General features: G+C 61.9%; 96 protein-coding genes, 12 pseudogenes and 1 riboswitch (2 of these 109 running past the window's edge). Of the genes and pseudogenes, 36 read left to right on the top strand and 72 right to left on the bottom strand.

Features of this window, described 5'->3' with window-relative positions; all coding sequences use genetic code 11:
• From ugpC to hemA, 7 genes are all read right to left on the bottom strand, one after another.
• A protein-coding gene (ugpC, locus tag MF410_RS21000; RefSeq protein ID WP_131711722.1) for a sn-glycerol-3-phosphate ABC transporter ATP-binding protein UgpC crosses the window boundary here: on the bottom strand, window positions 1–923 show its 5' portion. It extends 163 nt beyond the left edge of the window; 923 of the gene's 1,086 nt are visible here — the first part of the coding sequence; the start codon lies at window positions 921–923; its stop codon lies off the left edge, out of view.
• A gap of 11 nt (window positions 924–934) precedes the next feature.
• Window positions 935–2,857 carry a glycoside hydrolase family 127 protein gene (locus MF410_RS20995; protein WP_097629615.1) on the bottom strand — a complete coding sequence of 641 codons (1,923 nt, stop codon included), beginning with the start codon at window positions 2,855–2,857 and terminating at the stop codon, window positions 935–937.
• 19 nt (window positions 2,858–2,876) lie between these two features.
• Entirely contained in the window at window positions 2,877–3,740 is an 864-nt protein-coding gene (locus tag MF410_RS20990) for a carbohydrate ABC transporter permease (protein WP_097629614.1), read from the bottom strand.
• Window positions 3,737–4,654 (bottom strand): sugar ABC transporter permease, encoded by a 918-nt coding sequence (locus MF410_RS20985; protein WP_097629613.1) that lies wholly within the window; start codon window positions 4,652–4,654, stop codon window positions 3,737–3,739. Before MF410_RS20985 ends, MF410_RS20990 begins: the two co-directional genes overlap by 4 nt.
• A gap of 74 nt (window positions 4,655–4,728) precedes the next feature.
• Window positions 4,729–5,967, bottom strand: coding sequence for a sugar ABC transporter substrate-binding protein (locus MF410_RS20980; protein WP_097629612.1), 1,239 nt, complete (start codon window positions 5,965–5,967; stop codon window positions 4,729–4,731).
• Between the two features lie 47 nt (window positions 5,968–6,014).
• Window positions 6,015–7,007: a LacI family DNA-binding transcriptional regulator gene (locus tag MF410_RS20975; RefSeq protein ID WP_097629611.1), complete on the bottom strand. Its 993-nt coding sequence runs from the start codon at window positions 7,005–7,007 to the stop codon at window positions 6,015–6,017.
• A 322-nt stretch (window positions 7,008–7,329) separates the two neighbouring features.
• Entirely contained in the window at window positions 7,330–8,544 is a 1,215-nt protein-coding gene (gene hemA / locus MF410_RS20970; RefSeq protein WP_183855663.1) for a 5-aminolevulinate synthase, read from the bottom strand.
• A 325-nt stretch (window positions 8,545–8,869) separates the two neighbouring features.
• Between hemA and MF410_RS20965 the strand changes: the two genes are divergently transcribed.
• From MF410_RS20965 to MF410_RS20955, 3 genes are all read left to right on the top strand, one after another.
• Window positions 8,870–9,127 (top strand): YMGG-like glycine zipper-containing protein, encoded by a 258-nt coding sequence (locus tag MF410_RS20965; protein WP_003582726.1) that lies wholly within the window; start codon window positions 8,870–8,872, stop codon window positions 9,125–9,127.
• A 169-nt stretch (window positions 9,128–9,296) separates the two neighbouring features.
• A complete protein-coding gene (locus MF410_RS20960; protein ID WP_179867090.1) occupies window positions 9,297–11,225 on the top strand; it encodes an autotransporter assembly complex family protein in 1,929 nt (642 codons plus the stop codon).
• Between the two features lie 54 nt (window positions 11,226–11,279).
• On the top strand, window positions 11,280–18,023 hold the full coding sequence (locus MF410_RS20955; protein ID WP_239620444.1) for a translocation/assembly module TamB domain-containing protein: 6,744 nt from the start codon (window positions 11,280–11,282) through the stop codon (window positions 18,021–18,023).
• Between the two features lie 203 nt (window positions 18,024–18,226).
• On the opposite strand, the gene MF410_RS20950 is transcribed toward MF410_RS20955, so the two are convergent.
• Window positions 18,227–18,664, bottom strand: coding sequence for an Lrp/AsnC family transcriptional regulator (locus tag MF410_RS20950; protein WP_012559170.1), 438 nt, complete (start codon window positions 18,662–18,664; stop codon window positions 18,227–18,229).
• A gap of 121 nt (window positions 18,665–18,785) precedes the next feature.
• Here MF410_RS20950 and rocF point away from each other — a divergent pair, with 121 nt between their 5' ends.
• From rocF to MF410_RS20930, 4 genes are all read left to right on the top strand, one after another.
• Entirely contained in the window at window positions 18,786–19,721 is a 936-nt protein-coding gene (gene rocF / locus MF410_RS20945; protein ID WP_097624866.1) for an arginase, read from the top strand.
• Window positions 19,722–19,778: 57 nt separating this feature from the next.
• Window positions 19,779–20,978 (top strand): ornithine--oxo-acid transaminase, encoded by a 1,200-nt coding sequence (gene rocD / locus MF410_RS20940; protein WP_097624867.1) that lies wholly within the window; start codon window positions 19,779–19,781, stop codon window positions 20,976–20,978.
• Between the two features lie 197 nt (window positions 20,979–21,175).
• Complete coding sequence (locus tag MF410_RS20935; protein ID WP_003567163.1) at window positions 21,176–21,652, top strand: chemotaxis protein CheW; 477 nt, start codon at window positions 21,176–21,178, stop codon at window positions 21,650–21,652.
• Between the two features lie 288 nt (window positions 21,653–21,940).
• Complete coding sequence (locus MF410_RS20930) at window positions 21,941–23,719, top strand: PAS domain-containing methyl-accepting chemotaxis protein (RefSeq protein ID WP_097624868.1); 1,779 nt, start codon at window positions 21,941–21,943, stop codon at window positions 23,717–23,719.
• A gap of 84 nt (window positions 23,720–23,803) precedes the next feature.
• Here the strand turns inward: MF410_RS20930 and MF410_RS20925 are convergent, their stop codons facing one another.
• The 10 genes and pseudogenes from MF410_RS20925 to soxR form a co-directional block, all read right to left on the bottom strand.
• Window positions 23,804–25,462, bottom strand: a complete 1,659-nt coding sequence (locus tag MF410_RS20925) for an OFA family MFS transporter (protein ID WP_097624869.1) — start codon at window positions 25,460–25,462, stop codon at window positions 23,804–23,806.
• 181 nt (window positions 25,463–25,643) lie between these two features.
• Window positions 25,644–25,889 (bottom strand): formate dehydrogenase subunit delta, encoded by a 246-nt coding sequence (locus tag MF410_RS20920; protein ID WP_097624870.1) that lies wholly within the window; start codon window positions 25,887–25,889, stop codon window positions 25,644–25,646.
• Window positions 25,879–26,703: a formate dehydrogenase accessory sulfurtransferase FdhD gene (gene fdhD / locus MF410_RS20915; protein ID WP_239620017.1), complete on the bottom strand. Its 825-nt coding sequence runs from the start codon at window positions 26,701–26,703 to the stop codon at window positions 25,879–25,881. Before fdhD ends, MF410_RS20920 begins: the two co-directional genes overlap by 11 nt.
• 37 nt (window positions 26,704–26,740) lie before the next feature.
• Window positions 26,741–29,620, bottom strand: a complete 2,880-nt coding sequence (fdhF, locus tag MF410_RS20910; RefSeq protein WP_097624872.1) for a formate dehydrogenase subunit alpha — start codon at window positions 29,618–29,620, stop codon at window positions 26,741–26,743.
• Between the two features lie 60 nt (window positions 29,621–29,680).
• Window positions 29,681–31,236 (bottom strand): annotated as a pseudogene (locus tag MF410_RS20905) (NADH-quinone oxidoreductase subunit NuoF).
• Window positions 31,233–31,712 (bottom strand): formate dehydrogenase subunit gamma, encoded by a 480-nt coding sequence (locus MF410_RS20900; RefSeq protein ID WP_239620015.1) that lies wholly within the window; start codon window positions 31,710–31,712, stop codon window positions 31,233–31,235. The pseudogene MF410_RS20905 and the gene MF410_RS20900 overlap by 4 nt, the downstream one beginning before the upstream one ends.
• Before the next feature lie 132 nt (window positions 31,713–31,844).
• A complete protein-coding gene (locus MF410_RS20895; protein WP_003582744.1) occupies window positions 31,845–32,738 on the bottom strand; it encodes a LysR family transcriptional regulator in 894 nt (297 codons plus the stop codon).
• A gap of 90 nt (window positions 32,739–32,828) precedes the next feature.
• Window positions 32,829–33,170 carry a metalloregulator ArsR/SmtB family transcription factor gene (locus tag MF410_RS20890; protein WP_131711719.1) on the bottom strand — a complete coding sequence of 114 codons (342 nt, stop codon included), beginning with the start codon at window positions 33,168–33,170 and terminating at the stop codon, window positions 32,829–32,831.
• Window positions 33,171–33,273: 103 nt separating this feature from the next.
• A complete protein-coding gene (locus tag MF410_RS20885) occupies window positions 33,274–34,044 on the bottom strand; it encodes an SDR family oxidoreductase (RefSeq protein WP_097624876.1) in 771 nt (256 codons plus the stop codon).
• Window positions 34,045–34,139: 95 nt separating this feature from the next.
• Window positions 34,140–34,616 carry a redox-sensitive transcriptional activator SoxR gene (soxR, locus tag MF410_RS20880; protein ID WP_097624877.1) on the bottom strand — a complete coding sequence of 159 codons (477 nt, stop codon included), beginning with the start codon at window positions 34,614–34,616 and terminating at the stop codon, window positions 34,140–34,142.
• Window positions 34,617–34,906: 290 nt separating this feature from the next.
• Window positions 34,907–35,020: riboswitch (TPP riboswitch) on the top strand.
• On the opposite strand from soxR, the pseudogene MF410_RS36645 reads away from it, so the two are divergent.
• The 6 genes and pseudogenes from MF410_RS36645 to MF410_RS20855 all read left to right on the top strand — a co-directional run.
• Window positions 35,011–35,127 (top strand): annotated as a pseudogene (locus MF410_RS36645) (HMP/thiamine-binding protein); the annotation flags it as partial. It overlaps the preceding riboswitch by 10 nt.
• 11 nt (window positions 35,128–35,138) lie before the next feature.
• A pseudogene (locus MF410_RS20875) lies at window positions 35,139–35,946 on the top strand (ABC transporter permease).
• The gene (locus MF410_RS20870) at window positions 35,943–36,755 is read left to right on the top strand and encodes an ABC transporter ATP-binding protein (protein ID WP_097624879.1); all 813 of its coding nucleotides are present in this window, start codon (window positions 35,943–35,945) and stop codon (window positions 36,753–36,755) included. The pseudogene MF410_RS20875 and the gene MF410_RS20870 overlap by 4 nt, the downstream one beginning before the upstream one ends.
• A gap of 63 nt (window positions 36,756–36,818) precedes the next feature.
• On the top strand, window positions 36,819–37,829 hold the full coding sequence (locus tag MF410_RS20865; protein ID WP_097624880.1) for an ABC transporter substrate-binding protein: 1,011 nt from the start codon (window positions 36,819–36,821) through the stop codon (window positions 37,827–37,829).
• Between the two features lie 67 nt (window positions 37,830–37,896).
• Window positions 37,897–39,117, top strand: a complete 1,221-nt coding sequence (locus MF410_RS20860; protein ID WP_097624881.1) for an acyltransferase — start codon at window positions 37,897–37,899, stop codon at window positions 39,115–39,117.
• A gap of 167 nt (window positions 39,118–39,284) precedes the next feature.
• Window positions 39,285–40,022: a sugar transferase gene (locus MF410_RS20855; RefSeq protein ID WP_097624882.1), complete on the top strand. Its 738-nt coding sequence runs from the start codon at window positions 39,285–39,287 to the stop codon at window positions 40,020–40,022.
• Between the two features lie 139 nt (window positions 40,023–40,161).
• Here MF410_RS20855 and MF410_RS20850 read toward each other — a convergent pair whose 3' ends face one another.
• The 8 genes and pseudogenes from MF410_RS20850 to MF410_RS20815 all read right to left on the bottom strand — a co-directional run bounded on the left by MF410_RS20850 (window position 40,162) and on the right by MF410_RS20815 (window position 48,216).
• On the bottom strand, window positions 40,162–40,569 hold the full coding sequence (locus MF410_RS20850; RefSeq protein WP_097624883.1) for a F0F1 ATP synthase subunit epsilon: 408 nt from the start codon (window positions 40,567–40,569) through the stop codon (window positions 40,162–40,164).
• Window positions 40,569–40,808: a hypothetical protein gene (locus MF410_RS20845; protein WP_071093262.1), complete on the bottom strand. Its 240-nt coding sequence runs from the start codon at window positions 40,806–40,808 to the stop codon at window positions 40,569–40,571. Before MF410_RS20845 ends, MF410_RS20850 begins: the two co-directional genes overlap by 1 nt.
• The gene (gene atpD / locus MF410_RS20840; protein ID WP_097624884.1) at window positions 40,808–42,244 is read right to left on the bottom strand and encodes a F0F1 ATP synthase subunit beta; all 1,437 of its coding nucleotides are present in this window, start codon (window positions 42,242–42,244) and stop codon (window positions 40,808–40,810) included. Before atpD ends, MF410_RS20845 begins: the two co-directional genes overlap by 1 nt.
• A 23-nt stretch (window positions 42,245–42,267) precedes the next feature.
• The gene (locus MF410_RS20835; RefSeq protein ID WP_097624885.1) at window positions 42,268–43,152 is read right to left on the bottom strand and encodes a F0F1 ATP synthase subunit gamma; all 885 of its coding nucleotides are present in this window, start codon (window positions 43,150–43,152) and stop codon (window positions 42,268–42,270) included.
• Between the two features lie 28 nt (window positions 43,153–43,180).
• Window positions 43,181–44,710 carry a F0F1 ATP synthase subunit alpha gene (gene atpA / locus MF410_RS20830; RefSeq protein WP_097624886.1) on the bottom strand — a complete coding sequence of 510 codons (1,530 nt, stop codon included), beginning with the start codon at window positions 44,708–44,710 and terminating at the stop codon, window positions 43,181–43,183.
• Window positions 44,710–45,276 (bottom strand): F0F1 ATP synthase subunit delta, encoded by a 567-nt coding sequence (locus MF410_RS20825; protein WP_017966273.1) that lies wholly within the window; start codon window positions 45,274–45,276, stop codon window positions 44,710–44,712. The genes atpA and MF410_RS20825 overlap by 1 nt, the downstream gene beginning before the upstream one ends.
• Before the next feature lie 256 nt (window positions 45,277–45,532).
• Entirely contained in the window at window positions 45,533–45,922 is a 390-nt protein-coding gene (locus tag MF410_RS20820) for a DUF4345 family protein (RefSeq protein WP_097624887.1), read from the bottom strand.
• A 78-nt stretch (window positions 45,923–46,000) separates the two neighbouring features.
• Window positions 46,001–48,216: pseudogene (locus MF410_RS20815) on the bottom strand (primosomal protein N').
• A 200-nt stretch (window positions 48,217–48,416) separates the two neighbouring features.
• Here MF410_RS20815 and MF410_RS20810 point away from each other — a divergent pair.
• Window positions 48,417–49,349 carry a dihydrodipicolinate synthase family protein gene (locus MF410_RS20810; RefSeq protein ID WP_131710917.1) on the top strand — a complete coding sequence of 311 codons (933 nt, stop codon included), beginning with the start codon at window positions 48,417–48,419 and terminating at the stop codon, window positions 49,347–49,349.
• A gap of 3 nt (window positions 49,350–49,352) precedes the next feature.
• Here MF410_RS20810 and MF410_RS20805 read toward each other — a convergent pair whose 3' ends face one another.
• Window positions 49,353–49,835 carry a GNAT family N-acetyltransferase gene (locus MF410_RS20805; protein ID WP_097624890.1) on the bottom strand — a complete coding sequence of 161 codons (483 nt, stop codon included), beginning with the start codon at window positions 49,833–49,835 and terminating at the stop codon, window positions 49,353–49,355.
• Window positions 49,836–49,846: 11 nt separating this feature from the next.
• Complete coding sequence (locus MF410_RS20800; protein ID WP_097624891.1) at window positions 49,847–50,797, bottom strand: GNAT family N-acetyltransferase; 951 nt, start codon at window positions 50,795–50,797, stop codon at window positions 49,847–49,849.
• A 139-nt stretch (window positions 50,798–50,936) separates the two neighbouring features.
• On the opposite strand from MF410_RS20800, the gene MF410_RS20795 reads away from it, so the two are divergent.
• The 3 genes and pseudogenes from MF410_RS20795 to MF410_RS20785 all read left to right on the top strand — a co-directional run bounded on the left by MF410_RS20795 (window position 50,937) and on the right by MF410_RS20785 (window position 53,498).
• The gene (locus MF410_RS20795) at window positions 50,937–51,872 is read left to right on the top strand and encodes a tyrosine recombinase XerC (RefSeq protein WP_097624892.1); all 936 of its coding nucleotides are present in this window, start codon (window positions 50,937–50,939) and stop codon (window positions 51,870–51,872) included.
• 137 nt (window positions 51,873–52,009) lie between these two features.
• Window positions 52,010–53,082: pseudogene (locus MF410_RS20790) on the top strand (TraB/GumN family protein).
• Window positions 53,083–53,111: 29 nt separating this feature from the next.
• Window positions 53,112–53,498 (top strand): TraB/GumN family protein, encoded by a 387-nt coding sequence (locus MF410_RS20785; protein WP_239620012.1) that lies wholly within the window; start codon window positions 53,112–53,114, stop codon window positions 53,496–53,498.
• A gap of 13 nt (window positions 53,499–53,511) precedes the next feature.
• Here the strand turns inward: MF410_RS20785 and MF410_RS20780 are convergent, their stop codons facing one another.
• The 7 genes and pseudogenes from MF410_RS20780 to MF410_RS20750 form a co-directional block, all read right to left on the bottom strand.
• The gene (locus MF410_RS20780; protein WP_097624894.1) at window positions 53,512–54,012 is read right to left on the bottom strand and encodes a cytochrome b/b6 domain-containing protein; all 501 of its coding nucleotides are present in this window, start codon (window positions 54,010–54,012) and stop codon (window positions 53,512–53,514) included.
• 64 nt (window positions 54,013–54,076) lie between these two features.
• On the bottom strand, window positions 54,077–54,823 hold the full coding sequence (locus MF410_RS20775) for a ribonuclease activity regulator RraA (RefSeq protein WP_097624895.1): 747 nt from the start codon (window positions 54,821–54,823) through the stop codon (window positions 54,077–54,079).
• 21 nt (window positions 54,824–54,844) lie between these two features.
• Complete coding sequence (locus MF410_RS20770; RefSeq protein ID WP_097624896.1) at window positions 54,845–56,008, bottom strand: mandelate racemase/muconate lactonizing enzyme family protein; 1,164 nt, start codon at window positions 56,006–56,008, stop codon at window positions 54,845–54,847.
• A 35-nt stretch (window positions 56,009–56,043) separates the two neighbouring features.
• Entirely contained in the window at window positions 56,044–57,141 is a 1,098-nt protein-coding gene (locus MF410_RS20765) for an ABC transporter ATP-binding protein (protein ID WP_097625139.1), read from the bottom strand.
• Between the two features lie 11 nt (window positions 57,142–57,152).
• The gene (locus tag MF410_RS20760) at window positions 57,153–58,043 is read right to left on the bottom strand and encodes a carbohydrate ABC transporter permease (RefSeq protein WP_097624897.1); all 891 of its coding nucleotides are present in this window, start codon (window positions 58,041–58,043) and stop codon (window positions 57,153–57,155) included.
• A pseudogene (locus MF410_RS20755) lies at window positions 58,040–58,998 on the bottom strand (sugar ABC transporter permease). Before MF410_RS20755 ends, MF410_RS20760 begins: the two are co-directional and overlap by 4 nt.
• 69 nt (window positions 58,999–59,067) lie before the next feature.
• Window positions 59,068–60,546, bottom strand: a complete 1,479-nt coding sequence (locus MF410_RS20750; protein WP_097624899.1) for a sugar ABC transporter substrate-binding protein — start codon at window positions 60,544–60,546, stop codon at window positions 59,068–59,070.
• Window positions 60,547–60,754: 208 nt separating this feature from the next.
• Here MF410_RS20750 and MF410_RS20745 point away from each other — a divergent pair, with 208 nt between their 5' ends.
• The 4 genes from MF410_RS20745 (at window position 60,755) to MF410_RS20730 (ending at window position 65,329) form a co-directional block, all read left to right on the top strand.
• Complete coding sequence (locus MF410_RS20745) at window positions 60,755–61,465, top strand: GntR family transcriptional regulator (RefSeq protein ID WP_097624900.1); 711 nt, start codon at window positions 60,755–60,757, stop codon at window positions 61,463–61,465.
• Window positions 61,466–61,518: 53 nt separating this feature from the next.
• Window positions 61,519–62,685 (top strand): mandelate racemase/muconate lactonizing enzyme family protein, encoded by a 1,167-nt coding sequence (locus tag MF410_RS20740; RefSeq protein ID WP_097624901.1) that lies wholly within the window; start codon window positions 61,519–61,521, stop codon window positions 62,683–62,685.
• A gap of 64 nt (window positions 62,686–62,749) precedes the next feature.
• The gene (locus MF410_RS20735) at window positions 62,750–64,111 is read left to right on the top strand and encodes a mandelate racemase/muconate lactonizing enzyme family protein (RefSeq protein WP_097624902.1); all 1,362 of its coding nucleotides are present in this window, start codon (window positions 62,750–62,752) and stop codon (window positions 64,109–64,111) included.
• Window positions 64,112–64,129: 18 nt separating this feature from the next.
• Window positions 64,130–65,329, top strand: a complete 1,200-nt coding sequence (locus tag MF410_RS20730) for a mandelate racemase/muconate lactonizing enzyme family protein (protein ID WP_097624903.1) — start codon at window positions 64,130–64,132, stop codon at window positions 65,327–65,329.
• 208 nt (window positions 65,330–65,537) lie between these two features.
• On the opposite strand, the gene lpdA is transcribed toward MF410_RS20730, so the two are convergent.
• The 19 genes and pseudogenes from lpdA to sdhC all read right to left on the bottom strand — a co-directional run bounded on the left by lpdA (window position 65,538) and on the right by sdhC (window position 84,388).
• The gene (lpdA, locus tag MF410_RS20725; protein ID WP_097624904.1) at window positions 65,538–66,944 is read right to left on the bottom strand and encodes a dihydrolipoyl dehydrogenase; all 1,407 of its coding nucleotides are present in this window, start codon (window positions 66,942–66,944) and stop codon (window positions 65,538–65,540) included.
• Window positions 66,945–66,970: 26 nt separating this feature from the next.
• Entirely contained in the window at window positions 66,971–67,609 is a 639-nt protein-coding gene (locus MF410_RS20720) for a LysE family transporter (protein ID WP_239620009.1), read from the bottom strand.
• Window positions 67,610–67,629: 20 nt separating this feature from the next.
• Window positions 67,630–68,382, bottom strand: a complete 753-nt coding sequence (locus MF410_RS20715) for an SDR family oxidoreductase (RefSeq protein WP_097624906.1) — start codon at window positions 68,380–68,382, stop codon at window positions 67,630–67,632.
• A complete protein-coding gene (locus MF410_RS20710) occupies window positions 68,379–68,909 on the bottom strand; it encodes a hypothetical protein (RefSeq protein ID WP_097624907.1) in 531 nt (176 codons plus the stop codon). Before MF410_RS20710 ends, MF410_RS20715 begins: the two co-directional genes overlap by 4 nt.
• Window positions 68,906–69,655 carry a DUF4241 domain-containing protein gene (locus MF410_RS20705; RefSeq protein WP_131710918.1) on the bottom strand — a complete coding sequence of 250 codons (750 nt, stop codon included), beginning with the start codon at window positions 69,653–69,655 and terminating at the stop codon, window positions 68,906–68,908. The genes MF410_RS20710 and MF410_RS20705 overlap by 4 nt, the downstream gene beginning before the upstream one ends.
• 13 nt (window positions 69,656–69,668) lie before the next feature.
• Complete coding sequence (gene odhB / locus MF410_RS20700) at window positions 69,669–70,934, bottom strand: 2-oxoglutarate dehydrogenase complex dihydrolipoyllysine-residue succinyltransferase (RefSeq protein ID WP_097624909.1); 1,266 nt, start codon at window positions 70,932–70,934, stop codon at window positions 69,669–69,671.
• Window positions 70,935–70,974: 40 nt separating this feature from the next.
• Window positions 70,975–71,283, bottom strand: coding sequence for a YciI family protein (locus tag MF410_RS20695; protein WP_097624910.1), 309 nt, complete (start codon window positions 71,281–71,283; stop codon window positions 70,975–70,977).
• Window positions 71,284–71,299: 16 nt separating this feature from the next.
• Window positions 71,300–74,284: a 2-oxoglutarate dehydrogenase E1 component gene (locus MF410_RS20690; RefSeq protein ID WP_097625140.1), complete on the bottom strand. Its 2,985-nt coding sequence runs from the start codon at window positions 74,282–74,284 to the stop codon at window positions 71,300–71,302.
• A 169-nt stretch (window positions 74,285–74,453) separates the two neighbouring features.
• Window positions 74,454–75,356, bottom strand: a complete 903-nt coding sequence (gene sucD, locus MF410_RS20685; RefSeq protein ID WP_097624911.1) for a succinate--CoA ligase subunit alpha — start codon at window positions 75,354–75,356, stop codon at window positions 74,454–74,456.
• 13 nt (window positions 75,357–75,369) lie between these two features.
• On the bottom strand, window positions 75,370–75,861 hold the full coding sequence (locus tag MF410_RS20680; protein WP_097624912.1) for a DUF1579 family protein: 492 nt from the start codon (window positions 75,859–75,861) through the stop codon (window positions 75,370–75,372).
• A gap of 8 nt (window positions 75,862–75,869) precedes the next feature.
• The gene (sucC, locus tag MF410_RS20675) at window positions 75,870–77,063 is read right to left on the bottom strand and encodes an ADP-forming succinate--CoA ligase subunit beta (protein WP_239620008.1); all 1,194 of its coding nucleotides are present in this window, start codon (window positions 77,061–77,063) and stop codon (window positions 75,870–75,872) included.
• A 34-nt stretch (window positions 77,064–77,097) separates the two neighbouring features.
• On the bottom strand, window positions 77,098–78,060 hold the full coding sequence (mdh, locus tag MF410_RS20670) for a malate dehydrogenase (RefSeq protein ID WP_003543522.1): 963 nt from the start codon (window positions 78,058–78,060) through the stop codon (window positions 77,098–77,100).
• 176 nt (window positions 78,061–78,236) lie between these two features.
• A complete protein-coding gene (gene zapE / locus MF410_RS20665) occupies window positions 78,237–79,400 on the bottom strand; it encodes a cell division protein ZapE (RefSeq protein WP_097624914.1) in 1,164 nt (387 codons plus the stop codon).
• Between the two features lie 80 nt (window positions 79,401–79,480).
• A complete protein-coding gene (locus MF410_RS20660) occupies window positions 79,481–79,993 on the bottom strand; it encodes a protease inhibitor Inh/omp19 family protein (protein ID WP_012559213.1) in 513 nt (170 codons plus the stop codon).
• A 136-nt stretch (window positions 79,994–80,129) separates the two neighbouring features.
• A complete protein-coding gene (locus MF410_RS20655) occupies window positions 80,130–80,948 on the bottom strand; it encodes a nucleotidyltransferase domain-containing protein (RefSeq protein WP_097624915.1) in 819 nt (272 codons plus the stop codon).
• Between the two features lie 7 nt (window positions 80,949–80,955).
• The gene (locus tag MF410_RS20650) at window positions 80,956–81,735 is read right to left on the bottom strand and encodes a succinate dehydrogenase iron-sulfur subunit (RefSeq protein ID WP_049733450.1); all 780 of its coding nucleotides are present in this window, start codon (window positions 81,733–81,735) and stop codon (window positions 80,956–80,958) included.
• 18 nt (window positions 81,736–81,753) lie between these two features.
• On the bottom strand, window positions 81,754–83,595 hold the full coding sequence (gene sdhA, locus MF410_RS20645; RefSeq protein WP_097624916.1) for a succinate dehydrogenase flavoprotein subunit: 1,842 nt from the start codon (window positions 83,593–83,595) through the stop codon (window positions 81,754–81,756).
• A 7-nt stretch (window positions 83,596–83,602) separates the two neighbouring features.
• A pseudogene (sdhD, locus tag MF410_RS20640) lies at window positions 83,603–83,968 on the bottom strand (succinate dehydrogenase, hydrophobic membrane anchor protein); the annotation flags it as partial.
• A gap of 24 nt (window positions 83,969–83,992) precedes the next feature.
• Window positions 83,993–84,388, bottom strand: a complete 396-nt coding sequence (gene sdhC, locus MF410_RS20635) for a succinate dehydrogenase, cytochrome b556 subunit (RefSeq protein ID WP_012559217.1) — start codon at window positions 84,386–84,388, stop codon at window positions 83,993–83,995.
• Window positions 84,389–84,701: 313 nt separating this feature from the next.
• On the opposite strand from sdhC, the gene MF410_RS20630 reads away from it, so the two are divergent.
• Window positions 84,702–85,226 (top strand): hypothetical protein, encoded by a 525-nt coding sequence (locus MF410_RS20630; protein WP_097624917.1) that lies wholly within the window; start codon window positions 84,702–84,704, stop codon window positions 85,224–85,226.
• A gap of 102 nt (window positions 85,227–85,328) precedes the next feature.
• Here the strand turns inward: MF410_RS20630 and MF410_RS20625 are convergent, their stop codons facing one another.
• From MF410_RS20625 to tsaD, 5 genes are read right to left on the bottom strand one after another with little or no spacing between them, the layout of a single operon-like run.
• Window positions 85,329–85,997 (bottom strand): methyltransferase, encoded by a 669-nt coding sequence (locus MF410_RS20625; protein ID WP_097624918.1) that lies wholly within the window; start codon window positions 85,995–85,997, stop codon window positions 85,329–85,331.
• Complete coding sequence (locus tag MF410_RS20620) at window positions 85,994–86,425, bottom strand: EVE domain-containing protein (protein ID WP_049733437.1); 432 nt, start codon at window positions 86,423–86,425, stop codon at window positions 85,994–85,996. Before MF410_RS20620 ends, MF410_RS20625 begins: the two co-directional genes overlap by 4 nt.
• Before the next feature lie 3 nt (window positions 86,426–86,428).
• Window positions 86,429–86,722, bottom strand: a complete 294-nt coding sequence (locus MF410_RS20615) for a YciI-like protein (protein WP_097624919.1) — start codon at window positions 86,720–86,722, stop codon at window positions 86,429–86,431.
• 9 nt (window positions 86,723–86,731) lie between these two features.
• Entirely contained in the window at window positions 86,732–87,715 is a 984-nt protein-coding gene (locus tag MF410_RS20610; RefSeq protein WP_097624920.1) for an NAD(P)H-dependent glycerol-3-phosphate dehydrogenase, read from the bottom strand.
• Window positions 87,712–88,809, bottom strand: a complete 1,098-nt coding sequence (gene tsaD / locus MF410_RS20605; protein ID WP_097624921.1) for a tRNA (adenosine(37)-N6)-threonylcarbamoyltransferase complex transferase subunit TsaD — start codon at window positions 88,807–88,809, stop codon at window positions 87,712–87,714. Before tsaD ends, MF410_RS20610 begins: the two co-directional genes overlap by 4 nt.
• 72 nt (window positions 88,810–88,881) lie before the next feature.
• On the opposite strand from tsaD, the gene hemC reads away from it, so the two are divergent.
• The 6 genes and pseudogenes from hemC (at window position 88,882) to MF410_RS20575 (ending at window position 94,759) form a co-directional block, all read left to right on the top strand.
• The gene (gene hemC, locus MF410_RS20600) at window positions 88,882–89,811 is read left to right on the top strand and encodes a hydroxymethylbilane synthase (protein ID WP_131710919.1); all 930 of its coding nucleotides are present in this window, start codon (window positions 88,882–88,884) and stop codon (window positions 89,809–89,811) included.
• 7 nt (window positions 89,812–89,818) lie between these two features.
• Window positions 89,819–90,525: pseudogene (locus MF410_RS20595) on the top strand (uroporphyrinogen-III synthase).
• 68 nt (window positions 90,526–90,593) lie between these two features.
• Window positions 90,594–91,901, top strand: a complete 1,308-nt coding sequence (locus tag MF410_RS20590) for a COG4223 family protein (RefSeq protein ID WP_179867091.1) — start codon at window positions 90,594–90,596, stop codon at window positions 91,899–91,901.
• 4 nt (window positions 91,902–91,905) lie between these two features.
• A pseudogene (locus tag MF410_RS20585) lies at window positions 91,906–93,514 on the top strand (heme biosynthesis protein HemY).
• Window positions 93,515–93,531: 17 nt separating this feature from the next.
• Window positions 93,532–94,017 carry a TerB family tellurite resistance protein gene (locus tag MF410_RS20580; protein WP_003589787.1) on the top strand — a complete coding sequence of 162 codons (486 nt, stop codon included), beginning with the start codon at window positions 93,532–93,534 and terminating at the stop codon, window positions 94,015–94,017.
• Complete coding sequence (locus tag MF410_RS20575) at window positions 94,004–94,759, top strand: glutamine amidotransferase (protein ID WP_097624926.1); 756 nt, start codon at window positions 94,004–94,006, stop codon at window positions 94,757–94,759. Before MF410_RS20580 ends, MF410_RS20575 begins: the two co-directional genes overlap by 14 nt.
• A gap of 22 nt (window positions 94,760–94,781) precedes the next feature.
• Here MF410_RS20575 and MF410_RS20570 read toward each other — a convergent pair whose 3' ends face one another.
• The gene (locus MF410_RS20570) at window positions 94,782–96,017 is read right to left on the bottom strand and encodes an MFS transporter (RefSeq protein ID WP_097624927.1); all 1,236 of its coding nucleotides are present in this window, start codon (window positions 96,015–96,017) and stop codon (window positions 94,782–94,784) included.
• Between the two features lie 139 nt (window positions 96,018–96,156).
• Between MF410_RS20570 and MF410_RS20565 the strand changes: the two genes are divergently transcribed.
• Window positions 96,157–96,447 (top strand): YggT family protein, encoded by a 291-nt coding sequence (locus tag MF410_RS20565; RefSeq protein WP_003543619.1) that lies wholly within the window; start codon window positions 96,157–96,159, stop codon window positions 96,445–96,447.
• On the top strand, window positions 96,444–96,755 hold the full coding sequence (locus MF410_RS20560) for a DUF167 domain-containing protein (protein ID WP_097624928.1): 312 nt from the start codon (window positions 96,444–96,446) through the stop codon (window positions 96,753–96,755). The genes MF410_RS20565 and MF410_RS20560 overlap by 4 nt, the downstream gene beginning before the upstream one ends.
• A gap of 4 nt (window positions 96,756–96,759) precedes the next feature.
• Here the strand turns inward: MF410_RS20560 and ppa are convergent, their stop codons facing one another.
• The 4 genes from ppa to MF410_RS20540 all read right to left on the bottom strand — a co-directional run bounded on the left by ppa (window position 96,760) and on the right by MF410_RS20540 (window position 102,212).
• Complete coding sequence (gene ppa / locus MF410_RS20555; protein ID WP_012559229.1) at window positions 96,760–97,296, bottom strand: inorganic diphosphatase; 537 nt, start codon at window positions 97,294–97,296, stop codon at window positions 96,760–96,762.
• A 146-nt stretch (window positions 97,297–97,442) separates the two neighbouring features.
• Window positions 97,443–97,949: a GNAT family N-acetyltransferase gene (locus MF410_RS20550; RefSeq protein ID WP_097624929.1), complete on the bottom strand. Its 507-nt coding sequence runs from the start codon at window positions 97,947–97,949 to the stop codon at window positions 97,443–97,445.
• Window positions 97,950–98,147: 198 nt separating this feature from the next.
• Window positions 98,148–99,968, bottom strand: a complete 1,821-nt coding sequence (gene typA, locus MF410_RS20545; protein ID WP_097624930.1) for a translational GTPase TypA — start codon at window positions 99,966–99,968, stop codon at window positions 98,148–98,150.
• 156 nt (window positions 99,969–100,124) lie between these two features.
• Window positions 100,125–102,212 carry a M3 family metallopeptidase gene (locus MF410_RS20540; RefSeq protein ID WP_097624931.1) on the bottom strand — a complete coding sequence of 696 codons (2,088 nt, stop codon included), beginning with the start codon at window positions 102,210–102,212 and terminating at the stop codon, window positions 100,125–100,127.
• Window positions 102,213–102,417: 205 nt separating this feature from the next.
• On the opposite strand from MF410_RS20540, the gene MF410_RS20535 reads away from it, so the two are divergent.
• Window positions 102,418–102,849, top strand: coding sequence for a hypothetical protein (locus MF410_RS20535; protein WP_097624932.1), 432 nt, complete (start codon window positions 102,418–102,420; stop codon window positions 102,847–102,849).
• Between the two features lies 1 nt (window position 102,850).
• Here MF410_RS20535 and MF410_RS20530 read toward each other — a convergent pair whose 3' ends face one another.
• Window positions 102,851–103,492, bottom strand: coding sequence for a LysE family translocator (locus MF410_RS20530; RefSeq protein ID WP_097624933.1), 642 nt, complete (start codon window positions 103,490–103,492; stop codon window positions 102,851–102,853).
• Between the two features lie 250 nt (window positions 103,493–103,742).
• Between MF410_RS20530 and MF410_RS20525 the strand changes: the two are divergent.
• Window positions 103,743–104,711 (top strand): annotated as a pseudogene (locus MF410_RS20525) (DMT family transporter).
• 18 nt (window positions 104,712–104,729) lie between these two features.
• Here MF410_RS20525 and MF410_RS20520 read toward each other — a convergent pair.
• On the bottom strand, window positions 104,730–105,398 hold the full coding sequence (locus MF410_RS20520; protein ID WP_097624934.1) for an NUDIX hydrolase: 669 nt from the start codon (window positions 105,396–105,398) through the stop codon (window positions 104,730–104,732).
• Window positions 105,399–105,569: 171 nt separating this feature from the next.
• Here MF410_RS20520 and MF410_RS20515 point away from each other — a divergent pair, with 171 nt between their 5' ends.
• Together MF410_RS20515 and MF410_RS20510 are read left to right on the top strand one after the other, a co-directional pair.
• The gene (locus MF410_RS20515; protein ID WP_097624935.1) at window positions 105,570–106,472 is read left to right on the top strand and encodes a hypothetical protein; all 903 of its coding nucleotides are present in this window, start codon (window positions 105,570–105,572) and stop codon (window positions 106,470–106,472) included.
• Window positions 106,473–106,620: 148 nt separating this feature from the next.
• On the top strand, window positions 106,621–107,832 hold the full coding sequence (locus tag MF410_RS20510; RefSeq protein WP_097624936.1) for an adenylosuccinate synthetase: 1,212 nt from the start codon (window positions 106,621–106,623) through the stop codon (window positions 107,830–107,832).
• Between the two features lie 72 nt (window positions 107,833–107,904).
• Here MF410_RS20510 and MF410_RS20505 read toward each other — a convergent pair whose 3' ends face one another.
• Window positions 107,905–109,128, bottom strand: coding sequence for an argininosuccinate synthase (locus MF410_RS20505; RefSeq protein ID WP_097624937.1), 1,224 nt, complete (start codon window positions 109,126–109,128; stop codon window positions 107,905–107,907).
• A gap of 176 nt (window positions 109,129–109,304) precedes the next feature.
• Between MF410_RS20505 and MF410_RS20500 the strand changes: the two genes are divergently transcribed.
• Both MF410_RS20500 and MF410_RS20495 read left to right on the top strand, forming a co-directional pair.
• Entirely contained in the window at window positions 109,305–110,156 is an 852-nt protein-coding gene (locus tag MF410_RS20500; RefSeq protein ID WP_097625141.1) for an SDR family NAD(P)-dependent oxidoreductase, read from the top strand.
• A gap of 184 nt (window positions 110,157–110,340) precedes the next feature.
• A pseudogene (locus MF410_RS20495) lies at window positions 110,341–110,981 on the top strand (LysE family translocator).
• Between the two features lie 45 nt (window positions 110,982–111,026).
• Here the strand turns inward: MF410_RS20495 and MF410_RS20490 are convergent.
• The 5 genes and pseudogenes from MF410_RS20490 to MF410_RS20470 form a co-directional block, all read right to left on the bottom strand.
• On the bottom strand, window positions 111,027–111,821 hold the full coding sequence (locus MF410_RS20490) for an ABC transporter ATP-binding protein (RefSeq protein ID WP_097624939.1): 795 nt from the start codon (window positions 111,819–111,821) through the stop codon (window positions 111,027–111,029).
• Window positions 111,818–112,696 (bottom strand): ABC transporter permease, encoded by an 879-nt coding sequence (locus MF410_RS20485; RefSeq protein WP_239620005.1) that lies wholly within the window; start codon window positions 112,694–112,696, stop codon window positions 111,818–111,820. Before MF410_RS20485 ends, MF410_RS20490 begins: the two co-directional genes overlap by 4 nt.
• 120 nt (window positions 112,697–112,816) lie before the next feature.
• Window positions 112,817–113,770 (bottom strand): ABC transporter substrate-binding protein, encoded by a 954-nt coding sequence (locus MF410_RS20480; RefSeq protein ID WP_239620003.1) that lies wholly within the window; start codon window positions 113,768–113,770, stop codon window positions 112,817–112,819.
• 93 nt (window positions 113,771–113,863) lie between these two features.
• Window positions 113,864–115,089 (bottom strand): annotated as a pseudogene (gene rlmN / locus MF410_RS20475) (23S rRNA (adenine(2503)-C(2))-methyltransferase RlmN).
• A 248-nt stretch (window positions 115,090–115,337) separates the two neighbouring features.
• Window positions 115,338–115,343, bottom strand: partial view of an invasion associated locus B family protein gene (locus tag MF410_RS20470; protein WP_003589764.1) — the final stretch only. The gene runs 504 nt beyond the window's last position; only the last 6 of its 510 coding nucleotides appear in the window; its start codon lies beyond the right edge, outside the window — the gene reads right to left on this strand; its stop codon occupies window positions 115,338–115,340.

Below are 115,343 nucleotides of genomic sequence, written 5' to 3'. Positions count from 1 at the left end.
TATTCCGAGAAATCGACGGTGGCCGTCAGCTTGCCCGACCGATCGGGCGCCACCTTCAAATGCTCCGGCCGCAGACCGAGCGTCACCGCGCCTCCGGCCGGCCGGCCCGTGCCGACCAAGGTGGTTTCGATGCGGGAGCCGGCGACTTCGACCAGTCCCGCCTCGCCCCAGCGGGCAATCAAGAGGTTCATCCTCGGCGAGCCGATAAAGCCCGCCACGAAGGTATTGGCGGGGTCTTCGTAGATCTGCCTTGGCGTTCCGGCCTGCTCGACACGGCCGTCGCGCAGCACGACGATCTTGTCGGCGAGCGTCATCGCCTCGGTCTGGTCGTGGGTGACGTAGATCATCGTGTTGCCGAGTTCGCGGTGCAGGCGGGCGATCTCGATGCGCATCGACACCCTGAGTTCCGCATCGAGATTGGACAGCGGCTCGTCGAACAGGAAGACATCGGGCTTGCGCACGATCGCCCGGCCGATCGCCACACGCTGGCGCTGGCCGCCCGAAAGCTGCCCCGGCCGCCGGTCGAGAAGATGATCGATCTTCAGGATGGCGGAGGCGGCCTTCACCCGCGTCTCGATCTCGGCGGCATGGGTGCGCGCCATCTTCAGCCCGAAGGCCAGATTGTCACGCACGCTCATATGCGGATAGAGCGCATAGGACTGGAAGACCATGGCGATGCCGCGCTCGGAGGGATCGAGATCGGTGACCATGCGTCCCTTGATCTCGACCTCGCCGTCGGTCACATCCTCGAGGCCGGCGATCATGCGAAGCAGCGTCGACTTTCCGCAGCCGGACGGGCCGACGAAGACGACGAATTCACCCTCTTCGATCGTCAGGTCGATCCCGTGGACCACCTGCAGATTGCCATAGCTTTTGCGCACGTCCTGGAGCACGACGCTCTTGTTAGCCATACCGTTCGTCATCCCCAAACGACCTACTTGTCCGACTGGACCCAGACGAGCATCTCTCCGGGCGCGCGGTTGTCCCAGAGATGATAGGGCACGAAACGCGCGGTGGCGACCTGCCTTTCGGCCGGCGCATTGCGGTAGAGCGGTGTTCCCCAGTTCGACGTCTCCTCGCGCTCGACCTTGAGATCGAGGGCGACGGCATCGTTGAGATCCTTCAGCACGACGGGCTCGGCGGCCGGAAGTTTACGGGGCAGGACGATGGCGTTGAGATCCTCGCCATTGTCGGTCGTCTCGACGCAATAGACCAGCGGCCCGCGCATCAGTGCGACGCGGCCGGCATCCTGGCGCACCTTCGGATTGGCATATTGCGGGCGCAGCGAAAGCGGCAGGGAAAGGGCGACACGATCGCCATCGGTCCACTCACGATCGATCCTGGCATATCCATCGCGGATATTGGCAGCGAGATCGAGCATTTCCCCATTGACGCTGAGGGTGGCCCCCTCGGCCCAATCGGGAATGCGCAGCGACAGCGCGAGTTTGGCCGGCGTCTTGAGCCTGGTGGTAAAGGCGACCGCGCCATCCCACGGGTAGTTGGTGGTCTGCTCGAGTTCGACTTCGGCGCCGTTGGCGAGCTTCAGCCGGGCGGTGCTTTCGCCGTAGAGATGCACGGCGATCTCATCGTCGGCAACGGCATACATATAGGAGCCGATCGAGGTCACCAGCCGGGCGATGTTGGGCGGGCAGCAGGGGCAATGATGCCATTTCCAGCGATGATGCTTGCCCGCACTTTCGAGCGGATTGTCGTAGAAGAAGGTCTTGCCGTCGGTGGAAAGGCCGGGCAGCGCGCCGTTATAAAGCGCCTGCTCCATGACGTCGGCATAACGCCGGTCCGGGCCGCGCCCGAGCATGCGGCTTGCCCAGAAGACCAGGCCGACCGACGCGCAGGTCTCGGCGTAGGCCGTGGCATTGGGCAGGTCGTAATAATCGGTGAAGCCCTCGTTGGAGGCGGCCGGGCCGATGCCGCCGGTGATGTACATCTGCTTGGTGGTCAGATCGTCCCATAGCGTTTCCAGCGCCGCCGTCAGGCTGTCGTCCTTATATTCGGTAGCGATATCGGCCATGCCGGAATAGAGATACATGGCGCGCACGGCATGGCCGACGACCTTGGTCTGCTCGCGCACCGGCTGATGTGCCTGGCCATACTCATAGGTCTTCTGATGGAAGTCAGCGGCGCTCCGGCCGTCGCGAGCGGCTTCCGCCGTGAAGAAGTGCGGCTCGGTGCCGCGCTCGTCGATGAAGAATTTCGACAGTTCGAGATATTTCTTTTCGCCGGTGACGCGGGCGAGCTTGACCAGCGCCAGCTCGACCTCCTCATGACCGCAATAGCCCGGAAGCTGGCCCTCGCCATGGCCGAACATGGTGATCATGTAATCGGCAAAGCGGCACATGATATCCAGCAGCTTGCGCTTGCCCGTCGCCTGGTAATAGGCGACCGCAGCTTCCATCAGATGGCCGGCGCAATAGAGCTCGTGATGGTCGCGCAGGTTGGTCCAGCGGCGGGCGGGCTCGACGCGCTGGAACCAGGCGTTGAGATAGCCGTCCTTATCCTGCAGTCTCTCATACATGTCGATGATTTCATCGGCGCGCGCCTCCAGCTTCGGGTTCGGCCGGCGATAGAGCGAATAGGCGATGGTCTCGATCGATTTGCCGAGATCGGAATCCCAGAACATCTGCGTCGTCCCGCCCCATGGCTGAATGGGAATGACGACGCCGGGGCTCGGCTGGGAAACATCGATCGCCTTCAGCATGCCGGCCTCGACGCAGCGGTCGAGCAGGGTCTCGGCGGTGGAATTGCAGACGGCGTCCTGCCATTTGCCCCAGAAGCCGCCGAGCTCCACATCGGGAACGGCGACGGGACGAAACTGGCGGTCGTTGCTTGATTTGGTCATGGGTTCGACTTCCCTGTGGTTATTTCACCGCGCCGGCCATCAGCCCGCGCATGTAGTAGCGTTGCAGGAGCAGGAAGACGATCAGGCAAGGGATCGTCATGACGACAACACCGGCCTGCACCGCTCCCCAGTTGATGGCGCCGAGCCGACCGGCGCGAACCGCCGTCATCAGCACCGGCAGAGTGTATTTCTCATTGCTGGAGAGCAGCACCAGGGCGGCGAGAAACTCGTTCCAGGCATTGAGGAAGGCAAAGATCGCGACCGTCGCCACGCCCGGCAGCACCAGCGGCAACAAAACGCGGGCGAGAAGCCTGAGATCGCGGGCGCCGTCGATGCGGGCGGCCTCTTCGATTTCCTTCGGCACCGCATCGAAGGCATTGCGCATCATGAAGACGGAGAAGGGCAGCTGCAGCGTCACATAGACGAGCGTCAGCCCGATGAGCGAATTGTTGAGGCCGAGCTTTGCCAGGATGATGAAGAGCGGCGTCAGGATCGACTGGAACGGGATCATCAGCGTGGCGATGATCAGCACGAAGAGCGCATTCTTCATCGGGAAGCGATAGCGCGAGAAGCCGTAGCCGGCGAGCAGGCTGACGCCGACGGTCAGCACCACGGTGGCGACCGAGACGAACAGCGAATTGATCATGTGCCGCCAGATGCCGGCGCCGAACGTATCGAGCAGCGCATAGGCATCGAAGCTGACGCCCGATGTCGGCCATGGCGGCAGCGGCGGCAGGCTGGCTTCGGTCCCCTGGCGGAAGGAGGCGAGCAGCGTGATCGCAAACGGCGCCAGGAAGAACATCGAGATGGCGATGCCGGTGAGATGATAGGCCGATTTCACGCGGAAGGCCTTGCGGGCACGGCGTTCCCTTGAGGTGCTCATGGACGCTCCTCCCCGACGCGCAGCAGCCAGAGCTGCACGATGCTGATCGCCACCAGGATCGCGAGAAGCACGATCGACAGTGCCGCGCCGTAACCGAGATTGAACGACACGAAGGACTGGTTGAAGATGTAGTAGACGACCGAGATCATCTTGTTCTGCGGCCCGCCCGAGGTCATGATGTAGAACTGGTCGAAGGCAAGGATCGAGCCGGTGACGGAGACGATCAGTGCCAGCGCGATCGTCTTGCGCATCAGCGGCAGCGTCAGATGCCGGAAACGCTGCCAGCGGCCGGCCCCATCGATGCGGGCCGCCTCCGTCAGTTCGGAGGGAATGGCCTGCAGGCCGGTGAGAAGAATGATCATGGTGAAACCGGCGATCTTCCAGACGACCATCACCACAACAGTTAGGAAGGCGGTGTCGAAAGTCGCCAGCAGATTGGGGCTCTTTTCGACAAGACCGAGCGCCTTCAGGGCCGGGCCGATGAAGCCGCTATCGACATTCGCAAGCCAGACCCAGAGCAGCGAGGCGGTGGCGAGGCCGACGACGACGGGCAGAAAGATGACGGTGCGATAGGCGCTGACGAACTGCCGTTCCTTCTCGACGAAGATGGCGAGCGGAAAGGCGACGGCGAAGATCGCGATGGTGACGATCACCGTATAATAGGCGGTGAAATTCAGCGCCGTCACGAAGCGCGTGTCGTTGACCATGCGATAATAATTGTTGAGGCCGACCCAGCGCGACGCCCCCATCAGCGGCCAGTTGTGCAGGCTCATCCATCCGGTGAACAGCACCGGCATGATGAAGAAGACGATGACCAGCGCCATGGCCGGGGCGATATAGGCAAGGCCGCGCCAATTCGATTGGCGCCGTCGCCTGCGCCGAGGCAATAGGGTCTCTGAACCGGAACCGGTCATCGAAACGCTCCGCATCTGTCGGTTGGGATTGGCCGGGAAGCTGCCACCGCTCCCCGGCCGCGGCCGGGGGAGAGTTACTGGCCGCTATCGATGATCGATTGCATTTCCGACTGGGCGCTCGAAAACGCGCCGTCGACATCGTCGCCGAAGATCGCGGCGTTGGTGAAGCTTGCCCACGGGCCGTTGGCGCTGTTGATCAGGTCGTTGAACTGCAGCGTATAGGGCGTCTTGGCGACACTGATCGCCTTGAGGCCGACCTGCATGCGCGGGTCGAGACCTTCCAGCACCTTGTCGGCAATATCGCCGCGCGTCGGCAGGCTGCCGTATTTCGCCATGATCTTCTGGCCGTCTTCCGAATAGACATATTCGAGGAAGCCCTTCACCGCGTCGATCTTCTTCGTACCCTTGGTGATGACAAAATTATCGCCGCCGGCAAAGGACGACGGCTTGCCGTCGACGCCCGGAATGAGGGTCACGCCGAAATTGATGTCGGGATGCTCGGTCACCAGCGTGCCGATGGCAAAGGCGCCGAGGCTCTGCTGGCCGATCTTGCCATTGGTGAAGGTCAGGAAGTTGGCGCCGGTATCGCTGGCCGCACCCGCCGGCACCAGGTCCTTCTTGACCATGTTGCGGTAGATGTCGACGGCCTTGCGCATCTCAGGCGTATCGAGCGTCGCCTTTTTGCTGTCGGCCGACAGGATATCGGCGCCGGCACCCCAGGTGAGCGGCGTGAAGGTGAAGATCATGCAGCCGCCACAGCCGCCGCCGGAGAAATAAAAGCCGTAGGTATCGTCACCCAGCGCCCGGATCTTCTCGGCATTGGCAGTAATTTCGTCCCAATTCGCCGGTGCCTTTTCCGGGTCGAGCCCGGCCTTCTTGTAGAGATCCTTGTTCCAGGCGAAGACCGATGTCTCCACCGACAGCGGCAGGCCGTAAATCTTGTCCTGATAGGTGCCGAGACGGACATGCGAAGGCGACAGCGAGTTGAAATAGGGCAGCGATTTCGCCCAGTCCGTCAGATCCTCAAGCTGGCCGGCCGCGGCAAAGGCGGGGTTATAGATCAGATCCATCGACAAGGCGTCGGGCGCCTGTCCGCCGGCGATCGCCGTTGCATATTTCTGCACCAGCTCGGAGAACGGCACCTCGGTCATCACGACCTTGTTCTCATGGCCGGCATTATAGGCTTCGACGACCTTCTTGAAGGCGTCGCCGATGCCCGAGCGAACCCACATTTCGACATTTTCAGCCGCCGACGCAGCCGAAAACAGGCATAAGGTAGCGATGCTGGTCGCCGCCAAAAGACGCTTGATCATGACACTCCTCCCGATATGGCGCATCTCCCTGCGCCTTTGCTCATTCCCTAGATCTCATTCCCTTGATCATCCGAGGTTCTGCCCCCGCATGACTGCCGGACGATCAGCCGGCACGGCAATTTCCTCACTCCCGGCTCGACGGGCCGTCCTTCCGCAAGCGCCAGCACCGTCAATCCGGCCTGCCGCCCGAGCTCCTTCAACTCCATATCCACCGTCGTCAGCGGCGGCCGCGTCTGGGCCGCGACAATCTCCCAATTATCGAAGCCAATCAGCGAGACATCCTGCGGCACCTTGACGCCGCGCTCGCGCAAGGCATCCGCGGCACCGCGGGCGATCTGGTCGTTGCCGCAGAACAGCGCGTCGGGCTTTTCTCCCGGCCTCTTCCAAAGCTTCTCGACCGCCTCATGGCCCCAGCTTTCCGACCAGACGCCGTAAAGCACCGGCTCGCGATGACCTGCCACCTCGTGATAGGCGCCGGCGCGTTCCCGCACCGAGAAGAAATCCTCCGGCCCGGTGATATGGGCAATCCGCCGCCGTCCGATCTTGGCGAGCCACTCCACCGCCAGCCTCGCACCCTGCTCGTCGTCCGAACGGAAGGTAACGCTGTTCTGCGTCCCCTCGGTGAAGGCGTAGACGACAGGCACATGCAAATTCGACAGATCGACGGGCAGGCGCCGGTCCAGCCGCTTTCCCGTGGCGATGATGCCGTCGACCTGCTTGTCGAGCATCGCATCGACATGGATCTGGGCGAGCGCCGGATCGTCTTCGATGGCGCAGAGGAAGACCGAAACCCCATGGTCGACCAGCGCGTCCGAGATACCCGCCATCACCGGCAGGGTGAAACGGCCGTAAGTGTCGTTGGTCAAGAGCCCGATGGTGAAGCTGCGCTTGCTGAGAAGACCTCTCGCCAGCGCATTCGGCCGATATCCGATTTCGCCGGCGATGCGCTTCACCCGCTCGCGCGTTTCCGCGCCCATCCGGCCGGTGTCGTTGAGCGCCTTCGACGCGGTCGATATGCTCACCGCGGCAGCCGCCGCCACCTCATGGATGGTGATCCTGCCTCTTTTTCCTCCCGATATGTTCAGACTGTCCTCCTTCTGAAGTGGCTTGAGAAAAGCTTTTACCAACCGCTGTGTCAAGTGAGAAAAGGTTTTCTCATGTAGTTCAGGCGTTGTCAGCGGGAGGACGGTCGGCGGCAAGGCGTAAATGCAGCGGAAGGAGCCACGCGCATCGGCGGCATCGAGGCGGCGCCGAGCGGATGATCGGAGTCAGGGCAAAGAAGATTGGCCGGCGGCAGAGGCGCACGGCTGATCACCGCCAGGACCTCCGATGGAGGTCCTGAATGGCGCGGTCATCGAAAAATCAGGCGACGTGCCTGGCCAGCGCGCAGCGCGACCAGAGCGAATGGAGCGCCTCGACCAGATGGGCGATATCGGCATCGGAATGCAGCGGCGTCGGCGTGATGCGCAGCCGCTCGGTCTTCTTCGGCACGGTGGGATAGTTGATCGGCTGGACGTAGACGCCGCAATTGTCGAGCAGCAGGTCGGAGATCCACTTGCATTTGGCGGCATCGCCGACCAGCACCGGCACGATATGGCTTGGATTGGGCACATGCGGAATGCCGCTCTGATCGAGCAGCATCCGGAGCTTGCGCACCCGGTCCTGATGGCGGGCGCGCTCGAACTGGCTGACCTTCAGGTGCTGGATCGAAGCGACGGCGCCGGCGGCAAGCGCCGGCGGCAGCGCCGTGGTGAAGATGAAGCCGGAGGCGAAGGAACGGATGAAGTCGCAAAGCGCTGCCGAAGCGGCGATATAACCGCCCATCACCCCGAAGGCCTTGCCGAGCGTGCCTTCGATGACGGTCAGCCGGTCCATCAGCCCTTCGCGCTCGGCAATGCCGCCGCCGCGCGGGCCGTACATGCCGACCGCATGCACTTCGTCGAGATAGGTCATCGCGCCGTATTTGTCGGCGAGGTCGCAGATTTCCTTGATCGGGGCGATATCGCCGTCCATCGAATAGACGCTCTCGAAGGCGATCAGCTTCGGCGCCTTCGGATCGGCGGCTTTGAGCTTGGCTTCGAGATCGGCGACGTCATTGTGCTTCCAGATCACCTTGTCGCACTTGGCATGACGAATGCCCTCGATCATCGAGGCATGGTTCAGCGCGTCGGAGAAGATGACCAGGCCGGGGATCCTGGCGCCGAGCGTGCCGAGGGCTGCCCAGTTGGAGACATAGCCCGAGGTGAAGATCAGGGCTGATTCCTTGGCGTGCAGATCGGCAAGCTCACGCTCGAGCATGACGTGGTAGTGGTTGGTGCCAGAAATATTCCGGGTGCCTCCCGCACCCGCGCCACAGTGGTCGATGGCGTTTTTCATCGCCTCGATCACCTTCGGGTTCTGGCCCATGCCGAGATAGTCGTTGGAGCACCAGACCGTGACTTCCTTTTCGCCATCGGCCGTATGGCGCGTCGCGCGCGGGAAATTGCCGCGGTGACGCTCGAGATCGGCAAAAACGCGGTAACGGCCCTCGGCATGAAGCCCGTCCAACTCGTTTTTGAAAAACGCTTCGAAATCCATCATCTGCTCCAGTGTCGCGCGGCCGTTCTTGCCGACCGGACGTCCGCGCGTCAATACTTACCCTTTGCTTTAACATCAACTGCGGCAAAAGGCCCAGTTTTTTGAATGATTCCAGATAAAAAATCCGCACGCCGCGATCAATGAAACTGATGCCGCGAAACGCAGCCTGGTTTGCGATCCCTGCATAGGACGACGACAGCCGACTAGCAAAAAAATCAACGCAACGGTGGACAACCCTTTCTTCCGACATAGTTTTCGCTCTAGTCTGACGAAAAATAAAAAGGGACGGCCTTCGCCCGCTGGGCAACAACCTCGGAGAGAAAAGATGAAAAAAGCTGTCATACTCGCATTGATCGGCCTGTCGATCGCAAGCTGTACGCCGACTCAACAGGGCGCCGGCATCGGCGCTGCATCAGGTGCGGTCATCGGCGGCGCAGTCACCGGCAACGTCCGCGGCGCAGCCGTTGGCGCCGCGATCGGCGGTGTGTCCGGCGCCCTCATCGGCAGCGTCGCCGAACAGCCCGGCCAGTGCTACTATCGCGACCGCTACGGCCGCCGCTATATCGATACCTGCCCGCGCTGATACCGCTGGCAAACCGGTACACTCAGGAAATCCCGGACACACCTCCGGGATTTTTTGTGCTAAATTAGCGCGCTGGCAATTTAAAATGGTACACCCCGCGCGATTTTGCCGCTAAGCTGTTCACGGCTGGGCAACGAAGCTTCATTGAAGACCTAACCAAAAGCAGCGTATGCGGATTAGAGGGACAGGCCCGAAAACAGGTACTGCGTATCGGCGAACAGGCACCATGATGGTGGTCGCAGCAGCAGCTGCGTTCTCACCGGTCCTGATCGGCGACGCTTACGCCTTCAAGCTTTTCGGCATCACCATTTTCGGCAAGGACGATGACGAAGCTCAGCAGGTGCCCGATCCGGTGCGCTATAACGTCGATCTCAAAGCCGACACCGCCGATCCCGACCTAAAAGAAGCGCTGCAAAACAGCTCCCGCCTCCTCAGTGACCAGAAGCTGCCGGTTTCCGGCGATCTCGGCGTCGTCGTCAAGGCGCGCGACGACCGCGAGCGGTTGATCGCAGCTCTCTATGAAAAGGCCCGTTACGGCGGCGTGGTGACGATCACCATCGACGGCAAGAATATCGACGACCTGCCGCCCAATCCGACATTCGATCGGTCCGGGCCGGTCCCGGTCACCGTCGACATAACGCCCGGCCCGATCTTCAAGGTCAGGGAAGTCCAGTTCGGCGGCGATGCCGCAAACCACAATCCCGCCGATTACGATCTGGCGCCGGGCGCCCAGGCCGGCTCGCTTGCCATCATCAAGGCCGGCGACAAGATCGTCGAGCAGTTGAAGAGCGAGGGACGGCCCTTCGCCAAGCTGACCGAACGCAAGGTCGTCGCCGACCATAGGAGCGACACCGTCGATATCGTCCTTGCGGCCGAAGGCGGCCCGGTCGCCCCGATCGGCGATGTCGGCGTCACCGGCGAAAAAACCGTCAAGCCGGGGTTCATCCAGCGTTATTCCCGGCTCGACAAGGGCGAAGCCTATTCCCCGGAGGCGCTGAAAAAGGCCGGCGAGCGGCTTCGCGCCCTCGGCGTCTTCTCAAGCGTCACCATCCACGAAGGCGATGCGCTGGCGCCGGACGGTACGCTGCCGATGACGATCGAGGTTTCCGAAGGCAAGCAGCGCTATTTTGGCGTCGGCGCCCAATATTCCACCACCGACGGCTTCGGCGTCCAAGGCTATTGGGGCCACCGCAACCTGTTCGGCGAAGCCGAAACGCTGCGCATCGAGGGATCGGTGTCGCGGCTCGGTGAAACCACCGATGTCGGCAGCCTCGACTATTCCGCCGGTATTTTGTTTACCAAGCCCGGCGCCTTCTTCCCCGCCGCCACGCTGAAGGCCGGCATCGTCGCCAAGACCGAAAATCCGGATGCCTATAATGCGACGCTCGTCACCGCCTCGCTCGGCCTCTCCTACGAGCTGACCGACCGGGACACCGTCTCGGCAAGCGGCGAGGTCAGCTGGGAGCGCGACGACGACGCCTTCGGCACCAACGACTATCTGACCTTCACCCTGCCGCTGCAATATGACCGTGACGCCCGCGACGACAAGTTCAACCCGACGGAAGGCTATCGCGCGACATTTTCGGCAAAGCCCGGTTACGAGATCTTCAACGCCACGCCCTATGCGGCATTCCAGGGCTCGATCTCCGGCTATCTGCCCTTCGGCGCCGAGGACGGCGTGGTGCTGGCCGGCAAGGTCGCCGCCGGCGTCTTGATCGGCGGCGGCGGCATCGAGAATATTCCCGCCACGCAGCGCTTCTTTGCCGGCGGCGGCGGCTCCGTGCGCGGATACAGCTACCAGGAAATCTCGCCCTATAACGACAATGGCGACCCCACCGGCGGCCGCTCATATGTCACAGGTTCGCTGGAAGCCCGCATCGCGATCACCGATACGATCGGCATCGTGCCCTTCATCGATGTCGGCACCGTATCGGACAGCACCTTTCCTGGTTTTTCCGATATCCGCGCCGGCGCCGGCGCCGGAATACGATATGCCACACCTTTCGGCCCGCTGCGGCTTGATTTTGCCATGCCGCTGAACAAGTACGAAGGTGGCACAGATTATGGAATCTACGCCGGCATCGGCCAATCCTTCTAGAAGGGCCGATATCGATTTGTGAACCATCGTGAAAACGGGGTAGTGTCCGCGCCGATGCAAATGCTGGCAAAAATCGTCAACTGGTTCCTGCGGCTCACCGCCTACGGCGTGGGCGCCATCTTGATTCTTGCCGTCCTGGCACTGGCGATCTTCGGCTTCACCGCCTTTGGCGCCCGCATCGTTACCGAAAAGATCGCCTCGACGCTGTCCAACCGCGACATGACGATTACGGTGCGTGAGCCGCAAGGTCTTTTGACCGGCGGGCTTCGCGCCGCCGAGATCACCGTCTCCGATACCAGGGGCGTCTTTGCGGAAATTCACGGCATCGGCATCGACTGGAACCCGCTGGCACTTCTGACCGGAACCTTCCATGCCAAACGCTTCGAGATCGAAGCGATCGACGTGCTGCGCAAGCCGGTGCGCACCCTGCCCTCGCGGCCCGCAGCGGAAAATGCCGGCGGCTTCAGCCTTCCGATCAAGGTTGATATAGATCGCGTCGCGCTGCCCGATATCAAACTGGCCGAATCGTTTGCGGGACGCGCCTTCGCGCTCGCTGCCGAAGGCAGCCTGTCGGCAAACCGCGATGGCGGCGAGGCGATTGTCAATGTCCGCCGTCATGCCGTCCCGGATGCACGGCTGGTCGCCGATATCGCCTATGCGCCAGCGGAAAACCGGCTGCGGCTGAAAGCGCAGCTTGCCGAACCGAAGGGTGGACTGCTGGCAGGTTTTCTCGGCCTGCCCGACAATCCCGCCGTCAACATCGATCTCGACGGCCAGGGACCGATATCCGACTGGAGGGGCAAAGTGCAGGCCGCTCTCGACGGACAGCAGCGCGCCGCGATCGAGGCCCGGCATCAGATCAGTGCGGACGGACTGCACCACCTCGACCTCAAGGGCGGCGGCGACCTGAGCTCGCTGCTTCCAGCTGCGTTCCGGCCGCTTTTCGCCGGCCAGACCAATATCGATCTTGCTACCACCTTCAACGACCACGGCAAGATCGATATCCAGACCGGCAATATCGCCACCGGCAGCGTCGTCATCGCTGCCTCGGGCACGCTCGATCCGGCCGGCAACAACAGCCTGAACGCCAATCTGCTCGGCACATCGGGGCCGGTCGATTTCCGCTGGCCGCTCGCCGAAGGCGAAGCACGCTTGCTGATCTCAGGCCTCAACCTGGCCCTGACGGGCGATGCGCAGGCGGCCCGACTGAATGTCAGCGGCTCGCTCGATACCGCGACCCTGCCGCAAGCCGTTATCGGCAATGTCAAGCTGACGGCAAAGAGCGACGCCTTCAATCTCGCCGCCCGATCCGGCAGCGTCCAGCTGCGTCTCGTTGCCGGCGACATGACCTTTGCGGAGCCGAACCTCAATCGTGCCGTCCAGGGCCCGGTCACGATCGCCTCGCCCCTGCAGATAACGCCCGGCAGCATCGGCTTCAACGGCACCACCCTCGAAAGCGCCAACATCAACGGCGGCCTCAACGGCTCGTACCGGTTGGCAGACCAGGCGCTGACCGGCAACGTCAAGCTTACCATCGCCCCGGCAGCCTTGCCGGCTGCGGTCTCGGGCAGGTTCGACGGGCCGATCTCGCTGGAAAGCCAAGTGACCGGCACCATTCCGTCGAAATTCGCGCTGTCCAACCTCGTCGTGACCTCCGGCACGCTTGAGGCCGCCGGCAATGTCGCGCTCGACGGCTCGAAGGTGAATGCCGATCTTTCCGGCCGGCTGCCCGACATCGGCAAACTCATCACCGGCGCCAACGGCGGGGCCGGATATGCGGTAAGAGTGGGCGGCGAGCTGCCAGCCATCTCGGTGACGGCCAATCTCAAGTCCCCCAGCCTTGAAATGGCCGACCGGACGCTCGGCAACCTCAATATCGACCTGTCGGGTCTTGCCGATCCCAAGGCGCCGCAGGGCAAAATTGCCGCCACCGGCACGATCGACGGCCAGCCGATCGCCATCAACGGCGACATCAGCTCCGCGGACGGCCGGATGCGTATTCCGGCACTGACCGCCGATATTGGCGGCAACCGGCTGACCGCCAATCTGGAATTCTCGCCCGCCCTGCAGCCGACCGGCGCCCTGACCTTCGACTTCCCCAATATCGGCCTGCTCGCGGCACTCGGCGGGCAGAAGGCCGAAGGCGATCTCAAGGGGTCGCTTGGCGTCGTCAGCGACAACGGCAAGATCGCGCTGAAGCTGCGTGCAACAGGCGCCTCGATCCGCCGTGATACGCTTGCGATCGTCAAGCCGGATATCGATGTCACGGTCAGCGATCTCTCCACTTTTGCGGCAAACGGCACGGTCAAGGCCGAGGAACTGAATGCTGGAGCAAACAGGCTTGCCGGCCTTGCGCTCGGTTTTACCAGGCAGCAGAACCAGACCGATTTCGATCTCAATGCCGCCTATGACGGCAACCCAGTGCTGGCCGCCGGCAATATCGAGATGGCCGATGGGGCGATCGACCTTAACCTTGACCGCTTTTCGGCAAGCCCCCGCAATATCCCGGTCGAACTTGCGGCACCGACGCAGGTCGCAATCACCGGCGGCACCGCCAGCCTGACCGGCCTGACGCTGAAAACAGGCACCGGCTCGGTAAGCGTCACCGGTTCGGCCGGCGAGACGCTGAAGCTCGATGCCGACATTCACGACCTGCCGGCCGCTCTCGCCAACGGTTTCGTACCGAACCTTTCGGCCGGCGGCACGATCTCCGGAAAGATTGCCGTGACCGGAACGCCGGCCGCACCCGTCGCCGACTTCAAGCTCGACTGGAAGGATGCGACGACTGGCCAGACCAAGGGAGCCGGGCTGGCGCCGCTCGGCATCACCGCCGGCGGCAAATTCGCCGACAATAAGCTCGATTTCGACACGACGATCGGCAGCGGTGACGGCTTGTCGCTTAAGGCCGCCGGCAATGTTGCACTCGCCGACCCGAAGGCGCCGGTGCTTAATATCGACGCCGATATTCTCAACCTGCCCGCCCGCATCGCCAATGGTTTCGTTCCTGATCTTGCCGCAGCAGGCGTGATCACCGGGAAGGTCTCGGCGACCGGACCGCTGTCCGCGCCGACCGCCAATTTCGATCTCGATTGGAAAGATGCTGCGACCAGCCACACCAAGCGCGCCGGTCTTGGCGACCTCGCAGTGAAGGCATCCGGTAAATTCGCCCACAACAAGCTTGATTTCGACACAGCGATAGCGGGCGCCGACAGCCTCTCGCTGAAGGCAAACGGCAATGTCGCCGTCACAGGCACGACGATCGGCAACGTCGAGGTCGATGCAACGCTCAAAAATATCCCGGCGGGCATCGCAAACAGCTTCGTCGCCGATCTTGCCGCCAAAGGCGCGATCTCCGGAACGGTTTCGGCGGCAGGCTCGCTTGCTGCTCCCACCGCCAGTTTCGACCTTAGCTGGAAAGATGCTGGGACGAGCCACACCAAGCGTGCCGGTCTTGGCGACCTCGCGGTGAAGGCATCCGGTAAATTCGCCGACAACAAGCTTGATTTCGACACAGCGATTGCGGGCGCCGACAGCCTCTCGCTGAAGTCAAACGGCAATGTCGCCGTCACAGGCACGACGATCGGCAACGTCGAGGTCGATGCAACGCTCAAAAATATCCCGGCGGGCATCGCAAACAGCTTCGTCGCCGATCTTGCCGCCAAAGGCGCGATCTCCGGAACGGTTTCGGCGGCAGGCTCGCTTGCTGCTCCCACCGCCAATTTCGACCTTAGCTGGAAAGATGCTGGGACGAGCCACACCAAGCGTGCCGGCCTTGCGGACCTCGCGGTGAAGGCATCCGGTAAATTCGCCGACAACAAGCTTGATTTCGACACAGCGATAGCGGGCGCCGACAGCGTCTCGCTGACGGCGAACGGCAATGTCGCCGTCACAGGCACGATGATCGACAACATCAAGGTCGATGCAACGCTTAAAAATATCCCGGCGGGCATCGCAAACAGCTTCGTCGCCGACCTCGCCGCCGAAGGCGCGATCTCCGGAACGGTTTCGGCCGCAGGCTCGCTTGCCGCTCCCACTGCCAATTTCGACCTTGATTGGAAAGATGCCGCGACCAGCCACACGAAGCGTGCCGGCCTTGCCGCTCTCGGCCTGACCGCAGCGGGAAAATTCGCCGATAACAAGCTTGATTTCAACGCCGCGGCCAGTGGCGCCGAAGGCCTCTCGCTGAAGAGCACCGGTAATGTCGCCCTCGTCGGCACGACGGTCGAAAACATCAAGGTCGATGCCGAGATCGCCAAGATTCCGGCCAGTCTCGCAAATGCCTTCGTTCCGGACCTGGCGGCCGGCGGCACGATATCGGGCACCCTGTCCGCCGCCGGGACCCCCGCCGCACCGAATGCCGACTTCAAGCTCGCCTGGACCGATGCCGCGACCAGCCACACCAGAAGCGCTCATCTATCGGGACTGGCGCTTGCCGCCTCCGGCCATTTCGCCGACAACCGGCTCGATTTCGATGCCGATCTCGGCGGCAAGGACGGCCTCTCGCTAAAAGCCAAGGGCAATGTTGCAACGGCAGGCACCTCGGTCCGCAATCTTGACGTCAAGGCCGATCTCGCCAATCTGCCGGCAGCGCTCGCCAACGGCTTCATCCCCGGTCTTGCCGCCGAGGGCACGGTGTCGGGAACCGCATCCGTCTCCGGCGCTCTGCCCAAACCCGCCGTCGATTTCAAGCTCGACTGGAAGAACGCCGCAACCGCTCAGACCAAAAACAGCGGCCTTTCCGGCCTGAGCGCGGCGGCATCCGGAAAATACGCCGATGACAGGGTCGACTTCGATGCCAACCTTGCCGGCAAGGACGGGGTGCTGGCCAAGGCCACCGGCGGCGTCACCATCGCCGGAACGGCCATCCGCGATCTTTCGATCAATGCCGATATTCCCGCACTTCCGGCCAATATCGCCAATGCCTTCGTTCCCGGCCTCGGTGCCGAAGGCACACTTTCGGCTAACGCCGTCACGTCGGGAACGCCTGAAAATCCGATCGTCGATTTCAAGCTCGACTGGAAGGATGCGGCCACCAGCCACACCAAGGCTGCCGGCCTCTCCCGCCTGGCGCTGGCGGCGACGGGAAAATACGCCGGTGACCGGCTCGATTTCGATGCCAATCTCAGCGGCAGCGGCGGCATTGCGCTGAAAGCCGCCGGTAATCTTTCGCTCGCCGGCACCTCTATCCGCGCGGTCGATGCCACCGTGAATGCCTCCAATGTTCCGGCTGCGATCGCCAACAGCTTTGTTCCGGGCCTTGGAGCCGAAGGCGCGGTCTCGGCAACCGCAAAGGCCACCGGCGCGCTATCGGCGCCCTCGGTCGATTTCAAGGTCGACTGGAAGAACGCCGCAACCAGCCAGACAAAAGGCGCCGGCCTTTCGCCGTTCACCATCGGCGCATCAGGCAAACTTGCCGGAAACAGGCTGACGGTCGACACCAGTCTTGTCGGTGATGCCGGCATGTCGCTGAAGGGCGGCGGCAGCGTCGTGATCACCGGCAATCGCGCCCTCGATATGCGCTTCAACGGCAATCTTCCCTTCGCCGTGCTTGGCGCGCCACTCGCGCAACAGGGCCTCGTCGCCGACGGCGTCGCCACCCTCAACTTGCAGGTTGGCGGAACCGCGGCGGCACCTGTCATCAACGGCACCGTCTCGACCAATGGCGCCAAGCTCGTCGATGTCCGGCGCAATCTCGCCGTCAACAATCTCGCGGCGACGGTCACCTTCAACGGCAGCCAGGCAGTGATATCGCGCCTCAGCGGCAGCCTCGGCGGCGGCGGCACGATTTCGGCAAGCGGCACCATCGGCATCCAGCCGGCCGGCGGCTTTCCCGCCGATATTTCGATCAAACTCGACCAAGCGGTCTATGTCGATGGAACGCTTGTTGTCTCCACGGTCAACGGCACGCTCGGCCTGCGCGGGCCGATCATGAATTCGACGTTGAGCGGCAAGCTTCGGCTGGACAAGACCTCGATCACCGTCCCGGAAAAATTGCCGACCTCGCTCAGGGAAATCGACATCCGCCACAAGAATGCGCCGCGAGCGGTGCTTGCCCAGTTGCGCGACGATGGCGAACGGAAACCCACCGAGAAATCCTCCACGATCACCCTCGATCTCGAAATCGACGCGCCTTCGCATATCTTCGCACGTGGCCGCGGCATCGATGCCGAGCTCGGCGGCAAGGTGACGATCCGCGGAACGGCGGCAGCGCCGATCGTAACCGGCGGATTCACCATGCGCCGCGGCCGCATGACCATTCTCAACCGCCGTCTGGATTTCACCGACAAAAGCAGGATCACATTCGCCGGCGACCTGACGCCGGCGCTCGATATGGAAGCGACCTCGACCTCCGGCTCGACGACGCTGACCGTCGACGTCGCCGGACTTGCCACCGACCCGACAATTACCTTTTCCTCCTCGCCGCAGCTGCCGCAGGACGAGGTGCTGGCGCAGCTGATCTTCGGCCAGTCGATGTCCAAACTCTCGCCGGTGCAGATCGCCCAGCTCGCCGACGCCGTCAGCCAGCTGGCCGGCAACCGCTCGACCTCGCTTTTTGAAGGCCTGCGCAATCAGCTCGGCGTCGACGATCTCGATATCAGCACCGATTCCAAGGGCCAGACGAGCGTCAGCGTCGGCCGTTATCTCAACGACCGCACCTATTTCGAATTGCAGCAGGGCGGCGCAGCCGGCGCCAAGGCAATCATCAACCTCGACGTCGGCCGCGGCGTCAAGCTGCGGGGTGCCGCCGGCGGTAATGGTGCCGGCGAAGCGGGTGTCGTCTACGAACGGGAATATTGAGCCGGCTTAGCGTCTGCGGCTGCCCCTCACCCTAACCCTCTCCCCGTAAACGGGGCGAGGGGACGTGCCCTGCGAGAGAGGTGGGAGAGGAACGGAGAGGTCGCGGCATATCGCCTTCGCCCCGCGGGCGGGGAGAAGGTGCCGGCAGGCGGATGAGGGGCTGGTTCGCCGATTCCTCAGCCGGCGTCTCGCACGACAATGTCCTAAAACCCCGTCTTGCTCGTCTTCAGTAGAATATTGCTCTCGGTCGAGTTGATGCCGTTGATCAGCCGAATACGGCGTAGCGTCTCATCGAAAGAGGCAAGGTCGCGATCCTCGAGTTCGGCGACGAAATCCCATTTGCCATTGGTGCTGTGCAGGGCGCGGACCTGCGGCAGGCCGCGCAGCTGATCGGCCACCCTGTCGGCGAGTTTGCCGAGCACCTCGATCATGACGATGGCACGCACCCCGGCGGACCGCGTCTCATGACCGGTGCGGATGGTGAAGCCGACGATGGTGCCGCCGGCGACCAACCGGTCGATTCGGGCGGCAACCGTTGCCCGCGAAGCGCCCGTCATCGCCGCAAGCGAGGAGACGGAAATCCGGGCATTGTGGCGAAGCGCACTCAGGAGCTCGGTATCGAGATCGTCCACGCTGATCACTTTGTCAAAATAGGTTTATCATATTGCGCAATCATAATCCATTTCTGACACTTTTCCATCTTTTTGCCGTCAGCCCTTTATCCCACTATCGGCCAAAACGGCCTCACCACGGAGCCCTCGAATGAATGCCCAATCGCAATCTGTCACACTTATCGGCGCGCCGCTGGAAGAAGGTTCCGGCCGCAGGGGCGCCGCCATGGGCCCGGCGGCCCTGCGCATCGCCGGCGTCGATCAGACGCTGATCGAGCTTGGCCACGACGTCGCCGATCTCGGCGATCTCAGGATCGTACCGGCGATGGATCTGCCGAATCATCCGAAGGCCCATAATCTGAGAATCGTCGGCGCCTTCACGCGGGCGCTCGAAAGCAGCGTCCATGATGTCGCCGCCTCGGGTCGCTTTCCGCTGATCCTCGGCGGCGACCACAGCCTCTCCATGGGCAGCGTCTCCGGCATGGCGCGTTACGCCGCCGGCAAAGGCCGCCCGCTTTTCGTGCTCTGGCTCGATGCACATGCCGATTTCAACTCTCCCGCCACCTCGCCATCCGGCAACATTCACGGCATGCCCGTCGCCTTCTTCTGTGGCGAGGCGGAGTTCGCCGAGATCCTGCCGAGGGATCGTGCCTTCGTCGACCCGAAGAATGTCTTCCAGGTCGGCATCCGTTCGGTCGATGCGCGTGAGCGCGAGGAAATCCACGAACACGGCGTTAACGTCTTCGATATGCGCGCGATCGACGAGCAGGGCATCGGCGCCATCATGCGTGAGATCCTCGATGTGGTCGCCAAGGCGAGCGGCCTGCTGCATGTCAGCCTCGACCTCGATTTCCTTGATCCCGAAATTGCCCCCGGCGTCGGCACTACGGTGCCCGGCGGCGCGACCTTCCGCGAGGCGCATCTGGTGATGGAAATGCTGTCCGACAGCGGCCTCGTCTCGTCGCTCGATCTCGTCGAACTCAATCCGTTTCTCGACGATCGCGGCAAGAGCGCCCGCGTCCTAGTGGAGCTGACGGCAAGCCTCTTCGGCCGCCGCATCTTCGATCGCCCAACCCGTGCCGCGTAGAAGGCACGCGCCGCCTGGAACTCACTTATCGGCATCATGATCTAGAGGGAAAGAACCATGAACACTTCGGAAAAACTGATCGCCACCGAACAACGTCTCGGCGCCCACAACTACAAGCCGCTCGACGTGGTGCTGACGCGCGGCGAAGGTGTTCATGTCTGGGATACCGACGGCAATCGTTATCTCGATTGCCTCTCGGCCTATTCCGCCGTCAACCAGGGCCATTGTCACCCGAAAATCCTTGCCGCCATGGTCGAGCAGGCGGGCAGATTGACGCTCACCTCCCGCGCCTTCCGCAACGATCAGCTCGCTTATCTCTATGAAGAGCTCGCCGCGCTCACCGGATCGCACAAGATCCTGCCGATGAATTCCGGCGCGGAAGCGGTGGAGACCGCCATCAAGGCGGTGCGCAAATGGGGATACGAGGTCAAGGGTGTACCGGAAGGCCAGGCCGAGATCATCGTCTGCGCCGATAATTTCCATGGCCGGACGCTGAGCATCATCAGTTTCTCCACCGATCCCGACGCCCGCACCGGTTTCGGCCCCTACACCTCGGGATTCCGCACCATTCCCTTCGGCGATGCCGAGGCCTTCGAGGCGGCCATCAACAGCAATACGGTCGCCGCCCTGATCGAGCCGATCCAGGGGGAAGCCGGTGTCATCATCCCGCCGGCAGGATATTTCACCCGCATCCGCGAGCTCTGCACGGATAACAACGTCACCCTCATCCTCGACGAAATCCAGACCGGCCTCGGCCGCACCGGCAAGCTGCTGGCGGAGGAACATGAAGGCATCGAGGCCGATGTGACGCTGATCGGCAAGGCGCTGTCCGGCGGCTTCTATCCCGTCTCTGCGGTGCTTTCCAATTCCGCGGTACTGGGGGTGCTGAAGCCCGGCCAGCATGGCTCCACTTTCGGCGGCAACCCGCTCGCCTGCGCGGTGGCGCGCGCGGCGCTGAAGGTGCTGACGGAAGAGGGTATGATCGAGAACGCCGCTGATATGGGCGACTATTTCCTCGAAGGCCTCAGGTCGATCCGCTCGAACATCGTCCGGGAGGTGCGCGGCCGCGGCCTGATGATGGCTGTCGAACTGGAACCCGAAGCCGGCGGCGCGCGGCAATATTGTCATGCGCTGAAGGAACGCGGCCTGCTCGCCAAGGACACGCACGACCATACGATTCGCCTCGCTCCGCCGCTGGTTATCACGAGGGAGCAGGTCGATTGGGCGGTCTCGCAGATCGAAAAGACCATAAGCTGAGGTGAATCGAGCACGAAACCTCCGCAAATCCGGTTCCCGATTTAGATTTGGGCAACACTCTTCCGCTAATGTCGTCGATAACCGTAACGATGCTTGGCCGAGCGCAAAGCCATCGCGTGGTGTGAAGGCAAAGCTCGTCCGCGCCAATGGTGGCGCGCCCGCTTCTGCCCTGGCTTACGACAGTTGGGAAGAATTCTATGACCACGATCAATTCCACTAGCTTCAGCGGCGATACGCTCGAAATCATTGCCTTCCGCCTGCATGATCAGGAATTCTGCGTCAAGACCACGACCATTCGCGAAATTCGCGGCTGGGCGCCGTCGACGCCGATCCCGCATGCGCCGGCCGATGTCATCGGCGTCATGAACCTGCGCGGCTCGGTCATCCCGATTATCGATCTTGCCTATAAGCTCGGCATGAAGAGCACCGTCGCCAACGAACGCAGCGCCATTGTCGTCGCCGAAGTTCACAGCATGGTCATCGGCATGCTCGTCGACCGCGTCTCGGATATTCTCACCATCTCCTCCAGCCAGGTCCAACCGGTGCCCGAAGTGACAGCCTCCTTCGACCGCGCCTATTGCGAAGGCATCATCGCCTCGGAAAATGGCATGATCTGCTTCCTGAACCTTGCCAAGATGTTCAAGGAAAACGAGACGGATGAACTAGCGGCCTGATCGCCATCAAGCAATTCGAAGAGTTGAAAACCGCCCGTCCCGGGCGGTTTTTTGCGCGTCTGAGGTAAATCGCCGCGTTCATCCGTATCACATCATATTATTAGCAATAGCTTTTATACGCTAAATTAACCACGCTCCCTCAGTATGGTCGTGAAGCATACGGATGATAAGTCTCCGGTATAGAGGAGTGATAACCGGAGACCGGTTGTCCCCTGCACCGGCATACCTCGCCAGCCCCTTCGCTTCTCCAGCCGAACAGCGCAAGCTGTGCATCTCAAAGGGACAAGAATGTTTGGTCTAGCCTCCGATTCGAAATACATTCTTGACGCCATCTCCAAGTCGCAGGCGATCATCGAATTCGATCTCAACGGCAATATTCTCACGGCGAACGAGAATTTCTGCAAAGCGCTTGGTTATCGCCTCAACGAGATCGTCGGCAAGCACCACAGCATGTTCTGCGAGCCGGCCTATGCGGCGACGCCCGAATATCGCGCCTTCTGGGCGCGGCTCGGACGCGGCGAATATGACGCCGGCGCCTATAAGCGCTTCGCCAAAGGCAATAGGGAAATATGGATCCAGGCGTCCTATAATCCCGTTTCCAAAGGCGGAAAGCCGTTCAAGGTGGTGAAATTCGCCGCCGATATCACAGCCGCGAAGAAGCAGGCGGTCGAGGATTCCGGTAAGCTTGAGGCGATCTCGCGCTCGCAGGCGGTAATCGAATTTACCCCAAAGGGCGAGATCCTGACCGCGAACGAGAATTTCTGCCAGGCCATGGGATATTCGCTGGCCGAAATCGCCGGCAAACATCACAGCATGTTCTGCGACCCGGCCCACACCCGCACGGAGGAATACAGCAGCTTCTGGCAGCGTCTTGGCAATGGCGAATTCATTGCCAACGAATTCGTCCGCTTCGGCAAAGGCGGCCGCGAAATCTGGATCCAGGCAGCTTATAACCCGATCGTCGATGCCAACGGCAAAGTCTACAAAGTCGTGAAGTTCGCAACCGACGTCACCCAGCGAATGAGCGCGATCTCCCTGCTCGGCGGCGCGCTGCGCCAGCTTTCCGAAGGTGATCTGACGAAGACGGTGGATACGCCCTTCGTCCCCTCGATGGAGCAGTTGCGGCACGACTTCAACACCGCGGTCAAAGGTCTTGCCGATACGATGAAGACCATCGGCGAGAATGCCATTGCGATCGCCGCCGGGTCGAGCGAGATCGGTACATCGGCGGACTCCTTTTCCAAGCGTACGGAACAGCAAGCCGCGTCGATCGAAGAGACCGCTGCCGCGCTGGAGGAGATCACCACCACCGTTAACGATTCCAGCCGCCGCGCCGATGAGGCGGGCCGCCTTGTCGCTGTGACAAAGCAGGGCGCCGAGCAGTCGGGCGTCGTGGTCCGCAACGCCGTCGCCGCCATGGACCAGATCGAGCAGTCCTCGCGCGAAATCACCAATATCATCGGTGTCATCGACGATATTGCCTTCCAGACCAATCTCCTGGCGCTGAATGCCGGCGTCGAAGCCGCCCGCGCCGGCGAAGCCGGCAAGGGTTTTGCAGTGGTGGCCCAGGAAGTCCGCGAGCTCGCCCAGCGCTCCGCCAAGGCCGCCAAGGAGATCAAGGCGCTGATCAATACGTCGAGCGACCTCGTCAAGAACGGCGTCGGCCTCGTCGGCCAGACAGGTAAGGCGCTCGAGGAGATCGTCACCCAGGTCGGCGATATCAACGGCAATGTCGTCGCCATCGTCGAAGCCTCACGGGAACAGGCAACCGGTCTCAAGGAAATCAACCAGGCGGTCAATTCGCTCGACCAGGCAACCCAGCAGAATGCCGCCATGGTCGAGGAGAGCACCGCCGCCAGCCACAGCCTGGCAACGGAAGCCGAAACGCTGCGGGTCCTGCTGGCACGATTCCGACTGCCCGGTCAGACCCGCACCCAGGCCGGGCCTCAAACCGCCGGCAGGCTGGAAGCGAGACAGGCAGGCTCGCCGGCGCTGCATCTCGTTTCGCGTGTCGGCAAGGCGCACGGCGCTGCCGCTGCAACCGCGCGGAGCTGGGAAGAGTTCTGAGCCACACCCCATAGCTCGCGATTATTTCTGCGTAGCGAGGAAGAAGCGCGCCGCATGAGGCCCATGCGGCGCGCTTTGATATCTTTACCCGAACAGCGCGAAGGTCGCCTTCAGCGTTACCCAGACACCCCAGAGCAGCGGAATGCCGACGACGGCCCAGGCAAGCATCGCCTTGGCGTCCAGCCCACCCGTGCCGATGCCGAAGGAGCCGGTCGGCCCGGCATTGACGGCCGCCGACTTCGCCTGCAGCGCAGCGACCTCACCATCGGACATGAACCATTTGTCCGAAAGCGGCCTGATCAGTGAATTGGCAACAAGGCCGAGGGCCAGCATGCCGGCGAGGATGTACATCGTGCCGGTATAGAGGCTCGGACCGGGAGCAACGCCGGCGGCGATCTGCGCTTCGCGGATATAGTTGACGACGACGGGACCGACGATGCCAGCCGTTGCCCAGGCCGTCAGTAGCCGCCCGTGGATGGCGCCGACGAATTGCGTGCCGAAAATATCGGCGAGATAGGCCGGGATGGTCGAAAAACCACCGCCATACATCGACAGAATGACGCCGAAGGCGAGAACGAACAGCGCCTTGTTGCCCATACCGGCGAGGCTAGGCGCCAGCGCATAAAGCGCGATGCCGATGATGAAGAAGCAGTAATAGGTGTTCTTGCGGCCGATCTTGTCGGAGAGCGACGCCCAGAAGAACCGCCCGCCGATATTGAAGAGCGACAGCAGGCCGGCAAAACCCGCGGCGATCGTGGCGATCGACGCCTTCTGGCCGGCGTCGAGCTGCGCGAAACCGACATCCGGCAGGCCGATCAGCGAGCCGGCGAAGATTTCCTGCAGCATCGGCGACGCCATGCCGAGAACCCCGATGCCGGCCGAAACGTTGAGGCAGAGCACCGCCCAGATCAGCCAGAACTGCTTTGTCTTGTGAGCATCGCGCAGATGCACATGTTTGGTCGTGATCATCGTGCTCTTGGCCGCGGGCGGCGTCCAGCCTTCCGGCCGCCAGCCGGCCGGCGGAATGCGATAGCCGAAGGCGCCGCCCATCATGAAGACGAAATAGATGACCGCCATGACGATGAAGGTCTGCCAGACCCCGACCGAGGTATCGGTCTTGAAGGCATTCATCAGCAAGTTGGCAAGCGGAGCGCCGATCATCGCGCCGCCGCCGAAGCCCATGATCGCCATGCCGGTCGCCATGCCGCGCCGGTCGGGAAACCATTTGATCAGCGTCGAGACCGGCGAGATGTAGCCGAGCCCGAGACCGATGCCGCCGATGACACCGGCGCCGAGCCACATGAGCCAGAGCTGATGGGTGATGACACCGACAGCGGCAAGCACGATGCCGCCGCACCAGCAGCAGGCGGAAACGACGCCCGCCTTGCGCGGACCGGCCCGCTCCAGCCAGCCGCCCCAGATGGCGGCCGACGAGCCCAGCAGAACGAAGAACAGCGTATAGATCCAGCCGAGGTCGGCAACGCGCCAGTCGCAGGTGGTGGTAAACAGCGCCGAGGCGAGTGTCAGATCGGGGCAAGCGGTCGGGGCGGTCATCCCGAGCGACTTCGACAGCGGCAACCAGAAGACGCTGAAACCATAAGCCATGCCGATGCAGAGATGGATGGCGAGCGCGGCCGGCGGCACCAGCCACCTGTTAAAACCGGGTTTCGCGACGATCCTTTCACGATCGAGCAGGCCCGAGCCTGCCACCGCTCCGTCCGTACGTGTTTCCGCTGCAGTCATGAACAACTCCTCCTTGTTTCAGACCTTGCTGTGATTGGATCGCTGCCGTCTTTTCAGGAGCGCAAAGGACGCTGTACCACTTTAAATTCCATTTTTTCTATTTTAAATCGATTTAAATTCTATCGCTGGCATAGCCGTAGGCAGCAAGCTGCTGCCCTTTCCGGCATGCGCCAACTTCGGATTACCGGATCTGTTGTGCTTCCGGCTCAGGTTTGCGGATCAAGGGAGCGGCCTGCAGCACGAGGGCATCCAGGCCGTTTTCCTCCTTGTTGAGAATTTCGAACAATTGCCGCCGCATACGCGGCTCCCAGAATTTGTTGATATGATTGGCGACCCCTTCCACGGCCTCGCTTGCCGGCTGGCTCTTGAAGAAGGTGGCAATCTGGTTTGCCATATAGACAAGCTTGGTCTTGGTATCATGCGACATCGGCGATGCTTCCAGGCGAGATGCGGTGCGGGCGGGTGAAAATCTCGAAATCCTCGCCGCGCACCAGGGCGACGAGCGTCATGCCGGCCTCTTCGGCCGTTCGGATGGCAAGAGCCGTCGGCGCTGAAATGGCGATGAGCACGGGTGAACCGAGGATCGCCGCCTTCTGCACCATCTCGACCGAGAGCCGGCTGGTCACGGCGACGGCGCCGTTCCGGCCGTTTTCGCCAGCGTCGATGACGGCGCCGCAGAGCTTGTCGAGCGCATTGTGCCGTCCGACATCTTCGCGCACGGCAAGCAATCCCTTGGCCGGAAGATAGAAGCCGGCGCCGTGCACCGCTCGCGTCTCGCGATGCAGCGGCTGCGCTTCGTTCAGCAGCGAAACGGCGCGTACGATATCGGCATGCGACAGCGTCAGCGGCGATGCCGAGACATCCGGCACCGGCCGCACCGCCTGCTCGATCGATTCGATGCCGCAGAGCCCGCAGCCGACCGGCCCCGCCATGCTGCGGCGTCGTGCCCGCAGCCGATCAGCGACGTCGTCGACAAGGCTCACCTGCACATCGATCCCCTGCTCGCCTTCGACGATCTCGATGGCCGCTATCTCGGTGCGTTCGGTGATAATCCCTTCGGTCAGGCTGAAACCGACGGCGAAATCCTCGAGATCATCGGGCGTCGCCATCATCACCGCATGCGAGCTGCCGCCATAGGAAAAGGCGATCGGCACTTCTTCCGGCACGATGCGCGAGCCGGAATGCATGAGGCCGTTGTGGCGGGCGGTTTCGGGAGCACGGGCGGTAGTCTGGAAGGTCATGATGCAAATCCCTTCTTGCCAAACCACCCCCGCATTTTCACTCCGCTGCCTCGAGCTTGCCGGCGATGCGGCGCGATTGCCGTGCCTGCTCGTCATATTCCATCTGCCAGTTGCTCGGCCCGTTGGAGGGCGAAACCTGCACCGCCGTCACCTTATACTCAGGGCAATTCGTCGCCCAGTCGGAAAAGTCGGTGGTGATGACGTTCGCCTGCGTATTAGGATGATGGAAGGTCGTATAGACGACGCCCGGTGCAACACGATCGGTAATCAGCGATCTCAGCGTGGTGTCGCCGGAGCGGCTGACGAGCTTCACCCAGTCGCCATCGCGAATGCCGCGCTGCTCGGCATCATGCGGATGGATTTCCAGCCTGTCTTCCGCATGCCAGACGACATTCTCGGTCCGCCGCGTCTGCGCCCCGACATTGTACTGGCTGAGGATGCGGCCGGTGGTGAGCAGCAGTGGGAAGCGCGGCCCGGTACGCTCGTCGGTCGCCACATATTCGGTGCGGATGAACTTGCCCTTGCCGCGCACGAAGCCGTTGACATGCATGATCGGCGAGCCGAGCGGGTTCTTCTCGTTGCATGGCCACTGCACCGAGCCCATCTTCTCGAGGTAATCGTAGGACACCAGGGCGAAACTCGGCGTCGTTGCGGCAATTTCGTCCATGATTTCAGACGGATGGGCGTAATTCCAGTCGAGCCCCATGGCCTGAGCAAGCTTCTGGGTCACCTCCCAGTCGCCATAGCCGTTGCGCGGCGTCATCACCTTGCGCACCCGGTTGATGCGGCGCTCGGCATTGGTGAAGGTGCCGTCCTTCTCGAGAAAGGTCGAGCCTGGCAGGAAGACATGAGCGTAATTGGCGGTCTCGTTGAGGAACAGATCCTGCACGACGACGCATTCCATCGCCGCAAGGCCGGCCGCGACATGCTTCGTATCGGGATCGGATTGGAGAATATCCTCGCCCTGGACGTAGAGGCCCTTGAAGGAGCCGTCGACCGCCGCGTCCAGCATGTTCGGAATGCGCAGGCCGGGCTCGTTATTGATCTTCACGCCCCAGAGCTTTTCGAAGATATCCCGTGTCGCATCGTCGGAAATGTGCCGGTAGCCCGGCAGTTCGTGCGGGAAGGAACCCATGTCGCAGGAGCCCTGCACGTTGTTCTGGCCGCGCAGCGGATTCACGCCGACGCCGGGACGGCCGATATTGCCGGTCGCCATCGCCAGATTGGCGATGGCGATAACCGTGGTCGAACCCTGGCTGTGTTCGGTGACGCCGAGACCGTAATAGATCGCGCCGTTGCCGCCCTTGGCATAGAGCCTTGCCGCGCCGCGCAGATCCGCTGCCGGCACGCCGGTGAAGATCTCGGTCTGCTCGGGGCTGTGCGCCGGTTCGGCGACGAAGGCGGCCCAGTCCTCGAATTCCGACCAGTCGCAGCGCTCGCGGATGAAGGTCTCGTCATAGAGCCCTTCGGTGACGATCACATGCGCCAGTGCGGTCATGACGGCGACATTGGTGCCGGGCTTCAGCGGCAGATGGTAGGACGCCTCGACATGCGGCGACCGGACGATATCAATGCGGCGCGGATCGATGACGATGAGCTTGGCCCCCTGGCGCAGCCGCTTCTTCAACCGCGAGGCGAATACCGGATGGCCGTCGGTCGGGTTGGCGCCGATGATGACGACGACATCGGACTGTTCGACGCTGTCGAAATTCTGGGTGCCCGCCGAGGTGCCGAAAGCCTGGCCTAGGCCATAGCCGGTCGGCGAGTGGCAGACGCGGGCGCAGGTATCGACATTGTTGTTGCCGAAACCGGCCCGCACCAGCTTCTGCACCAGATAAGTTTCCTCGTTGGTGCAGCGCGAGGAAGTGATGCCGCCGATCGCGTCGCGACCGTATTGATACTGGATGCGGCGGAACTCCGACGCCACATGCGCGAAGGCCTCGTCCCAGCTTACCTCCCGCCAGGGATCGCCGACCTTTTCGCGGATCATCGGGTTGAGGATCCGGTCCTTGTGGGTGGAATAGCCGTAAGCGAAACGGCCCTTGACGCAGGAATGGCCGCGATTGGCCTGGCCGTCCTTCCACGGCACCATGCGCACCAGTTCCTCGCCGCGCATTTCCGCCTTGAAGGAACAGCCGACGCCACAATAGGCGCAGGTGGTGATGGCCGAATGTTCGGGCTGGCCGATCTCGATCACCGACTTTTCCGTCAGCGTCGCCGTCGGGCAGGCCTGTACGCAGGCCCCGCAGGAGACGCATTCGGAATCGATGAAGGCTTCATGCGCACCCGAGGAAACCTTGGAGCCGAAACCACGCCCCTCGATCGTCAGCGCGAAGGTGCCCTGCACCTCTTCGCAGGCGCGCACGCAGCGCGAACAGACGATGCATTTGGAGGGGTCAAAGGTGAAATAGGGATTGGTTTCGTCCTTCGGCGTCCATTTCAGATTGATCTCGCCATGGTTGCGCGCCCTGACGTGGTTGTCGCCGTCATAGCCATAGCGCACGTCGCGCAGCCCGACGGCGCCCGCCATATCCTGCAATTCGCAATCACCGTTGGCTGCACAGGTCAGACAGTCGAGCGGATGGTCGGAGATATAGAGTTCCATCACGCCACGGCGGATATCCTTCAGCCGTCCTGTCTGCGTGTGCACCACCATATTGGCCGCCACCGGCGTCGTGCAGGAGGCCGGCGTACCGTTGCGGCCCTCGATCTCGACGAGACAGAGCCGGCAGGAACCGAAGGCATCGATCATGTCGGTGGCGCAGAGCTTCGGCACCTCGATGCCGGCCTCCATCGAAGCGCGCATGATCGAGGTGCCCTCCGGCACGCTGATCTGCTGCCCATCGATGGTGAGCGTCACCATCACCTCGGATGTAGAAGCGGGAGTGCCGTAGTCGATTTCATGGATGAGAGACATGGTCGGCCTCCTGTACGGAAATGGAATTGAGCAGATCACGGCATGGGGCTTGGAAGATCATCACTCAGCTGCCTCCACCATCGGCGCCGGCGAAAAATCCTCCGGGAAATGCGTCATGGCGCTCATGACGGGATAGGGGTGAAGCCGCCGAGCGCACAGAGCGAGCCGAATTTCATCGTGTTGCAGAGATCGGCGAGCAGCGCCCGGTTTTTCTCCGGCTCGATACCATGGGCGATCTTGTCGGCCGTCTCGACGCCGCGCGTCGAGCCAATGCGGCAGGGCGTGCACTTGCCGCAGCTTTCGACGGCGCAGAATTCCATGGCGAAGCGCGCCTGCTTCAGCATATCGGCGCTGTCGTCGAAGACGACGAGGCCGGCATGGCCGATCAGCCCGTCCTTGGCGGCGAAAGCTTCGTAGTCGAACGGCGTGTCGAACAATGCCCGAGGGAAATAGGCCCCAAGCGGTCCGCCGACCTGCACGGCCTTGATCGGCCGCCCCGTCGCGGTGCCACCGCCGATTCGGTCGACGATGTCTCCGAGCGAAAGACCGAAGGCCGTTTCGTAAAGACCGGCATATCTGACATTGCCGGCGATCTGCAGCGGAATGGTGCCACGCGAGCGGCCCATGCCGAAATCGCGATAGAAGGCGGCGCCCTTCTCCATGATCACCGGCACGGAGGCGAGCGAGATCACATTGTTGATGACGGTCGGACAGTTGAACAGCCCCTGATGCGCCGGCAGCGGCGGCTTGGCGCGCACGACGCCGCGCTTGCCTTCGAGGCTGTTCAAAAGGGCCGTCTCCTCGCCGCAGACATAGGCACCGGCGCCGGTGCGCACCTCGATATCGAAGGCGCGGCCCGAGCCGAGCACCGACGGGCCGAGTATCCCGGCCTGACGCGCGATGCCGACGGCTTCGGTCATCACTGCGATGGCATGAGGATATTCAGAACGGGTGTAGACGTAGCCTTTGGTCGCTCCGGTGGCGAGGCCGGCTATCGCCATGCCCTCGATCAGCACGAAGGGATCACCCTCCATGATCATCCGGTCGGCAAAGGTGCCGCTGTCACCCTCATCGGCATTGCAGACGATATATTTGCGGTCCCCCGGGGCATCGAGAACAGTCTTCCACTTGATCCCAGTGGGAAAGCCGGCGCCGCCGCGTCCGCGCAGGCCGGAATCGGTGACTTCCTTGACGACTTCGGCGGATGTCATCGAAACGGCCCGGCGAAGGCCGGCCAGGCCGCCATGCGATTCGTAGTCGGCCAACGACAGTGGATCGGTGATGCCGCAGCGGGCGAATGTTAGGCGGGTCTGTTCCTTCAGGAACGGGAGGTCTTCAACCTCCCCGAGACAGAGCGGGTGATCGCCGCCGGTCATCATCCCGGCGTCGAACAATGCAGGCACATCCTTTGCTTTCACCGGTCCGTAACCGATGCGTTTGCCGGCGACCTCGACCTCGACAAGCGGTTCCAGCCAGAACATTCCGCGCGAGCCGTTGCGCACGATCTCGGCACCGAGGCCGCGGGCGGCGATCTCCTGGGCAATCGCCTTTGCCACCTTTTCGGCGCCGAGCGCCAGCGCGGCGGCATCTCGCGGAACATAAATCTTGATGCTCATCGGCGTGCCTCCGCAACGAGTTCCGCCGCCAGCTGATCGTCAACCCGGCCATAGACCTCGCCATCGAGCATCGCCGATGGCGCGCAGGCGCAGAACCCGAGACAGTAGACCGGCTCCAGCGTCACGCTGCCGTCGAGCATCGTTTGATGAAAATCGATGCCAAGCAGCGTCTTGACGCGCTCGGCCAGCGCATCGCCGCCCATCGACTGACAGGCCTCGGCGCGACAGAGCTTCAGCACATGCCGGCCGGCGGGGTGGTCGCGGTAATCATGATAGAAAGTCACGACGCCATGCACCTCGGAACGGGAGAGGTTCAGTTCCTCCGCGATCACGGGCACGGCTTCCTGCGGGATATAACCGAATTCGTCCTGAACCTCGTGTAGAATGGGAAGCAGCGGCCCTTCGAGGAAGCGAAGATCGGCAATGATCGCACGAGTGCGCGCGGCAATATCGCCTTCGGCGATATAAATGGTCATAAGGTAGCCCTCCCGACGGCTTGCTCGTTGCGGAATGGCGGCCCCTCCAGCCGAGCACCATCCGCCGCAAGCATCTCAGGGAAGCCGCCAGGGATCAATAAAGCTATCCTGTGGAACGATAGTTTTTTTCTATCAGAGTTCTTCATCTCGCACGAGCACCCGCGCTTCATGCAGCAAGGCAGAGACCAGCGGCGTGAAGGGCTCGCGATAGGGCGCGACAAGGCCGACGAGATGATGGGCCTCCGGCTCGACGATCGGAATCATCCGGATTTCCACCGGGAAACCAAAAGACTTGGCGACATTGCGCGGCATGATGCTCGCCCAGCGGCCGGTTCGAACATGCGAGAACAGCACGATCATCGAGTTGGATTCGAGCGTCGGATGCACCGTGGCACCGGCTTCCGTCAGGTGCCGATTGATGATTCGGCGGTTCTGCATGTCGGCGGTCAATAGACAAAGCCGAAGATCGCCGACCTCTTTCCATGTCACATTGTCGCGATCGGAGAGCGGGCTGCCCGCAGCCGTGATCAGATGATAGCGCTCGGCATAGAGCGGAACGCTGGTGACACGGCCGAGCGGCTCGTTTTCGAGATAGGTGATGCCCGCATCGATTTCGAGGTTTTCGAGCATGCTCAGCACCTGCAGCGAATTGCGCGAGACGATCGAGAAGGTGACGCCGGGATGCCGTTCCTGAAAAGGCGTGGTAATGCGCGAAAGCATGGCGAGCGCCGTCGGAATGGCGGCAAGGCGAATGTGGCCGGAAAGGCCGCGGCGGGCGGCGCGCATTTCCTCGCGCATGGTGCGCGCGTCGCCGACGATGCGCCGGGCCCATTCCAGCACGCGCTGCCCCTCCGGCGTCAGCCCTTGAAAACGCGAACCGCGCTGCACCAGCATGACCCCGAGCTGATCCTCGAGCTGCCGGATCGCGGCCGAAAGCGTCGGCTGCGAAATCCCGCACTCCTCCGCAGCGCGGCCGAAATGCTTTTCATTGGCTAGGGCGATGAAGAATTCCAGCTTGTCGATCATCCGGGCTCCCGCGACATTTCGCGTCCGGCCTCATCTTCGACACAGCAACCGTGCTCCGCAAGGGAATGAATCAAGTTAAGGCGACGCGCTTTAACAGTTTTCCGCAGCGGGAAAAAGATCGAACAGAGATTCGAGGAAGGCAAGCACGCTGACATTGCCGATACTGTAATAAACCAGCCTGCCTTGGCGGCGCGTATTGACTAGGCCTTCGAGCCTCAAACGCGCAAGCTGCTGCGAAACCATCGCCTGCTGAATGCCGAGAATATTCTCGATTTCACCGACCGTCCGCTCCTCTTTTGCCAGGATGCAGAGGATCAGCAATCGGGTGTGATGCGCCAAAGCCTTCAGCAGATCGCTCGCTTCATGGGCTTTTCCGGCGAGTATGTGCAAGTCCTGGCCGGTCATCCCCGGCTCCGGTTTAGGCAACGGCATTCGATATCTCGGAAGGGAGGCGATTTGGTAGATCAGAACAATAGCATATTCGCACAAACGAATTGGTCAATAGTGATGAAATGCCAAAAAAGGTCCAAGTAAATCAGCAGATAAGCTGTCCGCCGTTGATCTCGATCACCTGGCCGGTAATGTATCCCGAGAGTAAGGGAGCCGCCAGGAACAGATAGGCGGGAGCGCAATCCTCTGCCGTGCCAAGCCGCTGCAGGGGGATGGATTTCCGGGTCTGCTCCAGCTTTTCTCTGGAGGAATAGCGCTCGTGGAAATCCGTCTCGATCGTTCCCGGCGAGACGCAGTTGACGCGGATGCCATCCGGGGCAAGCTCGCGGGCAAGCGCCTTGGAATAGGTCGCAACGAAGGCTTTCGAGGCCGAATAGATCGACGAGCCGGGGCTGCCACCGGTGAGCGCCGAGATCGAAACGGTGTTGACGACGGCAGCACCCTCGGCCGCCTTCAATGCCGGCAGCAATGCGCGCGTCAGCGCCACTACCGAGGTCTGGTTCAGCCGTATGACCGCTTCATATTCGGCATCGGTCAGCGTCGCAGCGGGAAAACGGCCGAGCATGGTGCCGGCATTGTTGACGAGCACATGCACCCTGTCGAAGAAAGCCAGAACATCGTCGGCAAATTGCACCGCACCGCCGGCGGCAGAGAAATCGGCATGCAGCAGCAGCGCCCGTCTTTCCGATTCAGCCGTCAGCAGGAAATCCGGCAGGTCCCGCCCCGGCTTGCGCCCGGTATGGACGATCACTTTCGCGCCGCAATCCAGAAACTGCCGAGCGACTTCGAGGCCGATGCCGCGGCCGGCGCCGGTGACGACGACATTACGATTTTCAAACAGTCTGGGATGAAACACGAAGCCGTCCTCCTCGGATGCGTCACCTGCCCTTAACATATGAGCACACCGACCGAAAGAAAGGCAGGCATCGATCTTTCCGGGGAGATCCAGGACTAAACAACGAGCTCGTTTTCGGTCTCCAGAAGCCGCGCACCCGGCCCTTCCCTGCCGAGCCGGTCACAGGGATTGCGCAACGGACAGCTTTCGATCGACAGGCAGCCGCAGCCGATGCAGCCGGTCAGGCGGTCGCGCAGCAGACTGAGCCGATTGATTCGTGCGTCGAGATCGTCCTTCCATCGCGCCGACAGCGTCTGCCAATCGGCGACGGTCGGCGTGCGCCCCTGCGGCAGGGACTGGAACGCCGCCTGGATTTCCGAAAGCGGAATGCCGACACGCTGTGCCACCTTGATGATGCCGAGGCGGCGAAGCACATCGCGCCCGTAGCGGCGCTGATTGCCGCGGGAGCGGATGCTCGAGATCAAACCCTTGGTCTCGTAAAAATGCAGCGCCGAGACGGCAAGGCCGCTGCGTTCCGCCACTTCGCCGACAGTCAGGAGCTTTCCGAGCGGCGCTGCCGAAATACCATCCATCGCCTCTTGACCTCAATATTGGTTGAGGTCTTATACCCTTTGCTTCTGCGATCGTAAAGCCCGATCGGGCGCTCCCGCTCTTACTCCGATAAGGGCGCTGGCACCCCTTACGCCGATATTGCCGCCAGAGGCAGCAAGCTGCGGTCCCGTTCCCGGCAGGTACGGGCCCACCGAGGAACACCCGAGCGGGATCCCGCTCGGGTGTTTCCCTCACAACAGAGCTTTTCCGACCGTGCGGACGGGTTCCCAAATTTGCGGTTGCGGGAAGAAAACACGGGTGATAGTTTCCGACGAAATAACAGGGGAGCTCCGTATTGCCGGGGCTGAGATATGAGGCGCTAGCCTCTGGACCCTTTAAAGCTGATCTGGGTAATGCCAGCGGAGCGAGGTTCAGATGTTCTCAGGCGCAGAAGTGTCACTTTATCCGATGTCCGGCAATGTCGTCGGCATCATTCGCGATGCCGTCAAAACGCTCGATCCCTATCGCGGCCGGCTAGGCATCGAGACCGAAATCAAACGCTGATGACATCGCCGCAACCATCGGGTTCGCACCTTTCCGCGCTCCGCGCCGCTCTCTATCGGGGGTTCCCCGCCTTGCTCGCGGGCTGCGCCTTTTTGGCGGCATGGGAACTCTATGTCGATCTTTCCGGCATCAAGCCTTCCATTCTGCCGGCGCCTTCGCGCATCGTTATCCAGGGCTGGCTGAACCGTGAGGCGCTGATATCAAACACCTGGCCGACGCTTGGTGCGACGCTCGGCGGTTTCGCGCTGTCGCTTGCCTTCGCCTTCACCTCTTCGATCCTCATGGATTTCATGCCATTCATGCGCCGGGCATTGCTGCCGATCTTCATCGCCAGCCAGACCCTGCCGCTGGTGGCGATTGCGCCGCTCGTCGTCTTATGGTTCGGTTTCGGCCTTTTGCCGAAGATCCTGCTGGTGGCGCTCGTCACCTTCTTTCCGCTGCTCGTCGCCCTGCTGCAAGGCTATGAATCGACCGACCGCGACATCGCCGAATTGCTGCATTCGATGAAGACGAGACCGCTGGCGCATTTTCCGCCTGGCACGGCTTCCCTCGGCGCTGCCCTATTTCTTCGCCGGCCTGAGGATCTCGATCACCTATGCCGTCGTCGGCGCGATCTTTGCCGAATATGCCGGCGCCGCAAGCGGCCTCGGCATCTATATCCTCAACGCCAAGAACAATTTCCGTCCCGATCTCGTGCTCGCCGCCGTCGTCGTCAGCGCCGTGCTGACCCTTTGCCTGTTCGGCCTAACACTCTTGATAGAGCGCCTCCTTATGCCCTGGCAGCCATCCGGGGAGCGGCGCCGATGAGCGACAAAATGGTCGAACTGCGCAATATCGCGAAATCTTTCGACGGCATGCAGGTACTGGGCGATATTTCGCTCGGCGTCGGGAACGGCGAGTTCGTTTCGATCGTCGGCCCGTCCGGCTCGGGAAAATCGACGGTGCTGCGATTGCTGACGCAGTCGCTTCGACCCGATTCCGGCTCGGTGCTTTTCAATGGCGCGCCGCTTGAGGAAGCGCCGCATTCCTTCGCCTTCATGCCGCAGCGTGATGCGCTGATGCCCTGGCGCCGGATCATCGACAATGCGGCCCTCGGCCTCGAGGTAAAAGGCAAGAGCCGCCGCGCGGCCCGCGCCGCTGTGGCGCCTTTGTTCGAGCGCTTCGGCCTTGCCGGCTTCGAACACCATTATCCGTCCGAACTATCGGGCGGCATGCGCCAGCGCGCCGCTCTGCTGCGCACCGTCGTCCAGACCCAGGACATGCTGCTGCTCGACGAGCCTTTCGGCGCGCTCGACGCGCTGACGCGCACGCAGATCCAGGAGTGGCTGCAGGGCATGTGGACCGAACACCGCTGGACGGCGCTGCTGATCACCCATGATGTCCGCGAGGCGGTGTTCCTCTCCGACCGCATCTATGTGCTTTCGGCCCGCCCGGCGCGCATCATTCGAGAATTCCGCGTTCCCCTGCCCCGCCCCAGAAGCCTTGCCGATCTCGGCTCGCCGGCGGCCCAGGCGATCGAAACCGAAATCCTGCAGACCCTGCTTCATCCGCTGGAACAGGATGATCTTAGGCCGGTCGGCCTGAAATCTGCATCCTGTTCTGAACTAAAGAGTTAGATCATGACGCCGAAAACCGCGCACACTTTCGGCACCATGCTCTAGAGACCTGAGGAGGTCATCATGCTGCTTCTCACCCGTCGCCAGACGATTTTCGCCGCCATCGCGGCAGGCCTTGTCGGCCGCCCGGCCTTCGCCCAGTCGGCGCCCGCAAAGGCTCGCATCGCACTCGACTGGACGCCCAACACCAACCATATCGGCATCTATGTCGCCAAGGCGAAGGGTTTTTATGCCGCCGCGGGCCTCGATGTCGACATTCTACCCTATGCCGATACGAGTGCCGGAACGCTGGTATCGAACGGCGTCGCCGACTTCGGGATCAGCAGCGAGATCGAGGCCATCACGCAGCGCGCCGCCGGCGGTGACGTGAAGATGGTCTACGGCGTCGTCCAGACTGAAACAGCACGCCTGATCTTCAAGGGCGGACGCGACGACATCAAGAGCCCAAGGGATCTCGACGGCAAGACCTATGGCGGATTCGGCGGCACCTGGGAGAGCGCGCTGATCTCCGCGATGATCCGCAACGATGGCGGCAAAGGCGAGGTCAAGACCGTCACGCTCGGCACCTCCGCCTATGAAGCGCTGGACAATGGCTCGATCGATTTCACCCTGGAGATCTATACCTGGGAAGGCGTCGCCGCCGAACTGGAAAACCGGAAGATCGCCCGCTTCCACTATTCCGACTACGGCATTCCCGACGAGCAAACCACGGTCATCGTCTCCAGCGACACCTATCTTTCGGCCAATCGGGAAAATGCCCGCGCTTTCATTCAGGCGACGCGAAAGGGTTATGCCTATTCCGTTGATCATCCCGACGAAGCCTGCGCGCTGCTGATAGCGGAGAGCAACGGCGCGCTGATGAACGCCGAATTGGTGAAAGCTTCGCAAAAGGCATTGATCGAAGGACACTTCCTGAAATCCCAGGCCGGTGTGATCGGCACCCTCGATCCGGCCAAGGCCGATGCTATCGGCGGCTTCCTGGTCGAGAACGGCATTCTGGTCGATGCGAATGGCGCCGCACTCAAGGAGAAGCCGGACTTTTCCACCTATTATACCAACGACCTGCTGGCCTGAGTCCAGCCCTGGCCTTGCCCGCCGCGGCGTTCCGCGGCAAAGTCTTGAGCTATAAGGCGAGGGACAGATGCGACAACAGGAGAGATTGGCCGGAGCGGACTTTCTGCGCGCGACGGCTTGTCTGCTGGTGCTTGCCCACCATCTCGCGCTCCGGCTGGATATGCGCAGAATTCCCGACGAACTGGGAACGACTGCGCAGATCCTCCGCTTCGGCAATTTCGGCGTTGCCATCTTCTTCGTGCTCAGCGGCTTTCTTCTTTCTCATCCCTTCTGGCGCGCGCTCGACGGCGGCGGCGAGATGCCGAGCCTCCGCCATTACACGATCCGCAGGGCGGCGCGTATCGCGCCGGGCTTCTGGGTGGCAGCAACCGTCAGCTTCGTCCTCAGCCTGACACTGCTTGCCCTGCCGCTGACGCCGGAACTCACGCTTCGCTACGTCTCCGGGCTGCTGTTCATGAGCCAGTGGCATTGGCGCACGTTTTTTCCGGTCGAAGCCGACGGCCCGCTCTGGTCCATTCCCTTCGAGGTCACCAGCTATGTGCTCCTGCCGGTCTGCTTTCTCCTGCTGTTTCGTTTGCCTCTCCTCAGGCAGCGTCCGCTGCTTGCCCGCTTGGCCTGGCTTTGCGTCGTCGCAGGCGTCGTCCTCGCCCATCTGCTGATCCTCACCATCTTTCCGCTCGACGACATCGGACGCGGCTGGCAGTACGGCCTGCAGGGTGGGGCGAAAGAGTGGATGCCGAGATATAATCCGATCGGCTTCTTCGCCGTCTTCGCCCTCGGCGCGCTGGCCGCCGGCATCGAGATCATGCTGAGAAGGCGGTCCTCCTTCTGGTTCGATGCCGCAGCGCTGCTCACCCTCGCCGTTGCCGGCTACCGCCTCGTCATATCGCCGGGCGGCACCCCTGAAGCTTACGGCTGGCTCGATATCCCCTATGGCTTCCCGGTCTTTCCGCTGGCAATCGCAACGGCGCTCGTTTCGCTCTGCCATTCGCAACGTCTGGGCAGGCTACTCGACAATGCGCCCGTCCGCTACATCGCAAAGATCTCCTTCGGCATCTATGTCTGGCAGGAGATCATCCTGATATCGATCCAAAGGCTCGACCCTGGTTCGTTCGGCGTCTCCTCGGAAAATGTCGTCACGGGCTGGCTGCAGTCCTGCGGACTGGCGGCAGCGCTCGTCCTTCTCGTCGCCAGCCTCAGCTACCACCTGCTGGAGAAACCGGCGATCGACCTCGGCAACCGACTGACATCATGCCCATCCGATCGGGCTACTCCTTTCAAAGTATAAGCTTTCATTCAACGCAACTACAGGCGTTAAGGTTAACGCGAAATACTCCCATTTTTGGCTTCTTTAGGGTTACGAAATTCTTTTTTATACCGATGACAAACGTTACGTGACGATGTATCTGTCTCCCGGTAGTTCAGTATCGCATCTAAACTTGTGGACCTTGCGTAATGAATGCTTTTACTTCGAAGACGAATTCACGCTTCGATCCGTCTCAGCGTCAGGACAAAACCAAGACCCTGGTTATCGCGAACTCCAACATTCGCCAGCCGGATAGCTTTTCGCCTGTCGAAAGAAAGATGGCTGTACGGCTGGGCGTGAAGCGGCTGTTCGACATTGTCGCCTCAGGCAGCGCCCTCATCGTGCTCGCGCCGTTTTTTCTGGCGATTGCTCTCTTCATCAAACTCGACGATGGCGGCCCGATATTCTTCCGGCAGATCCGCTGGGGACTGAACGGACGGAAGATCACGGTCTTCAAATTCCGCTCGATGCGCACCGACGATTGTGATCCGAGCGGCATTCAGCAGACCGTCAAGGGCGATAGCCGGATGACCGGCATTGGCGCGGTCCTCAGACGGACGAATATCGACGAGCTGCCGCAGCTTTTCAATGTCCTCATGGGCGATATGTCGCTGGTCGGTCCGCGATGCCATGCGATCAACATGCGCGCAGCCGGCAGGCTCTACGAAGAGCTGGTGCCGCACTACCACCAGCGCCACATCATGCGCCCCGGCATCACCGGCCTAGCGCAGACACGCGGCTGGCGGGGCCCGACGGCGCGACCGTTGCAAGCTCGCGCCCGCATTGCCTGCGATATCTATTATGTCAAGAATTTCAGTCTGTTGCTCGACCTGAAGATTCTGCTGAAGACGCTCGTCATCGAGCTGCGTGGCGGCACCGGCTTCTGAGACGATCCGGCGTGGCGGCGAAGGCCGCTTGTTCATTTGAACCCGCCGTCAGACATTGTCCGCCGGATCCCTGGAGACGAGCAGACACAAAAAAGGCGGCTGTTGAGCCGCCTTTTCACTATCGAAAAATCGATTGCGATCAATCCTGCTGGACGACGCCATTCAGATGCGTCAGTTCCATGATGAAGTGCTCGAGTTTCGACTTGCGTTCGTGCAGCTCGGTATCTTCGAGCTCCTTGCGAGCGGCCTCGATGCGGCGGGTCAGTTCGTCTTTGTGGAGTTCCTCGACCGGAACCGCTGATTCGGCAAGCAATGTGCAGCCGGTCGGCAGGATATCGGCAAAACCGCCGAACACGACATAGTCCTGCTTCTTGCCGGAGGCCGAACGCACGCTCACGACACCCGGCTTGATCGTCGTCATCGTCGGCGCATGGTGCGCCATGACGGTCATTTCGCCTTCAGTCGCAGGAATGACGACTTCAGTCACCATCTCCGACAGCAGCAGACGCTCCGGCGAAACGAGCTCAAAGTTGAAATTGTCAGCCATCAGTGACTTACCTTCTCGGCTATGGCTTTCGCATCTTGCAATTGGGTCCCGCAGAACGGGCAGTGCATTATCGCCTGGTCGAGATAGCCGAGGCCTTCCTCGCTCTGAACCAGACCAACCACCATCATCAGCACGCCGTTATCGGCGCGATAGATGGTCGGCGCGGCTGGTTCCGGAAGATCCGCCACGACCCCTTTCAGAGGATCGCAGCAGAATATCTCGTCCAGCGCGTCGCTCATCAAGCAGCTGCGAGCTTCTTGGCCTTTTCGACCGCTTCTTCCATCGAGCCGACCATGTAGAAGGCAGCCTCCGGCAGGTGATCGTATTCGCCGTTGACGAGGCCCTTGAAGCCCTTGATCGTGTCTTCCAGAGCAACCAGCTTGCCCGGCGAGCCGGTGAAGACTTCGGCGACGAAGAACGGCTGCGACAGGAAACGCTCGATCTTGCGGGCGCGGGCAACGGCAATCTTGTCCTCTTCGGACAGTTCGTCCATACCCAGAATGGCGATGATATCCTGCAGGGCCTTGTAGCGCTGCAGCGTCGACTGGACCTTACGGGCGACCTCGTAATGCTCTTCGCCGACGACCATCGGGTCGAGCATGCGCGAGGTGGAGTCGAGCGGATCGACGGCGGGGTAGATGCCCTTTTCGGCGATCGAGCGCGACAGAACCGTCGTCGCGTCAAGATGCGCGAACGAGGTTGCCGGCGCCGGGTCGGTCAAGTCGTCGGCCGGAACGTAAATGGCCTGGACCGAGGTGATCGAGCCGGTCGTCGTCGTGGTGATGCGTTCCTGCATCTGGCCCATGTCGGTTGCGAGCGTGGGCTGATAACCGACGGCCGACGGGATGCGGCCGAGCAGAGCCGACACTTCGGAACCTGCCTGGGTGAAGCGGAAGATGTTGTCGACGAAGAACAGAACGTCCTGACCCTGGTCGCGGAAATGTTCGGCAACCGTCAGGCCGGTCAGAGCGACGCGGGCGCGGGCGCCCGGCGGTTCGTTCATCTGGCCGTAAACCAGCGCGGCCTTCGAGCCTTCGCCGCCGCCATGCTTGTTGACGTTGGATTCGATCATTTCATGGTAGAGGTCGTTGCCTTCACGGGTACGTTCACCGACGCCCGCGAAAACCGAGTAACCACCATGCGCCTTGGCGACGTTGTTGATCAGTTCCATGATCAGGACGGTCTTGCCGACGCCGGCGCCGCCGAACAGACCGATCTTGCCGCCGCGTGCATAGGGCGCCAGAAGGTCGACGACCTTGATGCCGGTGACGAGGATCTGCGCTTCCGTCGACTGCTCGACATAGGACGGCGCATCCTGGTGGATGGCGCGCTTGTGCGCAGTGACGAGCGGGCCAGCTTCGTCGACCGGCTCGCCGATGACGTTCATGATACGGCCGAGCGTCTCGTTGCCGACCGGAACCATGATAGGAGCGCCGGTATCGCTGACTTCCTGGCCGCGCACGAGACCTTCGCTCGAGTCCATCGCAATCGTACGGACTTCATTCTCGCCAAGGTGTTGTGCAACTTCGAGAACCAGACGGACGCCATTGTTGGTGGTTTCCAGCGCGTTCAGGATCTTCGGCAGTTCGCCTTCGAAAGCAACGTCAACGACGGCGCCGATAACCTGTGTGACCCTGCCGACAGAGCCGATCTTGGGGGTAGCTGCCTCAGCCATTTTCTGACCCTCTTTTCCTAGCCTCAGAGCGCTTCCGCGCCCGAAATGATTTCAATGAGTTCCTTGGTGATCTGCGCCTGACGCTGGCGGTTGTAGCTCAGCGTCAGTTTGTTGATCATCTCACCGGCATTACGCGTCGCATTGTCCATGGCGCTCATCTTGGCGCCCATTTCGCCGGCGACGTTCTCGAGGAGCGCGCGGAAGATCTGGACGGAGATGTTGCGCGGGATCAGGTCTTCGAGGATCGAAGCCGGATCCGGCTCATATTCGTAGACCGCGCCGGCATGCGCCGCATCTTCGGCCTGCACTGCGCCCGTCGAAGCCGGGATGAGCTGCTGCGCCGTCGGAATCTGGCTGATCACCGACTTGAACTCGGAATAGAACAGCGTGCAGACGTCAAATTCGCCAGCCTCGTACATCTCGATGATGCGCTTGCCGATCTGGTCCGCATTCTCGAAGCCGATCTTCTTGACGTCGCGCAATTCCTTGCGCTCGATGATCAGCGAAGCATATTCGCGGCGAAGGATGTCGTAACCTTTCTTGCCGACGGTGAAGATCTTCACTGTCTTGCCCTCGGCAACCAGCTTGCGCACATGCTCGCGGGCGAATCGGGCGATCTGCGAGTTGAAGCCGCCGCAAAGACCGCGTTCGGCCGTGCAGACCACCAGCAGATGAACCTGGTCCTTGCCGGTCCCGGTCATCAGTGTCGGCGCGCCGTCCGCATCGGTAACGGCCTTGGCGATGTTCGCCAGCACCGCACCCATGCGCTGCGAATAAGGCCGGGCGGCCTCGGCCGCCTCCTGCGCACGCCGAAGCTTCGCCGCGGCGACCATTTTCATCGCCTTGGTGATCTTCTGCGTCGCCTTGACGGAGGCGATCCGGTTTTTCAGATCCTTAAGTGAAGGCATCCGTGATCCGTCCTAACTTAGGGCCTGATTACGCGAAAGACTTTGCGAAGCTATCGAGAGCAGCAGTGAGCTTGCCCCTGGTATCATCGCTGATTGCCTTTTCCGTGCGGATCGCGTCGAGGATGGCGGAGCCCTCCGAACGCAGATAAGAGAGGAAGCCCTGTTCGAACTTGCCGACCGAAGCAACCGGCAGCTTGTCGAGAAAGCCGTTGACGCCAGCGAAGATCACCGCGACCTGCTCTTCCGTCTTCAGCGGCGAGAACTGCGGCTGCTTGAGAAGTTCGGTCAGGCGTGCACCGCGGTTCAACAGGCGCTGTGTCGCAGCATCGAGGTCCGAACCGAACTGGGCGAAGGCGGCCATTTCGCGATACTGGGCGAGCTCGCCCTTGATCGAACCGGCAACCTGCTTCATCGCCTTGATCTGCGCCGACGAACCGACGCGGGAAACCGACAGACCGACGTTCACGGCCGGGCGGATACCCTGGTAGAACAGGTCGGTTTCAAGGAAGATCTGGCCGTCGGTGATCGAGATGACGTTGGTCGGAATGAAGGCCGACACGTCGTTGCCCTGCGTTTCGATGACCGGAAGAGCGGTCAGCGAACCGGCGCCCTGGTCGTCGTTCATTTTCGCAGCGCGCTCGAGCAGCCGCGAGTGGAGGTAGAAAACGTCGCCCGGATAGGCTTCGCGGCCCGGCGGGCGGCGCAGCAGCAGTGACATCTGGCGGTAGGAAACGGCCTGCTTCGACAGGTCGTCGTAACCGATCAGCGCATGCATGCCGTTGTCGCGGAAATATTCGCCCATCGCGCAGCCGGCAAACGGAGCCAGATACTGCATCGGCGCCGGATCGGAAGCGGTCGCCGCGACAATGATCGAATACTTCAGCGCGCCGCGCTCTTCGAGCACCTTGACGAACTGGGCAACGGTCGAGCGCTTCTGGCCGATGGCGACGTAGACGCAGTAAAGCTTCTCGCCTTCCGGGCCGTTGTCGTGAATGGCCTTCTGGTTGAGGAAGGCATCGAGAAGAATAGCGGTCTTGCCTGTCTGGCGGTCGCCGATGACCAGCTCGCGCTGGCCGCGGCCGACCGGGATCAGCGCGTCAATGGCCTTGAGGCCGGTCGACATCGGCTCATGAACCGACTTGCGCGGAATAATGCCGGGAGCCTTGACGTCGACGCGCGAACGGCGCGTCGCGTTGATCGGGCCCTTGCCGTCGATCGGGTTGCCGAGCGCGTCGACGACGCGGCCGAGCAGTTCCGGACCGACCGGGACGTCGACGATGGCGCCGGTCCGCTTGACGGTGTCGCCTTCCTTGATGTCGCGGTCGGAGCCGAAGATGACGACGCCGACATTATCGGATTCGAGATTCAGCGCCATGCCGCGGATGCCGCCCGGGAACTCGACCATTTCACCGGCCTGGACATTGTCCAGACCGTAGACGCGGGCGATACCGTCACCGACGGAGAGAACCTGGCCGACTTCCGAGACCTCTGCCTCTTTGCCGAAATTTTTGATCTGGTCTTTGAGAATTGCGGAAATTTCCGCGGCGCGGATATCCATCAGCCAACCTCTTTCAATGCGAGCTTAAGAGTGGAGAGTTTGGTACGAAGAGACGTATCAATCTGGCGGGACCCGACCTTGACGATCAGACCACCAAGAATTGACGGATCAACCGTGACGGCAATCGTCACGTCTTTGCCGGTAACGCTCTTGAGTGCCACCTTCAATTCGGTTTCCTGCGCTTGCGAAAGCGCATGCGCCGAGGTGACCTCGGCGGAGATTTCACCGCGATGGTTCGCGGCGATGATGCGGAAGGCCTTGATCATGCCCGGCAGGGCGAACAGGCGGCGGTTGCGCGCCACGACCTTCAGGAAATTGGCGAAGAAGCCGCTGATTCCGGCCTTCTCGCTGATGGCGACGATCGCCTTCAGCTGGTCCTCGGCGGAAAAAACCGGGCTTGCGACGAAGCGCTTCAGGTCAGCGCTCTCATCCAGCATTGCCTGGAAACGGTCAAGATCGGCGGTTACGCTGTCGACGGCGCCCTGCTCGAGCGCCAGTTCGAAAAGCGACGAGGCATAGCGCTCGGCAACACCAGATGTAAGCTGGGACGTGTCTGCCACTGGCACAAATTTCCCTGATTTCAACCCAAAATCCGGCTCTCGGCGGACGCCGAACCTATGATCTTGAATTCGTTTTGATTTCCCCCAGAAACCACAAGAGAAGCCTCTTGCTTCTTCCGAAATTCGGGGTCCGTCTAACATAGGATGTTCGGAACTCGCAACACGCGTAATGCCCGAATACGCCTTTCACATGAATTTCTGTTCGCAAAATTGCGCAACGGCCTGGAAGCCGGCCGGGGAAGCCGTTAGCCGGTCGCGAGAGTCATGTCTGGGTGAAGCCGAATACATAAAGCAGCGGCAGCGCCGCCAAGGCAATTTGCACAACCAGGAGTAAATAGTTGACGAGACTACTCCCCTTATCGGACAGGATCGAGATAATACGGGCAAAGGCCGCCATCGCAAAGGAGGCGCCGAGCGCCATGTAAATCCAGTCCTGGGCGAGCATGATCGCCGACAAGCCAAAGCCGAGATAGAAACCGCCCATCGAGCGCCCCTCCCCATACCCCTCCGGCCGCCCCTCCTGCGCCTGCAGACCGAGAAGACGGAAGCTATGGCCCGGTGCAAACATCATGATGAAGCCGGCAAGCGCCGTGAAGGCGGCGGAGCAAAAGGCGAGTTGCTCGCCGAGCTCGGTCGGAAAATAAAACTCCATGCATCAGCCCCAAATCACCCGGAAGAATCAGTGTTTTATGACATGGGCCGGAAAGGGAGGAAATGGCGGCGTGGCGTTTTAGAGAAAACTCTGCGGATCGATATCGAGCTGCACCTGCACAGACCCGCGCTCCTTCGGCGATTGCGACAGCATTGCCCGCAAAAAGCCCTGCATGTCGGAGTTGCGCCGGCCGTGCACCAAAAGGCGGAAGCGGTGGCGCCCGCGCACCAGCGCCAGCGGGGCTTCCGCCGGACCGAGCACCGAGATGCCGGATACCTGCGGCGCTGCATTGCGCATGCCGCGCGCATGGTTTTCCGCGTCATGGCGGGTTTCGGCCGAAACGATGATCGAGGCGAGCCTGCCGAAGGGCGGCAATATGGCGCGTTCGCGTTCGCTGATCTCGCGCTCGTAAAAGGCATCGGAATCGCCTGAGACAATCGCCTGCATGACGGGATGCTGCGGCTGGTAAGTCTGCAGCAGCCCATGGCTCTTGAGGCCGGTGCGCCCGGCCCGGCCCGTCACCTGCGACAGGAGCTGAAAGGTGCGCTCGGCCGCGCGCGGATCGCCATTGGCAAGGCCGAGGTCGGCGTCGACGATGCCGACCAGCGTCATCAGCGGAAAATTATGCCCCTTGGCGACGAGCTGGGTGCCGATGACGATATCGGCCTCACCCTTGGCGATCGCCTCCAGCTCCAGCCGCAGCCGCTTCACTCCGCCCATGATATCCGAGGAGAGAACGATCGTCCGCGCTTCCGGAAAATGCCGCTCCACCTCCTCGGCGATGCGCTCGACTCCAGGTCCGCAGGCAACCAGATGGTCGAGCGTGCCGCACTCGGGGCATGCCTCCGGCGTGCGCTCGGCATGGCCGCATTGATGGCATTGCAGCTGCTTGCGGAAGCGATGCTCGACCAGCCAGCTCGAACATTGCGGGCATTGGAAGCGATGGCCGCAGACCCGGCAGAGCGTCAGCGGCGCATAACCGCGGCGGTTGAGAAAGAGCAGCGCCTGTTCGCGTTTCTCCACCGTCTTGCCGATCGCCCGGATCAAGACCGGCGACAGGAAGCCGCCGCGCTCAGGTGCGTGGCGGCGCATATCGATGAGGTGCAAGTCCGGCAGCGCCGCGTCGCCGAAACGCGTCGGCAGGTGGACGGTGCTGTAGCGCCCACTCTGTCCGTTGACCTGGCTTTCGACCGACGGCGTCGCCGACACCAGGACAACGGGAAAATCGCCGATCCGGCCGCGCACCACGGCCATGTCGCGGGCATTGTAGAAGACGCGGTCCTCCTGCTTGTAGGCGGGATCGTGCTCCTCGTCGACGATGATCAAGCCGAGATCCTCGAAGGGCAGGAAGAGCGCCGAGCGGGCGCCGGCCACGACGCGGACCTCGCCGGTCACCGCCTGGCGCCAGACCTTTTCGCGCATGCGCGGTGCCAGATCGGAATGCCATTCGGCCGGCTTTGCCCCGAAGCGATCCTGGAAGCGCTCCATGAAACTGGCCGTCAGCGCGATCTCCGGCAGCAGGATCAGCACCTGCTTACCGCGTTTCAGCGTCTCGGCGATCGCCTCGAAATAGACCTCGGTCTTGCCCGATCCGGTCACTCCGTCGATCAGCGACACCGAAAATTCGCCCTTGCGGACATCGGAAACGATCTCCGCGGCCGCCTCTTTTGCGGCCCTTCGAGGCGGGCGGCGGCAAATTCGGGATCCGGTATCGCCACGACCGGCGGCGGCGGCAGGAATATCGTCTCAAAAATGCCGAGCGTGATCAGCCCGTCGACGACGCTGGTCGAGACCCCCGCCGCATGCGCCAGGCCGCTGCGCGTCCAGGACAAACCGTCGGAAGCCGTGTCAAGCACGCGGGCGCGCGCCGGCGTCGTCCGCTCCGGTTCGCCGCCGACGAATTTCAGCCCCTCCACCATCGGCTCCGGCTCGAAGGCGTTGGGGGCTCTCAGCGCCATACGGGCGACGAGGCCGGGCGGCGAGAGCGTGTAGGCCGCAACCCAATCGATGAAATCGCGCATCTCCCGGGTAAGCGGCGGGCAGTCGAAGACATGGCTGATCGGCCGGAGCTTCTTCGGGTCCACTCCATCCTCGCCGCCGTCCCAGACGACGCCGATCACCTGCCGCGGCCCGAGCGGCACCTGCACGACCGAGCCGGGCTCGACCGCCATGCCCTCAGGCACCGAATAGGAATAGGGTTTGGGCGCCGGCATCGGCACCAGCACGGGAACCGTTCGGTTCGCGAGCGGTGCGTCGAAAAGCGCGCCAAAGAGGTCGGACGAATCTGTGCTCATCGGGCGAGACCATGCCCGCAAATCGATGCAATTGGAACCGCAAAGACACGGCTGAGCGTCGGCAAGGAGTGTGGCGTCGGAGATCGCCGGCACCCTTACGAAAAGCTTGCCGGGCGAGCGATTGGCCGCATAGATTGCCGGAAGGATTGTTCGAAATGCCGGGGCCTTTGTTCTTCGGCCGCTTGAATTGGAGAGCCTCGATGGCCAGACTGACCGAAGATGCCAAGGGCGTCTATGTGATCGCCGTAACCCCGTTCACCGATGACGGCGCGCTCGATCTCGGCAGCATCGACAGCATGGTCGATTTCTACGAGGGCGCCGGCGTTACCGGCCTGACGGTGCTTGGCCAGCTCGGCGAGGCCCCGAAGCTGACCGCCGAGGAATCGCGCACGGTGGTCGAGCGTGTGCTGAAGCGCCTCGACGGGCGGCTGCCCGTCGTTGTCGGCGTGTCGGCGCCGGGACTTGCTCCGATGCGCGAACTTGCCGAAGCCGTCATGGGCGAAGGTGCGGCCGGCGTCATGGTCGCGCCGCCCTGGACCGTCAAGACCGACGACCAGGCTTTCGCCTTTTACCAGTCGGTCGGCGAGGCCCTCGGCGAGACACCCTTCGTGCTCCAGGATTATCCGCTCACCACCAATGTGACGATTGCGCCCAAGGTGATCGAGCGCATCGTCAACGAGGTGCAAAATTGCGTCATGCTCAAGCACGAGGACTGGCCGGGCCTTTCAAAAATCACCGCGCTCCGCGCCGCCAGCGATAGCGGCGCCATGCGGCGCATCTCCATCCTCTGCGGCAATGGCGGGCTTTTTCTGCCTGAAGAGATGGGCCGGGGCGCCGATGGCGCCATGACCGGCTTCTGTTATCCTGAGATGATGGTCGGCGTCGTCGCGGCCTATGCAGCCGGAAATCCGGGCCGCGCCCACGAGATCTTCGACGCCTATCTGCCGCTCGCCCGCTATGAGCAGCAGCAGGGCATCGGGCTTGCCTCCCGCAAATATGTGCTTGCCAAGCGCGGCGTCATCAAATCCGCCACTCTGCGCAAGCCGGGCGCCAAGCTCTCGGCACCCGATATTGCCGATGTCGAGCGGCTGCTGGCCCGTCAGGCCATTCGTCTCAAAGAGATCGGGGCCTGAAGCTTAAAACGTGAAGAACGAGCCTGAAACATCCCGACCGGAGGGGATGCGGGCAATTTCGACATAAAGCATATCGCCATCAGGCGCGTGAGGTCGGAACCCGAGAGCCTCCCAGAATTTGGCTGCGCCGGGATTGCCCGGATGAACGGTGACGACACTGCAGAAATCCCGCGCATGATTGAGCAGCGCCAAGGCCAGCAGCCGGCCGATGCCGTGGCCGCGCATTTCGGGGCTGACGTAGAAACGCCGCATCCGCAACGCTTGCGATAGGGCGGGTTCGACGGTCACACCCCCGACGCCGGCAAGCGCCTCCCCGGCATAGGCGCCAAGCAGCCTCTCGCCGCCACGCTCGAACCTGATGTCGCCGGCCGACCATTCGTCTATAAGGCGGGCGATATGGAGATGACCCTCCCGCCGGGCCTCGCTTTCGAGGTCGGCGATCTCCCGCGGCAATCGATCGCGGATCACGCGGATGTCGACCGACATGGCAAAACCTATTAGACTGCGGGAACGGCAAGCTCGCGAGGCGTTGCCGCAGCCGGGAGGCTGACAGGCACGAAGGTCGCGTCGCCATCCGCCGCCATATCGTGCACCGTATGTTTCTCCAGCGCCTTGGTCACATCGTTGAGATCACCGTCCAGATGTTCGGCGGGAATAAGGTTGCCGATCACGAAATCGAAACGGTCGCCGCGCTTGTTCAACAGCTCGTGAAAGACCGTCATGTCGCGAAGCTCGGTCGACCACTTCGCCAGCCAGTAGAACAGGCCGGAATTGCGCGCGGTCATGTGGACGGGAAGGATCGGCAGATTGTATTTGCGCGCCAGCCCGACGGCCGAGGTTTTCCACGGGCGTTCGTTCAGCCGGCCGTTGGCCCAATAGGCGATGCGGCCTGATGGGAAGAGCACCGTCGCCTTGCCTTCCCTGACCGCGTGGTTGGTCAATTGCAGCGTCTCGCGCGCCTTGAGCTTGCTCTTGTGCTCCTCGCGCCATTCGACGGGAATGATCATCTCGGCAAACCGCGGATTGACGCGGATCGCATCGCGATTGGCGAAGAACATCATATCCCGCCGGCGCGTCTTCAGGAGATCGAACACGGCGACACCGTCGGCGATGCCGGTGGGGTGGTTACTGACGAGAATGAAGCCGCCGGCATCGGGAATGCGTTCGCCGTTGGTGACGCCGATATCGAGTTTCAGCACGTCGCTCAGATATTCGAACGACTGGAAACCCGGCATCTTGGCGACGGCATTGGCGAATTCGATCGCCTTGTTGTAGCGCAGCAGCGTGTAGAGGAACGGCCGCATGACCGGCCAGAGCGGATGTTTTACGATCCTCTGGCCACGTTCGGCAATCAGCGTATCGACGATATGACCGGGCTTTCCCTGTGAAACGAGAGCGATCGCTTCCGCGAGCTGTCCGAAAGCCGTCATGGAGTCGCGCCGTGCCATGAAAGATCCTGTCTATGGGCTATAAGCTATCGCAGTGGAATATGATCTAAGGATGACAAAGGCTTGGCGGGCATTAGCAATTCCATAACCGTTCCTGTTTCAAATTGGCGGACTTGAAGGCAAATTCAAGGCCAGCGACGTGAACGAACTACTTGTTATCGCCGATCCGCGCCTGATGGCGGAACGGGCCGCATGGCTCGAAAATCTCGCCCGCGAGCGTCGTCTTTCCGAGCATACACTCGATGCCTATGAGCGCGACACCCGCCAGTTCCTGACCTTCCTGACCGGCCATCTCGCCGGCCCGGCGACGCTTGGCGATATCAGGGAGCTGCGTCCCGCCGATTTCCGCGCCTTCCTGGCCGCACGGCGCAAGCAAGGCTCCGGCGCCCGCTCGCTCGGCCGCAATCTCGCCGGCCTTCGTTCGCTGCTGCGCCATTTGGAAAAAATGGGCTTGGTCAATGCCGCCGGCGCCGGCGCGATCCGTTCGCCGAAACAGCCGAAATCGCTGCCGAAACCGCTGTCGGACACGCAGGCGATCACCGTCGTCAGCAACGAAGCCCAGCTTCATGACGAACCCTGGATCGCCGCCCGCGATGCGGCTGTCATGACGCTGCTCTACGGCTGCGGCCTGCGCATCTCCGAAGCGCTCGATCTCATTCCCTCAGACCTGCAAAAGGGCGCCACAACGCTGCGCATCACCGGCAAGGGCAACAAGACGCGGCTGGTGCCGCTGCTGTCCGTGGTCTTCGACGCGGTCGAGAAATACCGCACGCTCTGCCCCTATCATCTCGAGCCCGGCGAGCCGCTGTTTCGCGGTGCCCGCGGCGGCAAGCTGCAGGCGGCGATCATCCAGCGCGCCATGCAGAAGCTGCGCAGCGCCTTCGGCTTGCCGGAGACGGCGACGCCCCATGCGCTGCGCCATTCCTTCGCCACCCACCTGCTTGCCGGCGGCGGCGATCTGCGCACCATCCAGGAGCTGCTCGGCCATGCCAGCCTGTCGACGACACAGGTCTATACCGGCGTCGATGCATCGCGGCTGCTTGAGGTGTATGATCGCGCTCATCCGCGCGCGTAGAGCCTTTTCTGGTCGGATCGAAACATCCTGCCGGAGCAAGGAAGACTCTAAGCTTTCGTTAACGCATTCTCTTAAAGGATTATGCGCAAGCCGGGCGTAGAGCTTGAAACCACAAGGCATGTGACCGGAACATCATTATGACGACATCCATCGGCCGCCGGACTTTTCTCGCAGCATCCGGCAATCTGCTGCTCTGGCTGATTGCGGCCTTTCATATGCTGCTTCTTGCGGCCCTGTTTTTGGCCTTCCTGGCGGCAAGGCCGGCGGCGGCCGAAGACGCGGCCTGCACCGGCCGCAACCTGATGGTCGAGCTGCAGCAGAACGATCCCGCCCGCTACGGCGAGGCGCTGAAGGAAGCCGACGCGACGCCAAACGGCAAGGGCATCTTCTGGAAGATCGAAAAGGCAGGACTTCAGCCTTCATGGCTGCTTGGCAGCATGCATGTCACCGATCCGCGCGTGCTGGCCCTGCCGCCGCGAGCCCAGGCCGCCCACGACGCGGCCAATACGATCATCATCGAATCCGACGAGATCCTCGATGAGCGGAAGGCGACCGCCGCCCTGCTTGCAAAGCCGGAACTGACGATGTTCACCGACGGCACGACGATCGACAAGCTGCTCTCCCCGAGGACTACAAGCGCCTCGAAGCCGGCCTGAAGCAGCGCGGCATTCCGCTCGGTGCCGTCTCCCGCATGCGGCCCTGGATGATCTCGAGCGCCGTCGCCCTGCCGGCCTGCGAAATCGCCCGAAAGGCCAAAGGCGTGCAGTTCCTCGACCAGAAAATCGCCGCTGATGCGGCTGCCGAGGGAAAACAGGTCAAGGGGCTGGAGACCCTTGCCGAGCAGATCCAGGCCATGGCCGACCTGCCGATCGAATTCCATCTGAAGTCGCTGATCGAGACGCTGGAGCTCGGCGACAAGATGAGTGACGTCGTCGAGACGATGACCGACCTCTATCTCTCCGGCGATATCGGCCTGACCATGCCGATGCTGAAGACCGTGACGCCGGAGACGGAAGGCGAAGACAGCAACTACGCCGCCTTCGAACAGCGCGTCATCCTCGACCGCAACAAGGTGATGGCCGAGCGCGCCGCCCCCATTCTCGACGGCGGCAACGTCTTCATGGCGGTCGGCGCCCTGCACCTGCCCGGCAAGGCCGGCGTCATCGAACTGCTGCGCCAGCAGGGGTTTACCGTGACTGCGGTGAACTAAAGCGCGCCGCGATCTTTCAGATCCGCTCCTTGCGCTTCGGCCTGGAAACGCCGGTCGAACAGCTTGAAGCCATGTCGGATGTCCCAGACAATCTCATGCTTCAAAACCTGAGGGAATTTCTGGCGCTTCCCAATGGTGTGGATGACATATCCGAGACGATGATCGACTTATACGATCACGGCGACGTCGGAATGATCTACTCATTGATGGAGTTCGTTTCGACAGATCAGACTGCTGCAAAAGCATTCGAAAACCGTGTGATAACGGATCGAAACAAGGTCATGGCTGAACGGGCAAAGCCCTATCTCGACAAAGGGCGCACCATGATCGCCGTCGGAGCGGCGCATCTGCCCGGCGACGACGGTTTGGTTGAACTGCTGCGCCGGCAGGGCTTCACCGTCACCGCCGTGAACTGAACCGACCAGGCGCTCAGCCGAGCGTCATCCGGCGCAACACATTGGTTTTCCAATAAAACTGATGGACAAGCGCGCCCGCGACATGGGCCGCGATCAGCGCCCAGAGAATGATCTTCAGAACGTCCGCGTGGAACGACCCGGCGGGATTGATGCCGAAATAGTAGGCGGCGATGCCCGTAAGCGGCATGGCGAAGATCAGGATATACAGACCAATATGGGTAAGCTTCGCCGCAAGGCGGAAGATCGCCGGCTCCTCCACCACCTCGGCCGGCGCGCCTCTGGTAAATCGCAGTCCGAGCCGTATGATCGCAAGCAGCAGGATGGCGATGCCGACATAGGCATGGATATTCGCCGACGCAACCTGCTCGGGTGTCGGCACCTCGCCCCTGCGCATCAGCCGATGCCAGACATTCATGCCGTCGGGAAACAGCAGATTGAAGAAGATCAAAAGCGCGATCGCCCAATGCAGGAAGCGTTGATTGAGACTGTAAGCCATGGTGGACGGCTGCTGCATTTTCTCGACCTTCGTCAAATGTTTACTCTGAGATTCAGAACACCAGACTAAGGGTAATTCATGGCTAAGTTGTTCCCAAGCGGTTTGTTTTGCGCCACTTCTCGTACTCTTCGCGGGCGTCGTCATGCAGCGGATAGTAGCGCTGCAACGACCCGCCTCCCATCAATTTCACTCGCGAGAACTCCTCCCAATCGTGATGCTTTTGCGATTCTTCGATAACCTTCGGCGCCATCGCGACTGGAAGCATCACCACCCCGTCATCGTCGGCGACAATGATGTCCCCGGGGATGACCGTCACACCGCCGCAGGCAATCGGAACGTTGACGGCGTTGGGATAGATGCCGGTCTGCACATGATAGTTGGGCGTCCAGCCGCGCAGCCATAGAGGAAGATCCAGCTTTTCGACATTCGGCCGATCCCGCATGCACCCATCGATCACGATGCCGGCACCGCCTCTGCCTTTGAAATAGGTCGACATCATATCGCCGAAGACGCCCGAGCTCATGTCGCCGCGCGCGTCGACCACGACCACATCGCCCTCCTGCACCTGATAAAGCACATGGCGGTGCAACTGCGTCTCCGGATCTGCATATTCTCCCTCGGTGAAGAGGTCCGGCCGCTGCGGCATGAATTGAAGGGTCAGGGCCGGCCCGACGATCGACTTCCCGCGATTCTGCGGCACGGGACCGACCATGTGCGGATTGCGGAAGCCCATGTGGCCGAGCGTGCCGGAGACCGTCGCGGCGCCGATTTCCTTCAGTGCGTCGATCAGCTCTCTGGGCGGTCGCGGAATGTCGTGCTTATGCGTCATCTTGGGCTCCGGTGGGTGAAACTACCAGTTTGTGACAGAACCATCGCGGCGCTTCAGATGCGGCGCTTCCCAGAACCGAAAGCTCTCCGCCCTGATCGCCTCTTCGTTGACCTCGACGCCGAGCCCCGGCAGATCGCTGACCGGATAGTCGGGACCGTCGAGCCGTGGCTGCACGGGGAAGAAGTCGGAATTATCGAAGCCGAGCTTTGCTTCGGGCGCCCTTGTCTCGAGCCATGCGAAATTCGGCACCGCGGCGGCGAGATGGATGGTTGCGGCCGTGCAGACCGGGCCGAGCGGATTGTGCGGCATCAGGTCCACATAGTGCGCCTCGCTCCAGCCTGCGACCTTCATCGCTTCGGTGAGCCCGCCGACATTGCAGACATCGAGCCGATTGAACTGATGGATGCCACGCTCGATGTAAGGCAGGAATTGCCACTTGCTGGCAAATTCTTCGCCGATGGCGAACGGGATGTCGGTCATCGTGCGCAGGGATTCGTAGGCCTCGGGTGCCTCGTCTCGTATCGGCTCCTCGAGGAAATCAAGCACGCCACGACCGAGCTTGTTACAGAAGCTCGCCGCCTCTGCCACCGACAGCCGATGATGATAATCGATGCCGAGGACGACGTCGTCGCCCAGCGCCTCCCGCGCCTTGTTCAGCATTGCTGCGGTCGCGCCGATCGACTCCCGCGGCTCGAAAATGTCCTTGCTGTTTTGCCCGATGGGGAAGAAACGGATCGCCTGCCACCCTTGTGCGCGTAGTTCGCGGGCTCGTTCGATGGCAACCTCGCCCTCGGCCTCGTCACCGGTCGAGGCGAAGGTAGGAATGCGGTCGCGCTGCTTGCCGCCCAGCAGTTCGTAGGCCGGCACCCCAAGCGCTTTGCCCTTGATGTCGTGAAGGGCAATGTCGATGGCTGAAATCGCTGCCTGCAGGACACGCCCGCCTTCGAAGTATTGGCTGCGATAAACCTCTTGCCAGATCCGACCGATCTGCATCGGATCGCGGCCGATGAGAAACTCGCGATAATGCTCGACGGCGCCGGTCACGGCCTTCTCGCGACCGCTCAAGCCGCTCTCGCCCCAGCCGAAGATGCCGCTGTCGGTCTCGACCTTGACCAGCATCTGGTTGCGCGTTCCGACCCATACCGGATAGGGCTTGATCGCCGTGATCTTAAGCTTCGTCGTCATCTACGCTCTCGTTTTTCACACGCATCCGCTGGGCCTCAGTTGGCCTTGAGGGCCATTTCTGTTTCGCCGTCGAACAGATGCATTCGCTCCTGATCGAACTCGAGCCAAATCTGTTCGTCGGGCGCGACGGCAACGGTTGGCGGCACGCTGACATTGACGATGGCGCCGGATAGGAACGCCTGTACGAAGGTGACGTCTCCGGTCGGCTCCACGGTGTAGGCTTTGGCGGGGATGCTTCCAGGCATCGCACTCTTGTGCAGTTTGATCGTCGAGTGACGTGCGCCGAGCACGACTTTCCTGGTTGTTGCCCTTTCGACCTTCCGGGCATTGGTTGGCGAGAGCTCGAGGCGCCAGCCCTCCGCGCTGGTCAACACGGTGTTGCCGCCTGCAGTCGATGCCTCGAGCGGAACAAGGCTCATCGCCGGGCTGCCGACGAAGCTGGCGACGAACATGTTCACCGGATGGGCAAAGACCTGCGCCGGGGAATCGTACTGCTGCAGGTAGCCGCCGTTCATCACCGCCATCCGGTCGGCCATGGTGACCGCTTCGAGCTGGTCGTGCGTCACGTAGATGATTGTCGCCTGGAGATCCTGGTGGAAACGCTTGATCTCCGACCGCATCTGCACGCGCAGCTTTGCATCGAGGTTGGAGAGTGGTTCATCCATCAGGAATACCGCCGGATCGCGAACGAGGGCCCGGCCGAGCGCCACACGCTGCTGTTGCCCGCCCGAAAGTTCGCGCGGCTTGCGCTCGAGCAGCTGCGTCATGTCGAGCACGCGTGCTGCTTCCTTGACCTTCTTGTCGATCTCGTCCCTTGGCAGTTTGCGCATCTGCAGCGGGAACGCCAGATTTTTGTAGACCGATTTCTGCGGATAGAGCGCGTAGTTCTGGAACACCATTGCGATGTCGCGGTCCTTGGGGTCGAGGTCGTTGACCACGCGGTCGCCGATGACGATGTCGCCGGATGTGATGGGGATCAGCCCGGCCACGAGATTGAGTGTGGTGGTCTTGCCGCAGCCTGAAGGGCCGACGAGCGCGACGAATTCGCCGTCGTTGACCGTCAGCGAAACATTGTTGACAGCTTTGAAGCTGCCATAGGTCTTGACCAGATCTTGAAGGACCACGTGGGCCACCGGCAACTCCCCTAGTGTTTGACTGCGCCTTCCGTAAGCGCCCGTACGAAATATCGTTGCAGGACGAGGAACAGGACCACCACGGGCACGCTCATCATGAAGCTGGCCGCCATCAGGCCCGGAAAGTCCGTTGTATTTTCCGAGAAGAAGCGCTGGATGCCGACCGGCAGCGTCAACTGCTCGTTCTTGGAGAGGAAGGTGTAGGCGTAGATGTACTCGTTCCACGCGCCAATGAAGGAATAGATCGCCGTGGCGATGATTCCTGGCGCCGAGAGCGGCATGACGATCAAAAAAAACGCCTGGAACCGCGTTGCCCCGTCGATGCGTGCCGCCTGCTCGAGCTGCACCGGGATATTGTCGTAGAAGCCTTTGAGGAGCCAGATTGCCAGCGGCAGGCCGAATGTGAGGTAGGTGAGGACGAGCGACCCATGCGTGTTTACCAGCCCGATTGCGCGCATCAGGATGAAGAGCGGCACGAGAAAGATTACTGCCGGAAACATGTTGCGGAGCAAGACGGCGAAGAACAGAAAGTTCCGGCCGGGGAAGGTGAAACGAGAAAACGCGTAGGCCGCTGGAACCGCCACGATCACCGAAAGGATAGTCGTCGCGGTGGAGACGAAAAGGCTGTTCCAGAAGAAGCGCAGGAAGTCCTGGCCGACGCTGTTTTGCGGATCGAGCAGCTTCTGGTAGCTGGCGAGGGTGGGTTGGTCCGGCCACCACTGCGGCGGGAACTGCATGGCCGCGAAGCCGGATTTGATCGAGGTGATCAGCATCCAGATCATCGGTAATGCAGTGTAAAGCAGCATGAACACAAGGAAGATGCGTCCGCTCCACCGCCATCCATCGATGCGCATACGGCGACGCGCCTGGCCTCGATGAGCAGTCTCGGCAATCGTGCTCATTCGCTTCCGCCCTTCTGCTCATTGCCGCTCAGCGCACGAACGTAGAAGTAGCCGAGCGACATCAGGATCAGGAACAGCAGCACCGAATAGGCCGATGCCACCCCCAGCGCTGGCGGCCGAAGGCGAGTTCATAAATGTGGGTGATCCAGATATGCGATGCGTTCGACGGCCCGCCGCCGGTCATGATCCAGGGAATGATGAAAGAATTGAAGTTGGCCACTGCCAGCAGAAGGATCGTCACCGTCGAGACGTTTCTCAAGTGCGGAAAGGTGACATGCCAGAACCGCTGCCATGCATTGGCTCCGTCGACTTTCGCGGCGCGCAACAACTGGTCGGGAACCGTCTGCAGGCCAGCCATCATCATGATCATGGCAAACGGAAACTCTCGCCAGATATTGACGACGATCAGCGAGGGCAGCACCGTTCTTACGCTGTCGATGAAATTCGGCGGCCGGTCGGCCCATCCAAGACCGACCAGCACCGCGCCAATGATCCCGAAGTCAGAATGGTAGATCCACTTCCAGATATAGGACGCGGCGACCGCGCTGATGACCCAGGGAATGATCAGGACGGCGCGCAGAATGCCACGGCCGACAAAGTCACGATGGAGCGCCAGGGCGCAGCCAAACCCCAGGACAAATGAGATGAACGTCGATCCCACTGTCCAGATAAGCGTGTTCGAGGTGACCTTCCAGAACACCGGACTTGTGAGGATGGAAACGTAGTTGTCGAAGCCGATGAAAATCTTGTCCCGCAGCTGCAGGCCAGGCGGTGTGTTAAAGAACGACAGCTCGATCGTGTAATAGATAGGGTAGGCTATGACGATGAGCATCACCGCGATCGCAGGAAGCACATAGGCGTAGTCGGCCCGATGCTCCCAAATCTTTCGCAGCACGCCGGACCTATCGGGTTGCGGTCTTCGGAGAGCCTCGGCCTTGCCAGTCAAGATCGTCACTATGCCGCGCCCTTGTTCTTTGGAACAGACCGGCTGCGGTCGGCAGCCGGTCAGATCGCCTGGCTTCGACTAGAGTCCGCCGTCCATCAGGTCTTTTACCTTCTTGGCTGCGTCGTCGGCTGCTTGGTCGACGGTCATGGCCCCGGTCAGGGCATTCTGCAGCATATCCGGGACGATGATGTTCATGATCTCGGGGGACTGTGGCAGCGCCGGGAACGGAATGCCGTATGGCAGCATCGAGGTCGTGACATCGAGGAACTTGATATTATCCAGACGTTCCTTCATCCATTTGGTCTTGAAGCCGTTGAGGTTTCCCGGGTTCGAGCCGGCATAGGCCATCTTCAGCGACCATTCCGGGCTCGTCCACATGCAGATGATCGCCTTTGCAGCCGGCTCGTCTACCTTGCCGCCCTCGACATATTCGGGCTTCAGGATGTGAATGTTGGAGCCGCCGAACACGACCGCACGCTTGCCGTCGGGGCCAGTCGGAATCAGGCCGTAGCGCATATTGTCGATTACCGTCTGCGCCTTGTCCTTGTCGGTATCCGTCGCCTTTTTCTGCAGGTCGAGCATGACGTTGTAGTCGGACGGGTGCGAGATCATCATCCCGAGTTGGCCGGCGAGGAAAAGTGGCTGGTTGTCGGCCTGCTGGTTGGTGAGCGCCGAAACCGGAACCGACTTGTCGCGAACATACATATCGTAGGAGGCTTGCAATGCCGCCTTGCTCTGCGGACTGTTGAGCTCGACCTCCTTATAGGTCGGGTTGGCGGTCGCTTCGTCGAAGACGCCACCGCCATAGGCCCAAAGCTGCGGCATAAAGCGGTACGGCGTATTGCCGGCATTCTTGCGAGCCACGAGGCCGTAACCGGCAATGCCGAGCTTGTCGTGGATCTGCTTGGAATCCTTGACGACGTCGTCCCAAGTTGCCGGAGCCTTGTCCGGATCGAGGCCTGCACGCTTGAAGATGTCGGCATTCCAAATGAACGCCATCGTCTCGTTATTGGTCGGGATGCCGTAGGTTACCCCATCCCAGGTTACAGCCTTCATTGCGCCGGGCCAGAAATCCTCGGTCGAATAGCCTACGTCCTCGGGTTTGAGCGGCTGCAAATAGCCCTTCGAGGCGAACTCGGTGCCACCCAGGATCTGCAGGCGGACCGCCATGGGCGCTGCATTGCCAAGGAGCGCGGTCCGGAACTTATCCAGCAGGTCGTTATAGGTGAGGGCTTGCTCCTCAAGCTGGATGTTCGGATAGGTTTTGCGGAAGGTCTCGAAGAACTCCTTGTAATACTGGCGCAGGAGATCGGGATCGCCCTCGAACACGCCCTGATACCAGAAAGTCAGTCGCCCCTTATAGTCGAGCGGGGTGACCTTGCCGCAATCGGCCGCCGTGTCAAAATCCTGCGTGCCGGCAATGGAGCGCACATATTCCGGCGACCACTTGCTCAGGTCGACCGGCGCTCCCAGCGCCGACGCGGACAGCAACCATACCATCAAAGCAGTGGAAACAGTGCCGCGCAGGATGGCACCACCGAGTGAAATCCTCGTCATAGGTATCCTCCAGGTTCTCCCCGTGCCGCTCTGCGTCGAGGCGAGCGGTCTTTGCTCATTGGCTGCGGGACGTTTTCGGCCAATGTATCTCTTTGGACAGATCATACGTTTTCAGATGATAGATTGCCTGTCAACTGGAGAAATCGTACATTGTTTGCATAAACCTTGCGTGATATCGAAGGAATACATGTATTGATTGGGGACAACTTTGGCCGAAACAAGTGATTTTAGAGCGCAGCCACCCGAAGGGATCGACGCGATCGGGGCCTCCAGCGAAGGTGCCTCGCTCTATCAGCTGATCAGGGACGACATCATCGAAGGGCGGCTTGCTGCCAACGAACGGCTTGTGGTTACCGATCTCGCCCGGCGCCACGGCACCTCGACCAACCCCGTGCGCGAGGCGCTGCAACTGTTGCGCGGGGAGGGCTTTGTCACCTTCGTCCCCAACCGCGGAGCCCGCGTCCGGCCCATAGATCAGGATTTTGTTCGGGACATCTACGAGATAGGAGTCTTGATCGAGCCGGCACTGACGCGATGGTTCGTGAATATGGCCACCGTCGAGGACATTGCTGAACTCGAACGCATCCAAGACTTGATTGAAGAGAACGACTTCGCCGACACGTTCAGGCATAGCGAGCTGGACACCACCTTTCACACCGTCATGTACCAAAGGCACTACAACCGCCATGCCGCCGAGCTCTGGTGGAAGCATCGCGAAGTGCTTCGAGCCGTGAGCCGGCGTTTCAACTTCACGCTCGCCCGCCGTGCCGCGATCCTGAGCGAGCATCGCGAGCTCATCGCGCATGTCAAAGCGGGAAATGCGAACGAGGCAGGCGAACTCATTGCACGCCATGTCGAAGGCTCCGGCCGGCACATCCTCGAACACATGCGTGCGCGGAACGCCGCTCGGGCAGGATAAAAAGATCGCCCGGAATATCGTTATCCCGACCACTTCAGACAAAGGCAGTTGAGATGAAAATCACCAGCGTTCGGCCGTGGCTGATCAAGTCCGATGCTTCTTATTGGGGAGAGTTTCTGTTCGTCGAAGTGACGACCGATGAGGGGGTGAGCGGCTGGGGAGAAATCACCACCACGACTAGGCTCGCCAATCGCGCCCTCTGCACGATCCTGCGGCAGATCGGTGCTGCTGTGACAGGCGAGGATCCGGCGCGTATCGAGTATCTGTGGCACAAGATATTCCGCAGTTTCACCTACATGGGCAGTCGCGGCGCCGCAGTCGAATGCGTGAGCGCCATCGACATAGCCCTCTGGGACATCCGGGGCAAAGTCCTGGGTAAACCGATTTACGAGCTGTTGGGCGGGCCGGTACGCGATGAGATTACGCTCTACACCCATCCCAACCAGGCCAAATTTACCAGCAATGAGGCTGTGGTCCGCGAAATCCGAGACATCGTCGAATCCGGCCACACGGCGCTCAAGTTCGATCCTTTCCCTCACCAGGGGCGCACGGCCGATGGACTGCCGCGCGAACAGCGAGACGGCTACCTCGATGGCAGCATGACCCGCAAGGATGAGCGCGAAGCCGCCGAACTGACGGCCCTCATCCGCGAAACGGCGGGGCCCGATGTCGACATCCTCATCGATGCGCATGGCCGGTTCGACGTTCCCACCGCCATTCGCCTTTGCCGGAGCCTTGAGGAAGCTGGTCAGATCGACTGGTTCGAAGAGCCTTGTCCACCGGAGAGCCTCAACGCGCTGAGGCAGGTTCGTGAGAAGGTCAGCGCCGCTATCTCGTGGGGCGAGCGCGGCCACACGAAGTGGGATTTCGTGCCGGTGCTCGAAAACAGGCTCGCCGACTACATCATGCCTGATGTCACCTGGACCGGCGGCATTACCGAACTCAAGAAGATTTCTGCGCTCTGTGAAGCCTACTATATCCCGGTCTCGCCGCATGATGCCGCAGGCCCGATCAACGTGGTTGCGGGAGCGCAGGTGATGATGACCGTTCCCAATTTCTACAAACTCGAAACGTCGGAATGGAACCTGGGCAAATACGATCACCTCATCGACAGACCGCTCGATGTTTCGAACGGCAGCCTCAAGCTTACGCCCAAGCCTGGTCTCGGCGTCGAAATGAACCGCGACTACCTTCAAAACCACGAGATAGAGCTGGACTAGCAACGCTCTCCGCCGTCCCAACTCGCGCGGCAGCGAGCCCGCCCGACCAAAACGAGGATAAATCATGCCAGAGGCAGATGGAGCCGACGAGGCGCTCAATCGGGTGAACACGCATTCCAAACCGTCCGACCTTCGCATCACCGACATGCGGGTCGCCGAAATCGTCGGCGCGCCGTTCACCTCGGTGCTGCTGAAGATTTACACCAACCAAGGCATCGTCGGGCTTGGCGAGGTGCGCGACGGCGCCAGCGCCACCTACGCGCTGATGCTGAAGAGCCGGTTGCTTGGCGAGAACCCATGCAACATCGACCGACTGTTTCGCCGGATCAAGCAGTTCGGCGGACACGGCCGGCAAGGCGGCGGCGTATCGGCGATTGAAATCGCGTTGTGGGATCTTGCCGGCAAGGCATATGGCGTCCCGGTCTATCAGATGCTCGGCGGCCGTTTTCGGGAGAAAGTGCGCGTCTACTGCGATACCGACGCCGCCGTACCGAGCGGCACCGAGACTGGTAAGCGCCTCAAGCAGCGCATGGAGTTCGGCTTCACCTTTCTCAAGATGGATTTGGGATTGATGCAGATCGCGGATGTGCCCGGGGCGGTCGTGTTTCCTGCCGGCTCATTGGAAGGATACCGCGATCCTCCCAATCGCGGGCCGCTGAAAACTATTGAAGAGCGGCGCGTCCGCAATGCTGCCTACGATTTGCATAACGTCCAGCACCCGTTTACCGGCCTTCACTTTTCCGACAAGGGCCTCGACCTGCTGGAACAATACATCGCCGAGGTTCGCGAGGTCATCGGCATGGATGTGCCGCTCGCGATCGACCATATCGGCCATATCTCGATGCAGAACGGCATTCGCCTTGCCAGGCGAATTGAAAAATACGTGCCGGCCTGGCTCGAGGATGTGATCCCATGGCAGTATACCGAGCAATACCGACAACTGCAGGACGCCACCACGGTGCCGATCTGCACCGGCGAGGACATCTACCTCAAGGAGGGCTTCGAGCCTCTTCTCAAGAGCGGCGGCGTCTCCGTTATCCACCCGGACCTGCTCACCAGCGGGGGCATCCTCGAGACCAAGAAAATCGGCGATATGGCGCAGGACCGCGGCGTCGCCATGGCCATCCATATGGCGGAAAGTCCGATCGCGGCAATGGCCGCGGCACATGTCGCGACCGCGACCGAAAATTTCATGGCGCTCGAATACCATTCCGCCGATGTCGACTGGTGGGACGATATCGTCACCGGCCTTCCGAAGCCGCTGGTGCAAAACGGCTTCATCACAGTTCCGGACAAACCGGGCCTCGGGATTGACGACGTCGTCGACGAGGTGATCTCGCAGCATCTGCAGCCGGGTGTCGCCGCCATATGGCAGCCTACCGACCACTGGGACGATGAGTATTCCTGGGACCGCACCTGGAGCTGAGGCGAAAGGGAACCGAAGATGAAGATCACCGATCTCCGCTGTGCCGTCATCGGCAAACACCCGATCGTCCGCATCGTCACGGACGAGGGCCTCTACGGCTTGGGCGAAGTCGAATTCACCAAGTCCTATCTGAAGCCCTGGGTGCTGCATTTTCGCGACGCGCTGATCGGCGAGGACCCGACCGACGTCGAGCGAGTCATGCTGAAGATCCGCCAACGCGGCTCCTTCAAGCCCTATGGCGCGGCGGTGAGCGCGATTGAGCATGCGCTGTGGGATATTGCCGGCAAGGCCGCCGGTGTGCCCGTCTACAAACTGCTCGGCGGCAAGGTGCGGGACAAGGTGCGCGTCTATAACGGCTCTGTTCGCCGGAAACGCACAGGCGACCGGCCGGAGGATTACGCCGCCGACGTCAAGTGGATGATGGAGCAGCCGCAGAACTTCTTCATGATCAAGCAAGGAATCTCGTTCCACTCCAACATGAAGGACACCATCGAAGATTTCCACTACGGCGTAACGCAGAAGAAGGCCGGCTATCACGGCGCCATGGATCAGGGCGTGATCAGCGAGCGCGGTTTCAATCACATGCTCGATTGCGTGATCGCCATGAAGGAAGTGCTCGGCGACAAAGTCAGCCTGGCGCTCGACTGCGGTCCCGGCTGGATGCTGCCCGACGCGATCAAATTCGCCCGCGCGGTCGAAAAGTACAATTTGATGTGGCTCGAGGACATGCTGACTGGCGACTACGTGCCGTGGGTCAATCCGCAGGCCTATCGGGAACTGACAACCTCCACCTCGACGCCCATCCACACTGGTGAGCAGATCTATCTGCGGCACAATTTCAAGGAACTGATCGAGACGCAGGCGGTACGCGTCATCGGCCCCGATCCAGCCGATATTGGTGGCATTGCCGAGCTCAAATGGGTCGCCGAGCACGCCTATATGCACTCGATCCTGATGGCACCGCACGGCACTGCCAACGGCCTGCTGGGCCTCGGCGCGCTGATCAATGTCTGCGCCACGTTGCCGGCAAATTACGTCGCGTTCGAGTACCCGAGCGCCTCCGACCCCTGGTGGGAGGATCTGGTAATCGGATTGCCGCCGCAAATCGTGAAGGACAGCATGGTGGACCTCCTGGAAGCGCCGGGGCTGGGCCTCGACATCGACGCTGAAGGGGCCAGGAAATATCTGAGCGAAGAGGATGCGGGCTTTTTCGACTGAACCTCCCTGCGCCTGTCGCGGCCAGCTTGTCCGGCGGCAGGCAATAGAACCAAAACAGCCGCCTGCCTCGCGGCAAGCGGCTGTATGCTTTGTTACGATTATCTAATGCATGTCGCCCGGAAGCAGCGGTTGCGGGATAACGACATGCATCAAAACAAAGAGCTAAAGCGCGTCGCATGAATCAAGTTTGATGCGACGCGCTTTAAGATTACATATGGATCGGCTTGAAGAAGGTCGCGAGTGCGGCTTCCTTCACCGCTTCCGACATCGTCGGATGCGCATGGCAGGTGCGGCCGAGATCTTCCGAAGAGCCGCCGAACTCCATCAGCACGGTGATCTCGTGGATCATCTCGCCGGCACCGAAGCCGACGATATGGCCGCCGAGCACCCGGTCGGTTTCCTTATCGGCGAGGATCTTGACGAAACCGTCGGTCGCCAGCATCGCGCGCGCACGGCCGTTCGCGGTGAACGGGAACTTGCCGACCTTATAGGCGATACCCGCCGCTTTCAGCTCTTCCTCGGTCTTGCCGACCGAGGCGATCTCCGGCTGGGTGTAAACGACGCTCGGAATGACGTCATAATTGACGTGGCCATGCTGGCCGGCGAGGATTTCGGCCAGCGCCACGCCTTCGTCTTCCGCCTTGTGCGCCAGCATCGGGCCCTTGACCACGTCGCCGATCGCATAGATGCCGGCGACGTTGGTTTTGAAGTGGCCGTCGATCTCGACGCGGCCGCGATTGTCGAGCGCAACACCAGCCTCCTCAAGACCGAGCCCCGCCGTATAGGGCTTGCGGCCGGTGGCGATCAGCACGACTTCGGCATCGAGCGTCACCTTGTCGCCGCCTTTGACCGGCTCGAACGTGACCTTGGCGCCCTTGTCACCCTTTTCGACGCCGGTGACCTTGGCGCCGAGGTGGAAATCGATGCCCTGCTTGGCGAGCATGCGCTGGAACTGCTTGGAGACTTCGCCGTCCATGCCGCCGAGGATGGTGTCGAGAAATTCGACGACCGTGACCTTGGCGCCGAGGCGCGACCAGACCGAGCCGAGCTCGAGCCCGATGACGCCGCCGCCGACGACGATCAGCGTTTCCGGCACCTTCTCCAGCGCAATGCCGCCGGTGGAGGAGATGATGGTCTTTTCATCGATCTCGACCTGCACGCCGGGGATGCCGGCGACGTCGGAGCCCGTGGCGATGACGATGTTCTTGCCTTCGATCTCCTGCATCGTGCCGTCTTCGGCGGTGATGGCGACCTTGCCGGCCGAGACGATCTTGCCGCTGCCCTGGAAAGCATCGATCTTGTTCTTCTTGAAGAGGAAGGCGACGCCGTCGACATTCGACTTCACCGTGGCGTCCTTGTGAGCCATCATATTGCCGAGATTGAGCGTCGGCGCCGCAATGTCGATGCCGAGCGCGCTCATGCCGTGGCCGGCCTGATGGAACATTTCGGAGGCATGCAGCAGCGCCTTCGACGGAATGCAGCCGACGTTCAGGCAGGTGCCGCCATAGGTCGCGCGCTTTTCGACGACGGCGACCTTGAGGCCGAGCTGGGCTGCCTTGACGGCGCAGACATAGCCGCCCGGGCCGGTTCCGATAATGATCACATCGTAAGACATTGCTTCTTTCCCTTTGGATTTTTCAATTAGTCGGCCGCGCGCGACAGCGCGAGGCGGAAGCCGAAGCCGACGAGCGCCGCTCCGGTAACGCGGTTGAACCATTTGCCGCTGGCGATGAAGCGGTCACGGATCGCCTTGACCGTGAAGAAATAGGAGACACCGGCAAACCAGGCGACCAGCGCCGTCGCCGTGCCGATGCCGTAGGAGAACTGGATCAGCGCCGGCGTGTCGTGATGCACCAGCGTCGAAAACAGCGACAGGAAGAACAGCACCGGCTTCGGGTTCAGTGCATTGGTGATGAAACCCATGCCGAGGCATTTCAGCATCGAGACCGGCTTGCGGTCCTCGGCCGTCACTTCGATCTCCTGCACCTTGAAGCCCGGCTCGCGGAACGACTTGATGCCGAGATAGACCAGATAGGCGACACCCGCCCATTTGATCATCGCAAACAGCATCAGCGATTTCGACACGATCAGGCCGAGGCCGAGGATGGTGTAGCTGATATGGAAGAGCAGCGAGAAGCCCATGCCGAGCCCGGTCATAACAGCGGCGCGGCGCCCATGCACGATGCTCTGGCGCAGGATGACGGCGAAATCGGCCCCCGGCACGACGATGAAGATCGAGAAAACCGCCATCAGGCCGAGAAATTCGAGAATATACTGCATGCTGTTTTATGCCCTGTCTTCTAGCGGCCGCCGCTCACATTGAGGATCGCGCCGGTTATATAGGAAGCCGAAGGGGAAAGAAGATAGAGGATCGCATCCGCCACCTCCTCGGCCGTGCCGGCCCGCTGCATCGGGACCGACGGCGCCATCTCGCGCGCCCGGTCCGGCAGCCCGCCCGAAGCATGGAGGTCGGTTTCGATGATGCCGGGCCTGACCGCATTCACGCGAATGCCCTCGGCAGCGAGCTCGCGCGAAAGCCCGACGGTGAACGTGTCGATCGCCGCCTTCGAGGCGGCATAATCGACATATTGCGTCGCCGCGCCGAGGATCGCCGCCATCGACGAGACGTTGACGATCGCCCCGCCCCGTCCGCCGTGCCGGCTCGACATCCGGCGTATGGCCGCTGCGGCGCAGAGCATCGAGCCGGTCACATTGACGCGCAGCATGCGCTCGATCCGCTCTGCCGACATCTCATCGATCCGCTGAGGATAGTCGACGATGCCGGCATTGTTGACGAGACCGTCCAGCCGGCCGAAATGGCCGTCGACCGCCGCAAACATCGCAGCGATATCCGCAGCCTTGCCGACATCGCCCTCGATCGCCACCGCCTCGCCGCCATTCTCGACGATCGACGCCACGACCACATCTGCGGCCTTGCGGTTGGACGCGTAATTCACCGCGACACGCCAGCCCTGGCGCGCAGCGAGACGGCAGACAGCGGCGCCAATGCCCCGGCTCCCACCGGTCACCAGAACAACAGGGGTATCGCTCATGTCGCACACTCCTTGAATGTCAGCACATCCCAGGGCGCCACCGACGCCTTGCCCTCGCCCCAGGCGCTGGATTCCCGGATGGCAGGGCCAAGGCCGGGCAGCACCAGCCTTTCGGCCGCCGCGGCCCCTTCCGGCTGCAGATTGTCCATCTCCCCCTTGGCATCCACGCCATAGACGGCGCCCTGCCAGACCGTGCAGGCATCGAGATCGGCGCCGGTCGCATCACCCTCGGGGCAATTGAACATCAGAATGCCGATGGCGCGCACCGGATCTTCGGATGGCATGACATAGCCTTCCATCACGACCGGCGTCTTGAGGGCATGGACTTTGAACTGGTTGCTGGCGGCAGCCGAGGCGGAATTCAGCGGTGCAAAGCGCAATTCATAGGCGCCATCGCGATCGACATAAACGGCCCGCTCCTGCTTGCATTCCGCCCCGAGCAAGGACACCGGAACGGCGCAAAACGCAGCGGCGGCGACTGTAGCCACGCCTTTCCGCCTCGCCGTGATCCCGACACTCCCGCTCATTGCAGCTTCGGTTCCTTCCGCCCGTCGGCATTCTCGACCACGTTGAAATCCGTCAGCAGCACCAGCGCCCGGCCATCCCGGTCGAGCCCCCAGAAAACCGGATAGAAACCGTCGCCCCAGCCGCTCCAGAACACCGCGACACTGCCCTTCTTGCCGGTAATCGGCCGGTGCAACGCATAACGGCCCTTGTTGGCATCAAGGTCCGCAGCCAGCACATCGTCGTAATAATTGACATCGGCGTCAGGTTTTTGCGCCTGCGCCTGCGCTTCACGCTCTCCGATCAGCTCAAGCGTATCGGCATCCATGTAACAGCCGAGGCCGGCATCGACCGGGTAGCCGAAAATCTCGCCGTCCTTCAGCGTCGCGACGTCCTGGCCGGGCAGGACGGCAAGCTCCCAATGATCAAGCTTGCCCTCGGCAAACCGCATGCTGGCGGCAGCGATGCGCCCGAAGGCCTGGTAGAGCGTCACCGGATATTCGCCCGGCGCAACCGTTCTTGCGAGCGCCGGACGATCGGGCTGGGCGAGCGGATCGGCCGCGACGATGCGCCCGGAGGTCAGCTCGACATTGCCCATATGGATCACGCCTATCGACCGTCCGGAAAGTTCGGCGTCGCTGAGCGCCACCAGCTCGAAATTGCTGCTTGCCTTGCCGATATCCAAGCCGGCCGCCGCCGCGGAGACCGGGACATGCGCGGCGGCAGCGCAGAGAAGAAGGCGCGCCGCTCGCATGATCCGGTTCCGCATCGAAAGCGCTCCCTTAGAGATCGAGAACCAGACGTTCCGGATCTTCCAGGCTCTCCTTGACGCGCACGAGGAAGGTGACCGCTTCCTTGCCGTCAACGATGCGGTGATCGTAGGACAGCGCCAGATACATCATCGGACGGATGACCACCTGGCCGCCGATCGCCACCGGCCGCTCCTGGATCTTGTGCATGCCGAGAATGCCGGACTGCGGCGCGTTGAGGATCGGCGACGACATCAGCGAGCCGTAAACGCCGCCATTGGTAATGGTGAAGGTGCCGCCCTGCATGTCGGCCATCGAGAGCGAGCCGTCACGGGCTGCCTTGGCAAGACGGCCGAGTTCCTTCTCGACTTCGGCGATCGACATCTGGTCGGCATCGCGGATGACGGGAACGACGAGACCCTTGTCGGTGCCGACGGCCATGCCGACATGGCAGTAGTTCTTGTAGATGACGTCGGTGCCGTCGATCTCGGCATTAACCGCCGGCAGTTCCTTCAGCGCATGCGTGACGGCCTTGGTGAAGAAGCCCATGAAGCCGAGCTTGACCCCGTGCTTCTTCTCGAAAATGTCCTTGTACTTGTTGCGCAGATCCATGACCGCCTTCATGTCCACCTCGTTATAGGTGGTGAGCATGGCGGCGGTGTTCTGCGCGTCCTTCAGGCGCTTGGCGATCGTCTGGCGCAGGCGCGTCATCTTCACGCGCTCTTCACGCGAGGCATCCTCGACCGTCGACGGGCCGCGTGCAGCGGCAGGAGCGGCGGCGGGTGCTGCAGCCGGAGCGGAAATGCCCTTGGCGACGGCAGCGATAACATCACCCTTCAGCACCTGGCCGCGCTTGCCGCTGCCGTCGACCTGATCGGCCGAAAGGTTGCTTTCGGCAAGCATCTTCGAAGCCGCCGGTGCCGGCGGCATGGTGGAGACGGAGGCGCTCGACGCCGATGCGGCAGCAGCGGCAACCGGCGCCGGCTGAGCGGGAGCAGCAGCGGCCGGCTGGGCAGGCGCGGCGGCCGGTGCAGCAGCAGCCGGTGCGGCCGCAGCGACCGCACCTTCGGCGATCTGGCCGAGCAGTGCGCCGAGGCCGACGGTCTCGCCGGCGGCGACAACGATTTCCGAAAGCGTGCCGGAAGCGGGTGCCGGAACTTCGATGGTCACCTTGTCGGTTTCAAGCTCGAGAATCGGCTCGTCGGCCTTGATGGCGTCGCCGACCTTCTTGAACCAGGTGCCGACGGTTGCCTCGCTGACGGATTCACCGAGAGTTGGAACGCGGATTTCTGTGGCCATTGTTCAGATCCTGATTTCGTGTGTGTTCGTTTTAAGCGTTTCAGACGGCGGGCGGCCGCAAGATGATCGAGGGCATCGGCAGGATATCGAAACGGAAACCGAAACCGGAAGCAATGACCGGGTCGCCGTCGGCAAGAGCCTGCGCCGCCGCCTGATCCTCGACTTCGACGATTGCCATGCCGAAGGCGCCTTCACCCTCGAAGACGGGGCCGACGACGATCGCCGATCCCGCAAGCGCGTGCCGGTGCCAGTATTCGACATGGCGCTTCATCGCCGCGATTTCCTCTCCGGTCCCGTCATGCGGGAAAGTGGGGCGCGGCGGCAGCAGTCTCAGAAAGAAATAAGCCATTTGCGCCCCCCTTGTATTAGCCGCCCAATGCATCCTCGAGGAATGCGGCGAGCTGCGACAGATGCTTGGACATCAGGCCTGTCGCCGGCGAGGCGGCGGCCGGACGGCCGGTGTAGCGGACGCGCTGGTACTTTGCGTCGATGTGGGCGAGCACCCATTCGAGGAAGGGATCGATGAACGACCATGCGCCCATGTTCTTCGGCTCTTCCTGGCACCAGACCATCTCCGCATTGCGGAAGCGCGACAGCTCGTTGATCAGCGCCTTTGCCGGGAACGGATAGAGCTGCTCGACACGCAGGAGATAGATGTCGTCGATGCCGCGCTTTTCACGCTCTTCGAGAAGGTCGTAATAGACCTTGCCGGAGCACATGACGACACGGCGGATCTTGTTGTCCTTCTGCAGCTTGATCGGGCCGTCCTTGATCACCTCGGCATCGTCCCAGAGCAAGCGATGGAAGGCGGATTCACCGGCCATTTCGGCAAGCGTCGAGACCGCCCGCTTGTGGCGCAGCAGCGACTTCGGCGTCATCAGGATCAGCGGCTTGCGGAAGTCGCGCTTCAGCTGGCGGCGCAGGATGTGGAAGTAGTTCGCCGGCGTCGTGACGTTGGCGACCTGCATGTTGTCCTCAGCGCAAAGCTGCAGGAAACGCTCGAGGCGGGCCGAAGAGTGTTCCGGACCCTGGCCCTCATAGCCATGCGGCAGCAGGCAGACGAGGCCCGACATGCGCAGCCACTTGCGCTCGCCCGACGAGATGAACTGGTCGAAGACGACCTGCGCGCCGTTGGCGAAATCGCCGAACTGCGCTTCCCAGAGCGTCAGCGCATTCGGGCGGGCCAGCGAATAGCCATATTCGAAACCGAGCACGGCCTCTTCCGAAAGCATCGAATTGATGACTTCGTAGCGACCCTGCGTCGGCGAAAGATTGGCGAGCGGAATGTAGCGTTCCTCGGTTTCCTGATCGTAGAGAACCGAGTGGCGCTGCGAGAAGGTGCCGCGTTCGCAATCCTGGCCGGACAGGCGGATCTTGCTGCCTTCGACGCAGAGCGCGCCGAAGGAGAGCGCTTCGGCCATCGCCCAGTCGATGCCCTCGCCGGTGGCGATCATATTGGCGCGGTTTTCCATGAAGCGCTGGATCGTGCGGTGCGCATTGAAGCCCGCCGGGATCTCGGACAGCTTGCGGCCGATTTCCTTCAGCGTCTTCATCGGCACGGCGGTCTTGCCGCGGCGCTGCTCGTCGGCATTGTCAGCGGCGCGCAGGCCCGACCACTCACCATCAAGCCAGTCGGCCTTATTGGGCTTATAGTGCTGGCCGGCCTCGAACTCCTGTTCGAGATGAGCGCGCCAGTCGGCCTTCATCTTCTCGACTTCGCCTTCGGTCAGCAGGCCCTCGGCGACGAGGCGCGCCGCATAGAGCTGCAGCACGGTCTTGTGGCCGCGGATCACCTTGTACATCTTCGGCTGCGTGAAAGACGGCTCATCGCCTTCATTGTGGCCGTAGCGGCGGTAGCAGAACAGGTCGACCACGACGGGCTTATGGAACTTCATGCGGAATTCGGTCGCGACCTTGGCCGCATAGACCACCGCTTCCGGATCGTCGCCGTTGACGTGGAAGATCGGCGCCTCGATCATCTTGGCGACGTCGGACGGATAGGGCGACGAACGCGAGAAGGCCGGGTTCGTGGTGAAGCCTATCTGGTTGTTGATGATGACGTGCATGGTGCCGGCGACGCGGTGGCCGCGCAGGCCGGACAGGCCGAGGATTTCGGCAATGACACCCTGGCCGGCAAAAGCTGCGTCGCCATGGATCAGCAGCGGCAGAACCTTGGCGCGTTCGGAAAGCGGGATGATGTCGCCGTCCCAGACGGTAGCGCTCATATCCTGCTTGGCGCGAACCTTGCCCATGACGACCGGATCGACGATTTCCAGATGCGAGGGGTTTGCCGTCAGCGAGACATGCACCTTGTTGCCGTCGAATTCGCGGTCGGAAGAGGCGCCGAGATGGTACTTGACGTCGCCCGAACCTTCGACTTCGTCGGGTGCGTAGGAGCCGCCCTTGAACTCGTGGAAGATCGCCCGGTGCGGCTTGCCCATGACCTGGGACAACACGTTGAGGCGGCCGCGATGGGCCATGCCGAACACGGCTTCCTTGAGGCCGAGGTGGCCGCCGCGCTTGAGGATCTGCTCCAAAGCCGGGATCAGCGACTCGCCGCCGTCGAGGCCGAAGCGCTTGGTACCCTTGAACTTGACGTCGAGGAACTGTTCGTAGCCTTCAGCTTCGACCAGCTTGGCGAGGATCGCCTTCTTGCCTTCGGCCGAGAAGGCAACACCCTTGTCCGGGCCTTCGATGCGCTCCTGGATCCAGGCCTTCTCTTCCGGATTGGAGATGTGCATGAATTCGACGCCGAGCGTCGAGCAATAGGTGCGCTCGAGGATATCGATCATCTCGCGGATGGTCGCGTATTCCAGGCCGAGCACGTTGTCGATGAAGATCCTGCGGTCGTAATCGGCTGAGGTGAAGCCGTAATTCTCCGGCGACAGCTCGCGATAGTCGTCGACCGAAGCGGCGATGCCGAGAGGGTCGAGCTTGGCATGCAGGTGGCCGCGCATGCGGTAAGCGCGGATCATCATGATGGCGCGGACGGAATCGCGCGTCGCCTGCAGAACGTCGGCGCCGTCGGCGGGCTTGCCCTGCGCTTCGGCCTTGGCCTTCACCTTGGTTTCGATGACCTTCTCGACGATGCCCCAATCGCCATCGAGAGCCGACACCAGGTCGCCGCCAGCCTGAAGCGGCCAGTTCTTCTTGCGCCAGGAAGCGCCCTTGGCCGCCCTCTTCACATCGCTGGGATCTTCCTCCAGCGCCTTGAAGAAGGTGCGCCACTGATCGTCGACCGATGCCGGGTCCTCTTCGTACCGCGCATGAAGCTGCTCGATATAGGCAGCGTTGGCGCCATCCAGAAACGAGGTGATCTGAAACTGCTCATTGGCTTCTTGCCGTGCCATGGTGATATGCGGACGCTTCCGTCCGCCTCCTGACTTTGATGAATTTGCCGGCTCGATCGCCGGCTGCCGCATTCCGATCGCCGCCTGTCCGCGGCGCATCTGCATGTCTCGTGCCGTCAAGACCGGGCGGAAGCGCAGATGCCGTCCTCCGCCCGGGTATTAAGTTGGTTTAGCCCTTGAGGACTTCAACCAGCGTCTTGCCGAGGCGGGCCGGAGACGGCGACACCTTGATGCCTGCCGATTCCATCGCCGCGATCTTCGATTCCGCGTCGCCCTTGCCGCCGGAGACCACAGCACCGGCATGGCCCATGGTGCGGCCCTTCGGTGCGGTGCGGCCGGCGATGAAGCCGGCCATCGGCTTCTTGCGGCCCTTCTTGGCCTCGTCCTTGAGGAACTGCGCGGCGTCTTCTTCTGCGGAGCCGCCGATTTCGCCGATCATGATGATGGAGGTCGTGGCTTCGTCGGCCAGGAACATTTCCAGCACGTCGATAAACTCGGTGCCCTTGACCGGGTCGCCGCCGATGCCGACGGCCGTCGTCTGGCCGAGGCCTTCGTTGGAGGTCTGGAAGACGGCTTCATAGGTCAGCGTGCCCGAGCGGGACACGATGCCGACCGAACCCTTGCGGAAGATCGAGCCCGGCATGATGCCGATTTTGCATTCTTCCGGCGTCAGGATGCCCGGGCAATTGGGGCCGAGCAGCCGCGACTTGGAGCGGTCGAGGCGAGCCTTGACGCGCACCATGTCCATGACCGGGATGCCTTCGGTGATGCAGGTGATGAACGGGATCTCGGCATCGATAGCCTCGATGATCGCGTCGGCGGCACCGGCCGGCGGAACATAGATGACGGTCGCGTCGGCGCCGGTCTTTTCCTTGCCCTCGGCAACGGTCGCGAAGATCGGCAGGCTTTCGCCCTTTCCGCCGGACCAGGTTTCGCCGCCCTTCTTCGGGTGGATACCGCCGACCATCTGCGTGCCGTAGTAGGCGAGCGCCTGTTCGGTGTGAAACGTGCCGGTCTTGCCGGTCAGACCCTGCACGAGGATCTTGGTGTCTTTATTGACGAGAATAGACATGCGAGGCCTTTGTCTAGGAGAGGTTGGAAGACGTGGGGGACGAACGACGATAGATGCCGCTGACGACCTCCTGCCAAGTATCGCTGCCTGCAGGCGAAAAGCTGACGCCCATCCGGTAGCAGTCTTCATTTTCAAATGCGAATACGGTGCGCTGTCTGCCGCGCGGCGAAGTCTTCATCAGCACGAGTTCATTGCCGGGCCACTCGCCGGAAGCCGGCGAAGGCGGCGCAAAACCCGCGGTGTCGAATTGGTAGAGCTTGTAGGCCTGGTCTGAGACATCGAAGCCGAAAACATTTCGGGCCTCGAACGAAACAGCACCATCGCGCGTCTGGCGGTAGCGCTGCTCGATGAAGAATCCACCGAACAGCGTCTCGCCGGAAAGCTCGGCGCTGGCCCTGCCTTCGCTCGTCCACGCCGACGCCGCGACATGCTCTTCCCCTTCCCAGGTGCCGGCGAAGGCATTGAGGCGGAGATGAGCAGCAGATGGCGTCGACTGGAAGGCCATGATCGCTCTCAGCCGTTGATCGCCGCGACGATCTTCTTGGCCGCATCGTCCAAGTCGTCAGCCGCCGTAATCGCCAGACCCAACTCGTTCAGGATCTTCTTGCCGAGCTCGACATTGGTGCCTTCAAGGCGCACGACCAGCGGAACCTTGAGGCCGACTTCCTTGACCGCGGCAATGACGCCCTCGGCGATGACATCGCACTTCATGATGCCGCCGAAGATGTTGACGAGAATGCCTTCGACCTTGGGGTCTGCAGTGATGATCTTGAAAGCCGCAGCAACCTTCTCCTTGCCGGCGCCGCCGCCGACGTCGCAGAAGTTGGCCGGCTCCTTGCCGTAAAGCTTGATGATATCCATCGTCGCCATGGCAAGGCCCGCGCCGTTGACCATGCAGCCGATATTGCCGTCGAGCGCGACATAAGCGAGGTCCCACTTCGAGGCCTCGATTTCCTTGGCGTCTTCTTCGGTTTCGTCGCGCAGCGTCTTGACGTCGTCGTGACGGAAGAGCGCATTGCCGTCGAAGGACATCTTCGCGTCGAGAACCCGCAGATGACCATCCTTCATGACGATCAGCGGATTGACCTCGAGCAGCGCCATGTCTTTCTCGTTGAAGGCCTTGTAGAGCGCCGGGAAGAGCGACTTCGCATCTTCGGCGGCCGCACCGTCGAGCTGCAGAGCCTTGGAAATCGCAGTAACGTCGGCAGCCGTCACGCCAGCTTCCGGATCGATGGCAATCGTCTGGATCTTCTCCGGCGTGTCATGGGCGACAGCCTCGATGTCCATGCCGCCCTCGGTGGAAACCACGAAAGCCACGCGGCCGACCGAACGGTCGACCAGCAGCGAGCAATAGAGCTCGCGAGCGATGTCGGCGCCGTCTTCGATATAGAGGCGGTTGACCTGCTTGCCGGCGTCGCCGGTCTGCGCCGTCACCAGCGTATGCCCGAGCATTTCCTTGGCATGGGCAACCACTTCGTCGATCGACTTGGCGAGACGCACGCCACCCTTGGCCTCCGGCGACAGTTCCTTGAACTTGCCCTTGCCGCGGCCGCCGGCGTGGATCTGGCTCTTGACCACGTAAAGCGGGCCGGGAAGCGACTTGGCGGCAGCCTCAGCCTCTTCGACCTTAAGAATAGCCACACCCTCGGCGACTGGCGCGCCATAGCCCTTCAGCAGAGCCTTGGCTTGATATTCATGAATGTTCATGGGTCTATCCCTGTTTGGATTACGTCAGCGCCAATTACTTGAGGGCAGGCGCGATATTGATGCAGGCTTCGCAGAGACCGGCGACGGCGCCGACGGACTTGTCGAAGGCTTCCTTCTCGGTCTTGTTGAGATCGATCTCGATGATGCGCTCAACGCCGCCGGCGCCGATGACGGTGGGAACGCCGACATACATGTCCTTGACGCCGTACTGGCCGCTCAGGTGAGCCGCGCAGGGCAGAACGCGCTTCTTGTCCTTGAGGTAGGATTCGGCCATCTCGATCGCCGAGGCGGCCGGCGCGTAATAGGCCGAGCCGGTCTTCAGCAGGCCGACGATTTCGGCGCCGCCGTCACGGGTGCGCTGGATGATCTCTTCGAGGCGTTCCTTGGTGACCCAGCCCATCGTGACGAGGTCGGTGAGCGGAATGCCGCCGACCGTCGAGTAGCGGGCGAGCGGCACCATCGTGTCGCCGTGGCCGCCGAGCACGAAGGCGGTGACGTCCTGGACGGAGACGTTGAATTCCTTGGCGAGGAACAGACGGAAGCGCGAGGAGTCGAGAACGCCGGCCATGCCGACGACTTTGTTGGCCGGAAGGCCGGAAAACTTCTGCAGCGCCCAGACCATGGCGTCGAGCGGGTTGGTGATGCAGATTACGAAAGCGTTCGGGGCGTATTTTTTGATGCCGGCGCCGACCTGCTCCATGACCTTGAGATTGATGCCGAGAAGATCGTCGCGGCTCATGCCCGGCTTGCGGGCAACGCCGGCGGTGACGATGCAGACGTCAGCGCCTTCGATCGCGGAATAGTCGCTGGCGCCCGTCAGATTGACGTCGAAGCCTTCGACCGGCGAGGACTGAGAGATATCGAGACCCTTACCCTGAGGAATGCCGTCCGCAATGTCGAAGAGGACAATGTCGCCCAGTTCCTTCAGGCCGGCGAGGTGCGCCAGCGTGCCACCAATCATGCCAGAACCAATGAGTGCGATCTTGTTACGCGCCATTTCGCTGTTTCCTTTGCCATCAAATTCGGTGAACGACGCGTCAAGGCACCGCCCAATGACGCAATCGCATAGACCGAAAGCCCAAAAATGGCAATCCATTAATTTTGATGCAGCAATTTCAATCGTTTAGATACAAAAATTCTTACGTAAACGTAAGATATTATGTCACCAAATTGTTATTCGGCGGCGCGCTTCTCGTGGTGCAGCGCAAGATATTCGGCACTGCGCATCTCAAATAGCCGTGATGCCGTGCGGTCGAATTCAAACCCCTCCGTGCCCCGACGGTGCAGCAATAGTTCCTCCGGCATGGCCGCCGCGGAAATGTAGAGCCGCACGGCATGGTCGTAGAACGTATCGACCATAATGATGAAGCGTTTGATCTGGTTCCGTTTTTCCGGCCCGAGCAAGGGAACGTGATCGAGAAAGACCGTGTCGAAGCGCTCGGCGATCGCCAGAAAGTCGACCGCCCCGAGCGGCCTGTCGCACAGATCGATGAAGGAAAACCGCGCCATGCGCTCGGCGGCGAGCGGCACGTGGATGTGGCGCCCCTTCATCGGAATATCCAGCGGCTGCGCCTTGCGCCCGTGCAGCGCCTGCGTCCAGGACGCATCCATCGCCATGTCGTTATGATCGTTGATCGGCACCAGATAGACCGGCTGGCTGCTCAGCTTCTCCATCCGGTAATCGGTCGGCGAATCCAGGGTGACGACGTCGACGTGCTGCTTGAGAAGGGCGACGAAGGGCAGGAAGAGGCCGCGGTTGAGGCCATCCGGGTACAGATTGTCGGGCTCAACATTCGAGGTCGCGACCAGCACGCATCCGCGCGCGAAAAGCTCGGAGAACAGCCGCGACAGGATCATCGCATCGGCGATATCGGTGACCGTGAATTCGTCGAAGCAGAGCAGCTCCGCTTCCTCGTAGAGGGCGGCGGCAACCGGCGGCATCGGGTCGGCCTGCTTCGTCTCGCCGTTCTTGAGCTTCAGCCGATGCGTTGCGATGCGGTTATGCACATCCGCCATGAATTCGTGGAAATGCGCCCGCCGCTTCTTTTTGCAGGGCGCCATCGAGAAGAACATGTCCATCAGCATGGTCTTGCCGCGTCCGACGCTGCCGTGGATATACAGTCCCTTGATGCCGGCGGCGGATTTCTTCTTGGCGGCAAACAGCCAGCCAAGCGCGCTCGATTTTGCCGCTGGCCGTTGCTGCTTCAGCCCGGCAAGCACCCGATCCAGGCTTTTGGCCACATCCATCTGGGCGGCATCGACCTGCAGCGCACCGGAAAGTGTCAGCGATTTAAGCTGTTCGCAGACGCTGAGCGCATAATCTGGCATTGGCTGCATGAGGGCATATCCGCCTGTCAGTCATCGGCGGGGCCGCCGGATCGTTACCGCGCCGGTATTTGTTACCGCGCCGGTATTTGTTACCGGCTGAGGCTGATCTGCTGGCCCGTGCTGGTCTGGCCCTCGAAGCGGTTGTCGGCCGTCTTGTAGACGCTGCCGAGCTGGTTGCCCGAACGGTCCTTGAGCAGCACCTGCTTGCCGGCAACCTCCCAGGATCCCATCGCCGTCAGCTCGCCGACACAGCCGCGCGTGCCGCCGCGCGAACCACTGCCGAGATTGGTGAGCGTCAGGAACATGTCGCAGCTGCCATTGACACGCCAGCTTCCGACCATCGATTCCTTGGTGACATCGAGCGCATTCGCAGCCATTGCGCCGGACTGCGCGCCCGGCATCGGTGCCGTCGATGCCGGCGCCGCCGGGAATTGCGAATTGTTGACCGGCGGAAGCTGCCCACCCTGAACCGAGGGAACCGGCTGCGCCGTCAACGGCGCCGGCCCGGCATTCGGGCTGGAGTTGTAATCATATGCCGTACGCTGACAACCGGCTAGAGCGAGAGCCACCACCAGACCTGTCATCGCATATCGCAACTGCATCATCATACTCCTGATTTCGGCTAGCGCCGCAGAGAAACGGGCGTGAGACAAGTCCGATTATCGTAACTCGCTTTGGTTAATCAAGTCGGACGGCATAAATTGCCCGTGACAACAACTAACCGAAAAACGATACAGTTCAACTGTCCCGCTGCAAAACTTCCTGCACATAGAATTTGTCAGCAAGGTGTTGCGCGTGCTGATCTCTATCCGGATCCCGGTCGAACTCCCGCAATATCTCGGAATAACGCTCGAACGAGCTCTTCAGAAAGGATTGCACCAGCATCGGCGGCAGCCCCTCCCCCATTTCGCGCGTCTGTTTCTTGACATGCACGAGATCGAGTATCGCCGTTCGAAGGTCAGGAGCGATCGAGATCGCCTCGAGACATTCCAGCATATTCATCGGTGGCAGCACGCGAAACGAACGCTGGCGCATCCATTCGAGCGCGATGGCCGGACGCACGGCATAAAGAAACTTCTTCAGCTTAATCGCCCCCTCGCCCTGGCTCTGAAAATGCTGCCGCATGAGCCCGACATAATGAGCAGCGACCTTTTCCGGCACCATGATGAGATCGAGCAGCGCGGCGAGACGCGAGCGAAAACCCGATTCCTCTTCATAAGCGATCGGCGATTTCAGCCATTCGACCACCACCGCGTTTCCCTTGAGCGCAAGCAGCAGCGCCTTTCGCAGATCCCAGCCGCCGGTATCGATATCGCCGATGATCGGAAATTCGATGACATCGCGCACGGAAGCAAGGGCGAGGTGGTGCTCGACGGGACGGATATAGACGAAGCGGCAGTCATAATCGCTGTCGGGCGACGGAAATCCCCAGGCGCGGCTGCCGCTTTCGATCGCAAAACCGATACGGATACCCTGCTCGCGCACCGAGGCGAGCCGTGACCTGATCTCTCTGACGGCTTCGGGATCGAAGCCGTCTATTCCGCCATTGGCATGCATACGTTGATCAGACCCGGCGCTCGACCATCATCTTCTTGATTTCGGCGATCGCCTTGGCCGGGTTGAGACCCTTCGGGCAGGTCTGCGCGCAATTCATGATCGTGTGGCAGCGATACAGGCGGAACGGATCCTCGAGGTTGTCGAGACGTTCGCCGGTGGCCTCGTCTCTGGAGTCGATCAGCCAGCGATAGGCCTGCAGCAGAACGGCCGGACCGAGATAGCGGTCGCCGTTCCACCAATAGCTCGGACAGGAGGTCGAGCAGCAGGCGCAGAGGATGCATTCATAAAGACCGTCGAGCTTCTGCCGGTCCTCATGGCTCTGCTTCCATTCCTTGGCGGGCGCCGGCGATACCGTCTTCAGCCAGGGCTCGATCGAACGATGCTGGGCGTAGAAGTTGGTGAGGTCAGGCACCAGATCCTTGACGACAGGCAAATGCGGCAGCGGATAGATCTTCACCGCGCCGGTGATATCGTCGAGGCCCTTGGTGCAGGCAAGCGTGTTCGTACCGTCGATATTCATCGCGCAGGAGCCGCAGATGCCCTCGCGACAGGACCGGCGCAGCGTCAGCGTCGGGTCGATCTTGTTCTTGATGTACAGCAGGCCGTCGAGCACCATCGGGCCACAATCGTCGACATCGATGTAGAAGGTATCGATCGACGGGTTCTGCCCGTCATCCGGGCTCCAGCGGTATACGCGGAATTCGCGGGTGTTTGTCGCACCCGCCGGCTTCGGCCAGACCTTGCCTTCGCGCATCTGAGAATTCTTGGGGAGAGCGAGTTCAACCATATCCGGTTCCTCTTGAGATCAGTACACGCGAGCCTTCGGCTCGATCTTGTACGGATCGATGCCTTCGGCGATCAGCTGGGTGTGAACCGGGCGGTAGTCGAGCTTGACGTCGCCTGCTTCGCCGACCCAGGCGAGCGTGTGCTTGCGCCAATTGACGTCGTCGCGGCCGGCAAATGCACCCTCGGTATAATCCTCGCGGGCATGCGAACCGCGGCTCTCCTTGCGGGCCTCGGCGCCGTAGATCGTCGTGATGGCGTTGGCCATGAGGTTCTGCAGCTCCAGCGTCTCCACAAGATCCGAGTTCCAGATCATCGAGCGGTCGGTAACCTTGATATCACGCATTTCCTGCCAGATCGCCGAGATGCGCCGGCAGCCGGATTCCAGCGATTCCTGGGTGCGGAAGACGGCCGCGTCTTCCTGCATGGCGCGCTGCATTTTCTCGCGCAGTTCCGCCGTTGGCGTGGCGCCGCTGGCGTGGCGCAGCCCGTCGAAACGGTCCATGATCTTGTCGCAGGCTGCGACATTGAGATGTGGGATCGGCGCGGCGCGGTCGATCACTTCGCCGGCGCGGATCGCCGCGGCGCGGCCGAAGACCACGAGGTCGATCAGCGAGTTGGAGCCGAGGCGGTTGGCGCCGTGCACCGACGCGCAGCCGGCTTCACCGACGGCCATCAGCCCGGGGATGATCCGTTCCGGATTGGCGCCGTCGGCGTTCAGCACCTCGCCCCAATAATTGGTGGGAATGCCGCCCATATTGTAATGAACCGTCGGCAGGACCGGGATCGGCTCGCGGGTGACGTCGACGCCGGCAAAGATCTTGGCGCTCTCGGAGATCCCCGGCAGCCGCTCGTGCAGCACGGCCGGATCGAGATGGTCGAGATGCAGGAAGATGTGGTCCTTGTTCTTGCCGACGCCGCGGCCTTCGCGGATCTCCAGCGTCATGCAGCGCGAAACGACGTCACGCGAGGCAAGGTCCTTGGCCGACGGCGCGTAGCGCTCCATGAAGCGTTCGCCCTCGGAGTTGACCAGATAACCGCCTTCGCCGCGTGCGCCTTCGGTGATCAGACAGCCCGAACCGTAGATGCCGGTCGGGTGGAACTGCACGAATTCCATGTCCTGCAACGGCAGGCCCGCGCGCGCCACCATGCCGCCGCCGTCGCCGGTGCAGGTATGGGCTGAGGTTGCCGAGAAATAGGCGCGGCCGTAGCCGCCGGTCGCCAGCACCACCATCTTGGCAGCGAAGCGATGGATCGTGCCGTCATCGAGGCACCAGGCGACAACGCCGGTGCAGCGGCTGCCGTCTTCCGACATGATCAGGTCGAGCGCGAAATACTCGATGAAGAATTCGGCGTTGTGGCGCAGCGACTGGCCGTAGAGCGTGTGCAGGATGGCGTGGCCGGTGCGGTCGGCAACGGCGCAGGTGCGCTGCACCGGCGGGCCTTCGCCGTAATTCTGCATATGGCCGCCAAACGGGCGCTGGTAGATCTTGCCTTCCTCGTTGCGCGAGAACGGCACGCCGTAATGCTCGAGCTCATAGACCGCCTTCGGCGCTTCCATGGTCAGATACTGCATGGCGTCGACGTCGCCGAGCCAGTCGGACCCCTTGACGGTGTCGTAGAGATGCCACTGCCAGCTGTCGGGCGTCATGTTGCGCAGCGAGGCGGCAATCCCGCCCTGCGCCGCGACCGTGTGCGAGCGGGTCGGGAACACCTTGGTGATGCAGGCCGTGCGGAAACCCTGCTCGGCCATCCCCAGCGTGGCGCGCAAGCCGGCGCCGCCGGCGCCGACGACGATCACGTCGTAGGAGTGATCGACATATTTGTAGGCCTTGCCGTTCTGGGCGGGTGAAGTCGGTGCCATATCGAGCTTATCCTACGAATGCGATTTTCAGAATGGCGAAGAGACAGAGGCCGGCGATCAGGATCGCAAAGAAGGTGTTCAGCATCAGAAGAGCGATCTTGCCGAACTCGCCGTGCACGTAATCCTCGATGATCACCTGCATGCCGAGCTTCATGTGGATGACGCCTGAAATCACCATAAGTCCCATGACGACCGCGACGAAGGGGTTCGACAAGGCGCGAACCACATCCGCATACGGCGCGCCTGCATAGGCGATCATGAAGAAGAGGAAGAAAAGGATGAGTGGAACATTGGCGACGGCCGTCAGACGCTGGCGCCAGAAATGGTCCGTGCCGTCCTTGGCGGAGCCGAGCCCGCGAACCTTGCCGAGGGGGTGCGCATATCCATGAGAGGACCTTCAGAAGCGAATGAGGAAGCCGATCACCCAGACCAGCACGGTCAGACAGAGCGACCCGATGATGTTGGCAATGGCGAGCTTGGTCGAGAATTCCTTCCCGAAGCCGTAGCCGAGATCCCACATGAAGTGGCGGAAGCCGCCGAGCATGTGGTGCAGCAGCGCCCAGGTATAGCCGAGCAGCACGAGCTTGCCGAGAAGGCTGCCGAGCACCCAGTTGGCCCAGTCGTAGGAGCCTTGGCCGCTTGCCGCTGCGATCAGCCACCAGGCGACGAGCAGCGTCCCGACATACAGCGCGCCACCGGTAATGCGGTGGACGATGGACATGACCATGGTGGGAATAGGTTTGTAGATTTGCAAATGCGGCGACAGGGGCCGGTTATTTGTCACGTTCGCCATCAGAACCTCGCGGCGGCTTCTCTGCGCTCCCGGATTTCGGAGCATGCTCAGTCAACCACACGATGACGTATTCTCTGTGTGCGTTGCATCAATTGCGACGTTTAATCACCGGAAACGCCGACGACAAGCACAATCGCTGTCTTGCCTTAATTTAATCGATTGGGGTTACCACGAAATTTGCAGGCTAACGAAACTGGTGTTTCCGGCTCAATAATTGGGCCGTTCTCCCGAGACTGCATGGACAAGCTGCCGCTTTTGGCGCAATCTGGCGTTAACGATTTGTTAACGATCGGAATTCCGGAGGCCGGCGTCCATGTTTCGCAGTCTATGCGCAGTCACCCTGCTTGCACTCGCCGCGCTTGCCGCACTGCCCGCCGCTGCCGGCGAGCGCCGTGTTGATCATCGCTTCACCGACCGTCGCTTTCCCGATCAACGCTTCCTTGCCCATCGCCACGCCCTTCACAACGGATTGTTTCTCGGCGAACGGGCAAGCTGGCGCGATCGCGGCATCCGTTTCGACAACAGCTATGGCCGCCGGCACGGCAGAGAGCGGATGCCGTTCTTGAAGCAGTTTTCGTCGGCGGCAACAGATCGGGTGACCCGCGGCAGCCTCATCGTCGTCTTGCCTCAGGCACGGGTTGAGGACGGCGGCGATAACTATGCCGGCTCTTCCTATGTCTATCAGGTCGATGGCGGAACCTATGTCGGCGGCGCCGGCTACGGTTTCTATCCCGCGCCGCGGCCCGAGCCGCTGGCCCCGAAGGCAAAGGTCATCGACGTCGCCGTCCAGGACGACCCTTGCACCTACGAGGCCAATGTCTGCGTCATCCGGCCTTAGAACACGATGATTTTAGGCCCTGTCGGCCTAAAATCTGAATCCTGTTCTAAATTAAAGGGTTAGAGCATGATATCGCCCGAAAACCGCTCACACTTTTCGGCATCATACTCTGGATTCGGCTGAGCCGGGACCGAACCGCCACACCGTCGTCTTCTTGATTTCGCTGTCTTCGAGCGCCCGCGTCACCGGCACCTCGTAAACCGCGCAGAATTCCAGCCGGTCCCGAGGCAGGTAGCTGCGGCCGGGATCGCCGACCAGAACCAGCTTGCCCTCCACCGCCAGCCGCGACAGCCAGGGAATGAGCGCATCGGCAAACGCGCGGTCGTAGAAGACGTCGCCGGCAAGCACGATATCCGCATCGACGGGTTTGCCGATCAGATCGGTGCCGTTAAACCCCAGCGCAACGCCATTGGTCTCGGCATTCAACCGGATCGCGCTCTCCGTCCAGGGATCGATATCGGCGGCCGTTACCTCCAGGGCACCGGCCATCGCAGCCGCAATGCCGACGAGGCCGCAACCGCTGGCGAAATCCAGCACGCGCTTGCCGCGCACCATCTCCGGATGATCGAGGACGTAGCGCGCCAGTCCCTGGCCGCCCGCCCAGGCAAAAGCCCAGAAGGGCGGCGGCAGGCCGGTCGCCTCCAGCTCCTCCTCCGTCTTCAGCCAGAGCTCATGCGCTTCGCTGGCCAGATGCAGCGAGATCTCCGGCACATGCGGCGGCGCCATCACGCTGGTATTGGCGCGGATGAAGGCTTCCGGATCGGTCTTCAACGCGGCGGATTGTCCAGCCCGCCCATGCGGCAGACTTCGGCCCATTCGTCATCCGTCACCGGCTGCACGGAAAGCCGCATGGAGGTGACGAGCGACATCTTGGCAAGCTTCTCGCTCGCCTTGACGTCCTTCAACGTCACCGGCTTCGGCATGTCCATGACGGCGCGAATGTGGACGCAATCCCACTTCGGATCGCCCTTGGCGGTGGAATCGGGCTGCGACAGGGCTGAGACTTCGACGATCCCGACAATCTCCAGCCCGTCATTGGAGTGGTAGAAGAAGCCCTTGTCGCCGATCTGCATCGCCCGCATGTTGTTGCGCGCCAGATAGTTGCGAACGCCGGTCCATTCCGTGCCCTTTTCGCCGGCGGCCTTCTGCTGCTCCCAGGACCAGGAGGCAGGTTCTGATTTATAGAGCCAGTGCGCCATGCCTCACGCCTCCGGCTTGTTGAATACCCAGTTGTAGGCCTTCACCTCGACGCTTTCGAACAAGCCGGCCTTGGCATAAGGGTCGGCATCGGCAAGCGCCCGCGCCGCCTCCTTTGTCTCAGCTTCGACGATAATCAGGCTGCCGCAGGCCTTACCCTCATCATCGAGAAACGGGCCGGCGATCTTCAGCGTGCCCTCGGCGTTCAGCCCGTTCAGATACTCAAGATGAGGCGGCCGTGTTTCCATGCGCACTTTCAGATGGCCCGGCTTGTCCTTGCAGAGAAGGGCGAAAAGCATGTCTGTCTCCTATTCGGTGGTAATGGGGCGCGTCATCAGCTGCTCGATCGCTTCTGCTATGTCGAGCCTGCCGTCGATGATGGCGGAAACGGCGTCGGTGATCGGCATGCTGACTGCAAGCTCCGCGGCAAGCCGCGAGGCGACGGAGGCGGCAAGCGCGCCTTCCACCAGCGCGCCCTGCAGCGGATCGACCTTTTCGCCGCGCCCGAGCGCGATGCCGAAGCGAAGGTTTCGCGATTGATGGCTGGTTGCCGTCAGCACCAGATCGCCGAGACCGGAAAGCCCGCGCACCGTATCGGCCTGACCGCCCTTGGCGACGACGAAGCGCGACATTTCCGCAAGCCCACGCGCAATCAGCGCCGCACGGGCGGAATCGCCGATGCCGCCGCCTTCGACGATGCCGCAGGCGATCGCCAGCACATTCTTCAATGCGCCGCCGAGCTGCACGCCGATGCGGTCGCTGGAGGCATAAAGCCGGAAGGTCCGGCCTGATATCGCCTGGGCGAGCCGCTCGGCGATCTGCATATCCTCAGCCGCAATCGCCATCGCGGTCGGCAGGCCCTTGGCGATATCGGCGGCAAAACCCGGGCCGGAAAGCACGGCGACGGCATGGTCCGGCAGTTCCCGTTCCAGCATGTCGGTCAGAAGATTACCGGTCGCCCGCTCGATGCCCTTGGCGCAGGTGACGACGATGGCATCCTTGGCGAGATAGGGGCCGTATTGCCGGGCCGCATCGGCCTGCGCCTGCGACGGCATGGCAAAAAGCACGATGGAGGCGCCGGCGATTGCCTCCGGCTCGGCGGCAAATTCCAGCGTATCGGGAAGAGATATGCCAGGCAGCACCGCGTCATGCAGCCGTTCGGCCTTCAGATCTGAAATCAGCGACGGATTGCGCCCGACAAGCGTCACCGCGCTGCGGCCGGCAAGGGCGATGACGGCGGCGAGCGCCGTTCCGAAAGCTCCCGATCCGACGACGGCGATATTTTCGCTCATGCCTTGGCCCCTCTCTTGCCGAAACCGATCAGCGTTTCCGCATTGGAATCGAGCGGCCAGCGCGAACGCGGCTGGACGTCGAGCGAATCCGGCGCAACGCCCGTCGCCATGCGCTCCAGTCCCGCCCAGGCGATCATCACCGCATTGTCGGTGCAGAGGTGCAGCGGCGGCGCAATGAAGCGGAAGCCATTTTTATCACAGAGCGCCTGCAGCGTGCCGCGCAGTTCGAGATTGGCGGCGACACCGCCGGCAACGACGAGAGCGGGCTTCTCATCGATCGCAGCAAATTCCGTCTTGAACCGCTGCAAGCCGCGGCCGATGCGATCCTTCAACGTCCGCGAAATCGCTTTCTGGAACGAGGCGCAGATATCGGCCACATCCTGATCGCTGAGCGGGGCGATATCCTGTGCCGCCTGCCGCACCGCCGTCTTCAAGCCGGAGAAGGAGAAATCGAGCCGCGCCTCGCCGACCAGCGGCCGCGGAAAGGCGAAGCGGTCGGGATTGCCGTCCCGCGCCATCCGTTCCACCGCCGGACCGCCGGGATAGGGCAGACCGAGCAGCTTTGCCGTCTTGTCGAAAGCCTCGCCGAGCGCATCGTCGATCGTCGTGCCCCAGCGCTGATACTCGCCGACGCCGCGCACCAGGATAAGCTGGGTATGGCCGCCGGAGACGAGCAGCATCAGATAGGGAAAGGCAAGTCCGTCGGTCAGCCGCGCCGTCAGCGCATGGCCTTCGAGATGGTTGACCGCATAGAGCGGTTTGCCGGCGGCCCTCGCGATCGCCTTGCCGGTCATCAATCCGACCAGCAGCCCGCCGATCAGCCCCGGCCCGGACGTCGCCGCGATGGCGTCGACTTCATCAAGCGACACATTGGCGCGGTCCAGCGCCTCCTCGATCAGCTCGTCCAGCGCCTCGACATGGGCGCGCGCCGCAATCTCGGGCACCACGCCGCCATAAGCGCTATGCTCGTCGAGCTGGGACAGCACCACGTCGGAGAGCACGTTGGCATTTCCCTCCGCATCGCGCTCGACGACCGCCGCCGCGGTCTCGTCGCAGCTCGTTTCGATGCCAAGGATGCGCAGAAAGGGAACCATGAGGCCTGTTCGTTGATTGCGATGGGATGGAAACCCGTTTACGAGAACTCCGGTAACAACGGAACTGAGCGGATGCAAACAAAACCTTTCCGGATCGGCACGCGGGGCAGCCCGCTGGCGCTTGCCCAGGCGCATGAGGCCCGCGACAGGCTGATGGCGGCGCATCATCTGCCCGAGGAGATGTTCGAGATCGTCGTGCTGACGACCAAGGGCGACCGCATCACCGACCGGTCGCTGGCCGAGATCGGCGGCAAGGGCCTTTTCACCGAGGAGCTCGAACAGCAGCTTGTATCCGGCGAGCTGGATTTCGCCGTGCACTCCGCCAAGGACATGCCGACGACACTGCCCGAAGGCCTCTATCTCTCTGCCTATCTGCCGCGCGAAGATATCCGCGACGCCGTCATCGGCCGCACCGCGCCCAAACTGATCGACCTGCCGCATGGCGCTACCGTCGGCTCGTCGTCGCTACGCCGCCAGGCGCTGATCCGCCGCATGCGGCCGGATATCAATGTCGTGACCTTCCGCGGCCTGGTGGAAACACGCCTGCGCAAGCTCGAAGAGGGCCAGGTCGACGCGACCTTGCTGGCGCTTGCTGGCCTGAAACGCCTGGGCAAGGTCGAGGTTCTCACAGATATTCTCGACCCCGACACCTTCCCGCCGGCGCCGGCGCAGGGGGCGATCTGCCTCGAAAGCCGTATCGGCGACACTCAGATCGACGATCTGTTGGCGCCGGTCAACGATGCCGCGACCTTCGACACCGTCTCCTGCGAACGCGCCTTCCTCGCCGCGCTCGACGGCTCCTGCCGCACGCCGATCGGCGGTTATGCCGTCTGCGAAGGCGATCTGATCCGCTTCTCCGGCCTCATCATCACCCCCGACGGCCGCAGCCAGCATGCGGTGACGACCGACGGCCACCGCCGCGATGCGGCCGCACTCGGCACCCGCGCCGGCCAGGACGTGCGCGCAAGGGCCGGCAGCGCCTTTTTCGACGACTGGCACTGACGCGGCCATGCGCGTGCTCGTCACCCGCCCCGCGCATTCGGCTGAGAAAACCGCACAACGTCTGCGCGACATGGGCCACGAGCCGCTGCTGCTGCCAATACGCCAGCCGGCGCACGACAGCGCCGCAGCCGCAGCCGCGCTTGCAAGAACCAGCGGCGCGATCGCCGTGACCAGCGCCGAAGCCGTCAGGGTCATCTCCGTTCTCGGCGAACAACTCCGTCCGCATCTTGCCCGCCCGCTTTTCGCGGTTGGAGAGACAACGGCCAAGGCAGCGCGCGGCCTCGGCTTCCGATCGGTCGCGTCCTCTAGCGGCAACGGCCGCAATCTCGCTGAGCTCGTCGCCGCGCAGGCGGCAGACGGCCTGCTCTACCTTGCCGGCACGCCGCGTGCGGAAACGTTCGAAGCCGGATTGCGCCAGCTCGGCATCGGCTTTTCCGTCGCCGAATGTTACCGCATGCAGCCTGTCGCCCCTGGCCCGGCCGAGATCGAGGCTATCTTCGCAGGCACGCCGCCGCAGGCCGTTCTCTTCTATTCCCGGCAGACAGCTGACGATTTTTTTGGCGTGGCGGAACTTCGCTCGGCCCTGTCGGTAGGAAGCGGAATCCGCCTTCTCTGCCTCAGCGAGGCCGTCGCGCAGGCTGTCCCGGCGGCGCTGAAAAAAATGCGGCGATTGCGCCGATGCCGGATGAGAAAAGTCTTTTGTCGCTGCTTTGAATGCTTTAGCCGCCCAAATTTGATCTAACCTCTTCCCTTAATTGGCATCACTGTCTAGTTTCGTTGCAATGCAGGATAAAGAGGACCTCATGGTATCGGGAAACCCGCCACGCCATTCGAAGAGCGCCGACGAGCCGGTCACGATCGACCTCGAAGCACAGGATTTCGCCTCTGCAGCCGATACCGAAAAGCCGGTTGAGAATGATGTCGGCAACGCCGACAACAGCTCCGCCGATGCCGGCGTGACGCCCGAAACCGAGGCTGCGCCGCAGTTCGAACAGGGACGGGCCGAGCAGGAGCAACCCGAACACGAACAAGCCGAACAAGAGGACCAGCCTGCAACGGACGTTCCGGAGGAGGAACCGGCAGCCCCGGAGCCTGCCTTCGCGCCTCCTCCCGAGCAGCCGCGCCGCGCCGCCACCTCCGGCCTGATCGCCGCCGGCATCTTCGGCGGCCTGGTGGCGCTGCTTGGCGCCGGCGCCATTCAATATGCCGGCTATCTCCCGGGTTCCTCCGAGCCGCAGGCGACATCGCCTGACATCGCCGATCTTTCCGGGGAGATCGATGGCTTGAAGCAGACGCTCGCGAATCTTGCCGCCAATCCAGCGAGTACAGATGACGGCGCGCTTGAAAAGCGCATCGCCGCGCTGGAAACGACTGCCAAGGCGCCCGCAGCCGCCGCACCGGCCGATTCGGCAAATGTCGAGGCACTCAACCAGAAGATTGCCGAGCTGACCGGCCAGGTCGACCAGCTGCGCGCCACGCTCGCCCAGTCTTCCGAGCACCAGACGACGAGCGGCGCCGATATCGCCAAGCGTCTCGACGAGGCTGAGAAGAAACTGAACGAGCCGCGCGAGGATGTTGCCGTCGCCCGGGCAATCGCGGCGGCCGCCCTCAAGGCGGCGATCGATCGCGGTGGGCCGTTCCTGGCCGAACTCGATACTTTCGCCGGCGTCGCCCCTGACGATCCCGCCGTTGCCGACCTCCGAGCCTTTGCCGAGACCGGCATTCCCTCGCGCGCGGAACTCATGCGTCAAGTTCCAGATGTTGCCACGGCGATCATAGAAGCCGTCAACCAGCCGGATCCGAACGAGAGCTGGTCGGACCGGTTGATGTCGAGCGCCAAGTCGCTGGTATCAGTCCGTCCCGTCGGCAATATCGAGGGCGACAGCGTCGAAGCCATCGCCGCCCGCATGGAGGACAAAGTGAAGAGCGGCGATCTGCCAGCTGCTTCCGCCGAATGGAACAATCTGCCGGCTCCCGGCAAGCAGGCGTCCGCCGCCTTCAAGCAATCGCTCGAGGCGCGTATCCGCGTCGAGGAACTGGTCGGCGGGGCGCTGTCGAAAGCCGTTTCCGGCACCGGCAAGGAGGGATGAGACCATGCTGATCCGCCTTGTCCTCTTTGCCCTCTTCGTGCTGCTTCTCGCCTATGGCTTCTCCTGGTTCGCCGATCGTCCAGGCGACCTCTCGCTGATCTGGGAGGGTCAGATCTACCAGACCAAGCTAATCGTCGCGGTCAGCGCGATCATCGCTCTTATCGCCGCCGTGATGATCGTCTGGTGGTTCATCCGCCTGGTCTGGACCTCGCCGCATTCGGTGACGCGGTATTTCCGTGCCCGCAAGCGCGACCGCGGTTATCAGGCGTTGTCGACCGGCCTGATCGCCGCCGGCGCCGGCAACGCGCTGCTCGCCCGCAAGATGGCCGCCCGCTCGCGCGGCCTTATCCGCGCCGATCAGGAGCCGCTGATCAACCTGCTCGAGGCCCAGGCGGCCCTGATCGAAGGCCGCCATGACGAGGCGCGCGCCAAATTCGAGGCGATGGCCAACGATCCCGAGACACGCGAACTCGGTCTGCGCGGCCTTTATCTGGAGGCCCGCCGCCTCGGGGCCAACGAGGCCGCCCGTCAATATGCCGAGAAGGCTGCAGACAATGCGCCTTATCTGCCCTGGGCCGCACAGGCGACGCTCGAATATCGCAGCCAGGCCGGCCGATGGGACGATGCGATCCGGCTGCTCGAACAGCAAAAGGCCGCCCGTGTCGTCGAAAAGGGCGACGCCAACCGTCTGCACGCGGTCCTCTTGACGGCGCGCGCCGGCGAAAAGCTGGAAGGCAACCCGACGGGTGCCCGCGACGACGCGCAACAGGCGCTGAAGCTCGCCGCCGATTTCATTCCGGCAGCCCTCATTGCCGCGAAGGCGTTGTTTCGCGAAGGCGGGGTGCGCAGGGCCGCCTCAATCCTCGAACAGGCATGGAAATCGACACCGCATCCCGAAATCGGCCAGGCCTATGTCAGGGCCCGCAGCGGCGATTCCACGCTCGACCGGCTGAAGCGCGCCGAACGGCTGGAGGCGCTGCGCCCGAACAACGTCGAATCCCTTCTCGTCGTCGCCCAGGCCGCACTCGACGCGCAGGAATTCGCCAAGGCCCGCGCCAAGGCGGAAGCGGCAGCCCGCATGCAGCCGCGCGAAGCCGCCTTCCTGCTTTTGGCCGACATCGAAGAGGCCGAAACCGGAGACCAGGGCCGCGTGCGCCACTGGCTGGCCCAGGCACTCAAGGCACCGCGCGATCCGGCCTGGGTCGCTGATGGTTTCGTGTCGGACAAATGGCTGCCGGTATCGCCGGTGACCGGCCACCTCGACGCCTTCGAATGGAAGGCGCCCTTCGGCCAGATCGAGGGTCCGCTTCGAAGACGGTTCGACGCCTGCCTCGATCGAAACCGCCCTGAAGACCTTGCCGCCGCTGCGCGACGTCAGGCCGGAAAGCCCGGTCAACGACCATCGGATCATCGAACTGGAACGCGCCGCGACGATCGCCGAGGCTGTGCGCCCGACGCCGGCGCCGGCAAAACCGAAGCCCGTCGAACCCGCCAGCGGCAAAGCGCCTGCACCGGGCGAAGCGAAACCTTTCTTTGGCGGCCTGCCGGATGATCCCGGCGTTCGCGACCCCAGGGTGGACCCGGAACCCAAGACGCGGCTCCGCCTTTTCTGAAATGGAACGAAAACCGCATGTTCGAACGCTTTCAGGCCTTCTTCCAGAAGCTCACAGCCGACCACCCAAAGAAAGGTTTTGCCCCTGACGATCCGCGCATCGCAGTGGCCGCCCTCTGTATGCAGGTCATGGAAGCCGACGGTCAGATCAAAGCCAGCGAGAAGAAGCGGCTGCGCAAGCTGTTGAAGGAGCAATACGCGCTCGACGGCAAGCAGCTGGATGCCCTGATGGCGGCCGGCCTCGAGGCCGAAAGCACCGCCGTCGATTATTATCGCTTCACCGCCGACCTGAAACGCCACCTCAATACCGAGCAACGGCTGGAGCTGATCGGCATTCTCTGGGACATCGTCTATGCCGATGGCGAACGCAGCGAAATGGAGGACCATGTGATCTGGCGTATCGCCGATCTGCTCGGCGTCTCCTCCCGCGAGCGCATCCAGAAGCGGCAGGAAGCGGCCGCCAGGGTGACGGATGTCCGGGTAGCGCAAGATGATAGCGACTGAGCAAAAATCGGACCGCGACGGGCGTCCGATCCTCATCGTCCTGCATCAGGAGCGGTCGAGCCCCGGCCGTGTCGGCCAATTGCTCGTCGAAAAGGGCTATCGTCTCGATATCCGCCGCCCGGTTCTCGGCGAACCGCTGCCGACGACGCTTCAAGACCATGCCGGCGCCGTCGTCTTCGGCGGGCCGATGAGCGCCAATGATCCTGACGACTTCGTCAAGAAGGAGATCGGCTGGATCGACATTCCCTTGCGGGAAAAACGTCCCTATCTCGGTATCTGTCTCGGCGCGCAGATGCTGGTGCGTCATCTCGGCGGCAAGGTCCAGTCGAATGCCGACGGCTCGACGGAGATCGGCTGGTATCCGCTGCGCCCGACCGAGAAGGGCCGCCTGCTGATGCATTGGCCGAAGATGGTCTATCATTTCCACCGCGAAGGCTTCGAGCTGCCGCACGGCGCCGATCTTCTGGCTGAAGGCGACACCTATCCGAACCAGGCCTTCCGCTATGACGGCAACGCCTGGGGCCTGCAGTTCCACGCCGAACTGACCCGGGTGATGATGCATCGCTGGGTGGTGCACGGCGCGCACCGCTTCATCCTGCCGAACGCCCAGCAGGGCCGCGAACACCTCGAAGGCCGCATGCTGTTCGACGCGCCGCTGAAAGCCTGGTTGACCGAATTCCTCGATATCGTCTTCGAAGGCAAACCGGCAAAGGCCGCCTCTTCGATCACACTTCCGGCATAAAGGACTGCGTATCCGCCCTATCTCACGTGCTGGGCGCGTCGAGCGTATCGATCCTGCGCAATTTGGGGAAACTCGAAGCCCAGATCGCCGCCACCGCCAAAGTCCCGATTCCGCCGATAACGACCGCCGGCACCGCGCCGAAGATCGATGCCATCGTGCCCGCCCTGAATTCGCCGAGTTCGTTCGAAGCGCCGACGAAGACCATGTTGACCGCATTGACGCGGCCGCGCAGCTGATCGGGCGTCCAGAGCGCAATCAGGCTCTCGCGCACATAGACCGATACCATGTCGGCCGCCCCCATCAGCGCCAGCGCCGCGATCGAGACCTCGGTGTTAGTCGAGATGCCGAAGACGATGGTTCCCAAACCGAACAGGGCAACACCGATGAACATGTAGATACCGGCGCGGTGTTTGAGCGGATAGGCGGCGAGGAAGATCGCCATGACGATGGCGCCGAGCCCCGGTGCCGCGCGCAGCAGGCCGAGCCCCCAGGGGCCGAGCGTCAGGATATCGCGGGCGAAGATCGGCATCAGTGCCGTCGCGCCGCCAAGCAGAACGGCGAAGAGATCGAGCGAGATCGCCCCGAGCACGACCTTTTCGGCACGGATGAAACTGAAACCGCCGAGGATCATCGCCCAGCTCTTGGCCTCGCCCGTCGTCTTCTGTTCAGGCTTCGGGATCATGTAGAGGAGAGCCGCCCCGAGGATGGAAAAGACCACCGCCACCGTATAGGCGGTCGTCGCGCTGACGCCGTAGAGCAGACCGCCGATCACCGGCCCGGTGATTGCCGCGAGCTGCCAGGACGACGAATTCCAGGCGATCGCATTGGAAAGATCCTGCTCCGGCACCAGATTTGGAGCCAGCGACTGCACCGCCGGCGACATGAAGGCGCGTTCGATGCCGAAGATCAGAAGCACCGCGAAAACCGGCAGCGGCGTGAAAGTCCCCATTACAGTCATGATCAGCAGCACCAGCGTGCAGAGCGCACTCACCAGCGAGCAGAGGGCGGCGATTGCCCGGCGATTGTACCGGTCGGCCACCGAGCCGGTGACGAGCATGAGCAGCAGCGACGGCAGGAATTGCACGAGACCGATCAGGCCGAGATAGATCGCCTTGCCCGTCTGGTCGTACATCTGCCAGCCGACAGCGACGCTGACGATCTGCTGTGAGAAGGACAGCAGGAAGCGCGCTAGGAAGAACCGCGTGTAGGACGAATGCCGGAACGCGGCAAAACGGTCTCCGGTGGGCGAAAACGACATGGATGTTTTCCGAGGAGACGGGCGCGGGAATAGCTGAAAGGCCGCCCGTTAAACATGATTCACCGCGCGTTCCCACACGGCACTTGCTCGTTTAGTCGCCAATGTCTACATGTCTGTCAACAACGAATTGGAGAAGACGATGTTTGCGCTGTTTCAAACCATTGATTTGGCTTTGAATATTTACACCTGGATCCTGATTGCCAGTGCCATTTTTTCCTGGCTCTATGCCTTTAACGTCATCAACTCCAGCAATCAGTTCGTCAATTCGGTCGGCACATTCCTGTATAACGTCACCGAACCGGTGCTGAAGCCGATCCGCAGCCGGTTGCCGAACCTTGGCGGCATCGACATTTCGCCGATCATCCTGCTGCTGATCATTTTCTTCCTGCGCACCTTGCTTTGGACAACGCTGTATCCGCTGGTCGCTTGAGCCGTCCCTGGAGCCTTTTCGATGATCATGTCCGCCTCGCCGTCCGGCTTACGCCGAATGGCGGGCGTGACGCGATCGATGGCATCGAGGCGGATGGCGAGGGCGAAACGCACCTGAAGGCGCGCGTCACATCCGTCCCGGAAAAGGGCAAGGCCAACAAGGCCCTGATCCTTCTGGTCGCCCAATCGTTGCGCATCCCCAAATCCAGCATCAGCCTCGTCTCCGGCGACACTGCGCGCAATAAAATCCTCCGGATCGACGGCGACCCGGAGGATTTGGCAAAAAAGCTTGAAACGCTTTTAGGCTGAACAATCAGCCCTTCGTCTTCTTGGCGCGCTCGACGGCTTCGAGGATAAGCTGGCCGGCTTCCTTGGAATCGCCCCAGCCGAAGATCTTCACCCACTTGCCGGGTTCCAGATCCTTGTAGTGCTCGAAGAAGTGCTCGATCTGCTTCAGCGTGATCTCGGGAAGGTCGGTGTAGTCCTTGACCTTCTCATAGCGCAGCGTCAGCTTCGGCGACGGCACGGCGATGATCTTTTCGTCCTTGCCGGAATTGTCTTCCATCTTCAGGACGCCGATCGGGCGCACATTGATGACGCAGCCCGGAACCAACGGACGGGTGCTGGCGATCAGCACGTCGATCGGGTCGCCGTCTTCAGACAGCGTGTGCGGCACGAAACCATAATTGCCCGGATAGGTCATCGGCGTGTAGAGGAAACGATCGACAACCAGCGTGCCGGCTTCCTTGTCCATTTCATACTTGATGGGATGGCCGCCGACGGGAACCTCGACGATAACGTTGACGTCCTCAGGTGGATTATTACCGATGGAAATGGCGTCGATGCGCATAGGAACTCCCGCGGGGTTGAATTTCTCGCAGCCAGATAATCAGTTTCATCTCGCAACGCAACATTTGAGATCACCAATGCGTGATGGCATCGGCGCAAAGAACTCGAAACTTTCGAAGAGGGGCAGGCGATTACCGACCTAGCCGGTCAGTTCCAGATGAAGCCGATTTTCTTCAGCTGCTTGTGGTCGAAATTTTCCATGCCTTCGCAGAAATCGACACCGCCGTGATGGCGGTAGAACCGGCCGGCGCTCTCGTTTTCCTCGAGGCACCAGACGACCAGCCCGTTGCAGCCGAGCGACTTCAGCAGCCGGCGCGCCTCGCCGAACAGCATTCGGCCGAGGCCGATGCCCTGATATTCCGGCCGAAGATAGAGCTCGTAGATTTCGCCTTCCTGCGGCAAAGCGCGGGCGCGGTTGAGACCGAGCGTCGCGTAGCCGGCAACCGTTCCCGCGACATCGAGAACCAGGAGCGTCGCCGGTCCACGCGTCGCCTTGCGCCACCAGTTTTCACCGCGGCGTTCGATCATTTGCGTCAGCGCCCGATGCGGGATAATGCCTGCGTATGTGTGCTGCCAGGCAAGCCTGTGCGTTTCCGATATGGCTCGGGCATCGTGTGGTTCGGCCCGCCGAACATCGATCGACAACGTCTTCATAACGTTTACTCTGGTCCCGCCGAAGGCAATTAACCATATGCAGCCAGCGCATCGTGATCGATTGCCCACAGACTTGATATGTGGACGACAGATAAAATTTAACGCTTTTTTAACGATTGTCACAAGTCGGAATCAGCGCGGCGCACAATAAAAAACCCCGGCACGAAGGCCGGGGTTTCAAAGGGTGCTTTGAAGCTCTCAGAGAGCCGCTTTCGACTTCTCGAAACGCTTGCGATCGTTTGCGTCGAGATACATCTTGCGCAGGCGAATATTCTTCGGCGTCACTTCCATCAGCTCGTCTTCCTGGATCCAGGAAAGCGCACGATCGAGCGTCATGCGGATCGGCGGCGTCAGCTTGACGGCTTCGTCCTTGCCGGCGGCGCGGATATTGGTCAGCTGCTTGCCCTTCAGGACATTCACTTCAAGGTCGTTGTCGCGCGTATGGATGCCGATGATCATGCCGGCATAGACCTTTTCACCCGGCTCGATGATCATCGGGCCGCGGTCTTCCAGGTTGAACATCGCATATGCGACGGCTTCGCCGGGAGCATTGGCGAGCAGCACGCCGTTGACGCGGCCACCGATCACGCCCTTGTAGGGCTGGTAGTCGTGGAACAGGCGGTTCATGATCGCCGTGCCGCGCGTATCCGTCAGCAGTTCCGACTGGTAGCCGATCAGGCCGCGGGTCGGTGCGTAGAAACGCAGGCGGAGGCGATTGCCGCCCGACGGACGCAGCTCGACCATTTCGGCCTTGCGCTCGGACATCTTCTGGACGACGACACCGGAATGTTCTTCATCGACGTCGACGACGACTTCTTCGATCGGCTCCAGAAGCTGTCCGCTTTCATCCTTGTGCATGACGACGCGCGGTCGCGACACGGCAAGCTCGAAGCCTTCGCGACGCATTGTTTCGATGAGAACGGCGAGCTGAAGTTCGCCGCGGCCGGACACGTAGAACGAATCCTTGCCTTCGGCTTCTTCGATCTTCAGGGCGACGTTGCCTTCGGCTTCCTTGAAGAGACGGTCGCGGATGACGCGTGAGGTCACCTTGTCGCCTTCGGTGCCCGCCAGCGGGCTGTCGTTGACGATGAAGGACATGGTGACCGTCGGTGGGTCGATCGGCTGGGCCTTCATGGCTTCCGAGACGGCCGGGTCGCAGAACGTATCGGCGACAGTACCCTTGGAGAGGCCGGCGATCGCGACGATGTCGCCCGCATGGGCTTCGTCGATTGCCGTGCGCTCGATGCCGCGGAAGGCGAGGATCTTGGAGATGCGGCCGGTTTCGATCAGCTTGCCGTCCTGGCCGAGAACCTTGACGGCTTGGTTCGGCTTGATCGAGCCCGATGCGATGCGGCCGGTGATGATACGGCCGAGGAAGGGGTTGGCTTCGAGGATCGTGCCGATCATCCGGAACGGGCCTTCTTCGACCGTCGGCTCCGGAACATGCTTGAGCACCAGGTCGAGAAGCGGTGCAAGGCCCTCATCCTTCGGCCCTTCCGGATTGACGTTCATCCAGCCGTCGCGGCCCGAACCGTAGAGGATCGGAAAGTCGAGCTGCTCGTCGGTCGCGTCGAGATTGGCGAAAAGATCGAAGACTTCGTTGATGACTTCTTCGTGGCGGCCGTCCGGACGGTCGATCTTGTTGATCGCGACGATCGGGCGAAGGCCGACCTTCAGCGCCTTGCCGACGACAAACTTGGTCTGCGGCATCGGGCCTTCGGACGCATCGACGAGAACGATCGCGCCGTCCACCATCGAGAGAATGCGCTCGACCTCACCGCCGAAGTCGGCGTGGCCGGGCGTATCGACGATGTTGATACGCACACCTTTCCACTCGACCGAGGTTGCCTTGGCGAGAATGGTGATGCCGCGTTCTTTTTCGAGATCGTTCGAGTCCATCACGCGTTCAGCGACACGCTGATTTTCGCGGAACGAGCCGGACTGCTTGAGAAGCTCATCCACCAGGGTCGTCTTGCCATGGTCAACGTGCGCGATGATCGCGATATTGCGAAGTGCCATATGTGAAATCTCTGAGGCTGCGGCGCACGCTCTTGAGGACGCGCCTATTGGTTTGGGGCGTCCATACAGTTTTTTTGCGTTTGCGAAAGAGGGGAACGCGCAAAAGCTGCGGCATGGCTGCCGCCATGCCGCATCGAAGCGTGTCATCAAATTGTCTTAGGCGTCGCTGCCTGTCAATTCCTCGAAGGTCGAAAGTCCCTTTTTGACCAGCATCGCATCCGGGCTCGGCAGCTTGCCGCGGAAAGCCTTGTAGGCGTCCTCCGGATCGACCGAGCCGCCGACGGAATAGATGTTTTCCTTGAGCTTGCGCGCCATCTCGCCGTTGAAGGCGTCGCCCGTCTCCTCGAAGGCGGCAAAGGCGTCGGCGTCGAGCACCTCCGACCACATGTAGGAGTAATAGCCGGCCGAATAACCGCCGGAGAAGATATGCTGGAAGTGCGGCGTCGCGTGGCGCATGACGATCGACTTCGGCATGCCGATCTCGGCCAGCACCTCGGCCTGCACCGCCATCGGGTCGGCGACCGCCTCTCGCGTGTGAAAGGCCATATCAACAAGCGCCGACGAGGTGAACTCGACGGTGTTGAAGCCGGCATTGAAAGTGCGCGCGGCCAACACCTTGTCGAGCAGCGCCTGCGGCATCGGCTCGCCGGTTTCGACATGCACGGCATAACGCTTCAAAATAGCGGGCACTGTCAGCCAGTGCTCGTAGAGCTGTGAGGGAAGCTCGACGAAATCGCGCGAAACGCCGGTGCCGGAGACCGAGGGGTAGGTGACATTCGACAGCATGCCGTGCAGCGCGTGGCCGAATTCGTGGAACAGCGTGCGCGCATCGTCGAGCGACAGCAGCGCCGGTTTGCCCTCGGCCGGCTTGGCGAAGTTGCAGACATTGTAGATGATTGGCAGCTCGCCGTGGCGGCCATTCTTCAGTTCGAGCCTGTGCTGCGATTGCAGCGAGCTCATCCAAGCGCCCGATCGTTTCGAGCCGCGGGCGAAATAATCGCCGAGGAAGAGGGCGACCAGCCGGTCTTCGCGGTCCCGGATCTCAAACACCCTGACATCCGGGTGATAGGCGGCCACGCCCTTCTTCTCGACGGCGCGGATACCGAACAGCCGTTGGGCCACGTCGAAGCAGGCCTCGATGATCTTCTCGAGTTGCAGATAGGGCTTGAGCTCGGCTTCGGAAAAATCGAATTTCCGCGCCCTGATCTTTTCGGCGTAATGGCGCCAGTCCCAGGGCATCACCTCGTGGTTACGCCCCTCCTCGGCGATCAGCGCCGCGATATCGGCCTCCTCCTCGCCGGCACGTTTCACCGCCCGCGCCCAGACGGCTTTGAGCAGGTCGTTCACCGCCTCCGCCGTCTTTGCCATCGTGTTGTCGAGCTTCAGCTCGGCGAAATTGCCGTAACCGAGCAGGCTCGCCACCCGATGGCGCAGCGCCAGCGTTTCCTTGATGACGCCGCGATTGTCCGTTTCGCCGTCATTTTCGCCGCGCGCCACCCAAGCCTTGAAAGCCTGCTCGCGCAGATCGCGGCGCTCCGAAAAGGTGAGGAACGGCTCGATGATCGAGCGCGACAGCGTCACCGCATATTTGCCCTCGTCGCCGCGTTCGCGCGCCGCCGCGGCCATCGCGTCGCGCAGAAATGCCGGCAGCCCGTCGAGTTCGGCCCCATCGGAAAGCACCAAGGCCCAGGCCTTCTCATCGGCAAGCACGTTCTGGCCGAATTGCGTGCCGAGACCGGCAAGCTTTTCATTCATCTCGGCGAGTTTCTCCTGCTCGGCCTTCTCGAGCTTGGCGCCCGATTTGACGAAGCCTTTCCAGTGGCGCTCCAGCACGCGTGTCTGTTCGAGCGTCAGGCCGAGGCTTTCGCGTTTTTCCCAGAGCGTGTCGATGCGGGCAAAGAGCGCGGCATTCATGCCGATCTTCGAATAGTGGCGCGACATCTTCGGCGAGATCTCCCGCTCCAGCGCCTGGATCACATCATTGGTATGCGCGCCCGCCTTGTTCCAGAACAGCGCCGAAACGCGCGACAGTGCATCGCCGGCGATCTCCAGCGCCGTGACCGTATTGTCGAATGTCGGCGCCTCGGCATTTTCGGCGATCTCGTCGATCTCCCGTTCATGGGCGGCAAGCGCCGCTTCGAAGGCGGCGGCGAAATCGCCGTCATCGACAGCATCGAAACGCGGCAGGCCGTGAAGGCCGTCCCAAGTCACCAGCGCCGGATTGAAATCATGGGGAGAAGGCATCGGAGAATTCCTTTTTGGCATGCACGGGTTCGTCAATATAGGAGAGCTGTCGTAGAATTGGTATGCGGCAAGGACCTTTTGCCTCGCCTGCAAAATCTGGTGGACAAAAATTGACGCGCGAAAATTAACCATTCTTTAACGATTGACGCGAATCACGGGCGGGCGCTAGTTTTCCCATGTTTCTTCCTGCACGGGGACATGCGCCATGGAAATTTTTTCTGTGCGGTCTTCTCAGAGTTTGCTATTTAAAAACAACCCTAATAACGCAAAAAGTTCGAAGACCTCTGATATTGAATTCGAGACCCGAGCTCCCGCCCCGGCCCCGTTCCAGATCGACGACAATAGTGATGAAAGTCCGGATTTCACTGCGGTCAGCCCTGGTGAACTGCGCAACTACGCGCGTCAGAGTTTCGACAGCGGCGTGATCGATCAGAACACCTACGCTGCGATCTCCGAGCCTCTGCCGATGCACGCGATCGATCCGCTCGGCAACGTCATCGACCTCTCCAGCGTCACCGACGGCACGAGCTTCAACTTTCTCGATTATTACAAAAGTCAGTTGCAGATCGCCACATCGATCGGCGATCCCGATGAAGTCCAGACGCTGAAATCGATCGTCGATTTCCTGGATAGTTGAATCAGGCCTTGCGCCAGCCGATGAGGCCGGGCGTTGCGTGCCAGAGTGCCTGTGCGGCAAACCCCATGAAGAGGACGCCGGAGCAGCGCACGATCAGCCGCTCATGGGCGCGATAGAAGCGGCGAACCGCGCCGGCGCCGATGATGCCGATCAGGATGATGTCGGCCGTCACGAAACCGACGAAGGACACGCAGAGAAGCATCGGCAAGGCCTCGAAATCAAGCGCCCCGGCCGAGCCCGCGACCAGTGCGGTGAAGGTGGCGAGCGCCACGGGATAGCCCTTTGGATTGGTGACGCCGAAGATCAGCCCGCGGCGAAACGGCCGCTCGACCACCACCAGAGCCTGTCCCTCGGCTTTCGGCTTGGCATTGACGGCGCTCCAGCCGATCCAGGCAAGGTAGAAGCCGCAGGCAAGGCCGAGCAGGTCGAAGACGAAGGTTCCGATGGTCTTGGCGCCGACGATCGCGATCAGCGCCAGTGACGACCAGATGAGATCCCCGACCAGATGCCCCATCATGAAAAAAGCGCCGGCCTTGCGGCCCTGCCCGGCACCGATGCCGAGCAGCTGCAGAAAGGCCGGTCCCGGAATGAGCACGTAGAAGAGCGCCGCCAGGAAGGCGCCGAAGACCAGGGACTGAGTCATGGAGATGCTCCGGAGGATGACCGCGGCAGAGTAAGCCATCCCGGGTATCCGTCAAGGGCGGTTAAATGGCGATGTAAAGCGGCATGGATGAGCATCGAGAGGGTGGTTCTCATTTTCGCTGGGTACCGGCCTGGGCTTTCGGCAAGTAAATTTCGCCCATTCGATCAAGGCTTTCCCTTGATTGCCAACCGACTGCCGGCATCACCGAGGTCGAAGGCTAAAGTGACGCAACTTCAAGAGGGTGAACATGATGGACAGACTCTTCTATATCGGCGTGTCAGCCGCTCTGTTTGCGGCCTTTGCCTTTTCGCTCAACTTTGTTGTTCCCTTCATCATCGGTGATTATTCCACCTTTGATTTCGCCCTCATCCGTCATGTTGTCTCGGGTCTGGTCGGGCTATACATTCTGTTTTCGGAAAAGCGCGTCGTGCGCCATCTCACACTTCGGAACTGTTTACAGGCCATCTGGCTCGCCTTCATCGGATATGTCGGTTACTTCCTGACGGTGACGGGAGCAGCCGTCTTTGCCGGCCCCGTGATCGCTCCGGCCTTTCTCGGTCTGGTGCCGATCGTGTTGATGGTCATTGGCAATCGACGTCAGGGATCATTGCCGTGGCGGTCCCTCATGGCGCCTTTGGCGCTTGTGCTGGCCGGCCTTATCCTCGTCAACGGCACGGCATTCACGGCTCAGGGATTGAACTCCGTCGAATCCTTGTGGGTTGGCGTGCCGCTGGCGCTCGCTGCCGTGGGACTTTGGGTCTGGTTCGCTCTCACCAATCAGGCTGCACTCGCCGCTCGCCCGGAAATGCCCTCCGGTGTGTGGTCGGCCCTGATATTGGTCGGAGGTGGCGTCTTGATGCTGGCCTTCTATCCCGTCGGTGCCGCAATGGACCTCTTCCAGCTTCCAGCACTGGGATTCGGCTGGAGTGCCGCCGGCAACTTGTATGTTTGGGGTGCGTCTTTCGCGCTGCTGGCAACCGCAGGCGGCGTCTGGGCCTGGAACATTGCCTGACGCAGCCTGCCCGTTGCCCTGGCTGCGCAGCTGATCGTTTCGGAAACAGCCTTCGGTGTCATCGGCGGACTTATCGTGCACGCTCGTTGGCCAACACCGATCGAAGTCGCTGGGGTGGTAGTCCTGATCGCTGGCGTTGTTCTGTCAGTACGAATTTTCTATGCTCGCCTATTTGCCCCGGTAAGGACATTGCTTGCGCAGGAGTGATCTCTGGACGCTGGCCACTCAAATTCTTCGATCGAACACAGCGACCGGCGTCTTCAGCCGATAGAGCGTCGTCGGTCGCCGGGCCCGCTCGGTCTGTCGTTTTTCGCCCTCGACCACTTCGAGCAGATCAAGATCGTTGACCTTGCGGCGAAAGGCGCTTTGGTCCAGCCGCTCGCCCATCACCGTCTCATAGATTGCCTGCAGTTCCGACATCGTGAAGACCTCGGGAAGCAGCCTTGCCGGAATGGTCGAGTAGGCGCCCTTGCCGCGCAGCCGCGCCAGCGCGGCGATGACGATCTCCTGATGGTCGAAGGGCAGTTCGCCTGCGGTCTCGACCGGCCGCAATTCCAGGGGGCTGGCGGCACCCTCCAACGCTCCCTGCGGGACCAGCGCAAAATAGGCGATCGATACCGACCAGTCGCGAGGATCTCGCCGCGCCGAAGCGAAGGTCGCCAGCTGTTCGAAGAAAATGCCCTCAAGCCCTGCCTTGGCCTTGAGGATGCGCCGCACCGCCGACTCCGCATCGGCGTCCTCGTCAACGTGCAGATAGCCGCCGATCAGCGCCGGAACGCCGGCAAAGGGCTCGGCGGGCCGCGGCAGCAAGGCCACGCATAATCGTCCTTGGTGCAGCGTCAGCAAGACGATGTCGACCGTCACGATCGGCCGCGCGAATTCAGCTTCTGCCATTGGCATCTTTCTGGTGAGCGTTCCGGGCTTTCATAACGGCCAATCATAAAAATAACAATTTGCAAATAGCAATTTGCAAAATGCAATTTGCAAGTCTATATGATTGCTAACGAGGGCAGCGGGCAGAACCTGCAAGCCTGATCGCCAAGGCAACAGCAAAGGAGTGATGCCATGGGTATGGGACGTTTCAGCACAGCCGACTGGGCGGCCTACAACGCACGCCATGTGGATGGCCGCAGCCGATCCGAAGTATTCGGCGCCACCGGCATCGACCCCCGGTTCGATCCGGCGCGCTTTCCCACCCGCGAGAGCCGCGACAGCGGCTACAATCCGCAGTCGACTCCGATTATTCTCGCCTCGGATGTGACCGGCTCGATGGGCATGATCGCCCACGAGCTCATGCGCGGCGGGCTCATCACACTGACATCGGAGATCTATGACCGCCGGCCGGTATCCGATCCGCATATCATGGTGGCGGCGATCGGAGATGCGTATACCGATACCGCACCGCTGCAGGCCACCCAGTTCGAGGCCGACATCTCGCTTGCCAGCCAGATCCGCGCCCTGTGGCTCGAAGGCAATGGCGGCGGCAATGACGGCGAGAGCTACAGCGCCGCCCACCTTCTGGCAGCCCTCAAAACCTCGACCGATGCCTTCGAGAGGCGCGGCCGCAAAGGCTATCTTTTCACCATTGGCGACGAGCCGGTTCACAATGGCCTGACTGCCGACCAGATCGCTCGCATCTTCGGCATCGAACCGCCGCGCGGTCTGAGCGCCCGAGAATGCCTGGCGATGGCGCAGAGAGCCTATGAGGTCTTCCACATCGTCATCCGCGAGGGTTACGCAGCCGCGCGGCTCGATCGGGTGCTGGCGAGCTGGCAGCCCTTGCTGCCAGGCCGGACCTTCGTGCTCGATGACCACAGGCGCATCGCCGAACTGGTGGTGTCGATCATCGAGATCACCGAGGGCCGGGATGCCGGCGAGGTGGCCGCCAGCTGGCCGGGTGCGGCTGCCGCAGTCGTCGCCAAGGCCATCGGCGAACGCCCGAAGCGGCGCCTATTGCCGTTCTTCTAAGCCGGGAAAGTGCGAGACGCTTTCCGGGGGATTAAAAACAAAAGGTTGGAGCGGTTCTGAGCACCCACAAAAAGCTGAACCGCTCCGGCCCCAAATCGTAGAGAACAAAAGCCCGGCGCGCTCCGGGAACCATTTTGAGGAGCAGAAGATGAGCACTCGAGCACAGGCCGTGATCGGCGCGCTTTATGGCGACGAAGGCAAGGGGCTGATGGTCGATCGCCTTGCCGCGGCCACGCCGAGGGCCGTGGTAGTTCGCAGCAATGGCGGCGCTCAGGCCGGCCACACCGTGGTCGATCCCGCTGGCCGCCGCCATGTCTTCCATCACATCGGCTCGGGCAGCTTTGCCGGGGCCGCCACGCATTTCAGCCGCTTTTTCGTCGCCCATCCGATGCTGCTGCTCGGCGAGCTGGCGGATCTCAGCCAGCTCGGGGCGAGGCCTGAGATCAGCAGCGACCCGCGGGCACCGATCACCACGCCCTTCGACGTCATCATCAACCAGGCCTTGGAGCTGGCGCGCGGCACTGCCCGTCACGGCAGCTGCGGCCTCGGCTTCGGCGAGACCATCGAGCGCAATCTGCACCCGGATTTCGCCCTCTCGACCAAGGATCTGTTCCGCCCCGATCTGCACGCCCGCCTTGTTTCGATCCGCGATGCCTGGGTGCCTATCCGGCTGGCCGCGCTCGGCATCACCGCCCTGCCCGCAGAACTGGCCGCCGCGCTGCCCGACGACACCACCATCGCCCGCTTCGAGGCCGATTGCGCCGCCTATCTCGACTGCGTCACGCTCTGGCCCGACCGACGGCTGTGCGAACGCGGTGCCGTCATTTTCGAGGCGGCGCAGGGCCTCGGGCTCGATCAGGATTGTGGCGCCTTCCCCCACGTCACCCGCTCGAATACCGGGCTCGCCAATATGCTCGCTATTGCAGCCGAAGCCGGCATCACCGAACTCGAAGCAACATATGCGACACGCTGCTACACCACCCGGCACGGCGCAGGCCCCCTCAAGGGGGAAACTCCGACACTTCCCGGCGTCAATGTCGTCGACCCCACCAACGCGCCGAACGAGTGGCAAGGGTGCCTGAGGCTCGCCCCGCTTGATCTCGGCCTGTTGCGTGAGGCCATAACCCGCGATCTGACGGTGGACCGCAACGGTACCACGGTTAGAGCCGGACTGACGGTGACCTGCCTCGATCAGGCGGAGGACGGGTTTGCCGTGACGGATTGCGAAGAGCTGATACGGCTTGATCCTGCGAAAGCCGCGTCTGAGATAGCCGGTCTTGTCGGCCTGCCGCTCTGGGCCGAAAGCTGGGGACCGAGTCGCGGTGACGTCAGGCCGTGCTTGGATGCAGCTGCCGCGTGAATCACCGGCAATAAATAGAGCCCGCGCGGCAATGCCGGCGGGCTCCAACCAGTTCGAAAGCGAACCCGGGATTTACTTCGCGAGGTTGCGCTTCCCGAGCGTGCGCAGGCGCAACGCGTTGAGCTTGATGAAGCCGGCTGCGTCCTTCTGGTCGTAGGCGCCCTGATCGTCCTCGAAGGTGACGAGCTTGTCGGAATAGAGCGACTTTTCGCTTTCGCGGCCAATGACCATGACATTGCCTTTGTAGAGCTTCAGCGTCACTTCGCCTTCGACATGCTCCTGGCTCTTGTCGATCAGTGCCTGCAGCATCTCGCGCTCCGGCGAGAACCAGAAGCCGTAATAGATCAGCTCGGCGTAACGCGGCATGATCTCGTCCTTGAGATGCGCAGCCCCGCGATCGAGCGTGATCGATTCGATGGCGCGATGCGCCGAGAGCAGGATCGTGCCGCCGGGCGTTTCGTAAACGCCGCGCGACTTCATGCCGACGAAACGGTTCTCGACGAGGTCGAGACGGCCGATGCCGTTGTCGCGGCCGTAATTGTTGAGCGTTGCCAGCAGCGTCGCCGGCGACATCTCGACGCCGTTGATCGAGACGGCATCGCCCTTGCGGAAGCCGACCTTTATCACCGTCGCCTTGTCGGGCGCGGCCTCAGGCGAGATCGTGCGCATATGCACATATTCCGGCGCCTCCTGGGCGGGGTCCTCGAGAACCTTGCCCTCGGAAGAGGAATGCAGAAGGTTGGCGTCGACGGAGAATGGCGCCTCGCCCTTCTTGTCCTTGGCGACGGGGATCTGATGCTGTTCGGCGAAGGCGAGCAGGTCGGTGCGGCTCTTGAAGGACCAATCGCGCCACGGCGCGATGATCTTGATGTCGGGGTTCAGGGCATAGGCTGAGAGTTCGAAACGAACCTGGTCGTTGCCCTTGCCGGTGGCGCCGTGGGCGATCGCATCCGCACCCGTCTTGCGGGCGATATCGATCAGATGTTTGGAAATCAGCGGCCGGGCGATCGAGGTGCCGAGCAGGTAGACGCCTTCGTAAACGGCATTGGCACGGAACATCGGGAAGACGAAATCGCGCACGAATTCCTCGCGCACATCCTCGATGTAGATCTCCTTGATGCCGAGCATCTCGGCTTTCTTGCGCGCCGGCTCCAGCTCTTCGCCCTGGCCGAGATCGGCGGTGAAGGTGACGACTTCGGCGCCGAGTTCCGTCTGCAGCCACTTCAGGATGATCGAGGTGTCGAGGCCGCCGGAATAGGCGAGAACGACTTTCTTCACGTCTTTGTATGATGCCATGATGATGAGGTCCGTTGCATAAAAAGGCCGGCGAAAACCCGGTGTCGCGGCACTTTTAGCGAGATTGGCGCGTGACGCAAGGGCAAGTGCCAAGCCGCCGGCGCGATAGCGTTGACAGCGCCAAAGCGGAGCCCATATTCGCCAACGTCCGAGCAATGATCGAGGAGGGGCTCCCCGTGACCAATATTCAAGACATTTTCAAGAAATCCAATGTTGCCGTCGTCACCGGCGGGGCGTCCGGCATCGGCCTGGCGGCGGCGAAATATTTCGCCGGGCGCGGCATGAGCGTCGCCATCGCCGATCTCGGCGGCGATCGGCTGGCCGAGGCCGCCGACCAACTCAAGGCCATTGCCGGCGAGGAAAATGTGATGGCGGTCGAAACCGACGTCGCATCCAGGGACTCGCTGGAGGCGCTCGAACGTGCCGTGCTCCAGCGTTTCGGCCGCGTGCACGTGCTGATGAACAATGCCGGCATCGGCCCGGAAACCTCGATCTTCAGCCCACAGGCCAACTGGGACCATATCTTCGCCGTCAACCTGATGGGCGTCATCAACGGCACGCGCACCTTCGGCCCGAAGATGCTGTCGCACGGCGAGCCCGGCCTGATCATCAACACCGGTTCGAAACAGGGCATCACCACGCCGCCCGGCAATCCCGCCTACAATATCTCCAAATCGGGCGTGAAGGTCTTTACCGAAGCGCTGGAGCATGAGCTTCGCAACATCGACGGCGGCAAGATCTCCGCCCATCTTCTGATCCCCGGCTTCGTCTTCACCGGCCTCACCAAGGGCGACCGCGCGGAAAAACCGGCCGGCGCCTGGACACCGGAGCAGACCGTCGACTTCATGGTCGAAAGCCTCGAGCGCGGCGATTTCTATATCCTCTGCCCCGACAACGATGTGGCCCGGCCGGTCGACGAACGCCGAATGGCCTGGGCGGCCGGCGACATCATCGAGAATCGCCCGCCGCTGTCGCGCTGGCACAAGGACTATGCCGATAAGTTCAAGGCCTTCCTCGAACAGAAGTGATCGGCGGCACTGCATATCATCAGGACGTGTGCAGCGGTTCCGGGAGAACGATATGCACAAAACAAACAGCGAGTGCGCGTCGCATGAATCAAGCTTCATGCGACGCGCATGAGAAGGTTTGATTGGTAATTTTCCGAAAGCCGGATAAGAGATCGTCAGGTCTTTCCGGCTTTCGGAGTGTGCCATGGATTTCCTGCCCAGCCTGCCGACGCTGCTCGGCTTTGCCGCCGCGACGCTGCTGCTCGCGGCGACCCCGGCCCCGACATGACGCTGTCGATCAGTCGCGCGCTCGCCCAGGGCAAGTATGCAGCACTCTTCGTCGTGGTCGGCACCAGTCTCGGCATCGTCGTTCACACCATGCTGGTCGCCTTCGGCATTTCGGCGCTGATCACTGCCTCGCCGAGCGCCTTCCTGATCCTGAAAACCGGCGGCGCCGGCTATCTGCTCTGGCTGGCGGTGCAGGCGATCCGCTTCGGCTCGAAGCTCACCGTCGCCAAGGTCGAGGAACAGAAGGGCACAGTGCTTTCGAACATCTCGTCTGGCTTCTGGGTCAATCTTCTGAACCCCAAGGTCATTATTTTCTTCATGACCTTCCTGCCGCAATTCGTCAGCGCCGGCGATCCCGCCGTCACGCAGAAGCTGCTGTTCCTCGGGCTTTGCTTCATTCTGATCGGCATGCCCGTCAATGCCAGCGTGATCTTCGCCGCCGACTGGCTGGCTTCCTGGCTGCAGAACAACAGAAAGGTGCTGCGCGGCATGGACTATACCTTCGCCGGCGTCTTCTCGATCTTCGCCGCGAAAATCCTGCTCACGCAGGCCAGATGATCAGCACCATGTCAGGCCAATTAGCCGATCAGCACGCTGTCAGCGCTAGCCGATCAGCAAAGCATCGTCGTCGAGCGTCTGGCCGCGCATCTTGCGGAACATCGCGATCAGATCCTCGACCTGCAGGTTCTTTCTGTTGTCGCCCGCGACATCGAGAACGATCTCGCCGCCATGCAGCATGATCGTGCGATGGCCATAGTCCAGCGCCTGGCGCATCGAATGCGTCACCATCATCGTCGTCAGCTTGCGCTCGGCCACGATCTTCTGCGTCAGGTTCATCACGAATTCCGCCATCCCAGGGTCGAGTGCGGCCGTATGTTCGTCGAGCAGCAGCACTTCCGAGCCGGCAAGTGTGGCCATGACGAGCGAAACCGCCTGACGCTGCCCGCCGGATAGCAGATCCATGCGGTCCTTCAGCCGGTTTTCCAGCCCGAGATTGAGTTCGGCGATCCGCTCGCGGAAATAGTCGCGCCTGCTGCCCCCGAGCGCCGGCGCAAGTCCGCGCTTCTCGCCGCGGCGGGCGGCCAGAGCAAGATTTTCCTCGATCGACAGCGAACCGCAGCTTCCCGTCAGCGGATCTTGGAAGACCCGCGCGACGAGACCGGCGCGTGATGCCGTCGACTTGCGCGTCACCTCGTTCTTGCCGATCAGCACCTGCCCCTCGCTCGGCAGGACATCGCCGGCGAGCACGCCGAGCAGCGTCGATTTGCCGGCGCCGTTGGAGCCGATGACGGTAACGAAGGAGCCCTGCTCGATGGTCAGGCTGACACCGTTCAGCGCCTGCTTCTGCAGCGGCGTACCGCGCCCGAAAACGACCTTGATGTCCTTGACGCTGATCATGATGCAGCACCTCCGCGAAGACGGGGAAGGATGAGCGCCACGGTGACCAGCACTGCCGTCACGAAATTGAGGTCGGAGGCCTGCAGGCCGATGACGTCGCTGGACAGCGCCAGCTGGATCGCAATGCGATAGAGGATCGAGCCGAGCACGCAGCCGATCAACGCGATCAACAGGCCGCGGCGACCAAGCAGCGTCTCGCCGATGATGACGGCGGCCAGACCGACGACGATCGTGCCGACACCCGAGGTGACGTCGGCAAAGCCGTTGGTCTGGGCAAACAGCGCACCGCCGAACGCCACCAGCGCATTCGAGATCGCCATGCCGAGATAGATCTGCCGGCTGGTATCGACACCCTGCGCCCGGGCCATCCGCGCATTGGCGCCGGTCGCCCGCATGGCAAGCCCGGCATCGCTTTCCAGGAAGCGCCAGACCAGGACGAGGGCGACGATCACGAGAACGACGACGAAGAGCGGCCGCACGTAGAAATCGCGCAGGCCATGGCCGAAGAACGGGCTGATCATCGTATCGGCATTGATGAGGGCGACGTTGGGTTTGCCCATCACGCGCAGATTGACGGAAAACAGCGCGATCATCGTCAGGATCGAGGCGAGCAGATTGAGGATCTTGAAGCGCACGTTGAGCAGCGCCGTCACCATGCCCGCGGCCGCACCCGCCGCCATCGCGACCACAGCCGCAAGCCAGGCATTGACGCCGGCAATGATCAGCACCGCGGTCACCGCTGCACCAAGCGGAAACGAGCCGTCGACAGTCAGATCGGGAAAGTCGAGAATGCGGAAGGCGAGATAGACGCCGAGAGCGACGAAGGAATAGACCAGACCGAGCTCGACGGCCCCCCAAAATGCGATTTGGCTCAAGGCTTTCAGCCCCTTTTGTTACCGTTCCGCCCGTCGCGAAACCGCAGCTTTTTAATACTTCAGCCGCCCCCGCGCAAACGGGAGCGGCTGAATGTGAATGGTCGATCGAACGACGGCCGATTATTCGATGACCTTGTTGGCGCGGGAAAGCACGCTCTCGGGCAGAGTGACGCCCATCTTGGCCGCCGCCGCCTTGTTGACGACGAGGTCGCTGCCGGCAGCGGTCTTGACCGCGATATCGCCCGGGTTTTCGCCCTTCAGCACCCGCACGACGATCTCGCCAGTCTGCTTCCCGACATCGTAATAGTTGAAGCCGAGGGCGGCGACCGAACCGCGCGAAACCGAATCCGTATCGGCGGTGAAGAGCGGCAGCTTGCTTTCTTCGGCAACCGCGACGGCGCCTTCGAGTGCGGAGATGATCGTGTTGTCGGTCGGGATGTAGATCGCATCGGCGCGGCCGACGAGGGCGCGGGCCGCGCCCTGGACCTCGGCCGACTTGGTGGCGGCTGATTCCACAACCTTCAGGCCCGCCTTTTCGGCTTCGGCCTTCAGCACGGCAAGCAGCGAAACGGAATTGGCCTCACCGGAATTGTAGAGATAGCCGATGGTTTTCACATCGGGCAGGATTTCCTTGATCAGCGCCAGATGCTCGGCGACCGGCGACATGTCGGAAAGGCCGGTGACGTTGCCGCCTGGTTTGTCCATGTTCTTGACGAGCTGAGCGCCGAGCGGGTCGGAGACCGCTGTGAAGACGACCGGAATGTCGCGCGTCGAGGAGACGACCGCCTGAGCAGAGGGCGTGGAGATCGGCACGATGACATTCGGCTCGTCGCCGGCAAACTGGCGGGCGATCTGAGCTGCCGTCGCCGGATTGCCCTGCGCCAACTCGAACACGAATTTCAGGTTCTCGCCCTCCTTATAGCCGGCGGCCGTCAGCGCATCGAGAACGCCCTTGCGGGCCGCATCCAGCGCCGGATGCTCGACGATTGCCGTCACGGCGACCGTGACGTTGTCAGCCTTTGCGGGCAGGGAAAGGGCCAAACTGGCGGCAAGAGCGAGCAGAATCGGGCGCATTTGTATCCTCCTGATTGATTTTGGCGGCACTATTAGGAAAAGCGCATGCTTAAATCAATGCAGGAGAATTGTAGCGAGGATCAAACTTGCTGATCAGTCGTCGGCGCCGTGATTGGCGATCATCATCGCCTCGAAGGCCAGGCGCTCGGTCTTGCGCATGCGTTCGGACTCCGATTTCAGCTGGCCGCAGGCGGCAAGAATGTCGCGCCCGCGCGGCGTGCGGATCGGCGAGGCGTAACCGGCCGAATTGATGAAATCGGCGAACTTCTCGATCTGCTCCCAGTCGGAACACTGATAATTGGTGCCGGGCCAGGGATTGAACGGAATGAGATTGATCTTCGCCGGCACGCCTTTCAGCAGCTTGATCAGCCCCTTGGCGTCTTCGAGGCTGTCGTTGACATCCTTCAGCATCACATATTCGAAGGTGATGCGCCGCGCATTGGAAAGGCCGGGATAGGCTTTGCACGCCTCGATCAGCTCCTTCAGCGGATACTTCTTGTTGATCGGCACGAGAATGTCGCGCAGGTCGTCGCGCACCGCATGCAGCGAGATCGCCAGCATGACGCCGATCTCCTCGCCGGTGCGGAAGATTTCCGGCACGACGCCGGAGGTTGAAAGCGTCACGCGACGCCTGGAGAGCGACAGGCCGTCGCCATCCGTGGCGATCAGCAATGCCTGCTTGACGGCGTCAAAATTATAGAGCGGCTCGCCCATGCCCATCATCACGATATTGCTGACCTTGCGGCCCTCGGCAGGCATGATCGTGCCTTGCGGCGCTTCGCGATCGGGGAAGTCGCCAAGCCGGTCGCGGGCAAGCAGCAGCTGCGACAGAATTTCCTCCGCCGTCAGGTTGCGCACCAGGCGTTGCGTCCCGGTGTGACAGAAGGAGCAGGTGAGCGTGCAGCCGACCTGGCTGGAGATGCAGAGCGTGCCGCGGCCCTCTTCCGGAATATAGACGGCTTCGATTTCAACCGGGCGGCCGGCGCCGCGCGGGGAAAACGCAGCAGCCATTTGCGCGTGCCGTCGTTCGAGACTTGCTCTTCGACGATTTCGGGACGCGCGATGGTGAAATGCTGCTTCAGCATTTCGCGCATGTCCTTGGCGACGTTCGTCATATGGTCGAAATCGGAAACCCCGCGCACATAGATCCAGTTCCACAGCTGCGCGACGCGCATCTTGATCTGCTTCTCGGCCACGCCCTTTTCCCGAAGCGCCGCCCCCATCTCCTCACGTGAAAGCCCGATCAGGGACGGCTTTTCGACGCTGGCAGACGTGTGCGCCTGCGGCTTGGTGACAACGATCGCATCCGTGACGGACATAGTCTTTAGATCCCGAATTCAAACACGTAACCGCCCCGCAAGCCCGCGGACTTCAGGAGCAAACCGGAAGAGGTGAGGCGCATGACGGCACATTGGCAGAAAATGAATGGCGGAACGGCGACTGATATCGCGATCTGTCCGCTGTTGGCGCGCCCTTTAGCATCATTTTGTCCGCGCGTCACTATAGATGGAAAACAGCAAAGGCCGGCGCAAGGCCGGCCTCTTGAAACTCTGCGGCTGGAGACCGCTTACTT

Source organism: Rhizobium sp. C104 (assembly GCF_022354505.1).
Taxonomy (GTDB): Bacteria; Pseudomonadota; Alphaproteobacteria; order Rhizobiales; family Rhizobiaceae; genus Rhizobium; species Rhizobium redzepovicii.
Note: the sequence above shows the minus strand (reverse complement) of the source record. Positions and strands in the feature narration are given on the sequence as shown.

Bases quoted from the DNA above. Each gene is read 5' to 3' on its own strand.
- hemA (WP_183855663.1), bottom strand. From the start codon at position 8,544: ATGGATTTCGAAGCGTTTTTCAAAAACGAGTTGGACGGGCTTCATGCC.
- MF410_RS20540 (WP_097624931.1), bottom strand. From the start codon at position 102,212: ATGCCTTCTCCCCATGATTTCAATCCGGCGCTGGTGACTTGGGACGGC.
- MF410_RS20820 (WP_097624887.1), bottom strand. From the start codon at position 45,922: ATGGAGTTTTATTTTCCGACCGAGCTCGGCGAGCAACTCGCCTTTTGC.
- MF410_RS20960 (WP_179867090.1), top strand. From the start codon at position 9,297: ATGCGGATTAGAGGGACAGGCCCGAAAACAGGTACTGCGTATCGGCGA.
- MF410_RS20900 (WP_239620015.1), bottom strand. From the start codon at position 31,712: ATGACCATTTATATCGCCGAAGGCGATATTGCCGCGCGCACTCGTGCG.
- MF410_RS20750 (WP_097624899.1), bottom strand. From the start codon at position 60,546: ATGACGAGGATTTCACTCGGTGGTGCCATCCTGCGCGGCACTGTTTCC.
- MF410_RS20990 (WP_097629614.1), bottom strand. From the start codon at position 3,740: ATGAGCACCTCAAGGGAACGCCGTGCCCGCAAGGCCTTCCGCGTGAAA.
- MF410_RS20580 (WP_003589787.1), top strand. From the start codon at position 93,532: ATGTTCGAACGCTTTCAGGCCTTCTTCCAGAAGCTCACAGCCGACCAC.
- MF410_RS20520 (WP_097624934.1), bottom strand. From the start codon at position 105,398: ATGGCAGAAGCTGAATTCGCGCGGCCGATCGTGACGGTCGACATCGTC.
- MF410_RS20800 (WP_097624891.1), bottom strand. From the start codon at position 50,797: ATGGCACGGCGCGACTCCATGACGGCTTTCGGACAGCTCGCGGAAGCG.
- fdhD (WP_239620017.1), bottom strand. From the start codon at position 26,703: ATGACCTTCCAGACTACCGCCCGTGCTCCCGAAACCGCCCGCCACAAC.
- MF410_RS20770 (WP_097624896.1), bottom strand. From the start codon at position 56,008: ATGACGACGAAGCTTAAGATCACGGCGATCAAGCCCTATCCGGTATGG.
- MF410_RS20890 (WP_131711719.1), bottom strand. From the start codon at position 33,170: ATGCCGTTGCCTAAACCGGAGCCGGGGATGACCGGCCAGGACTTGCAC.
- odhB (WP_097624909.1), bottom strand. From the start codon at position 70,934: ATGGCCACAGAAATCCGCGTTCCAACTCTCGGTGAATCCGTCAGCGAG.
- MF410_RS20530 (WP_097624933.1), bottom strand. From the start codon at position 103,492: ATGACTCAGTCCCTGGTCTTCGGCGCCTTCCTGGCGGCGCTCTTCTAC.
- MF410_RS20985 (WP_097629613.1), bottom strand. From the start codon at position 4,654: ATGACCGGTTCCGGTTCAGAGACCCTATTGCCTCGGCGCAGGCGACGG.
- MF410_RS20845 (WP_071093262.1), bottom strand. From the start codon at position 40,808: ATGAGCGACGCGCTGGACGAGATATTCTGCTGCGATCCTCTGAAAGGG.
- MF410_RS20805 (WP_097624890.1), bottom strand. From the start codon at position 49,835: ATGTCGGTCGACATCCGCGTGATCCGCGATCGATTGCCGCGGGAGATC.
- MF410_RS20695 (WP_097624910.1), bottom strand. From the start codon at position 71,283: ATGGCTTATTTCTTTCTGAGACTGCTGCCGCCGCGCCCCACTTTCCCG.
- sucD (WP_097624911.1), bottom strand. From the start codon at position 75,356: ATGTCTATTCTCGTCAATAAAGACACCAAGATCCTCGTGCAGGGTCTG.
- MF410_RS20715 (WP_097624906.1), bottom strand. From the start codon at position 68,382: ATGAGCGATACCCCTGTTGTTCTGGTGACCGGTGGGAGCCGGGGCATT.
- MF410_RS20550 (WP_097624929.1), bottom strand. From the start codon at position 97,949: ATGAAGACGTTGTCGATCGATGTTCGGCGGGCCGAACCACACGATGCC.
- MF410_RS20760 (WP_097624897.1), bottom strand. From the start codon at position 58,043: ATGAGCACGATTGCCGAGACTGCTCATCGAGGCCAGGCGCGTCGCCGT.
- zapE (WP_097624914.1), bottom strand. From the start codon at position 79,400: ATGCAGCCAATGCCAGATTATGCGCTCAGCGTCTGCGAACAGCTTAAA.
- MF410_RS20730 (WP_097624903.1), top strand. From the start codon at position 64,130: ATGAAGATCACCGATCTCCGCTGTGCCGTCATCGGCAAACACCCGATC.
- MF410_RS20710 (WP_097624907.1), bottom strand. From the start codon at position 68,909: ATGAGCGGGAGTGTCGGGATCACGGCGAGGCGGAAAGGCGTGGCTACA.
- MF410_RS20515 (WP_097624935.1), top strand. From the start codon at position 105,570: ATGGGTATGGGACGTTTCAGCACAGCCGACTGGGCGGCCTACAACGCA.
- MF410_RS20835 (WP_097624885.1), bottom strand. From the start codon at position 43,152: ATGCCTTCACTTAAGGATCTGAAAAACCGGATCGCCTCCGTCAAGGCG.
- MF410_RS20490 (WP_097624939.1), bottom strand. From the start codon at position 111,821: ATGATCAGCGTCAAGGACATCAAGGTCGTTTTCGGGCGCGGTACGCCG.
- MF410_RS20575 (WP_097624926.1), top strand. From the start codon at position 94,004: ATGATAGCGACTGAGCAAAAATCGGACCGCGACGGGCGTCCGATCCTC.
- sucC (WP_239620008.1), bottom strand. From the start codon at position 77,063: ATGAACATTCATGAATATCAAGCCAAGGCTCTGCTGAAGGGCTATGGC.
- sdhA (WP_097624916.1), bottom strand. From the start codon at position 83,595: ATGGCACCGACTTCACCCGCCCAGAACGGCAAGGCCTACAAATATGTC.
- typA (WP_097624930.1), bottom strand. From the start codon at position 99,968: ATGGCACTTCGCAATATCGCGATCATCGCGCACGTTGACCATGGCAAG.
- MF410_RS20955 (WP_239620444.1), top strand. From the start codon at position 11,280: ATGCAAATGCTGGCAAAAATCGTCAACTGGTTCCTGCGGCTCACCGCC.
- lpdA (WP_097624904.1), bottom strand. From the start codon at position 66,944: ATGTCTTACGATGTGATCATTATCGGAACCGGCCCGGGCGGCTATGTC.
- MF410_RS20935 (WP_003567163.1), top strand. From the start codon at position 21,176: ATGACCACGATCAATTCCACTAGCTTCAGCGGCGATACGCTCGAAATC.
- MF410_RS20660 (WP_012559213.1), bottom strand. From the start codon at position 79,993: ATGCAGTTGCGATATGCGATGACAGGTCTGGTGGTGGCTCTCGCTCTA.
- atpD (WP_097624884.1), bottom strand. From the start codon at position 42,244: ATGGCTGAGGCAGCTACCCCCAAGATCGGCTCTGTCGGCAGGGTCACA.
- MF410_RS20860 (WP_097624881.1), top strand. From the start codon at position 37,897: ATGCGACAACAGGAGAGATTGGCCGGAGCGGACTTTCTGCGCGCGACG.
- MF410_RS20565 (WP_003543619.1), top strand. From the start codon at position 96,157: ATGTTTGCGCTGTTTCAAACCATTGATTTGGCTTTGAATATTTACACC.
- MF410_RS20535 (WP_097624932.1), top strand. From the start codon at position 102,418: ATGGAAATTTTTTCTGTGCGGTCTTCTCAGAGTTTGCTATTTAAAAAC.
- MF410_RS20780 (WP_097624894.1), bottom strand. From the start codon at position 54,012: ATGCAGCAGCCGTCCACCATGGCTTACAGTCTCAATCAACGCTTCCTG.
- MF410_RS20680 (WP_097624912.1), bottom strand. From the start codon at position 75,861: ATGGCCTTCCAGTCGACGCCATCTGCTGCTCATCTCCGCCTCAATGCC.
- MF410_RS20895 (WP_003582744.1), bottom strand. From the start codon at position 32,738: ATGATCGACAAGCTGGAATTCTTCATCGCCCTAGCCAATGAAAAGCAT.
- MF410_RS20650 (WP_049733450.1), bottom strand. From the start codon at position 81,735: ATGGTTGAACTCGCTCTCCCCAAGAATTCTCAGATGCGCGAAGGCAAG.
- MF410_RS20855 (WP_097624882.1), top strand. From the start codon at position 39,285: ATGAATGCTTTTACTTCGAAGACGAATTCACGCTTCGATCCGTCTCAG.
- MF410_RS20930 (WP_097624868.1), top strand. From the start codon at position 21,941: ATGTTTGGTCTAGCCTCCGATTCGAAATACATTCTTGACGCCATCTCC.
- fdhF (WP_097624872.1), bottom strand. From the start codon at position 29,620: ATGTCTCTCATCCATGAAATCGACTACGGCACTCCCGCTTCTACATCC.
- MF410_RS20505 (WP_097624937.1), bottom strand. From the start codon at position 109,128: ATGGCATCATACAAAGACGTGAAGAAAGTCGTTCTCGCCTATTCCGGC.
- tsaD (WP_097624921.1), bottom strand. From the start codon at position 88,809: ATGGTTCCCTTTCTGCGCATCCTTGGCATCGAAACGAGCTGCGACGAG.
- MF410_RS20630 (WP_097624917.1), top strand. From the start codon at position 84,702: ATGTTTCGCAGTCTATGCGCAGTCACCCTGCTTGCACTCGCCGCGCTT.
- mdh (WP_003543522.1), bottom strand. From the start codon at position 78,060: ATGGCGCGTAACAAGATCGCACTCATTGGTTCTGGCATGATTGGTGGC.
- soxR (WP_097624877.1), bottom strand. From the start codon at position 34,616: ATGGATGGTATTTCGGCAGCGCCGCTCGGAAAGCTCCTGACTGTCGGC.
- MF410_RS20510 (WP_097624936.1), top strand. From the start codon at position 106,621: ATGAGCACTCGAGCACAGGCCGTGATCGGCGCGCTTTATGGCGACGAA.
- MF410_RS20620 (WP_049733437.1), bottom strand. From the start codon at position 86,425: ATGGCGCACTGGCTCTATAAATCAGAACCTGCCTCCTGGTCCTGGGAG.
- MF410_RS20810 (WP_131710917.1), top strand. From the start codon at position 48,417: ATGGCCAGACTGACCGAAGATGCCAAGGGCGTCTATGTGATCGCCGTA.
- MF410_RS20740 (WP_097624901.1), top strand. From the start codon at position 61,519: ATGAAAATCACCAGCGTTCGGCCGTGGCTGATCAAGTCCGATGCTTCT.
- MF410_RS20925 (WP_097624869.1), bottom strand. From the start codon at position 25,462: ATGACTGCAGCGGAAACACGTACGGACGGAGCGGTGGCAGGCTCGGGC.
- MF410_RS20610 (WP_097624920.1), bottom strand. From the start codon at position 87,715: ATGAGCGAAAATATCGCCGTCGTCGGATCGGGAGCTTTCGGAACGGCG.
- atpA (WP_097624886.1), bottom strand. From the start codon at position 44,710: ATGGATATCCGCGCCGCGGAAATTTCCGCAATTCTCAAAGACCAGATC.
- rocF (WP_097624866.1), top strand. From the start codon at position 18,786: ATGAATGCCCAATCGCAATCTGTCACACTTATCGGCGCGCCGCTGGAA.
- MF410_RS20690 (WP_097625140.1), bottom strand. From the start codon at position 74,284: ATGGCACGGCAAGAAGCCAATGAGCAGTTTCAGATCACCTCGTTTCTG.
- sdhC (WP_012559217.1), bottom strand. From the start codon at position 84,388: ATGGCGAACGTGACAAATAACCGGCCCCTGTCGCCGCATTTGCAAATC.
- MF410_RS20920 (WP_097624870.1), bottom strand. From the start codon at position 25,889: ATGTCGCATGATACCAAGACCAAGCTTGTCTATATGGCAAACCAGATT.
- MF410_RS20735 (WP_097624902.1), top strand. From the start codon at position 62,750: ATGCCAGAGGCAGATGGAGCCGACGAGGCGCTCAATCGGGTGAACACG.
- MF410_RS20865 (WP_097624880.1), top strand. From the start codon at position 36,819: ATGCTGCTTCTCACCCGTCGCCAGACGATTTTCGCCGCCATCGCGGCA.
- MF410_RS20655 (WP_097624915.1), bottom strand. From the start codon at position 80,948: ATGCATGCCAATGGCGGAATAGACGGCTTCGATCCCGAAGCCGTCAGA.
- MF410_RS20965 (WP_003582726.1), top strand. From the start codon at position 8,870: ATGAAAAAAGCTGTCATACTCGCATTGATCGGCCTGTCGATCGCAAGC.
- MF410_RS20995 (WP_097629615.1), bottom strand. From the start codon at position 2,857: ATGACCAAATCAAGCAACGACCGCCAGTTTCGTCCCGTCGCCGTTCCC.
- MF410_RS20870 (WP_097624879.1), top strand. From the start codon at position 35,943: ATGAGCGACAAAATGGTCGAACTGCGCAATATCGCGAAATCTTTCGAC.
- MF410_RS20705 (WP_131710918.1), bottom strand. From the start codon at position 69,655: ATGCGGAACCGGATCATGCGAGCGGCGCGCCTTCTTCTCTGCGCTGCC.
- MF410_RS20615 (WP_097624919.1), bottom strand. From the start codon at position 86,722: ATGCTTTTCGCCCTTCTCTGCAAGGACAAGCCGGGCCATCTGAAAGTG.
- MF410_RS20720 (WP_239620009.1), bottom strand. From the start codon at position 67,609: ATGCAGTATATTCTCGAATTTCTCGGCCTGATGGCGGTTTTCTCGATC.
- MF410_RS20775 (WP_097624895.1), bottom strand. From the start codon at position 54,823: ATGACGCATAAGCACGACATTCCGCGACCGCCCAGAGAGCTGATCGAC.
- MF410_RS20570 (WP_097624927.1), bottom strand. From the start codon at position 96,017: ATGTCGTTTTCGCCCACCGGAGACCGTTTTGCCGCGTTCCGGCATTCG.
- MF410_RS20850 (WP_097624883.1), bottom strand. From the start codon at position 40,569: ATGGCTGACAATTTCAACTTTGAGCTCGTTTCGCCGGAGCGTCTGCTG.
- hemC (WP_131710919.1), top strand. From the start codon at position 88,882: ATGCAAACAAAACCTTTCCGGATCGGCACGCGGGGCAGCCCGCTGGCG.
- MF410_RS20590 (WP_179867091.1), top strand. From the start codon at position 90,594: ATGCAGGATAAAGAGGACCTCATGGTATCGGGAAACCCGCCACGCCAT.
- ppa (WP_012559229.1), bottom strand. From the start codon at position 97,296: ATGCGCATCGACGCCATTTCCATCGGTAATAATCCACCTGAGGACGTC.
- MF410_RS20480 (WP_239620003.1), bottom strand. From the start codon at position 113,770: ATGCGCCCGATTCTGCTCGCTCTTGCCGCCAGTTTGGCCCTTTCCCTG.
- MF410_RS20980 (WP_097629612.1), bottom strand. From the start codon at position 5,967: ATGATCAAGCGTCTTTTGGCGGCGACCAGCATCGCTACCTTATGCCTG.
- rocD (WP_097624867.1), top strand. From the start codon at position 19,779: ATGAACACTTCGGAAAAACTGATCGCCACCGAACAACGTCTCGGCGCC.